Annotated in this window: 118 protein-coding genes and 1 tRNA gene (1 of these 119 only partly in view); 66 read left to right on the top strand and 53 right to left on the bottom strand. The window is 72.5% G+C overall.

Annotated elements, in window-relative coordinates; all coding sequences use genetic code 11:
• A protein-coding gene (locus FHX81_RS15720; protein ID WP_141978881.1) for a GTP cyclohydrolase II crosses the window boundary here: on the bottom strand, positions 1-611 show its 5' portion. 31 nt of this gene lie to the left of the window's left edge; only the first 611 of its 642 coding nucleotides appear in the window; it begins with the start codon at positions 609-611; its stop codon lies off the left edge, out of view.
• A 93-nt stretch (positions 612-704) separates the two neighbouring features.
• On the opposite strand from FHX81_RS15720, the gene FHX81_RS15715 reads away from it, so the two are divergent.
• From FHX81_RS15715 to FHX81_RS15700, 4 genes are read left to right on the top strand one after another with little or no spacing between them, the layout of a single operon-like run.
• On the top strand, positions 705-1,103 hold the full coding sequence (locus FHX81_RS15715) for a 6-pyruvoyl trahydropterin synthase family protein (RefSeq protein WP_141978880.1): 399 nt from the start codon (positions 705-707) through the stop codon (positions 1,101-1,103).
• Positions 1,100-2,101, top strand: a complete 1,002-nt coding sequence (locus FHX81_RS15710; RefSeq protein ID WP_141978879.1) for a glycosyltransferase family 4 protein — start codon at positions 1,100-1,102, stop codon at positions 2,099-2,101. The genes FHX81_RS15715 and FHX81_RS15710 overlap by 4 nt, the downstream gene beginning before the upstream one ends.
• Entirely contained in the window at positions 2,098-2,877 is a 780-nt protein-coding gene (locus FHX81_RS15705; RefSeq protein ID WP_141978878.1) for a class I SAM-dependent methyltransferase, read from the top strand. Before FHX81_RS15710 ends, FHX81_RS15705 begins: the two co-directional genes overlap by 4 nt.
• Entirely contained in the window at positions 2,874-3,842 is a 969-nt protein-coding gene (locus FHX81_RS15700; protein ID WP_246107836.1) for a lysylphosphatidylglycerol synthase transmembrane domain-containing protein, read from the top strand. Before FHX81_RS15705 ends, FHX81_RS15700 begins: the two co-directional genes overlap by 4 nt.
• Here the strand turns inward: FHX81_RS15700 and FHX81_RS15695 are convergent.
• Together FHX81_RS15695 and FHX81_RS15690 are read right to left on the bottom strand one after the other, a co-directional pair.
• Positions 3,771-4,454 (bottom strand): creatininase family protein, encoded by a 684-nt coding sequence (locus FHX81_RS15695; protein ID WP_141978877.1) that lies wholly within the window; start codon positions 4,452-4,454, stop codon positions 3,771-3,773. The two genes, FHX81_RS15700 and FHX81_RS15695, sit on opposite strands and share 72 nt — an antisense overlap.
• Positions 4,441-5,409 carry a zinc-dependent alcohol dehydrogenase gene (locus FHX81_RS15690; RefSeq protein ID WP_141978876.1) on the bottom strand — a complete coding sequence of 323 codons (969 nt, stop codon included), beginning with the start codon at positions 5,407-5,409 and terminating at the stop codon, positions 4,441-4,443. Before FHX81_RS15690 ends, FHX81_RS15695 begins: the two co-directional genes overlap by 14 nt.
• Before the next feature lie 31 nt (positions 5,410-5,440).
• On the opposite strand from FHX81_RS15690, the gene FHX81_RS15685 reads away from it, so the two are divergent.
• Together FHX81_RS15685 and FHX81_RS15680 are read left to right on the top strand one after the other, a co-directional pair.
• Complete coding sequence (locus FHX81_RS15685) at positions 5,441-6,160, top strand: CDP-alcohol phosphatidyltransferase family protein (protein ID WP_141978875.1); 720 nt, start codon at positions 5,441-5,443, stop codon at positions 6,158-6,160.
• Complete coding sequence (locus tag FHX81_RS15680; protein ID WP_141978874.1) at positions 6,153-6,554, top strand: DoxX family protein; 402 nt, start codon at positions 6,153-6,155, stop codon at positions 6,552-6,554. Before FHX81_RS15685 ends, FHX81_RS15680 begins: the two co-directional genes overlap by 8 nt.
• Here FHX81_RS15680 and FHX81_RS15675 read toward each other — a convergent pair.
• Complete coding sequence (locus FHX81_RS15675; RefSeq protein ID WP_141978873.1) at positions 6,536-7,204, bottom strand: RibD family protein; 669 nt, start codon at positions 7,202-7,204, stop codon at positions 6,536-6,538. The genes FHX81_RS15680 and FHX81_RS15675 overlap by 19 nt on opposite strands.
• A gap of 76 nt (positions 7,205-7,280) precedes the next feature.
• Between FHX81_RS15675 and FHX81_RS15670 the strand changes: the two genes are divergently transcribed.
• From FHX81_RS15670 to hisS, 5 genes are all read left to right on the top strand, one after another.
• Positions 7,281-8,402, top strand: coding sequence for a sensor histidine kinase (locus tag FHX81_RS15670; protein ID WP_141978872.1), 1,122 nt, complete (start codon positions 7,281-7,283; stop codon positions 8,400-8,402).
• Positions 8,399-9,049: a response regulator gene (locus FHX81_RS15665; RefSeq protein ID WP_141978871.1), complete on the top strand. Its 651-nt coding sequence runs from the start codon at positions 8,399-8,401 to the stop codon at positions 9,047-9,049. The genes FHX81_RS15670 and FHX81_RS15665 overlap by 4 nt, the downstream gene beginning before the upstream one ends.
• A gap of 80 nt (positions 9,050-9,129) precedes the next feature.
• A complete protein-coding gene (locus FHX81_RS15660) occupies positions 9,130-9,789 on the top strand; it encodes a DUF2306 domain-containing protein (RefSeq protein WP_141978870.1) in 660 nt (219 codons plus the stop codon).
• Positions 9,786-11,366, top strand: coding sequence for a sulfatase-like hydrolase/transferase (locus FHX81_RS15655; RefSeq protein ID WP_141978869.1), 1,581 nt, complete (start codon positions 9,786-9,788; stop codon positions 11,364-11,366). The genes FHX81_RS15660 and FHX81_RS15655 overlap by 4 nt, the downstream gene beginning before the upstream one ends.
• A gap of 205 nt (positions 11,367-11,571) precedes the next feature.
• Positions 11,572-12,912, top strand: coding sequence for a histidine--tRNA ligase (gene hisS / locus FHX81_RS15650; RefSeq protein WP_141978868.1), 1,341 nt, complete (start codon positions 11,572-11,574; stop codon positions 12,910-12,912).
• Here hisS and FHX81_RS15645 read toward each other — a convergent pair.
• Positions 12,870-13,397 (bottom strand): nuclear transport factor 2 family protein, encoded by a 528-nt coding sequence (locus tag FHX81_RS15645; protein WP_141978867.1) that lies wholly within the window; start codon positions 13,395-13,397, stop codon positions 12,870-12,872. The two genes, hisS and FHX81_RS15645, sit on opposite strands and share 43 nt — an antisense overlap.
• Positions 13,398-13,522: 125 nt before the next feature.
• Here FHX81_RS15645 and FHX81_RS15640 point away from each other — a divergent pair, with 125 nt between their 5' ends.
• Positions 13,523-14,980 (top strand): hypothetical protein, encoded by a 1,458-nt coding sequence (locus tag FHX81_RS15640; RefSeq protein ID WP_141978866.1) that lies wholly within the window; start codon positions 13,523-13,525, stop codon positions 14,978-14,980.
• A gap of 10 nt (positions 14,981-14,990) precedes the next feature.
• Here FHX81_RS15640 and FHX81_RS15635 read toward each other — a convergent pair whose 3' ends face one another.
• The 4 genes from FHX81_RS15635 to FHX81_RS15620 form a co-directional block, all read right to left on the bottom strand.
• Positions 14,991-17,024, bottom strand: a complete 2,034-nt coding sequence (locus tag FHX81_RS15635; protein ID WP_141978865.1) for an iron ABC transporter permease — start codon at positions 17,022-17,024, stop codon at positions 14,991-14,993.
• Complete coding sequence (locus FHX81_RS15630; RefSeq protein ID WP_141978864.1) at positions 17,024-17,989, bottom strand: ABC transporter substrate-binding protein; 966 nt, start codon at positions 17,987-17,989, stop codon at positions 17,024-17,026. The genes FHX81_RS15635 and FHX81_RS15630 overlap by 1 nt, the downstream gene beginning before the upstream one ends.
• Before the next feature lie 34 nt (positions 17,990-18,023).
• Positions 18,024-18,842 carry an ABC transporter ATP-binding protein gene (locus FHX81_RS15625; protein WP_141978863.1) on the bottom strand — a complete coding sequence of 273 codons (819 nt, stop codon included), beginning with the start codon at positions 18,840-18,842 and terminating at the stop codon, positions 18,024-18,026.
• Between the two features lie 93 nt (positions 18,843-18,935).
• Positions 18,936-19,391: an SRPBCC family protein gene (locus tag FHX81_RS15620; RefSeq protein ID WP_211363493.1), complete on the bottom strand. Its 456-nt coding sequence runs from the start codon at positions 19,389-19,391 to the stop codon at positions 18,936-18,938.
• A 221-nt stretch (positions 19,392-19,612) separates the two neighbouring features.
• On the opposite strand from FHX81_RS15620, the gene FHX81_RS15615 reads away from it, so the two are divergent.
• From FHX81_RS15615 to FHX81_RS15590, 6 genes are all read left to right on the top strand, one after another.
• Positions 19,613-21,823: a terpene synthase family protein gene (locus FHX81_RS15615; RefSeq protein ID WP_141978861.1), complete on the top strand. Its 2,211-nt coding sequence runs from the start codon at positions 19,613-19,615 to the stop codon at positions 21,821-21,823.
• Between the two features lie 259 nt (positions 21,824-22,082).
• Positions 22,083-24,746, top strand: a complete 2,664-nt coding sequence (locus tag FHX81_RS15610; RefSeq protein ID WP_246107835.1) for an AfsR/SARP family transcriptional regulator — start codon at positions 22,083-22,085, stop codon at positions 24,744-24,746.
• Between the two features lie 247 nt (positions 24,747-24,993).
• The gene (locus FHX81_RS15605; RefSeq protein WP_141978859.1) at positions 24,994-25,563 is read left to right on the top strand and encodes an NADPH-dependent FMN reductase; all 570 of its coding nucleotides are present in this window, start codon (positions 24,994-24,996) and stop codon (positions 25,561-25,563) included.
• A 1-nt stretch (position 25,564) separates the two neighbouring features.
• Complete coding sequence (locus FHX81_RS15600; protein WP_141978858.1) at positions 25,565-26,545, top strand: zinc-binding dehydrogenase; 981 nt, start codon at positions 25,565-25,567, stop codon at positions 26,543-26,545.
• A 10-nt stretch (positions 26,546-26,555) separates the two neighbouring features.
• Positions 26,556-29,312, top strand: a complete 2,757-nt coding sequence (locus FHX81_RS15595) for a helix-turn-helix transcriptional regulator (RefSeq protein WP_141978857.1) — start codon at positions 26,556-26,558, stop codon at positions 29,310-29,312.
• Positions 29,313-29,395: 83 nt separating this feature from the next.
• Positions 29,396-31,153 carry a family 20 glycosylhydrolase gene (locus FHX81_RS15590; protein ID WP_141978856.1) on the top strand — a complete coding sequence of 586 codons (1,758 nt, stop codon included), beginning with the start codon at positions 29,396-29,398 and terminating at the stop codon, positions 31,151-31,153.
• Positions 31,154-31,274: 121 nt separating this feature from the next.
• Here FHX81_RS15590 and FHX81_RS15585 read toward each other — a convergent pair whose 3' ends face one another.
• Both FHX81_RS15585 and FHX81_RS15580 read right to left on the bottom strand, forming a co-directional pair.
• Positions 31,275-32,099 carry a hypothetical protein gene (locus tag FHX81_RS15585; protein ID WP_141978855.1) on the bottom strand — a complete coding sequence of 275 codons (825 nt, stop codon included), beginning with the start codon at positions 32,097-32,099 and terminating at the stop codon, positions 31,275-31,277.
• 67 nt (positions 32,100-32,166) lie between these two features.
• Entirely contained in the window at positions 32,167-32,403 is a 237-nt protein-coding gene (locus tag FHX81_RS15580) for a hypothetical protein (RefSeq protein ID WP_141978854.1), read from the bottom strand.
• A gap of 199 nt (positions 32,404-32,602) precedes the next feature.
• On the opposite strand from FHX81_RS15580, the gene FHX81_RS15575 reads away from it, so the two are divergent.
• From FHX81_RS15575 to FHX81_RS15545, 7 genes are all read left to right on the top strand, one after another.
• On the top strand, positions 32,603-33,697 hold the full coding sequence (locus FHX81_RS15575) for an XRE family transcriptional regulator (RefSeq protein WP_141978853.1): 1,095 nt from the start codon (positions 32,603-32,605) through the stop codon (positions 33,695-33,697).
• Entirely contained in the window at positions 33,694-34,860 is a 1,167-nt protein-coding gene (locus tag FHX81_RS15570; RefSeq protein WP_141978852.1) for a hypothetical protein, read from the top strand. The genes FHX81_RS15575 and FHX81_RS15570 overlap by 4 nt, the downstream gene beginning before the upstream one ends.
• A gap of 97 nt (positions 34,861-34,957) precedes the next feature.
• On the top strand, positions 34,958-36,097 hold the full coding sequence (locus tag FHX81_RS15565; protein ID WP_141978851.1) for an acyl-CoA dehydrogenase family protein: 1,140 nt from the start codon (positions 34,958-34,960) through the stop codon (positions 36,095-36,097).
• Positions 36,097-37,104, top strand: coding sequence for a s-methyl-5-thioribose-1-phosphate isomerase (locus FHX81_RS15560; protein WP_141978850.1), 1,008 nt, complete (start codon positions 36,097-36,099; stop codon positions 37,102-37,104). The genes FHX81_RS15565 and FHX81_RS15560 overlap by 1 nt, the downstream gene beginning before the upstream one ends.
• Complete coding sequence (mtnC, locus tag FHX81_RS15555) at positions 37,097-37,762, top strand: acireductone synthase (protein ID WP_141978849.1); 666 nt, start codon at positions 37,097-37,099, stop codon at positions 37,760-37,762. The genes FHX81_RS15560 and mtnC overlap by 8 nt, the downstream gene beginning before the upstream one ends.
• Entirely contained in the window at positions 37,759-38,361 is a 603-nt protein-coding gene (mtnB, locus tag FHX81_RS15550) for a methylthioribulose 1-phosphate dehydratase (RefSeq protein WP_141978848.1), read from the top strand. The genes mtnC and mtnB overlap by 4 nt, the downstream gene beginning before the upstream one ends.
• 13 nt (positions 38,362-38,374) lie before the next feature.
• Positions 38,375-38,947, top strand: a complete 573-nt coding sequence (locus FHX81_RS15545) for a 1,2-dihydroxy-3-keto-5-methylthiopentene dioxygenase (protein ID WP_141978847.1) — start codon at positions 38,375-38,377, stop codon at positions 38,945-38,947.
• On the opposite strand, the gene FHX81_RS15540 is transcribed toward FHX81_RS15545, so the two are convergent.
• The 3 genes from FHX81_RS15540 to FHX81_RS15530 are packed head-to-tail and all read right to left on the bottom strand — an operon-like array spanning position 38,922 to position 41,492.
• Entirely contained in the window at positions 38,922-39,536 is a 615-nt protein-coding gene (locus FHX81_RS15540; RefSeq protein ID WP_246107834.1) for an HD domain-containing protein, read from the bottom strand. The genes FHX81_RS15545 and FHX81_RS15540 overlap by 26 nt on opposite strands.
• Positions 39,529-40,818, bottom strand: coding sequence for a HAMP domain-containing sensor histidine kinase (locus FHX81_RS15535; protein ID WP_141978846.1), 1,290 nt, complete (start codon positions 40,816-40,818; stop codon positions 39,529-39,531). Before FHX81_RS15535 ends, FHX81_RS15540 begins: the two co-directional genes overlap by 8 nt.
• Positions 40,815-41,492, bottom strand: a complete 678-nt coding sequence (locus FHX81_RS15530; protein WP_141978845.1) for a response regulator transcription factor — start codon at positions 41,490-41,492, stop codon at positions 40,815-40,817. Before FHX81_RS15530 ends, FHX81_RS15535 begins: the two co-directional genes overlap by 4 nt.
• Positions 41,493-41,701: 209 nt before the next feature.
• Here FHX81_RS15530 and FHX81_RS40540 point away from each other — a divergent pair, with 209 nt between their 5' ends.
• The 6 genes from FHX81_RS40540 (at position 41,702) to FHX81_RS15505 (ending at position 48,275) form a co-directional block, all read left to right on the top strand.
• Positions 41,702-41,842, top strand: coding sequence for a hypothetical protein (locus FHX81_RS40540; RefSeq protein ID WP_170232064.1), 141 nt, complete (start codon positions 41,702-41,704; stop codon positions 41,840-41,842).
• A 146-nt stretch (positions 41,843-41,988) separates the two neighbouring features.
• On the top strand, positions 41,989-42,714 hold the full coding sequence (locus tag FHX81_RS15525) for a hypothetical protein (protein ID WP_141978844.1): 726 nt from the start codon (positions 41,989-41,991) through the stop codon (positions 42,712-42,714).
• Between the two features lie 317 nt (positions 42,715-43,031).
• Positions 43,032-44,819, top strand: coding sequence for an aa3-type cytochrome oxidase subunit I (ctaD, locus tag FHX81_RS15520; RefSeq protein WP_141978843.1), 1,788 nt, complete (start codon positions 43,032-43,034; stop codon positions 44,817-44,819).
• A gap of 90 nt (positions 44,820-44,909) precedes the next feature.
• Positions 44,910-46,136, top strand: a complete 1,227-nt coding sequence (gene serB, locus FHX81_RS15515) for a phosphoserine phosphatase SerB (protein ID WP_141978842.1) — start codon at positions 44,910-44,912, stop codon at positions 46,134-46,136.
• Positions 46,137-46,150: 14 nt separating this feature from the next.
• On the top strand, positions 46,151-46,840 hold the full coding sequence (locus FHX81_RS15510; RefSeq protein WP_141983956.1) for a peptidyl-tRNA hydrolase: 690 nt from the start codon (positions 46,151-46,153) through the stop codon (positions 46,838-46,840).
• A gap of 25 nt (positions 46,841-46,865) precedes the next feature.
• Entirely contained in the window at positions 46,866-48,275 is a 1,410-nt protein-coding gene (locus tag FHX81_RS15505) for a phospholipase D-like domain-containing protein (protein WP_141978841.1), read from the top strand.
• 89 nt (positions 48,276-48,364) lie between these two features.
• Here FHX81_RS15505 and FHX81_RS15500 read toward each other — a convergent pair whose 3' ends face one another.
• The 4 genes from FHX81_RS15500 to xrtP all read right to left on the bottom strand — a co-directional run bounded on the left by FHX81_RS15500 (position 48,365) and on the right by xrtP (position 53,061).
• Complete coding sequence (locus FHX81_RS15500; protein WP_141978840.1) at positions 48,365-50,392, bottom strand: ATP-dependent DNA helicase; 2,028 nt, start codon at positions 50,390-50,392, stop codon at positions 48,365-48,367.
• Between the two features lie 119 nt (positions 50,393-50,511).
• Positions 50,512-51,087: a biotin transporter BioY gene (locus FHX81_RS15495; RefSeq protein WP_141978839.1), complete on the bottom strand. Its 576-nt coding sequence runs from the start codon at positions 51,085-51,087 to the stop codon at positions 50,512-50,514.
• Positions 51,088-51,187: 100 nt separating this feature from the next.
• Entirely contained in the window at positions 51,188-52,546 is a 1,359-nt protein-coding gene (locus tag FHX81_RS15490; protein WP_484336718.1) for an XrtP-associated glycosyltransferase, read from the bottom strand.
• The gene (xrtP, locus tag FHX81_RS15485) at positions 52,543-53,061 is read right to left on the bottom strand and encodes an exosortase P (protein WP_246107832.1); all 519 of its coding nucleotides are present in this window, start codon (positions 53,059-53,061) and stop codon (positions 52,543-52,545) included. Before xrtP ends, FHX81_RS15490 begins: the two co-directional genes overlap by 4 nt.
• 254 nt (positions 53,062-53,315) lie before the next feature.
• On the opposite strand from xrtP, the gene FHX81_RS15480 reads away from it, so the two are divergent.
• From FHX81_RS15480 to FHX81_RS15465, 4 genes are all read left to right on the top strand, one after another.
• On the top strand, positions 53,316-54,080 hold the full coding sequence (locus FHX81_RS15480) for a choice-of-anchor protein CoaP (protein WP_141978838.1): 765 nt from the start codon (positions 53,316-53,318) through the stop codon (positions 54,078-54,080).
• Positions 54,081-54,083: 3 nt separating this feature from the next.
• Positions 54,084-54,251, top strand: coding sequence for an LPXTG cell wall anchor domain-containing protein (locus tag FHX81_RS15475; protein ID WP_141978837.1), 168 nt, complete (start codon positions 54,084-54,086; stop codon positions 54,249-54,251).
• A 91-nt stretch (positions 54,252-54,342) separates the two neighbouring features.
• On the top strand, positions 54,343-55,506 hold the full coding sequence (wecB, locus tag FHX81_RS15470; RefSeq protein ID WP_141978836.1) for a non-hydrolyzing UDP-N-acetylglucosamine 2-epimerase: 1,164 nt from the start codon (positions 54,343-54,345) through the stop codon (positions 55,504-55,506).
• Between the two features lie 126 nt (positions 55,507-55,632).
• Entirely contained in the window at positions 55,633-56,292 is a 660-nt protein-coding gene (locus tag FHX81_RS15465; protein ID WP_141978835.1) for a hypothetical protein, read from the top strand.
• A gap of 152 nt (positions 56,293-56,444) precedes the next feature.
• Here the strand turns inward: FHX81_RS15465 and FHX81_RS15460 are convergent, their stop codons facing one another.
• On the bottom strand, positions 56,445-57,014 hold the full coding sequence (locus tag FHX81_RS15460) for an isochorismatase family protein (protein WP_141978834.1): 570 nt from the start codon (positions 57,012-57,014) through the stop codon (positions 56,445-56,447).
• A gap of 8 nt (positions 57,015-57,022) precedes the next feature.
• Positions 57,023-58,297, bottom strand: coding sequence for a nicotinate phosphoribosyltransferase (locus FHX81_RS15455; RefSeq protein ID WP_141978833.1), 1,275 nt, complete (start codon positions 58,295-58,297; stop codon positions 57,023-57,025).
• 76 nt (positions 58,298-58,373) lie between these two features.
• On the opposite strand from FHX81_RS15455, the gene clpS reads away from it, so the two are divergent.
• From clpS to FHX81_RS15420, 7 genes are all read left to right on the top strand, one after another.
• Complete coding sequence (gene clpS / locus FHX81_RS15450) at positions 58,374-58,673, top strand: ATP-dependent Clp protease adapter ClpS (RefSeq protein ID WP_141978832.1); 300 nt, start codon at positions 58,374-58,376, stop codon at positions 58,671-58,673.
• Entirely contained in the window at positions 58,670-59,227 is a 558-nt protein-coding gene (locus tag FHX81_RS15445) for a DUF2017 domain-containing protein (RefSeq protein WP_211363491.1), read from the top strand. The genes clpS and FHX81_RS15445 overlap by 4 nt, the downstream gene beginning before the upstream one ends.
• Complete coding sequence (locus tag FHX81_RS15440) at positions 59,227-59,865, top strand: peptidase S58, DmpA (RefSeq protein ID WP_211363490.1); 639 nt, start codon at positions 59,227-59,229, stop codon at positions 59,863-59,865. The genes FHX81_RS15445 and FHX81_RS15440 overlap by 1 nt, the downstream gene beginning before the upstream one ends.
• Before the next feature lie 123 nt (positions 59,866-59,988).
• Positions 59,989-60,513: a DUF2231 domain-containing protein gene (locus tag FHX81_RS15435; RefSeq protein WP_170232063.1), complete on the top strand. Its 525-nt coding sequence runs from the start codon at positions 59,989-59,991 to the stop codon at positions 60,511-60,513.
• Between the two features lie 51 nt (positions 60,514-60,564).
• Positions 60,565-61,020, top strand: a complete 456-nt coding sequence (locus FHX81_RS15430) for a M67 family metallopeptidase (RefSeq protein WP_141978829.1) — start codon at positions 60,565-60,567, stop codon at positions 61,018-61,020.
• A 73-nt stretch (positions 61,021-61,093) separates the two neighbouring features.
• Positions 61,094-61,366 carry a MoaD/ThiS family protein gene (locus tag FHX81_RS15425; RefSeq protein WP_106615251.1) on the top strand — a complete coding sequence of 91 codons (273 nt, stop codon included), beginning with the start codon at positions 61,094-61,096 and terminating at the stop codon, positions 61,364-61,366.
• Between the two features lie 22 nt (positions 61,367-61,388).
• Positions 61,389-62,339 carry a PLP-dependent cysteine synthase family protein gene (locus FHX81_RS15420; RefSeq protein WP_141978828.1) on the top strand — a complete coding sequence of 317 codons (951 nt, stop codon included), beginning with the start codon at positions 61,389-61,391 and terminating at the stop codon, positions 62,337-62,339.
• A gap of 50 nt (positions 62,340-62,389) precedes the next feature.
• Here FHX81_RS15420 and FHX81_RS41295 read toward each other — a convergent pair whose 3' ends face one another.
• Both FHX81_RS41295 and FHX81_RS41290 read right to left on the bottom strand, forming a co-directional pair.
• Complete coding sequence (locus tag FHX81_RS41295; protein ID WP_246107831.1) at positions 62,390-63,694, bottom strand: extracellular catalytic domain type 1 short-chain-length polyhydroxyalkanoate depolymerase; 1,305 nt, start codon at positions 63,692-63,694, stop codon at positions 62,390-62,392.
• Positions 63,691-64,374, bottom strand: a complete 684-nt coding sequence (locus tag FHX81_RS41290) for a polysaccharide deacetylase family protein (protein ID WP_211363489.1) — start codon at positions 64,372-64,374, stop codon at positions 63,691-63,693. Before FHX81_RS41290 ends, FHX81_RS41295 begins: the two co-directional genes overlap by 4 nt.
• Before the next feature lie 421 nt (positions 64,375-64,795).
• Here FHX81_RS41290 and FHX81_RS15410 point away from each other — a divergent pair, with 421 nt between their 5' ends.
• Positions 64,796-65,566: an MBL fold metallo-hydrolase gene (locus FHX81_RS15410; protein WP_141978826.1), complete on the top strand. Its 771-nt coding sequence runs from the start codon at positions 64,796-64,798 to the stop codon at positions 65,564-65,566.
• Here the strand turns inward: FHX81_RS15410 and FHX81_RS15405 are convergent.
• On the bottom strand, positions 65,563-66,408 hold the full coding sequence (locus tag FHX81_RS15405) for an SMP-30/gluconolactonase/LRE family protein (protein WP_342787202.1): 846 nt from the start codon (positions 66,406-66,408) through the stop codon (positions 65,563-65,565). The genes FHX81_RS15410 and FHX81_RS15405 overlap by 4 nt on opposite strands.
• An 88-nt stretch (positions 66,409-66,496) precedes the next feature.
• Here FHX81_RS15405 and FHX81_RS15400 point away from each other — a divergent pair, with 88 nt between their 5' ends.
• The 5 genes from FHX81_RS15400 to FHX81_RS15380 are packed head-to-tail and all read left to right on the top strand — an operon-like array spanning position 66,497 to position 69,697.
• Complete coding sequence (locus FHX81_RS15400) at positions 66,497-67,171, top strand: rhomboid family intramembrane serine protease (RefSeq protein WP_425473823.1); 675 nt, start codon at positions 66,497-66,499, stop codon at positions 67,169-67,171.
• Positions 67,168-67,965 (top strand): glutamate racemase, encoded by a 798-nt coding sequence (murI, locus tag FHX81_RS15395; protein ID WP_141978824.1) that lies wholly within the window; start codon positions 67,168-67,170, stop codon positions 67,963-67,965. Before FHX81_RS15400 ends, murI begins: the two co-directional genes overlap by 4 nt.
• Before the next feature lie 17 nt (positions 67,966-67,982).
• On the top strand, positions 67,983-68,795 hold the full coding sequence (locus tag FHX81_RS15390) for an MBL fold metallo-hydrolase (RefSeq protein ID WP_141978823.1): 813 nt from the start codon (positions 67,983-67,985) through the stop codon (positions 68,793-68,795).
• Complete coding sequence (locus FHX81_RS15385) at positions 68,785-69,288, top strand: hemerythrin domain-containing protein (RefSeq protein WP_141978822.1); 504 nt, start codon at positions 68,785-68,787, stop codon at positions 69,286-69,288. Before FHX81_RS15390 ends, FHX81_RS15385 begins: the two co-directional genes overlap by 11 nt.
• 10 nt (positions 69,289-69,298) lie before the next feature.
• Complete coding sequence (locus FHX81_RS15380) at positions 69,299-69,697, top strand: OsmC family protein (RefSeq protein WP_246107830.1); 399 nt, start codon at positions 69,299-69,301, stop codon at positions 69,695-69,697.
• Between the two features lie 203 nt (positions 69,698-69,900).
• Here the strand turns inward: FHX81_RS15380 and FHX81_RS15375 are convergent, their stop codons facing one another.
• Positions 69,901-70,419, bottom strand: coding sequence for a DUF2231 domain-containing protein (locus FHX81_RS15375; protein ID WP_141978820.1), 519 nt, complete (start codon positions 70,417-70,419; stop codon positions 69,901-69,903).
• A gap of 54 nt (positions 70,420-70,473) precedes the next feature.
• On the opposite strand from FHX81_RS15375, the gene rph reads away from it, so the two are divergent.
• A complete protein-coding gene (gene rph / locus FHX81_RS15370; protein ID WP_141978819.1) occupies positions 70,474-71,238 on the top strand; it encodes a ribonuclease PH in 765 nt (254 codons plus the stop codon).
• Positions 71,235-71,837 carry an RdgB/HAM1 family non-canonical purine NTP pyrophosphatase gene (gene rdgB / locus FHX81_RS15365; RefSeq protein ID WP_141978818.1) on the top strand — a complete coding sequence of 201 codons (603 nt, stop codon included), beginning with the start codon at positions 71,235-71,237 and terminating at the stop codon, positions 71,835-71,837. Before rph ends, rdgB begins: the two co-directional genes overlap by 4 nt.
• 44 nt (positions 71,838-71,881) lie before the next feature.
• Here the strand turns inward: rdgB and bcp are convergent, their stop codons facing one another.
• The 3 genes from bcp to FHX81_RS15350 form a co-directional block, all read right to left on the bottom strand.
• The gene (bcp, locus tag FHX81_RS15360; RefSeq protein WP_141978817.1) at positions 71,882-72,355 is read right to left on the bottom strand and encodes a thioredoxin-dependent thiol peroxidase; all 474 of its coding nucleotides are present in this window, start codon (positions 72,353-72,355) and stop codon (positions 71,882-71,884) included.
• Between the two features lie 19 nt (positions 72,356-72,374).
• Complete coding sequence (locus FHX81_RS15355; protein WP_141978816.1) at positions 72,375-72,905, bottom strand: hypothetical protein; 531 nt, start codon at positions 72,903-72,905, stop codon at positions 72,375-72,377.
• Between the two features lie 285 nt (positions 72,906-73,190).
• Positions 73,191-74,234 carry an LLM class flavin-dependent oxidoreductase gene (locus FHX81_RS15350; protein WP_141978815.1) on the bottom strand — a complete coding sequence of 348 codons (1,044 nt, stop codon included), beginning with the start codon at positions 74,232-74,234 and terminating at the stop codon, positions 73,191-73,193.
• Between the two features lie 94 nt (positions 74,235-74,328).
• Here FHX81_RS15350 and FHX81_RS15345 point away from each other — a divergent pair, with 94 nt between their 5' ends.
• Complete coding sequence (locus tag FHX81_RS15345) at positions 74,329-75,369, top strand: FAD-dependent oxidoreductase (protein WP_141978814.1); 1,041 nt, start codon at positions 74,329-74,331, stop codon at positions 75,367-75,369.
• Here the strand turns inward: FHX81_RS15345 and FHX81_RS15340 are convergent.
• Positions 75,335-76,666, bottom strand: a complete 1,332-nt coding sequence (locus tag FHX81_RS15340) for a styrene monooxygenase/indole monooxygenase family protein (RefSeq protein ID WP_141978813.1) — start codon at positions 76,664-76,666, stop codon at positions 75,335-75,337. The genes FHX81_RS15345 and FHX81_RS15340 overlap by 35 nt on opposite strands.
• 67 nt (positions 76,667-76,733) lie before the next feature.
• Between FHX81_RS15340 and FHX81_RS15335 the strand changes: the two genes are divergently transcribed.
• Together FHX81_RS15335 and FHX81_RS15330 are read left to right on the top strand one after the other, a co-directional pair.
• Positions 76,734-77,807 carry a sensor histidine kinase gene (locus tag FHX81_RS15335; RefSeq protein WP_246107829.1) on the top strand — a complete coding sequence of 358 codons (1,074 nt, stop codon included), beginning with the start codon at positions 76,734-76,736 and terminating at the stop codon, positions 77,805-77,807.
• Positions 77,798-78,436, top strand: a complete 639-nt coding sequence (locus tag FHX81_RS15330; protein ID WP_141978811.1) for a response regulator transcription factor — start codon at positions 77,798-77,800, stop codon at positions 78,434-78,436. The genes FHX81_RS15335 and FHX81_RS15330 overlap by 10 nt, the downstream gene beginning before the upstream one ends.
• On the opposite strand, the gene FHX81_RS15325 is transcribed toward FHX81_RS15330, so the two are convergent.
• Both FHX81_RS15325 and FHX81_RS15320 read right to left on the bottom strand, forming a co-directional pair.
• Positions 78,421-79,041, bottom strand: coding sequence for a DedA family protein (locus tag FHX81_RS15325; protein WP_141978810.1), 621 nt, complete (start codon positions 79,039-79,041; stop codon positions 78,421-78,423). The genes FHX81_RS15330 and FHX81_RS15325 overlap by 16 nt on opposite strands.
• 68 nt (positions 79,042-79,109) lie before the next feature.
• Positions 79,110-79,553 carry an SRPBCC family protein gene (locus FHX81_RS15320; protein WP_246107828.1) on the bottom strand — a complete coding sequence of 148 codons (444 nt, stop codon included), beginning with the start codon at positions 79,551-79,553 and terminating at the stop codon, positions 79,110-79,112.
• Between the two features lie 14 nt (positions 79,554-79,567).
• Here FHX81_RS15320 and FHX81_RS15315 point away from each other — a divergent pair, with 14 nt between their 5' ends.
• A complete protein-coding gene (locus FHX81_RS15315; RefSeq protein ID WP_141978809.1) occupies positions 79,568-80,119 on the top strand; it encodes a TetR/AcrR family transcriptional regulator in 552 nt (183 codons plus the stop codon).
• Between the two features lie 225 nt (positions 80,120-80,344).
• Positions 80,345-81,295 carry a CobW family GTP-binding protein gene (locus FHX81_RS15310; RefSeq protein ID WP_141978808.1) on the top strand — a complete coding sequence of 317 codons (951 nt, stop codon included), beginning with the start codon at positions 80,345-80,347 and terminating at the stop codon, positions 81,293-81,295.
• A gap of 40 nt (positions 81,296-81,335) precedes the next feature.
• Here FHX81_RS15310 and FHX81_RS15305 read toward each other — a convergent pair.
• Positions 81,336-81,409, bottom strand: a tRNA-Leu gene (locus FHX81_RS15305).
• 155 nt (positions 81,410-81,564) lie between these two features.
• Here FHX81_RS15305 and FHX81_RS15300 point away from each other — a divergent pair.
• Positions 81,565-81,786, top strand: coding sequence for a DUF3618 domain-containing protein (locus FHX81_RS15300; protein WP_033438423.1), 222 nt, complete (start codon positions 81,565-81,567; stop codon positions 81,784-81,786).
• A gap of 24 nt (positions 81,787-81,810) precedes the next feature.
• Here the strand turns inward: FHX81_RS15300 and FHX81_RS15295 are convergent, their stop codons facing one another.
• Positions 81,811-82,425: a TetR/AcrR family transcriptional regulator gene (locus FHX81_RS15295; protein ID WP_141978807.1), complete on the bottom strand. Its 615-nt coding sequence runs from the start codon at positions 82,423-82,425 to the stop codon at positions 81,811-81,813.
• Between the two features lie 94 nt (positions 82,426-82,519).
• Positions 82,520-82,780, bottom strand: coding sequence for a hypothetical protein (locus FHX81_RS15290; protein ID WP_141978806.1), 261 nt, complete (start codon positions 82,778-82,780; stop codon positions 82,520-82,522).
• A gap of 235 nt (positions 82,781-83,015) precedes the next feature.
• On the opposite strand from FHX81_RS15290, the gene FHX81_RS15285 reads away from it, so the two are divergent.
• On the top strand, positions 83,016-83,531 hold the full coding sequence (locus FHX81_RS15285) for an LPXTG cell wall anchor domain-containing protein (protein WP_211363488.1): 516 nt from the start codon (positions 83,016-83,018) through the stop codon (positions 83,529-83,531).
• On the opposite strand, the gene FHX81_RS15280 is transcribed toward FHX81_RS15285, so the two are convergent.
• Entirely contained in the window at positions 83,509-84,150 is a 642-nt protein-coding gene (locus tag FHX81_RS15280; protein ID WP_425473822.1) for a TetR/AcrR family transcriptional regulator, read from the bottom strand. The genes FHX81_RS15285 and FHX81_RS15280 overlap by 23 nt on opposite strands.
• A gap of 77 nt (positions 84,151-84,227) precedes the next feature.
• Between FHX81_RS15280 and FHX81_RS15275 the strand changes: the two genes are divergently transcribed.
• Positions 84,228-85,715 carry a flavin-containing monooxygenase gene (locus FHX81_RS15275; protein WP_141978804.1) on the top strand — a complete coding sequence of 496 codons (1,488 nt, stop codon included), beginning with the start codon at positions 84,228-84,230 and terminating at the stop codon, positions 85,713-85,715.
• Between the two features lie 143 nt (positions 85,716-85,858).
• Here the strand turns inward: FHX81_RS15275 and FHX81_RS15270 are convergent, their stop codons facing one another.
• The 5 genes from FHX81_RS15270 to FHX81_RS15250 all read right to left on the bottom strand — a co-directional run bounded on the left by FHX81_RS15270 (position 85,859) and on the right by FHX81_RS15250 (position 90,881).
• Positions 85,859-86,578, bottom strand: coding sequence for a type 1 glutamine amidotransferase (locus FHX81_RS15270; protein WP_141978803.1), 720 nt, complete (start codon positions 86,576-86,578; stop codon positions 85,859-85,861).
• A complete protein-coding gene (locus FHX81_RS15265; RefSeq protein ID WP_141978802.1) occupies positions 86,575-87,753 on the bottom strand; it encodes a Mur ligase family protein in 1,179 nt (392 codons plus the stop codon). The genes FHX81_RS15270 and FHX81_RS15265 overlap by 4 nt, the downstream gene beginning before the upstream one ends.
• Positions 87,754-87,866: 113 nt before the next feature.
• On the bottom strand, positions 87,867-88,349 hold the full coding sequence (locus FHX81_RS15260; RefSeq protein ID WP_141978801.1) for a helix-turn-helix domain-containing protein: 483 nt from the start codon (positions 88,347-88,349) through the stop codon (positions 87,867-87,869).
• Positions 88,350-88,480: 131 nt separating this feature from the next.
• Entirely contained in the window at positions 88,481-89,146 is a 666-nt protein-coding gene (locus FHX81_RS15255) for a SanA/YdcF family protein (protein WP_141978800.1), read from the bottom strand.
• Positions 89,147-89,162: 16 nt separating this feature from the next.
• The gene (locus FHX81_RS15250; protein WP_246107827.1) at positions 89,163-90,881 is read right to left on the bottom strand and encodes an LCP family protein; all 1,719 of its coding nucleotides are present in this window, start codon (positions 90,879-90,881) and stop codon (positions 89,163-89,165) included.
• A 365-nt stretch (positions 90,882-91,246) separates the two neighbouring features.
• On the opposite strand from FHX81_RS15250, the gene FHX81_RS15245 reads away from it, so the two are divergent.
• Positions 91,247-94,222: a glycine--tRNA ligase gene (locus tag FHX81_RS15245; RefSeq protein ID WP_141983950.1), complete on the top strand. Its 2,976-nt coding sequence runs from the start codon at positions 91,247-91,249 to the stop codon at positions 94,220-94,222.
• A 63-nt stretch (positions 94,223-94,285) separates the two neighbouring features.
• Here FHX81_RS15245 and FHX81_RS40535 read toward each other — a convergent pair whose 3' ends face one another.
• Entirely contained in the window at positions 94,286-94,432 is a 147-nt protein-coding gene (locus FHX81_RS40535) for a hypothetical protein (protein WP_170232061.1), read from the bottom strand.
• A gap of 312 nt (positions 94,433-94,744) precedes the next feature.
• Here FHX81_RS40535 and FHX81_RS15240 point away from each other — a divergent pair, with 312 nt between their 5' ends.
• Positions 94,745-95,851: a sugar ABC transporter substrate-binding protein gene (locus FHX81_RS15240; RefSeq protein ID WP_141978798.1), complete on the top strand. Its 1,107-nt coding sequence runs from the start codon at positions 94,745-94,747 to the stop codon at positions 95,849-95,851.
• On the opposite strand, the gene FHX81_RS15235 is transcribed toward FHX81_RS15240, so the two are convergent.
• Complete coding sequence (locus tag FHX81_RS15235) at positions 95,848-96,303, bottom strand: winged helix-turn-helix transcriptional regulator (protein ID WP_141978797.1); 456 nt, start codon at positions 96,301-96,303, stop codon at positions 95,848-95,850. The two genes, FHX81_RS15240 and FHX81_RS15235, sit on opposite strands and share 4 nt — an antisense overlap.
• Before the next feature lie 83 nt (positions 96,304-96,386).
• Here FHX81_RS15235 and FHX81_RS15230 point away from each other — a divergent pair, with 83 nt between their 5' ends.
• Together FHX81_RS15230 and FHX81_RS15225 are read left to right on the top strand one after the other, a co-directional pair.
• Positions 96,387-97,037 (top strand): DUF899 domain-containing protein, encoded by a 651-nt coding sequence (locus FHX81_RS15230; protein WP_141978796.1) that lies wholly within the window; start codon positions 96,387-96,389, stop codon positions 97,035-97,037.
• 10 nt (positions 97,038-97,047) lie between these two features.
• Positions 97,048-97,494, top strand: coding sequence for a pyridoxamine 5'-phosphate oxidase family protein (locus FHX81_RS15225; RefSeq protein WP_141978795.1), 447 nt, complete (start codon positions 97,048-97,050; stop codon positions 97,492-97,494).
• A 10-nt stretch (positions 97,495-97,504) separates the two neighbouring features.
• On the opposite strand, the gene FHX81_RS15220 is transcribed toward FHX81_RS15225, so the two are convergent.
• Together FHX81_RS15220 and FHX81_RS15215 are read right to left on the bottom strand one after the other, a co-directional pair.
• On the bottom strand, positions 97,505-98,227 hold the full coding sequence (locus FHX81_RS15220) for a hypothetical protein (protein ID WP_141978794.1): 723 nt from the start codon (positions 98,225-98,227) through the stop codon (positions 97,505-97,507).
• A gap of 23 nt (positions 98,228-98,250) precedes the next feature.
• Positions 98,251-98,583 (bottom strand): hypothetical protein, encoded by a 333-nt coding sequence (locus FHX81_RS15215; protein WP_141978793.1) that lies wholly within the window; start codon positions 98,581-98,583, stop codon positions 98,251-98,253.
• Positions 98,584-98,828: 245 nt separating this feature from the next.
• Here FHX81_RS15215 and cspE point away from each other — a divergent pair, with 245 nt between their 5' ends.
• Positions 98,829-99,035: a transcription antiterminator/RNA stability regulator CspE gene (gene cspE, locus FHX81_RS15210; RefSeq protein ID WP_053717138.1), complete on the top strand. Its 207-nt coding sequence runs from the start codon at positions 98,829-98,831 to the stop codon at positions 99,033-99,035.
• Positions 99,036-99,120: 85 nt separating this feature from the next.
• Here cspE and FHX81_RS15205 read toward each other — a convergent pair whose 3' ends face one another.
• Complete coding sequence (locus FHX81_RS15205; protein WP_141978792.1) at positions 99,121-99,540, bottom strand: ester cyclase; 420 nt, start codon at positions 99,538-99,540, stop codon at positions 99,121-99,123.
• Positions 99,541-99,762: 222 nt separating this feature from the next.
• Positions 99,763-101,469 (bottom strand): acyl-CoA dehydrogenase family protein, encoded by a 1,707-nt coding sequence (locus FHX81_RS15200; RefSeq protein ID WP_141978791.1) that lies wholly within the window; start codon positions 101,467-101,469, stop codon positions 99,763-99,765.
• A 121-nt stretch (positions 101,470-101,590) separates the two neighbouring features.
• Here FHX81_RS15200 and FHX81_RS15195 point away from each other — a divergent pair, with 121 nt between their 5' ends.
• Both FHX81_RS15195 and FHX81_RS15190 read left to right on the top strand, forming a co-directional pair.
• On the top strand, positions 101,591-102,655 hold the full coding sequence (locus FHX81_RS15195) for a WD40/YVTN/BNR-like repeat-containing protein (protein WP_141978790.1): 1,065 nt from the start codon (positions 101,591-101,593) through the stop codon (positions 102,653-102,655).
• A 1-nt stretch (position 102,656) separates the two neighbouring features.
• Positions 102,657-102,941, top strand: a complete 285-nt coding sequence (locus tag FHX81_RS15190; protein ID WP_141978789.1) for a MoaD/ThiS family protein — start codon at positions 102,657-102,659, stop codon at positions 102,939-102,941.
• A 4-nt stretch (positions 102,942-102,945) separates the two neighbouring features.
• Here FHX81_RS15190 and FHX81_RS15185 read toward each other — a convergent pair whose 3' ends face one another.
• The 8 genes from FHX81_RS15185 to FHX81_RS15150 all read right to left on the bottom strand — a co-directional run bounded on the left by FHX81_RS15185 (position 102,946) and on the right by FHX81_RS15150 (position 111,744).
• Entirely contained in the window at positions 102,946-103,758 is an 813-nt protein-coding gene (locus FHX81_RS15185; RefSeq protein ID WP_141978788.1) for an SWIM zinc finger family protein, read from the bottom strand.
• Positions 103,751-106,381 carry a DEAD/DEAH box helicase gene (locus FHX81_RS15180; RefSeq protein WP_425473821.1) on the bottom strand — a complete coding sequence of 877 codons (2,631 nt, stop codon included), beginning with the start codon at positions 106,379-106,381 and terminating at the stop codon, positions 103,751-103,753. Before FHX81_RS15180 ends, FHX81_RS15185 begins: the two co-directional genes overlap by 8 nt.
• Positions 106,382-107,404: 1,023 nt before the next feature.
• Positions 107,405-107,674, bottom strand: coding sequence for a GlsB/YeaQ/YmgE family stress response membrane protein (locus FHX81_RS15175; RefSeq protein ID WP_141978786.1), 270 nt, complete (start codon positions 107,672-107,674; stop codon positions 107,405-107,407).
• A 39-nt stretch (positions 107,675-107,713) separates the two neighbouring features.
• Positions 107,714-108,244: a hypothetical protein gene (locus FHX81_RS15170; protein WP_141978785.1), complete on the bottom strand. Its 531-nt coding sequence runs from the start codon at positions 108,242-108,244 to the stop codon at positions 107,714-107,716.
• A 71-nt stretch (positions 108,245-108,315) separates the two neighbouring features.
• On the bottom strand, positions 108,316-109,404 hold the full coding sequence (locus FHX81_RS15165) for a DNA cytosine methyltransferase (protein WP_141983949.1): 1,089 nt from the start codon (positions 109,402-109,404) through the stop codon (positions 108,316-108,318).
• Between the two features lie 13 nt (positions 109,405-109,417).
• Positions 109,418-109,804 carry a very short patch repair endonuclease gene (locus tag FHX81_RS15160; RefSeq protein WP_141983948.1) on the bottom strand — a complete coding sequence of 129 codons (387 nt, stop codon included), beginning with the start codon at positions 109,802-109,804 and terminating at the stop codon, positions 109,418-109,420.
• Between the two features lie 53 nt (positions 109,805-109,857).
• The gene (locus tag FHX81_RS15155) at positions 109,858-110,574 is read right to left on the bottom strand and encodes a hypothetical protein (RefSeq protein ID WP_141978784.1); all 717 of its coding nucleotides are present in this window, start codon (positions 110,572-110,574) and stop codon (positions 109,858-109,860) included.
• Between the two features lie 48 nt (positions 110,575-110,622).
• A complete protein-coding gene (locus FHX81_RS15150) occupies positions 110,623-111,744 on the bottom strand; it encodes a DUF2786 domain-containing protein (RefSeq protein WP_246107826.1) in 1,122 nt (373 codons plus the stop codon).
• Positions 111,745-111,827: 83 nt separating this feature from the next.
• Between FHX81_RS15150 and FHX81_RS15145 the strand changes: the two genes are divergently transcribed.
• On the top strand, positions 111,828-112,499 hold the full coding sequence (locus FHX81_RS15145; protein ID WP_246107825.1) for a hypothetical protein: 672 nt from the start codon (positions 111,828-111,830) through the stop codon (positions 112,497-112,499).
• Positions 112,500-112,514: the final 15 nt, after the last annotated feature.

Raw genomic sequence — 112,514 nt, 5'->3', positions numbered from 1 at the left:
ACGTCCACCTGGGGCAGGTCGTGGCCGAGCCGATCGCGCTTGGCGGTGAGGTAGCCGATGTTGTGCCGGTTCGGCGGCGCCAGGTGCGGCACGCGGGCCGAGACCTCGATGCCGCGTGCGGTCAGGGCGGCGATCTTGTCCGGGTTGTTCGACAGCAACCGCACCGACGTGACACCGAGGTGCTTCAGGATGCGCGCGGCGGGGGAGTAGTCGCGGACGTCGACCGGCAGGCCGAGCGTGGTCGCGGAGTCGAGCGTGTCCAGGCCCTCCTCGTCCTGCAGCACGTGCGTGCGCACCTTGTCCACCAAGCCGATGCCGCGCCCCTCGTGGCCGCGCAGGTAGATCAGGATGCCGCCGCCCTCGGTGACGATCCGGTCCAGCGCCGCGTCAAGCTGGTCGCCGCACTCGCAGCGCATCGCGCCGAAGATGTCGCCCGTCATGCACTCGGAGTGCACGCGCACGAGCACGTCCTCCCGCACGTCCGTCGCGCCGTAGACCAACGCCATGTGCTCGTGCCCGTCGGCCCGGAACGCCACCGCGCGGAACGTGCCGCGGCGCGTCACCAGGTCCGACTCCGCCACGTCCCCGTCGTTGAAGGCTTCCTCGCGCATCCGGCTCCCTCGTCGCACCCGGCACCGGCCGAGGCGTTCACTACGCTCGGGCCGGTACTCGCACCGTAGCTCGCACCACCGGCGGAGGTCACCCTGTTCAGCATCACCGTTCGCGACCACGTGATGGTCGCCCACAGCTTCCGCGGCGAGGTCTTCGGTCCGGCGCAACGGCTCCACGGGGCGACGTTCGTGGTGGACGCCCGGTTCAAGCGGGACCGGCTCGACGCGGACAACATCGTGGTCGACATCGGACTCGCGACCGAGCGGCTGCGCGCCGTCCTGGCCGAGCTCAACTACCGCAACCTGGACGACGTGCCGGAGTTCGCCGGGGTGAACACGTCGACCGAGTTCCTGGCCAAGCACATCGCGGACGCGCTCGCGGACGCCGTGCACGCGGGTTCGCTCGGCGAGGGCGCACGCGGGCTGTCCGGGATCGAGGTCACGCTGCACGAGTCGCACGTCGCCTGGGCGAGCTACGAACGCGCGCTGTGACGGTCCACTTCGTCCGTCCCGTGGACGACCCGGCATCGCCCAGCGGCGGCAACGCCTACGACCGCCGGGTCGTCCACGGGTTGGGACAGGTGCGCGACGTCGAGGTGCCCGGCGCGTGGCCGCGACCCGACCCGGCGGCTCGTGCGGCGTTGGGCCGGGTGTTGGCCGCGATCGCGGACGGGTCGGTCGTCGTGCTCGACGGCCTGGTGGCGTGCGGCGTCCCCGAGGTCGTCGTGCCGCACGCCGACCGGCTGCGGCTGGTCGTGCTGGTGCACCTGCCGCTGGCGGACGAGACGGGGCTGGATCCGGCGGTGGCGTCCCGGTTGGACGCCGCCGAAGGCGAGTGCCTGCGCGCGGTCCGCGCCGTCGTGGCCACGAGCCCGTCGGCGGCACGGCGGCTCATGTCACACCACTCCCTCGCCCGGGTCCACGTCGTCGCGCCCGGCGTCGACCCCGCGCCGTCGGCCACCGGCACGGACGGTGCCTCCCGGTTGCTCTGCGTGGCTTCCGTGACGCCGCGCAAGGGGCACGACGTGCTGGTGCGGGCCTTGGCTTCGGTGGCCGACCTGTCGTGGACGTGCGCGTTCGTCGGTGCGCAGCGGTGGCCGGTGCGCGAGGTGGTCGAGCGGCACGGCCTGGGTTCGCGGATCGAGCTGCCGGGCCCCCTCACCGGGCCGTTGCTGGACCGCGCGTACGCGACGGCGGACCTGTTCGTGCTGGCGTCGTGGGCCGAGACGTACGGGATGGTGGTGACCGAGGCGTTGGCGCGGGGCGTGCCGGTGGTGGCCAGCGCCGTGCCGGACGCGCTCGGTGACGGCGGGGTGCTGCTGCCGGCCGGTGACGTGGGGGCGTTCGCCGGGGCGTTGCGGCGGTGGTTGACCGATGACGCGTGGCGGCGTGACCTGCGCGGTCGTGCCCTGGCGCGCCGCCGCCAACTGTCCACTTGGGACGTGACGGCGGCCGGGCTGGCCGAGGTGCTGGCTAGTCTGCGGCCATGAGCACCTTCGCCCCGGAATGGCTGTCCCTGCGCGAGAAGGCCGACGCGGAGGCCCGCGCGCTCGACCTGGTCGACCGGCTCCGCAAGATCGTTCTGAACCGGACACCCCTCGTGGTGCGTGATCTCGGGTGTGGCACGGGATCGTTGGGACGGTGGCTCGCCGGACGGCTGGGAGGTCCGCAGCACTGGGTGCTGCACGACCGCGACCCCCGGCTGCTCAGCATCGCGGCGGCGACCGTGAGCGGGGTGACGATCGAGACGCACGAGGCCGACGTGACCGGGTTGACCGGCGCGGACCTGGCCGGGACGTCGCTGGTCACCGCGTCGGCGCTGCTTGACCTGCTGACGGCGGAGGAGGTGGACGGGCTGGCGGGCGCGTGCGCGGACGCGGGGTGCCCGGCGCTGTTCACGCTGTCGGTGGTCGGCCGGGTGGAGTTCGACCCGGCCGAGCCGCTGGACGCGGACTTCGAGGCGGCGTTCAACGCACACCAGCGCCGGGTGGTCGACGGGCGGCGCCTGCTGGGGCCGGACGCGGTCGACGCGGCGGTGGCGGCGTTCGAGCGGCGCGGGGCCGAGGTGGCGACGAGCCCGAGCCCGTGGCGGTTGGGCCCGGAACAGGCCGCGCTGGCGGGGGAGTGGCTGCGCGGGTGGGTGGCGGCGGCGGTCGAGCAGGAACCCGGCCTGGCCGCCGAGGCACCGTCCTACGTGCGGCGGAAGCTCGAACTCGGACCGCACGTGGTGGTCGGTCACGCGGACCTGCTGGCGGTGCCGAGGTGAGCAGCCGCACGCCCCCGCCCCTGACCCGCCGCTTGCCGCTTGCCTGGCCGTGGCTCCGCCTGGCGGGCGCGGTCGTGATCCTCGTCGGGCTCGGGTGGCGGTTGGGTGCCGAGGCGTTCCTGGCCGGCCTGCGGGCGGTCGACGGCTGGGCCGTGGCCGCCGCCCTGGGCATCGGCTTGCTGACCACCGTGGCGAGCGCGTGGCGGTGGTGCCTCATCGCCCGCCGCCTCGGCCTGCCGCTCACCCTCGCCGCCGCCGTCTCCGACTACTACCGCGCCCTCCTGCTCAACGCCGTCCTGCCCGCGGGTGTGCTGGGTGACGTGCACCGGGCGGTGAGCCACGGTCGGCAGGCCGGTGACGTCGGGCGCGGGGTGCGGGCCGTGGTGTTGGAGCGCGGCGCCGGTCAGGCCGTCCTGATCGCCGTCGGCGTGGCCGTGGTGCTCACGGGATCCGTCCCGGTCGACGTCCCCGCGCCGGCCGTGCCGGCCGCCGTGCTCGTCCTGGCGTCGGCGTGCCTGTCGGCGAAGGTCCGCCGGGCGGTGCGCGCCACCTGGCACGACGCGCGCACCGGCCTGCTCGACCGCGGAGTCCTGCCCGAGGTCGCCCTGCTGTCCGCCGCGGCGCTGGCCGGGCACGTGGCGTTGTTCGCCGTCGCCGCCAGGGCCGCGGGCGCGGAGGTCCCGCTCACCCGGCTGCTCCCGCTGCTCGTGGTGGCCCTGCTGGTGATGGCCGTCCCGCTGAACGTGGGCGGCTTCGGGCCGCGCGAGGCGTTCCTCGCGGTGGCGTTCGGGTCGGCCGGTCTCGGTGCCGCGCAAGGCCTCACGACCGGTGTCGTCTACGGCGTGCTGGCGCTGATCGGCAGCCTGCCCGGCGTGCTCACCCTGTTCCGGACCTCAGAACAGCGCCAGGTACGACCGGAACGACTCGACGAGGACCGCGAGCACGTCCCTGCCCTTGTCGGCTGACGCCAACGACGGCCGCCCGACCACCCCGGACCCCGTGTACGGGCCGAGTCCCAGCGTGAGCAGGTGGGGCCGGTCGTCGGCCAGGTGGTCGGCCGCCTCGTAGCCGGGCCGCACCAGCTCCGGGTGGGCGTGCAGGAGGATGGACGTCTCCAGCTCACCCGCGTGCATGTCGCCGCGCGACGACGTCACCACCCCGGCGGCGGCCCGTGCCGCGGCCCAGTCGCCGCTGCCGGGGAACAACGCCATCCCCTCCGACTCCTGCACCACGTTCGCCAGCACGTAGTTCCCGCCGTGCCCGCTGACCAGCACCAGGTGCGGCACACCCGACCGGCGCAACGAGTCCGCGACGTCCCGCACCACCGCGTACAGCGTGCGCGCCGAGATGCTCACCGTCCCGGGCCACGCGGCGTGCTCGTGCGAGCACGAGATCGTGATCGGCGGCAGCACCTGCACGGGGTGCGCGTCGCCGATGGCCCGGGCGATGGCGCAGGCGACGACCGTGTCCGTGGCCAGCGGCAGGTACGGGCCGTGCTGCTCGTGGCTGCCGACCGGCAGCACCGCCACGGTCGCCGCCCGCGCCCGCACGTCCTCGGTGGTGTCAGGCAGGTACATGCCCGGAACCGTAGTCAACGCGGTGGCACAGCGGCGGCAGCGCGCCACCGGCCAGCAGGGACGGCAGGTCGTCGAACCGGCTCTGCCCGCTGATCAGCGCGTCGAACGCGGGGTCGGCGAGCAGGTCCAGCGCCAACGCCATCCGCTCGGCGTGCGTGCGGTCCGGTCGTGCCACCACACCCACCTGGCTGCTGCGCACCCTCAGCCGCCGCGAGTGGAAGAACTCGCCCAGCGGCACGGACACCGACCGGTCGCCGTACCAGCTCAGCTCCACCACCTGACCCTCCGGCGCGAGCAGCGCCAACGACCGGGCCAACCCCGCCTCGGACGCGCTCGCGTGCACGACCAGGTCGCAGTTCCCCTCGGCGTCCCCGGGCGACGCGAACGCGACCCCCAGCGCGTCGGCCACCGCCGCACGGTCCGGGTCGGCGTCCACGAGGTGCAGCCGCACGCCCGGGAACCGGGCCAGCACGGCGGCCACGGCGCACCCGACCATCCCGCCACCGACGACCGCGATCCGGTCGCCGATCATCGGCTTGGCGTCCCACAGCGCGTTCACCGCCGTCTCCACCGTCCCGGCGAGCACGGCCCGTGCGGCGGGCACCGCGTCCGGCACGGGCGTGACGGCGTCGGCGGGCACCACGTAGTGCGTCTGGTGTGGATAGAGGCAGAACACCGTGCGACCGAGCAGGGGCCCGCGCTCGACCACGCCGACGTTGAGGTAGCCGTACTTCACCGGCCACGGGAACCCGCCCTCCTGGAACGGCGCCCGCATCACGTCGTGCTGGCTCTCCGGCACGCCACCGCGCAGGACCAGGCTTTCCGTGCCCCGGCTGATCCCCGAGTACAGCGTGCGGACCAGCACTTCGCCCGGCCCCGGTTCGGGCAGCGCCACGTCCCGGATCTCACTTTTTCCCGATGAGGTGAACCAGAGGGCCCTCGCAGTGCGTGTCACCTGGTACAACCTCCGAACGACGAGGGGCACGATGACGACACTTCACCACACCCCTGCCCGGCTCGACACCGAGCCGGCCGCGTGGGCAGGCGGCCAGCTGGTCGTCCTCGGCCTGTTGGGCAGCACGGTCGGGCTGGGGCCGCTCGGGTGGCTCGCCGGCGTCGCGTACGCGGTGGCCAACCAGGCGTTGCTCGGTGGTGCGGTGCGCCGGGCGCGGACGGCGCTCGGGCCGGCCGACCGCGTCACGTCGGCCCGGGGGCTGCTGGTCGGCGGCGTCACGGCGTTGGTGGCCGACGGCGGCGACCACACCGCGCTGCTGGTCGTGCTCGCGTCCGTGGCGCTGGCCCTGGACTTCGTGGACGGTCGGGTGGCACGGCGCACGGGCACCGCGTCGGCGTTGGGCGCGCGGTTCGACATGGAGGTCGACGCGTTCCTGATCCTGGTGCTGAGCGCGCACGTCGCCGCGGACCTCGGCCCGTGGGTGCTCGTGGTGGGCGCGCTGCGGTACGCGTTCGTCGCGGCGTCCTGGGGCTGGGCTTGGCTGCGGGGCGCGCTGCCGCCGAGCCGAGCCCGCAAGGTGGTCGCGGCGGTGCAGGGGGTCACCCTGGTCGCCGCCGCCTCCGGCCTGCCGCCGCACCCGACCGTCCTCGTCGGACTCGCGCTGTCCTCGCTGCTCTGGTCGTTCGGCCGTGACATCGCCTGGTTGTGGCGCAACGCCCCCGCACCCGTGGAAGGAGTCAGCCGTGGCTGACGCAGCTCGCCCGAACGTCGTCCGCGACGTCGCCAACATCGCCCTGTGGGTGTTGCAGGTGCTGTTGGCCGCGTACTTCGTCCACAGCGGTGTGTCGCTGCTCGGCGACGACTTCGTGGGCAAGTTCGACCGGATCGGGTCCGGCCAGTGGCTGCGGTACGTGACGGGGGTGCTGGAGATCGCCGGCGCGCTCGGCCTGCTCGTGCCGGTCCTCTGTGGGCTCGCCGGGCTGGGCCTGGCGGGCGTGATGGCCGGCGCGGTCGTCACGGAGCTGTTCGTGCTGCGGGACTCGTCCGGCGCGGTGCTGCCCGCGGTGCTGCTCGTGCTGGCCGCGGTCGTGGCGTGGGGTCGCCGCGACACCGTCCGGGGCCTGCTTCAGCGCTTCGGGAAGTAGCGCAGCACGGCCACGTCGCCGAGCTTGGTCACGTCCTCCAGGTGGAAGCGGCGCGCCGGACCGCCCGGGAACTCGGCCGGGTTGACGAACCGGGGCGCGGTGACCTGCCCGATCAGCATCGGCGCGACCGCCACCCGGACCTCGTCGGCCAGCCCGGCGGACAGGAACGCGGTGTGGACCGTGCCGCCGCCCTCGACCATGAGCCGGTCCACGCCCCGCGCGCCGAGGTCGTCCAGCAACGCCCCGAAGTCGACCGACGGGCCGAGCGACACGACGTCCGCCAGGTCGCCGACGGCCGCGACCGCGCGCCCGTGACCGTGCTCGGCGGTGTAGACGAGCCGGTCGCCGTCCTGCCAGAACGCGCGCGTCCGGTCGAGGTCGCCGCTGCCCGTGACGGTGACCTTCAGCGGGTGCTCGGGCCGGCCCGCCACGACCCGGGCGGCCCGGCGGTCCGCGTGCCGGACCAGCAGGCGCGGGTTGTCGCGCCGGATCGTCGCCGCCCCGACCAGGATCGCGTCGGACTCGGCCCGCGCCTGGTCGACGTGGTCGAAGTCCTCGGCGTTGGACAGCGGGAACCGTTGCTCGTCGCGGTCGTCGATGTAGCCGTCCAGGCTGACGGCCACGCTGAGCAGGACGTGCGGACGGATCACGGACCCACCGTACCGACGGTGCCGTCTAGTACTTGAGGCCGATCCGCGGCGGTCGCGGCTCTCCTACCATCAGCGGGTGTTCCACGTCCTGCGCTCCGCCTGGGTCGAACCCCGGCCGCACCACGCCCCGGCGCGGGTGTGGCGCGACTGGGCACTGGTGGGCGCGCTCGTGCCCGCCGCGCTGCTGGAAGCGGCCCTCCGGCCGGACGTCCCGTGGCGTTTCCCGTGGGCGGCCGTCACGATCGGCCTGCTGCCCACCCTGCTGTGGCGGCGGACCCGGCCGCTGCTCGTGCTCGTCCTGGCGTTCGGCGTCACCGGCCTGGTCCCGCTGATCACCGGCTACGACCGCGGCGAGCCGTACACCGCGGCGTTCCTGCTGGTGCTGGTGTACTCGGTGGTCAGGTGGGGTTCGGGCCGCGAAGCCGTGCTCGGCCTGGCCCTCGTGACCGGCAGCGCGTGCGTGTCCACGGCGCTGCGCGACCTCTCCCTCGCGGACGCGATCGGCGGCCTGACCGTCGTCTTCGCCGCCACCGCCCTCGGCGTCGCCATGCGCTACCGGTCCCGGCTGCGGACCCGTGAGCTCGACCGGGTCAAGCTGCTGGAACGGGAACGGCTGGCCCGCGACCTGCACGACACCGTCGCCCACCACGTGTCCGCCATCGCGATCCGCGCCCAGGCGGGCCTCGCGGTGGGGCACCCGGACGCCGCCGTGGACGCGTTGCGCCTGATCGAGGCCGAGGCCTCGCGCGCCCTGGCCGAGATGCGCGCGATGGTGCGGGTCCTGCGGCGCGGCGAAGCGGCCGACCTCGCACCCAGCCCGCGCATCGCCGACCTCCGGGACCTGGCCACCGCGCACCGCGCCGGCCCGTCGGTCGACGTGGGCATCACCGGCGACCTGGCCGACCTGCACCCGTCGATCGACGCGGCGGTCTACCGCCTGGCCCGGGAAGCCGTGACGAACGCGCAGCGGCACGCCCGGCACGCCACCCGCATCGAGGTCCGCGTCGCCGCCGACGCCACGTCCGTGCACCTGCGCGTCAGCGACGACGGCGAGGGGTCCGCGCCGACCACCCCCGGCTACGGGCTCATCGGCATGTTCGAACGGGCGGACCTGCTCGGCGGCACCTGCGCCGCGGGCCCCGACGACCGGGGCTGGACCGTGACCGCCACCCTGCCCCGGACGGGAACGCCCGCATGAGCGTCCGCGTGGTCGTCGCCGACGACCAGGAGATCGTCCGCACCGGCCTGACCATGATCCTCGACGCCCAACCCGGCATCGAGGTCGTCGGCTCGGCGGGCGACGGGCGGGAAGCCGTGCGCCTCGCCCGGGCCCTGCGCCCGGACGTGTGCCTGTTCGACATCCGCATGCCCGGCGTCGACGGCATCGAGGCCACCCGGCTGCTGGCCGGACCGGACGTGCCGGACCCGCTCGCCGTCGTCGTCATCACCACGTTCGACCTGGACGAGTACGTCTACGCCGCGCTGCGCGCCGGTGCCGTCGGCTTCCTGCTCAAGGACGCCGGGCCCGCCCTGCTCACCCAGGCCGTGCACGCCGCCGCCGAGGGCGACGCGCTGATCGCGCCGAGCATCACCGCCCGGCTGCTCAAGACCTTCGCCGCCGCCGGACCCGCGTCACCCGCGCAACCCGTCGAACCGCTCACCGACCGCGAGGAGCAGGTGCTGGCGACCGTGGCGCGCGGCCGCACGAACAGCGAGATCGCCGGCGAACTGCACATCACCCTGAGCACGGTCAAGACGCACATCGCGAGCCTGATGGCCAAGCTGGGCGCCCGCAACCGCGTCGAGATCGCCCTGTGGGCCTACGAAACCGGCCGGAAGTACTAGTCCGCACCTGCCCGTAGGTACGGCGTCGCGCCGGCTCTTCGCCCGATGTCCCGCGCCGCGCCCGTCCGCAGACTCCCCCCATGACCTCCACCCGCAGGGCCGCCTGGCTCGTGCCCACCGCGTTGATCGCGCTGACCCTCATCCCGATGGCGGGCGGCGCGCTCCGCCTCACCGACCTGGCCGCGGGCGAGGTCACCCCGGAGAACGCGCGGTTCTTCGCCGCACCCGTGCCCGTGCTGCTGCACATCCTCAGCGCCGTCCTCTACTGCCTCGGCGGCGCTTTCCAGTTCACGTCGACCTTCCGCGGACCCACCCACCGCCGCCTCGGCCGAGTCCTCGTCCCCGCAGGCCTCCTGATGGCCCTGACCGGCCTGTGGATGACCCTCTTCCACCCCTACCCGGAAGGCGACGGCGACCTGCTGGCGGCGTTCCGGCTCGTGGCGGGCTCCACCACCGTCCTGGCCCTCGTCCTCGGCTTCCTCGCGATCCGCCGCCGCGACGTCGCCCGCCACCGCGCGTGGATGATCCGCGGCTACGCGCTCGCCCAGGGCGCGGGCACGCAGGCGCTGGTCACCATCGCGTGGGTGCTGCTCGTCGGCCCGGCCACCGGCCTGACCAGGACCCTGCTGCTCGGCGCCGCCTGGGTGATCAACGCCGCCGCGGCGGAATGGCTCATCCGTGAACCGCACCGCCGTCGCCGCGCGTTGTACCGGTCAGGACGCCTGGAGAGGACGGCATGACCGAACACCTCGCACGCAGGGCCGCCACGACGCTGGCGGCCCTGCTCGTCCTGTCCGCCCTGCTGCTCCCGAGCGACGTCGACTCGTTGACCCCCACCACGTTCCTGCGCCTGCCGGTGGAAGCCCTGCTGGGCGTGGTGCTGGTGCTCGTGCTCCCGGAACGCGCGCGCAGAACCGCGGCACCCGCCGCCGGCGCGCTCCTGGGCCTGCTGCTCGTGCTGAAGGTCCTGGACATCGGCTTCGACGCGGTGCTGTACCGGCCGTTCGACCTCGTGCTCGACTGGCCCTTGCTCGAACCCGCGGTGGACTACGTGGACGTGACCGCGGGCCGGTTCGCCGCCGTCGCCGCGGTGCTCGCCACCGTGCTGCTCGCCTCCGCACTGGTCGTCCTGACCGCACGGTCCGCCGCTCGGCTCGGCACCGTGGTGGCCCGCCACCGACGGGTCGCCACCCGCGTGGTCGCCGTGCTCGCCGTCGTCTGGACCACCCTCCCGATCTCCTCGCACGGCACCGCGGCGTTCGTCCACGACCAGGCGCTCCGGGTCGGGGCGAGCCTGCGCGACCGCCACGACTTCGCCGCCGAATCGGCCACCGACCCCTTCGCCGCGAGCGACGAACTGCTCGGCGGTCTGCGCGGCAAGGACGTCGTCATCGCGTTCGTGGAGAGCTACGGCCGGTCCGCCGTGGAACACCCGGACATCGCCCCGCGGGTGACCGCCGCCCTCGACGCCGGCACCGGCCGCCTGGCCGCCGCCGGCTACGGCTCCCGCAGCGCGTTCCTGACCTCGCCGACGGCGGGCGGCGGTAGCTGGCTCGCCCAGGCCACCCTCCTGTCCGGGCTGTGGGTGGACAACCAGCAGCGCTACCGCACCCTGCTGGCCGGCGACCGGTTGACGCTCGGCGGCGCGTTCCGGCGCGCGGGCTGGCGCTCGGTCGGCGTCATGCCGGGCATCACGAAGGCCTGGCCGGAGGGCGACTTCTTCGACTACGACCGGATCTACGCGTTCGACGACCTCGACTACCGCGGTCCGCGCTTCGGCTACGCCACCACACCCGACGAGTTCACCCTGTCGCGGTTCCAGCAGTTCGAGCGCGCCGACGCGCACACCCCCGTGATGGCCGCCATCCCCCTGCTGTCCAGCCACGCCCCGTGGTCACCCGCGCCCACAGCGGTCGGCTGGGACGACCTCGGCGACGGCTCGGTCTACCACTCCATGACCTCCGGCGAGGCGCCCGCCGAGGCCGTGTTCGGCCGCGAGCCGACCCTCGTCCGCGCCGACTACGCACGCACCGTCGAGTACTCCGTGAACACCCTCGTGTCCTACGTCGAGACCTACGGCGACGACGACCTCGTGCTCGTGTTCCTCGGCGACCACCAACCCGCCCCCTTCGTCACCGGACCCGACGCGGGCCGCGACGTGCCGATCACCGTCGTGTCCCGCGACCGGACCGTGCTGGACCACGCCACCGGCTGGGGCTGGACCGACGGTCTCCGACCGGGCCCTCAAGCACCCGTGCGCCCCATGAACACCTTCCGCGACCAGTTCCTGACCACGTTCGGCCAGACCTCGCCGTGATCGAACCGGACCGCCTCCCCCCTGGTGGTCACCGGCACCGACCCGGAGAACGGCGGCCGGTGAACCGGCTCGAACATGGGCCGCGTCGACATTGCCGAGCTCCTGGGCAACGCCGTCGACCGCACCATGACCACCCTCCGCGCACCTCTCACCCATCCGTGAAAAGTCTTTGTCACCCCCCGCCGACATCCGCTGAACTGCCCCCATGAGCGACCGACCCGCCGTCCGACCCACACCCGTGAGCGGCTTCCCGGAGTGGCTGCCGCACGTGCGCCTGGTCGAACCGCGCTGGCTGGACGCGATCCGCGCCGCCTTCGAGCGCTACGGCTTCTGCTCCGTCGAAACCCCGTCCGCCGAACGCCTGGACGTCCTGCTGTCCAAGGGCGACACGTCCAAAGAGGTCTACACGCTCGGCCGCGTCCACGACGGGGACCAGGACCCCACCGGGGACGACTCCCGGCTGGGACTGCGCTTCGACCTGACCGTGCCGCTCGCCCGCTACACCGCCCAGCACTTCAACGACCTGGTCTTCCCGTTCAAGCGCTACCAGATCCAACGCGTGTGGCGTGGCGAGCGGCCCCAGGACGGCCGGTTCCGCGAGTTCACCCAGTGCGACATCGACGTGATCAACCCGGGCGAGGTGCCGATCCACTTCGACGCCGAGCTGCCGCGCATCGTGCACGAGGTGCTGACCTCCCTGGACCTCCCCGCCTGGACCATCAACGTCAACAACCGCAAGGTCCTGCAAGGCTTCTACGAGGGCCTGGGCATCAGCCGGCCGCTCGACGTCGTCCGAGCCGTGGACAAGATCGACAAGATCGGTCCGGACGGCGTCGCCCGCGTCCTGGCCGACCGGCTCGACCCGGCTCAGCTCCGGTCCGTGCTCCGCCTCGCCGGGCTGCGCGGCGGCCCGGCGGAGGTGCGCGAGCTCGGCGTGCGGTCACCGTTGCTGGACGAGGGCCTGGAGGAACTGGACTTCGTCCTCCGCGAGCTGTCCGACCTGCCCGGGGTGGTCGCGGACTTCTCCATCGCCCGCGGCCTGGACTACTACACCGGCACGGTCTACGAGGGGAAGTTCGTGGACTGGCCGGAGTACGGCGCGATCTGCTCCGGTGGCCGCTACGACGACCTGGCCGGGTCGTTCAGCCGGCGGGAACTGCCCGGTGTCGGCATGTCGATCGGGTTCTCCCGGATCTTCGCCAAGGTGCTGTCCGCCGGCTTGCTCGACCCGGGCCCGAGCTCGCCCGCCGACGTCCTCGTCGTGCTGCCGAAGGACCGCCGCCCGATCGCCACCTCGACCGCCAGGACCCTCCGGGACCGCGGGTTCAACGTCGAGCTGTACCACCAGGAGGACAAGGTCGCCAAGCAGCTCCGGTACGCCTCGCGCAAGGGCATCGGGTTCGCGTGGTTCCCGCCGTTCGAGGACGGGCGCCCGCACGAGGTGAAGGACCTCGCCGCCGGCACCCAGACCACGACCGACCCGACCACCTGGTCACCCGGAGGTCAGCGCCCGGCCAACCGGTCCGGGACCGGCGCCAACGGGTAGGCCTGCCAGAAGAACCGGTCCGCGGCGTGCTGGTCACCGGCGAAGTTGACCGCCTCCACGATCCGCCGCCCGCGGATCCGGAACGCCAACGCCCACGTGATGTCCAACCCCGCCGGCCGGGTGCTCCACCCGCGGTGCAGGTCGACGACCCACTCGCCGTCCGCCGCTAAAAAGATCGGCTCGGCCCGGAAACCCGCCTTCGCCAGCTCGGCGAAGAACGCCACCACCTCCTCGACCCCGACCTTCGTGCCCGACAACGGGTGGTGGCCGGGGATCGTCCACCGGACGTCGTCGGCGAAGAAGCGCCGCAGGGCGTCCACGTCCCCCGATCCGTACGCCGCGTAGTAGTCCTTGATGAGCTTCACGTTGGGGTGCTCCGGCGCGGCGCTCGCGGTGCCCGCGCCCAGCAACGACCCCGCCGCCACGCCCACCGCGCTCGCCCCGAGCCCGCGCAACACGTCGGCACGGGACAGGTGTTCGGTCATGTCCGCTCCTCGATCGTCCGTTCACCCGATCGTGCGGAGTTCACCCGCCCGGTGTCCAAGACCTGTGCCCATGCCGATCGGTAATGGACAGGACCGCAAGGGTCCCGGTACGTCACGATGCCGTCGTGGACGAACTGGAACGCCTCCTGGACGACCGGCGGCCTCGCTCTCGCGCCTGGACCGAGCCGGACCCCGTGCTGGCCCTGCTGACCTCCGTCGAGGCCGCGGGTGACGAGGCGACCGGCCTGGCGGCGCTGACGGCGCTGGCCCGTCGGCCGGGTGCGGTGATCCGGCTGGACGTCGCCGCCCGCCGCACGCACCGGCCCGAGGGCTCCGGGCGGTGGACCGCGCCGTCCTCGCCGCTGGGTCTCGCGCTGGCGTGCACGCACCGCGACGGCCGCATCCGGGAACGTGCCGTGCGGGAGGTCGTGGCGCGCCCGTTGCCGGAGCTGGTGCCGTTCCTGGTGGTGCGGACCGGCGACTGGGTCCGGGAGGTGCGCGACCGCGCCCGCGCCGGGCTGGCCGTGCTGCTGCACGACGACCCCGCGCGGTTCCTGCCGGCCGCGGCCGGGGTGGGGCTGCGGATCGAGCGGTGGTTGCGCGGGACGTTCGTGCGCAACCAACTCCTCGCCACGGCGACCGATCCCCGCGCGCCGCTGGAGTCGTTGCTGGCGTCACCGGACCGCGAGGTGCGGCTGTTCGCCTTCACCGCCGGGACGTGGCGGCTGGACCGGAAGGTGTCGGTGGCGTTGACGGCGCCGGACGTGCGGTTGCGGTCGGCTGCCGCGGAGGCGGTGGCGCGGGACTGCGCGTGGACCGGGCGGGTGGAGGTGCTGCGGCGGCTGGCCGCGTCACCGCACGCCGAGGTGCGGGTGCAGGCGTTGACCGGGCTGGTGCGGTTGGGGCGTGACGCGGAAGTCCTGCCGTACTTGGACGACACGTCGTCGCTGGTGCGTGCGCTGGCACGGGCGGCGGCGTCACGGCAGGGCGTGGACGTGCCGGCGTACTACCGGTCGCGCGTGAGTCCGGGTGCGATCGACGGGTTCGCCGAGGTGCGTGGCGACGGTCGGCACCTGGTCGAGCTGCTGTCGCACCCGTCGGCGACGATCCGCGCCCGCGCGGTGCGGGCGTTGCGGCTGCTGGAACAGGCACCGGCCGACCGCGTGCTGTCGATGCTGCGCGACCCGTCGTCCCCGGTGGTGCGTGAGGCGACCGCGGCGGTCCGGTCGGTACCTCCGACCCTGCCGTGGGAGCTGCTGGCCGACGAACGGCCCGCCGTGCGGTTGGCCGGGTACCGGTTGGCGCGACAGCTCGGGCCGGTCGCCGAGCTGCGGGCGGCGTTGACGGCGGTGGGGGACGGGCACGTCCGGTTGGCGCGGCGGGGTCGGGCGGACGCCGCGCGCATGGCGCGGTCCCTGGTGTCGGTGCCGTGGCGGCGGCGGACCGTCGTGCCGTTGGAACCGGGCGCGCAGGACGGGCCGGAGCTGCGGGCGTTGCTGGAGCGGGCCGCGGCCGGGCTGGACGAACAGACCTCGCACCTGTTGCGCGAGCACCTGGCCCGACCCGACCGCCCGGTCCCCTGAAACCCGGACGTCAGGTGCGCATCTCGCGCGTGCGCCACAGCACGAGCACGAAGTACGGCGTGCCGACCAACGCGATCACCAGCCCGGCGGGCACCTGCGCGGGTGCGATCACCGTCCGGCCCACCGTGTCCGCCACGCTCACCAGCACAGCGCCCAACGCCGCCGCGACCGGCAGCACGCGCGCGTGCCGACCACCGACCAGCGACCGCGCCAGGTGCGGCGCGACCAGCCCGACGAACGCCACCACGCCGATCGCCGACACCGCGGTGGCCGCCAGCACGCCCGCCGCCAGCAGGATCACCAGCCGCGACCGCTCCACCCGCATCCCGAGCACGCGCGGCGTGTCCTCGTCCAGGCTGTGCAGGTCCAGCTCGCGGTGCCGCGCCCACAGCAACGGCGTCAGCAGCGCCAGCGCCAGCGCCGTCGGCACCACCTGCTCCAGCGTCCGCCCGTAGGTGGAGCCGGACATCCACGTCAACGCCTTCGCCGTGTTCCACGGGTCCGACGTCACGATCAGCAGCGTGATCAGCGCCATGCCGGCCGACCACATCGCGATGCCGATCACGACCAGCCGGTCCGAGTCCAGCCCGGACCGCCACGCCAGCCCGTAGACCAGCGCGAACGCCGCCATCGCGCCCGCACCGGCCGCGCCCGCGATGTGCCACGCGCCGGCCATCGGCACGACCGTGATCAACGTGATGGCGCCCAGCCCCGCGCCCGCCGTGATGCCGAGCAGGCCGGGTTCGGCCAACGGGTTGCGGCTCACCGACTGGATGCCGCACCCGGCCACGGCCAGCGCCGCGCCCGCCACCAGCGCCGCCAGCACCCGCGGCAGCCGCTGGTCCAGCACGAACGTCAACGCGGTGCCGGTACGGCCGGCGAACCAGTTCGCCAGGTCGCCCAGCAGCACCACCCGGTCGCCGAGCATCAGCCCGACCGCCGGCGCGGCGACCAGCAGCACGACCAGCACCACCGACGTCACCACCAGCCGCCGGGACGACGTGGCCACCCCGACCCGACCGGCGGGCGCCTGCCGCGGCGTCCCGCTCGAACGCCCGCGCCGCGCCAGCCAGATCAGCACGACCGCGCCGAGGATCGTCGTCATCACGCCCGTCGGCACCCGCACCGCCGCGGCCGACCCCATGACCGCCCGCAGCAGCACGTCCGCGCCCAGCACGATCACCACGCCGACCAGCCCGGACACCGGCAGCAGCAGCCGGTGCCTGCCCAGGCCCGGCACGAACGGCGTCAGCAGCCGGGTGATCACCGGCGCGCTCAACCCGACGAACCCGATCGGCCCGGCGATCGTCACCGCCGCCGCGGTCAGCGCCACCGTCAGCAGCACCGCGCCCACGCGCGTGCGCCGCACCTTCAGCCCCAGCACGGTCGCGTTGTCGTCGCCCAGGGCGAGGACGTCCAGCGACCGGCCCATCACCAGCAGCGCCGCCACCGCGACCGCCACGACCGGCGTCATCTGCGCGGTCGCGTCCAGGTCGCTCACCGTCAGCGAGCCCGAGCCCCAGGCGAACAGCCCGGTCGTCTCCTGCTCGAACATCAGCAGCAGCAGGATCGTCGCCGACTGGAGCGTCAGCATGACCGCCGAGCCGACGAGCACGAGCCGCGGGCTGGTCGACCCGCCGCCGGACAACCCCAGCACGACCACCGACGCCGCGAGCCCGCCGACGAACGCCGCCGCGCCCGCGGGCAGCGTGGGCAGGCTCAGCCCGAACGCGGCGATCGCGACCACGGCCAGGTGCGCGCCCGCGTTCACGGCGAGCGTGTCCGGCGAGGCCAACGGGTTGCGCGCCACCGACTGCATGCCCGCGCCGGCGACGCCCAACGCGACGCCGAGCAGCAGCGCGGCCAGCAGGCGCGGCACGCGCGAACCCTCCAGCACGGCGAGGGTCTGCGCGTCCCCGTTGCCCAACACGGCGCTGAGCACGTCGAGCACACCGGTCGACGCGGTGCCCTGGGTGAGGTGGACGGCGGAGAGCACGGCGATGAGCGCCACGATCCCCGCCGTCACGACGGCGGTGCGCATCATCAGGCGGTGGCAGCCTTCACGAACTGCTCGGCGACGTGGATGACCGACTTCGGCCCGCCGAACGTCCACGTGCCCGGCTCCAGCTTGACCACCTTCTCGCTCACCACGAACGGCAGCCGCTGCCACACCGGGTTCTGCGCGAGGCCGGTGGTGAACACGTCGTCCTCGGACGCGCTGTAGAACAGCACGGTCTTCGGGTCGGTGACCGCGGTCAGGCCCTCGACGTCGGTGGCGCCCAGGCCCCACTGCGGGTCGACCTCGCCGGTCCACGCGTTCTTGAAGCCGACGGCCTCGGCGGTGTCGGAGACCAGCGAGCCCTTGCCGAACGGGCGGATGTTGACCGTGCTGCCCTCGAGCCAGCCGTCGGCCATGAGGAACGGCGTGCCGGCCGCGCCCTTGGCCTCCACGGCCTTCTTGCCGTCGGCGAGCGCGGTGTCCAGTTCGGACAGCAGCTTGTCGCCCTCGGCGGCCTTGCCGATCGCCTGCGCGATCAGCTTGGTGTCCTCGCGCAGCCGGTCGAGGTTGCGGGTGGCGTCGCTGGCCTGGGTGACGACCACGGGGACGTACTTCTCGAGCTGGCCGACCAGCGTCTCGTACCGGCCCTTGGCCATGATCACCAGGTCGGGGTCGAGCGCGACGATCGAGTCGACGCTGGGCTCGTTGCGCTTGCCGACGTCCTTGACGTCGGCGGCGAGCGGCACGGACGCGTCCCACGTCTTGTAACCGGCGGCGTCCGCGACACCCACGGGCATGACACCCAGCGAGGCGACGGTTTCGGTCTCGGCCCATTCCAGCGTGACGACCTTCGTCGCCGGGGCGTCGAGCTTGACCTCCTTGCCGCGGGCGTCGGTCACGGTGACCGGGCCGCCGGTGGACTCGGTCGGGGTGGTCGTCGGCGTCTCCGTCGTGCCGCACGCGGACAGCAGCACGGCCGCCGTCACGAGGGCAGGGGCGAGCAAGCGCATGGCTGGTACCTCTCAGGGGTGAAGGGGGAAGGGCTCAGGCCGGTCGCGGGGTGTGCCTGCCGAGGGGGCGGCAGTGGATGGCCCCGGTCACCGGGTCGTCGGCGACGTGGACCGTGACGCCGTAGGCGTGGGTCAGGTGCTCACCGGTGAGGACATCGCGGACCCCGCCCGCCGCGACGACCCGGCCCTCGCTGAGCAGCACGACCTCGTCGGCGATGATCGCCGCGTGGTCGAGGTCGTGCAGCACGACGCCGACCGCCACGTCGTGGTCGTTCGCCAGGTCGCGCACGACGTCGAGGACTTCGACCTGGTAGCGCAGGTCGAGGTGGTTGGTGGGCTCGTCCAGCAGCAGCACGGAGGTCTGCTGCGCCAGGCACGACGCGAGCCACACGCGCTGCAGCTCGCCGCCCGACAGCTCGTCCACGCCCCGGTCGGCCATCGGGGCGACGCCGGTCAGGTCCATGGCGCGCTCGATCGCGGCGCCGCCCTCCAGGTCCACCCCGCGCCACCCCGTCCGGTAGGGGTACCGGCCGTAGGAGACGACGTCGCGCACCGAGACCCCCGAGGGCGTCGGCCGCTGCTGGGTGAGCAGGGTGACGTTGCGGGCGAACTCCTTGCCGGACAGGGGCGCGTGGCCCCACACCGTCCGCTCGCCCATCCGCACCTGCCCGCCGCGCGGCCGGTGCAGGCGCGCCAGGGAGCGCAGGACCGTCGACTTGCCGGAGCCGTTGGGCCCGACGAGCGCCGTGACGGTCCCGGCCCGCAACCCGAGCGAGACACCGTGCACCACCGCGCGGTCGTGGTGCGCGAGAACCAGTTCCTCACCGGCGAGCAGCGCGTCTCCCGTGGACATGAGGGGAGCCTAACCTAAGGTCGCGAATCACCCATATGGGCGTGATCTACTGCACTCCTCGGCCTATTTGGTAACGCGGCGCAACCAAGATCCTCAGCCGAAGTGGCGCCGCGTGTCGGCCACGAGCGAGTCGAACACCAGCGCGTTGAGCCGGTCGCCCACCTTGACCGCGGGTTCGTAGGCGAACGTCCACGTCAGCCTGCTGCCCTCCGCCGACCGCTCCACCAGGTAGTCCTCGCCGAACCGCCGGAACACCGGCAGGTTCGCCCGGTCCACCGCGAACGACTGCCGCCTGCCCTCCTCCCAGCGGATGAAGACCTCGCGCAGGCGCAGCACGCCCAGCACCGCCGCCGTGCGCGTCGTGCCCACCCCGAACGGGCGAGGGGAGGTGTACTCGACCGACGACAGCAGCCGGCACCACCACAGCGGGTTGGAGGCGGCCAGGCCGCGCCACACACGTTCGGGTGACGCCGGCAGGTCCAGCACGTAGCTGCGGCGCTGCGGCGCGGCGTCGAAGAAGTCCACCTCGAACGGCTCCAGGCTGGGCACGTCATCCAGTGTGACCCCTGCGTGCCGGTTTCACCGCTCGCCCACGCGTCGTACCGCACCGGTCGAACCGGACGACGGCCGTCGAGCACCCACAGCGGCAACCGTTGATCCGGTCGGGCGGACCCGGTGCCCGAACGTGTGGATCAGCGCCGCCGACCCTTGGCCGTCGCACCCGGCACTGGTTGCGTACACCGGGTACTCCCGACGAGAGGTGCGAGCCGATGGCGCAGCCGTTCCAGCTGCCGGAGTTCTACCTGCCCCACCCGGCGCGGCTGAACGCCAACCTCGACCGCGCGCGGGCGCACACCAAGGCGTGGGCGTACGAGATGGACATGATCGACGTGCCGCAGCACGGCACCGTCATCTGGTCCGAGCGGGACCTCGACTCGCACGACTACGCGCTGCTGTGCGCCTACACCCACCCGGACGCCTCCGCGGCCGACCTCGACCTGGTCACCGACTGGTACGTGTGGGTCTTCTACTTCGACGACCACTTCGTGGAGCTCTACAAGCGCAACCCGGACGTGGCGGGCGCGAAGGCCTACCTCGACCGGCTGCCGCTGTTCATGCCGGTCGACGGCGCGATCACGGCCGAGCCGACGAACCCGGTCGAGAAGGGCCTGGCCGACCTGTGGACCCGCACCGTCGGCAGCCACTCGCCGGACTGGCGCCGCCGGTTCGCCGACAACACCGAGCACCTGCTGGACGAGTCCATGTGGGAGCTGCTCAACATCTCCGAGGGCAGGCTCGCCAACCCGATCGAGTACGTCGAGATGCGCCGCAAGGTGGGCGGCGCGCCCTGGTCGGCGAACCTGGTCGAGCACGTCACCGGCATGGAGGTGCCCGCCCGGATCGCCCTGACCCGCCCGATGGGCGTCCTGCGCGACACGTTCGCCGACGCCGTGCACCTGCGCAACGACCTGTTCTCCTACGAGCGCGAGGTGCTCGACGAGGGCGAGCTGAGCAACGGCGTGCTGGTGCTGGAGGAGTTCCTGGACATCCCGACCCAGGAAGCCGCCGAGCGGGTCAACGACCTGCTCACGTCCCGCCTGCACCAGTTCGAGCACACCGCCGTGACCGAGGTGCCGCTGCTGCTGGACGAGCACGCGGTCGACCCGGCGGGCCGACTCGCCGTGCTGGCGTACGTGAAGGGCCTGCAGGACTGGCAGTCCGGCGGCCACGAGTGGCACGCCCGTTCGAGCCGCTACATGAACGAGGGCGCGGTCACCGCGAACCCGGTGCTCGGCGGCCCGACCGGGCTGGGCACGAGCGCCCTGCGCTCGCTCGTCGCCACCGCGCCGCAACGCCTGCGCGGCTTCAGCCACGTGCCGTTCGAGGAGGTGCCGCCGCTGCCCGAGCCCGCGCTGGACATGCCGTTCGAGCTGGCGGTCAGCCCGCACTGGGCGGACGCGCGGGAGAAGAGCGTCGCGTGGGCGCGGGAGATGGGCTTCTTCGACGACGTGCCGCGCGTGTGGACCGAGGACAAGTTGCGCGACTACGACCTCGCGCTGTGCTCGGCGGGCATCGACCCGGACGCCGGCGCGGCGGAGCTCGAGATCAACGCCCTGTGGCTGACCTGGGGCACCTACGGCGACGACTTCTACCCGGTCGCGTTCGGCCGCTCCCCGGACCTGGCCGTGGCCAAGGCCGCCACCGACCGGCTCAAGCAGATGATGCCGCTGGAGGGCGCGCCGCCGCCACCGGTGACGCCGCTGGAACGCGGTCTCGCGGACGTCTGGCAGCGGACGACGGCCCCGATGCCGCTGGGCAACCGGCAGCAGTTGCGCCACGCGCTGGAGCTGATGCTCGACAGCTGGCTGTGGGAGCTGAAGAACCAGCACGAGAACCGGGTGCCCGACCCGGTCGACTACGTGGAGATGCGCCGGCACACGTTCGGCTCGGAGCTGACCATGAGCCTGGCCCGGCTGGGCCACGGCAGGCTGGTGCCCGAGGAGGTCTACCGGACCCGCACCATCGCCAACATCGAGAACTCGGCGATGGACTACGCCATCATCCTCAACGACCTCTTCTCCTACCGGAAGGAGATCCAGTTCGAGGGCGAGGTGCACAACATCGTGCTCGTCGTGCGCACGTTCCTCGACGTGGGCTTGGACCGGGCGATCCAGGTGGCGACGGACCTGGCGAACGCGCGGCTGGACCAGTTCCGGCACTCGGTCGCGGTGGAGCTGCCCGCGTTGGTCGAGGAGCTCCGGCTCGACCAGGACGCGCGGGCCGCGCTCGACGCCTACGTCGGCGAGTTGCGCGACTGGCTGGCGGGCATCCTCAACTGGCACCGCAACGCGGTCCGCTACCACGACGCGGACCTGGCCAAGCACTTCGGCGACCGGGAGGTCGCGTTCCCGTCGCACGCCCTGCGCGGTCCCACCGGCCTCGGCACGAAGTCGGCCCGCGTCCTGGTGAACAACGGCTGACACGAGGACGGCCGCCCCCAGGTCGACCGTCCTCGTGCGTTCGAGGTGACCGCGTCCTCGCACGGGGGTGCGGACACACCGCGGCGTCCCAACCGGCAGGGGGAGCACCGGTCGGGACGTCGACCCCTCGTTCCGGCGGAGGTGTGGGGCAGCTCCACCGGGTCACTTCATCGATCCGCGGTCATGGGGACACCCTGCTGGGCCGAACGTGAGCGAACCTAGGATGAACCTTGAACCGGCTGTTCGAGGGGGCGCGAGCGTGGACTTCGGGCTGCTCGGCGGCGTCCGGGCGCGGGTCGGCGGTGCCGACCTCGACATCGGGCACACCCGTCGCCGCAGCGTGCTCGCGGCGTTGCTGCTGGAGCAGGGCCGGCCGGTGCCCGCGGAACGGCTCGTCGACCGGGTCTGGGGCGAGCAGCCGCCGCTGCGGGCCAGGGAGACGCTGTACGGGTACCTCTCCAAGCTGCGGGCGGCCGGGATCGACATCCGGCGCCGGTCCGGCGGCTACCTGCTGGAGACCGACCGGGTCGACCTGGTCGAGTTCCGCACCCTGGTCGAGCAGGCCCGCGGTGAACGCGACGACGAGCGTGCCGCCGAGCTGTACGACCGGGCGTTGCGGCTGTGGCGCGGTGACGCGCTGGACGGGCTCGACTCGCCGTGGTTCGACCAGGTCAGGCAGTCGTTGCAGGCCGAACGGGCGGCCGTCGAGCTGGACCGCAACGACGTGGAGATCCGGCTGGGCCGCCACGCCGCCCTGCTGCCGGCCCTCCGCGACGCGGCGCGGGCCCACCCGCTGGACGAGCGGTTGGCCGGTCAGCTCGTGCTCGCCCTGCACCGCAGCGGCCGGTCGTCGGAGGCGTTGCGGCACTACGACGCGTTGCGGCGCACGCTCGCCGACGAGCTGGGCACCGACCCCGGCAAGCCGCTGCAAGACCTCTACCTGCAACTCCTGGGTCAGCAGCCGGCAGCGGAGACCACCGGGGCGGAGCCGGCCCGCGCGGTGCCGCGGCAGTTGCCCGCGCCGCAGCGCTGGTTCACCGGCCGGGAGAAGGAGGTCGCCGACCTCGCCGAACCGTCGTCCACCGTCGTGATCACGGCGATCGGCGGCGCGGGCGGCATCGGCAAGACGGCGTTGGCGCTGCACTGGGCGCACCAGCACGTCGACGACTTCCCGGACGGCCAGCTCTACGTCAACCTGCGCGGGTTCGACCCGGTCGGCGACCCGGTCACGCCGCAGAACGCGCTGCGCGGCTTCCTCGAAGCCCTCGGCGTCGGCGATCCGCCCGCCGACCTCGACGCCCAGGCCGCCCTCTACCGCAGCCTGCTCGCGGACAAGCGGGTGCTGGTGGTGCTGGACAACGCCCGGGACACGGCGCAGGTCACGCCCCTGCTGCCCGGTGGCGCGCGCTGCACCGTGCTGATCACCAGCCGGTTGCAGCTCCTCGGCCTGCTCACGGCGCACGGTGCGCGCTCGGTCGTGCTGGACGTCCTGGACGAGCACGAGTCCCGCGCGTTCCTGGTGGCCCGGTTGGGCGCGCAACGGGTCGACGCCGAGCCGGACGTGACGCGTGAGCTGCTGGAGCTGTGCGGCGGCCTGCCGCTGGCGTTGAGCATCATCGCGGCGCGGGCCGTGACGCAGCCGGACCTGCCGCTGTCGGCGCTCGCCGAGGAGCTGGAGGAGCAGCGGCTCGACGCGTTGGACGACCTCAGCGCCGACCTGCGCACGGTGTTCGCCTGCTCGTTACGGGTGCTCAGTCCCGCGGCGGTGGAGCTGTTCGGGCTGATCGGCCTGACCTCCGCGCCGGAGCTGAGCCTGAAGGCGATCACCGCCCTCACCGGCCGCACCGCCACGCGCCGCCTGCTGCGCGAACTGGAAGCCGCCCACCTGGTGCACCAGCACCGCGTGGGCCGCTACCGCATGCACGACCTCGTCCGCCTCTACGCGGCCGAGGTCGCTCCCGCGCGCGCCGACGCCAACCTGGAGGCGTTCATCGGCTACTTCGCCGCCACCGCGCACGACGGCGACCGATTGATCGAACCGCACCGCCCCCCGATCACCGCGCCGGCCGGTGATGCGGCTCCGCTGTCCGACGTGACGGCCGCGATGGACTGGTTCGACGCCGAGTACGAGTCCCTGCTGGCGGCGCAGCGGCTGGCCGCGGACCACCGTTGGCACGACGTGGCCTGGCACTTGGCGTGGGCGTTGACGAACTACCACCTGCGGCGTGGCCACGCGGTGGAGGACATCGCGGTGTGGGGGATCGCGCTGGGTGCCGCGGACGCGCTGGGTGACCGGTTCAAGCAGGTGTCGGCGCACAAGTTCCTCGGCATGGCGTTGACCGACGTGGGCCGTTACGACGAGGGCGACCACCACCTGCGGCAGGCGTTGGAGCTGGTGGAGGACGACTACGGCAAGGCCGCGGCCCACCGCGCGATGGCGTGGGCGATGGAACGGCGGGGTGACGTCGCCGGTGCCCTGGTGCACGCGCGGGCGCAGTTGGAGTTGTTCCGGGCGCTCGGTCTCGAAGTGCGCATCGCCGAGGCGCTGAACGACGTGGGCTACCGGATGGCGCGGCTCGGTGACCACGCGGGTGCCGAGGACCACTGCCGCGAAGCGCTGGCGCTCAACCGGAAGCTGGGCCACGTCGACGGCGAAGCGGCCACTTCGGACAGCCTGGGCTACATCGCCCACCACCACGGCCGCGACGCCGACGCGGTGGAGCACTACCGGCACGCGTTGAAGCTCTACCGGCGGTTGGACAACTCCTACGAGGAGGCCAGCGTGCTGCGCCACTTCGGCGACGTCCTGGCCGTCCTGGGCCGCGACGAGGAAGCCCGCGACGCCTGGCAACGCGCCCTGACCCTCTTCCGCGCCCAGGGCCGGGTCGAGGACGCGGACGGCGTCCTCGACCTGCTCGGCTGACCACGCCGGCGCTGCCCGCCCGCCGCGAGCGACCCCGCCGCCAACACCGCGACGCCCGTCCGGAACCCGCCGCCAACGCCACCACCGGCGCCCACCGCGGCCTGACCTGCGCTTCCTGCGTCATGACGGGGGACGCTACGACCGCTCACCGACCGGTCGGATCCGTCAGGTGACCAGTCACGTGACGGATTCCCCCGCCCCCGCCCGCTCCTAGCGTCGGCACCACACAACCGAGGGAGGAACCACCGTGATCAAGCTCGCGATCATCGTCGGCAGCACCCGCAAGGGCCGGTTCGCACCGGTCGTGGCGAACTGGTTCGCCGACCGGGCCAAGCAGCGCGACGACCTCAGCGTGGACGTGCTCGACCTCGACGACCTGGACCTGCCGGACCGGCTGCACGCGTTCGGCGAGGACCCGGCCCCGGAGGTCGCGCTGGTCTCGCCGCGCCTGCGCGACGCGGACGCGTTCGTCGTCGTCACCCCCGAGTACAACCACAGCTTCCCCGCCCCGCTGAAGAGCGCCATCGACTGGCACTTCACCGAGTGGCAGGCCAAGCCGGTCGGGTTCGTGTCCTACGGCGGCGTCGGCGGCGGGTTGCGCGCGGTCGAGCAGTTGCGGCAGGTCTTCGCCGAGCTGCACGCCGTCACCGTGCGGGACGCGGTCAGCTTCCACGGCGCGTGGTCCCGGTTCGACGAGGCCGGGAACCCGGTGGACGCGGACGCGGTGGACAAGGCCGCCGCGACCGTGCTCGACCAGCTCGTCTGGTGGGGCACCGCGCTCAAGGAGGCCCGCGCCAAGCGGCCTTACGGGGCCTGACGTGCGGGCCGTGCGGCTGCACGCGTTCGGCGACGACCTCGGGTGCGAGCAGGTCGAGGACCCGTCGCCCGGACCGGGGCAGGTGCGGATCGCGGTGCGCGCGGCGGGCGTGCACCTGGTGGACGCGCTGATCCGACGCGGCCGCGCCGAGTGGGTGCCGCTGCCGGACCTGCCCGCCGTGCCGGGGTCCGAGGTGGCCGGTGTCGTCGACGCGCTCGGCCGTGACGTGGACGAGGCGTGGCTGGGGGAGCGGGTCGTGACGCAGCTCGGCTTGGCGGGCGGCGGGTACGCCGAGCTGGCGGTGCGGGAGGTCGGCGCGCTGCACGTCATCCCGGACGGCCTCGACTTCCCGGCCGCCGTGGCGATGATCTGCACCGGCGCCACGGCGCTGGGCGTGGTCGACGCGGCGGCCCCGGGCCCGGACGACGTGGTCCTGGTGACGGCCGCCGCGGGCGGTGTCGGGACGATGGTCACGCAGGGTGCGTCACGGGCCGGCGCGCTGGTCGTGGGTCTGGTCGGGTGCGAGGAGAAGCGGCGGGTGGCGTTGCGGGCGGGAGCGTCGATCGCGGTCGACTACCGGCGCGCGGGGTGGCAGGACGAGGTGGTCGCCCGTCTCGGCGGCCGGGAGGTGACGGCGGTGCTGGACGGTGTCGGCGGCGAACCGGGCCGGGCGGCGGTGGAGCTGCTCGCGCCGGGTGGCCGGGTGGTGCTGTTCGGGTCGTCGTCGGGGGAACCGACCCGCCTCACGACGGACGACCTGTTCGCCCGCGCCCTGACCGCGACGGTCGCCGCGGGGCCGCACGTGGCCAAGCGGTCGGGCGGCCTGCGCGCTCTGGAGGCCCGCGCCCTGACCGCCGCCGCGACCGGTGTCCTGACCCCGTTCGTGCAGGCGTTCCCGCTGGTCGAGGCCAGCCGGGCGCACGAGGCGATGGAGAGCAGGCACACGGTCGGCAAGGTCGTCCTGCTCCCGGACGCCGGCTAGGGTCGTGACCGTGCTGCACGGGAGGACCGCGGAACTGGCCGCGGTGGGCGACCTGCTGTCCGCTGCCCGCGCCGGCCGCAGCGGCGTGCTCGTGGTCCGCGGCGAAGCGGGCATCGGCAAGTCCGCCCTGCTGTCCCACGCCGCCTCCCAGCCCCGTTCGACCCCGGAATTGTCAGACCCCTCGGGCACAATGAAAACAGGGGACCCCCTGGCGGGTACCCCTGCGCAGCGATCGTCGGACCGGCCCGCTTTCCTGGTCCTGCGCGGCACGGCGGTCGAGTCCGAGTCGGTCGTGCCGTTCGCCGGGCTGAACCTGCTCCTCGGCCCCGTCGTCGACCGCGTCGACAGCCTGCCGCCCAACCAGGCCGCCGCCCTGCGCGCCGCCCTCGGCCTCGCCGCACCCGACGGCGGCGACCACCACCTGGTCGGCCTCGCCGTCCTCACCCTCCTCGCCGACCTGGCCGAGCACCGCCCGGTCCTCTGCCTGGTCGACGACGCCCACTGGCTGGACCAGGGCTCCGCGCACGCCCTGGTCTTCGCCGCGCGCCGCCTCCAAGCCGAAGGCGTCGCGATGCTCTTCGCCGCACGCGACCTGCACGCCCCGCCGTTCCCCGCACCCGGCCTGCCCGAACTGCGGCTCACCGGACTCGCCCCCGAGCACGCCACCGCCCTCCTCGAAGAGCACGCCGCCGACCTGCCGCGCCACGTCCGCGACCGCATCGCCGAAGAAGCCCGCGGCAACCCGTTGGCCCTGCTCGAACTCCCCGCCGCCCAACGCGAAGGCCACCTGCCCGCCGCCCACGCCTACCGCGTCGCCGCCCTGCCCACCCACAGCCGCATCCAGCAGACGTTCGCCGACCGCATCGCCGCCCTCCCCGAACTCACCCGCACCCTCCTCCTGGTCGCCGCCGCCGACGACACCGGCGACCCGGGCGTGGTGTTCCAAGCCGCGAACCTGCTCGGCGCGTCCGTCAACGACCTGGAAGCCGCCGAACAACGCCAACTCCTGCGCGCCGACGACGGCCGGCTGACGTTCCGCCACCCGCTGATCCGCGCCGCCGCCTACCGCGGCGCGCCGCTCAAGCACCGCCTCGCCGTGCACCGGGCGCTGGCCGAAGTCGTGGACGACCCCCACCGCAGCGCGTGGCACCTCGCCGCCGCCACCACCGGACCGGACGAGGACGTCGCACGAGCTCTCGCCCGCACCGCCGAGGACGCCCGCAACCGGGGCGGCTACCTCGCCGTCGCCTCCGCCTTCCACCGCGCCGCCGAGCTCACCCCCGACCCGGTCGAACGCGGCCACCGGCTGGCCGCGGCGGCGGGCGCGGCCGGTGCGGCGGGCCAGTTCGACCGGGCGGTGGAGCTCGCCGACCGGGCGTGGGACCTGGTGGGCAACCCGGTGGACGGCGCGCGGGTTGCTCGCATCCAGGCCAGGTTGGCCAGTGAGCAGGGACGGTCCGGCCAGGCCGCGGCGCAGCTCGCCCGTGCCGTCTCCTGCGCCCGGCACACCGACCGCGAACTGGCGGGGGAGCTGCTGTTCAACGCCGCCAACAACGCGTGGGCCGGCCGTGACTTCGACCTCCTCAGGGACATCGCGGCACGCGCGGGCGACCTGCCCGGTGCCGAGGACACCCGAGCCGTCGTGACAGCCGCGCTGGGGCTGGAGGGCGACGACGTCCCCGGCGGCATGGCCGCGTTGCGCGGGCTGCTGGACTCCCGGTACGTCGGCGGACCGGGCAACGCCGTCACCGCCTGGTGGCACCTGATCCTCGGCGACGACCAAGCCGCCCACGCGTGGGCGTTCGAGCTGGAACGCCAGTCCCGCGCCCAAGGCGCGCTCGGCGTGCTGCCCCGCGCACTGGCCTACCTGGCCCGCGGCCGGCTGCACCTCGGGCAGCACCGCGACGCGCGGGCCACCGCCGAGGAGGGGCTGCGCATCGCCCGCGACATCGGTCAGGAGTTCAGCGTCGGCTTCCTGTCCAGCGTGCTCGCCGAACTGGCCGCCCTCGAAGGCGACGAGGCGCGGTGCGAGGAGCTGGTGGCGACGCTGACCGGCGGCGCGCCCGGGTCCGTGCGGGCCGCGTGCGCGCTGGCACTGCTCGACCTCGGCCTGGGCCGCCACGAGGTTGTGCTCGACCGGCTGGCCGACGTCGCCGCCGGCGCGCACCGCCTCTACTCGATCACCAGCCTGCCCGACCTGGTGGAGGCGGCCGCGCGGCTGGGCCGGCCCGGGATCGCCGAGAACGCCGCCACCTGGTACGACGAGTGGGCGACGGGCACCGGGCAGCCGTGGGCGCGCGCCGTCGCCGCCCGCTGCCGCGCCCTGCTCACCGACGACGAGCGGTCGTTCGCGGAAGCCGTCGAGCTGCACCGCGCGCACGAGGGCCGTCCGTTCGAACGCGCCCGCACCGAGCTGCTGTACGGGGAGTGGCTGCGCCGGGCGCGCCGCAAGGCCGACGCCCGCACGCACCTGCGGTCGGCGCTGGAGAAGTTCGAACGGCTCGGCACGACGCCGTGGGCCGCCCGCGCCCGCACCGAGCTGCGCGCCACCGGCGAGAGCCGCGCCGTGCCGGGCCCCGACCCGCTGGGCGCCCTCACCCCGCAGGAGTTGCAGGTCGTGCGGCTGGCCGCGGCCGGCCTGAGCAACCGGGACATCGGCGCACAGCTGTTCCTGAGCCCGCGCACGGTCGGCTACCACCTCTACAAGGCCTACCCGAAGCTCGGCGTCTCGTCCCGGGTGGAGCTGGCCAAGCTCGCCCTCGCGTAGCCAAATGGTCTAGACCCATTGACAGCACCTCCCGGGCGTACGCACGCTGGACGGCAGCCGCCTTGCCCGAGGAGGGACCCACGGTGACACTCCCAGCGAGGACGGCACGCGCGCTCGCCGTCCTGGTGCTGGTGTTCGGCGCGATCGCCGCCTGGAACACCGCACCCACCCCGGCTTCGGCCGCCGAACCCCTGCAGAGCCTCGTCCCGGTGCCGGTCTCCGTGCAGCCCGCCGCCGGCGTCACGCACACGATCACCGCCGACACCAGGATCCACACCTCACCGGCCGCGCACGGCGTCGGTGACCAGCTCGCCGCCCTGCTGCGCCCGTCGACCGGTTACGCCCTGCCCGTCGCCGACACCACCGGCGTCCCGGCCGACGGCATCACGCTGCTCATCGGCGGCGCGCCCGCGTCCGTCGGCGACCAGGGCTACCAGCTCACGGTCACGTCCGCGGCCGTCCGACTCCGCGCGAACACCCCGGCCGGGCTGTTCGCGGGCGTGCAGACGCTGCGCCAGCTCCTGCCCGCCGAGGTCGAGAGCCGCACCGCCCGGCCGGGCCCGTGGACCGTGCCGGGCGCGACCATCACCGACCACCCGCGGTTCGCGCACCGGGGCGCGATGCTGGACGTGGCGCGGCACTTCCACCCCGTCGCCACCGTCAAGCGGTACATCGACCAGCTCGCGCTCTACAAGGTGAACTACCTCCACCTGCACCTCACCGACGACCAGGGCTGGCGGATCGTGATCGACAGCTGGCCGCGGCTGACCGCGCACGGCGGCAGCACGCAGGTCGGCGGCGGGCCCGGCGGGTACTACACCAAGGCGCAGTACCAGGAGATCGTGGCGTATGCGGCGGCGCGGCACATCACCGTCGTGCCCGAGGTGGACCTGCCCGGCCACACCAACGCGGCGCTGGCGTCCTACGCCGAGCTGAACTGCAACGGCGTGGCACCCGCGTTGCGCACGGACATCGCGGTCGGCTACTCGTCGTTGTGCGTGTCCAAGGACGTCACCTACACGTTCGTGGAGGACGTGATCCGGGAGATCGCGGCGCTGACGCCCGGCCCGTACTTCCACATCGGCGGCGACGAGGCGAACGCGACCACCGACCAGGAGTACCGGACGTTCATGGACCGGGTGCTGCCGCTGGTGGGCAAGTACGGCAAGAAGCCGCTGGGCTGGCACGAGTTCGTCAAGACCACGACCGACACCGGCGCGGTCGCGCAGTACTGGGGGACGACCACGTCCAACGCCGTGGTCCGGAACGCCGCCGCGCGCGGGCAGAAGGTCCTGATGTCACCGGCGAACAAGGCGTACCTGGACATGAAGTACCACTCCGGCACGCCGCTGGGGCTGAGCTGGGCCGGGTTCATCGAGGTCCAGGGCGCCTACGACTGGAACCCCGGCACGCACGTCGACGGTGTGCCCGAGTCCGCCGTGCTCGGCGTGGAAGCTCCACTGTGGACGGAAACGGTCGTGACGCCGGCCCACGTGGACTTCATGGCGTTCCCGCGCCTGCCCGCGATCGCCGAACTGGCCTGGTCGCCGTGGTCGACGCACGACTGGGACGCGTTCCGCCTCCGCCTGGCCGCCCAAGCCCCCCGCTGGACCGCCCTGGGCATCGACTTCTACCGCTCACCCCAGATCCCCTGGACCGCCACCACTCCCACTACTACTACCACCACCACCACCCCATCGGGCACCTGGACCCCGAACCACGCCTACACCGTCGGCAACCAGGTCACCTACAACGGCGTCACCTACCAGTGCCGCCAATCCCACACGTCCCAACCGGGCTGGGAACCTCCCACCACCCCCGCCCTCTGGCAACGCCTCTGACCCGAACGCCGAACTCACCGGTCCCGAGCGTTCGACACTCGGCACCCGAACGTTCGACTCTCGCGAGTGTCGAACGCTCAGGACCCGAGTGTCGAACGCTCAGGACCCCCGAATTCAACGCTCAGGGCGTGACGCGGGCGGCGGAGACGGGGCGTTCGGCCGTGGCGTAGGTGCCGGCGGAGGAGGTGTTCACGCTCCACCGGTAACGGCTGAAGTCGCCGGTCTCGTTGGACGCGTAGAACATCATGTGCCCGTAACCCGCGCCGTCGGTGGACGCGGTGGCGTTGAAGATCCGGTTGTCCGGGAACCGGAAGTAGTTGCCCACCCCGTACACGCCGTGCGGCTCGGACGTGCAGTCCACGACCTCCACCGCGTACTGCGTCTCACCGGCGAAGTTCAGCCCCCGCGTCGGCGCGCGGTAGACGCCCTTGACCGAACGCACCATCACCACGTGACCGGTGTTGGTGTCCTGGTCGTTGCGGTAGTCGATGGCGATCAGGTCACCCGGACGGAGGTCGACCACCCTGGTGACGCGCTCGAAGTGCGGGATGCGCCGCTCCGCGAACGCCGCCCGGTAGTCCCGCGCGAACGGGCTCGCCACCCCGAAGTGCGTGCTGAAGAACCGCGGCGTCGCCCACCGGTACGTGCGCTTGAGCACGGCGGTCAGGAACGACGCGCACTGGCTCTGGTTGACCCACCCGGACGCGTCACCGGGCGAGCCCCACCGGACCACGTTCGGCTGGTCCGGCTCCTTGTAGGTGTTGTTCGCCGGCGGGCACGTCGGCAACGACAGGTAGCCGACGAGCTGCTCGGCTTCCAACAGGTGCGGTGTGGACGGCCGTTGTGGACCCGGCCTCCGGGCCGACGCGGCGGTCGTCCCGGGGGTCGCGGTCGCCGGTGCGGCGAGGGCGGTTCCCCCGGAGAACGATCTGCGCGACAGGTCCATCGTGCGACTCCCCCTTCGATGCGGGCCCGCATACCGTAGTCGAAGGGGGTGGGCCGCACGTGGCGGTTCAGCGCGCGTAGACCAGCAGAACGGTGGTCAGCACGGTGCAGAGGGCCAGCATGGTGGCGATCCCGGTCATCGCCGCGCCGGTCGACAGCAGGACCCGGGTGAGCACGCCGAGCACCCGGCGCAGGAGCTTGGCCAAGCCCATGACCAGCGTCAAGGCGCCGATCATGAGCACTACCACGAGCGGCGTCCACTCGGTGGTGCCGGACGATTGAGCTAACGCGGTGAGCATGGTCATGACGACCCCCGGATGGCTTCCTGGGTGAACTTCACCTAGACTCACTGAAGTTGACTGAACCTCAGTAACATGAGGGTAAGTCCGGGTGTACATAGGTGACAAGAGTCCTATCGGTGGTATCGGGTCGTGACTTTCCCCCGCAATCGTGTATGTTTCACGCTTCAGCTAAAAGCTGAAGTTCACTGAAGGGCGCGCGGACGTGGTCGTTGCGGAGGACCCCCACTCGCTGTCGCACCGCCTGCGGGCGTTGCGCGAACAGCGCTGGCCCGACGTCACGATCACCCAGAGCGACCTGGCCCGGGCTTTCAGCGCGGAGAAGCCCGCCAGCGTGCCGCTGCTGTCGTCCTGGGAGAGCCGCGGCAAGCCCAAGACCCCGCCGCTGCACCGCCTCGCCGCCTACGCCACGTTCTTCGCCACCCGGCGCTCGGTCGCGTCCCGCCCCTACCGGCTGCTCCCGGTCGACGAGCTGACCCCCGACGAGCTGCGCCAACGGGACGAGCTGCTGCGCGAGCTGACCGACCTGCGGGCCGCCGTCGAACGCGAGGACGGCACGACACCCGCCCACGACCGCGCCCACCGCGACTTCTGGTACTTCGACGACCGCTACGACATCACCATCGTCGTCGCCCAGCTCCCGGCCGACATGCGGGCGAAGATGCCGTACTCCGACCCCACGCAGCCGGACTACGTCGAGCTCTACACCTACGCCGACCTCGACGCCCTGATCGAGCTGCACGGCCACATCCGCGCGCTCAACCCCCGCAGCCAGGTCAACTTCCGCATCGCGTCCGACCTGGCCCCCGACGACTACACCACGCACCTCGTGCTGCTCGGCGGAGTCGACTGGAACCTCGTCACCCGCGAGCTGCTGGACCGCGTCGACCTGCCGATCACGCAGGTCGCCCGGCACGACATGGCCGAGGCGGGCGGGTTCGTGGTGCACGCACCCGGGGGCGAGGAGCGCCTCTGCGCGCCCAGGCTCGGCAACCACGGCGGCCACGAGGTCCTGCTGGAGGACGTCGGCCACTTCTACCGCGGCACGAACCCGTTCAACCACAAGCGAACGGTGACGATCTGCAACGGCCAGTACGGCAGGGGCACCCTCGGTGTCGTGCGGGCGCTCACCGACGGCAGGTTCCGCGACCGCAACGCGGAGTACCTGAACCAGCGATTCCCCGGCCTGGCCTCCTACAGCATCCTGACCAGGGTGATGGTGGTGAACGGCCAGGTGGTCACGCCGGACTGGAACCTGCCGGAGAACCGACTCTTCGAATGGCCGGAGGGCCAGAGTTGAACACCCCAGTCGCGGCGCTCGCCACCGCGCCCGCGCACCCCCGGCCGCGAGCACCCCGGTCGCAGAACCACAACGGTTCCCACCGCCACCTGCTGACCAGGGACGCGTTCGCCGTCCCGGCCGGGGTGGACGCGATCATCGTGCCGACCGCGCGACCCACCGCCTACCTGGAGCACGTCGTCGCGCTCGCCAAGCACCACGGCTGCACGCTGGTCGCGCTGTGCAGCCGCCACGCGTCCGCCGACGCCGCCACCGCGCTCGCCGAACGCGCCGGCGTCGAGATCGTCGCCACCGACATCGCCGAGGCGCCCGAGGACGCCGTGCCGGTGTTCGGCACCACGGCGATGCTGCGCGGCGGCCGGTTCGACCGCCGCACCGACACCAGCCTCAAGCGCAACCTCGGCCTGCTGCTCGCGGCGGCGGCCGGGTGGGAGCGGGTCGTCTACGTGGACGACGACGTGGTGATCCCGAACCCCGACGACCTGGGCACGGCGGTCGGCCTGCTGGACACCTTCACCGGCGTCGGCCTGTCCGTCGGCGGCTACCCGGACAACTCGGTGGTCTGCCACGCCTACCGCGAGGCGGGCGGCGACCAGGACACGTTCATCGGCTCGGGCGCGCTGGCGATCGGCCGCGAGTCGTTCACCTCGTTCTTCCCCGACATCTACAACGAGGACTGGTTCTTCCTGCTCAACGACACGGGCCTGTCGCCGTCGGCGGTGACGGGCCTGGCGCTGCAGAAGCCGTACGACCCGTACCGCGACACCACGCGGGCCCGCACCGAGGAGCTCGGCGACTGCCTCGCCGAAGGGCTGTTCGGCCTGCTCGACGGCGGTCGGGGCCTGACCGGGGCCACGGCCGGCTACTGGCGGTGGTTCCTGGGCCAGCGCCGGCGGTTCATCGACGAGGTGATCACCATGGTGGGCGACACCCAGCCGGAAGGGCCCGCGAAGCAGCGGATGGTCGCCGCCCTCAAGGCCGCCCGCGGCCGCAACCGCCTCATCGAGCCGCAGCTCTGCGTGGACTACCTCACGGCCTGGCGCGCCGACCGGGAGGTGTGGCGCGCCCATGTCGAGGAGGTGTCCCGCCGCTACGGCGGCGGGCCGGTGCAGAAGCTGCTGGCCGACCTCGGCCTGCTGCACCGCTACCGCCCGCGCCCCTGACCACCGAAGCGGCGCTTCCCATGTGGCGGAACGCTCAGTCCGCGGCCCGCCGCGCCGGTTAGGCTCGCCTGCTGGGACGTAGACGGTGGGAGGGCGCATGACGAGCACCGATGGTCGGCAGAAGTGGCTGACCGTCGCCGACGAGCTGGCCGCGGCGTTGCGGGTCGACGCGGCGGAGCGCGACCGGCGGGGTGCGGAGCCCGTGGCCGAGGTCGAGGCGTTGCGGCGGTCCGGGCTGCTCACGATCGACGACTGGGCCACGCAGCAGGCCGTGACCAGGGTCGTCGGCGCGGCGGACGCCAACGTCGGCCACCTGCTCGGCTACCACTACCTCCAGGTGTGGCGCAGCGGCCTGTTCGACAACCCGGACCACCGGCCCGGCGACAACACCTCCGGTGCCGATCTCTTCTGGGCGGGGGTCAGCAACCCGCTGGACGCGGCGCTGGAGCTGCGGCCGGTCGACGGCGGCTTCGAGGTCACGGGCCGCAAGACGTTCGCCACCGGCGCGTCGGTGGCCGACCGGCTCGTGGTCAGCGCCACCCACACCGAGACCGGCGCGAAGGTCACCTTCACCCTCGACGCCAAGGCCGACGGCATCACCTACGCCGGCGACTGGGACAACATCGGCCAGCGCCTCACCGCCAGCGGCGGCGTGGTGTTCGACCGCGTGCACGTGCCCGCCGACCAGGTCCTCGGCGCGCACGACGAGACCAGCCCGCGCCTGTCGCTGGCCGCCCTGGGCTTCCAGCTCGTGCTGGCCCAGCTGTACGTGGCGATGGCCGAGGGCGCGTTGGCCGAAGCCGCCCGCTACACCCGCACGACCACCCGGCCGTGGTTCCTCAGCGGCGTCGACAAGGCCACCGCCGACCCGTACATCCTGGGTACGTACGGCGAGCTGGTCGCCGACGCGCAGGCCGCGGGCTTCCTCACCGACCACGCCTCGGACCGGCTGGACCGGGCCTCGCGCCGCGGCGCGGACCTGACCGGCGACGAGCGCGCCGAGACCGCCGCCGCCATCTCGTCGGCCAAGGTGGTCGCCACCAGGGTCGCCAACCAGACCACCAGCCGCGTGTTCGAGCTGTGCGGTGCCCGCGCCACCGCCGCCGGCTACGCGTTCGACCGGTTCTGGCGCAACGCCCGCACGCTCACCCTGCACGACCCCGTGTCGTACAAGGCGCGCGAGCTCGGCGCGTACTACCTGACCGGCGAGCACGCCCCGTTCACCGGGTACAGCTGATGGAGCCGCTGCTCGCGCGCAGCGTGCGCCTGGAAGACGACGGCGTGCACATCCTGGACCGGCGCGACTTCCCGTTCCACAAGACGTGGGTGCGCTGCGGCACGGTCGCCGAGGTCGCCAAGGCCATCGAGGACATGGTCACGCAGTCGTCCGGCCCGTACTTCGCCGCGCTGTGGGGCATGGTGCTGGCCGCCCGCGAAGCCCGCGGCCTGCCGCGCGCCGAGGCCCGCGCCCGGCTCGACCGGGCCGGGCAGCTCCTCGTCGCGACCCGTCCCACCAACAACCACCTGCGCAAAGCCGTAGCCGCGGTGCTGGCCGGCGTCGACGCCTCGGACGACCTCGAAGCGGGCGCGCTCGCCGGCGCGGAGGCGGGCGACGAGCGCTACCGCGGCCGCAGCCGCAGCCTCGGCGCGCACACCGCCGAACTGCTGCCGGACGAGGGCGCGGTGCTCACGCACTGCTGGGCCGACCTCTACCTGACCGAGACCGTCGCCGCAGCCCAGGCCATGGGCAAGCGTTTGCGGTTCGTCTGCACGGAGACCCGCCCATACCTCCAGGGCGCCCGCCTGACCGCGGAGACGCTGGGGGAGATGGGCGTGGACACGACCCTGATCACCGACGGCATGGGCGCGGCCGTGATGTCGACCGGCGACGTGGACGTGCTGCTCACCGCCGCCGACCGCGTCACGATGGACGGGCACGTGGTCAACAAGGTCGGCACGCTCGGCCTCGCGGTCGCCGCGCACGCGTTCGACGTGCCGTTCCTGGCCATGGTGCAGGCGCCGGACCGCCTCGCCCCGACCGCCGCCGACGTGCTGATCGAGCACCGGCCCGGCGACGAGGTGCTGCACACGCTGGGCCGCCGCACGGCCACCGACCGGGCCCGGGGGCTGTACCCGGCGTTCGACGTGACCCCGCCGCGGTTCGTGACGTCGGTGGTGACCGACCGCGGTGCGTACGCTCCGGGCGGGTTGGCCGATTACTACGTTGGGGACGTTCATGACTAAGTGGGTCGTGCTGGACATCGAGGGCACGCTCAGCGCCACCGACCAGGTCCTGGTCACGCTGTACGACTACGCCCGGCCGCGGCTGGGGCCGTGGATCGACGAGCACGGCGACGACCCGGCCGTGGCCGAGGCCGTGGCGCAGATCCGCGAGCTGTCCGGTGTGGACGGTGGCACGGCCGAGCTGGTGGCCGTGCTGCACGGGTGGATGGACGCGGACCGGAAGGCCACGCCGCTCAAGACGTTGCAGGGCCTGATCTGGCAGCGCGGTTACGCGCAGGGCGACCTGGTGGCCGAGTTCTTCCCGGACGTCGTGCCCGCGCTGCGCAAGTGGCACGCCGAGGGCACCAAGCTGGCCGTGTTCTCCTCGGGCTCGGTGGCCGGCCAGGTGGCGTTCTTCGCGCACACCACGGACGGCGACCTCACGTCGCTGTTCGAGTACCACTTCGACACCGTGAACGCGGGCCCGAAGCGGGAAGCCGCGTCCTACCTGAAGATCGCCTCCGTGCTGGGCGCCGGCGACATCACGTTCTACTCCGACGTCCCCGCCGAGCTGCACGCCGCCGCCGAGGCCGGCTGGCGGACCGTCGGCGTGGCGCGCCCGGGTGAGCCCTACGGCGACGCGGACTTCAGCCCGCACGAGACGGTGCGCGCCCTGTGACGCCGGGGGAGGCGCTGGCCGCGGAGTGCGCCCGGTACACCGCGATGGGCTGGATGCGCGGCACGTCCGGCAACCTGTCCGTGGTCGTGGACCGCGACCCGCTGCGGCTCGCGGTCACCGTCAGCGGCAAGGACAAGGGCGAGCTCACGCCCGACGACGTGGTGGTCATCGACGCCGAGGGCCGCACGGACGACTCGGTGCGCGTGCCGTCGGCCGAAGCGGGCCTGCACGGGCGGATCGCGGCGGTGTCCGGCGCGGGCGCGGTGGTCCACGTGCACGCCCTCGCGCCCGTGGTCGCGGCCGAGCACTGGCCCGACGGCGTCGAGCTGAGCGACCTGGAGATGCTCAAGGGCTTCGGCCGGCAGGCGCACGAGACCGTCGTGATCCCGGTCGTGCCGAACAGCCAGGACATGCGGGTGCTCGGCGACGCGTTCGAGGCCGGGTTCCGCGAGGACGTGCCGGCCTTGATTGTCGCCCGGCACGGGGTGTACGTGTGGGGTGACGACCTCTACCAGGCGCGGCACCGGCTGGAGTGCTTGGAGTGGCTGTTGCGCTTCAAGACCGAGACGACCCGGCGCGGGGATTCACCACGAACATGAGGGAGCAGGCGCGATGACGTTGCTGACCGTGTGGTCGGACACCGACCCCGAGACCGCTCTGGTGCGCACCGCCGACCCCGCCGAGATCGCGGTGGAGCTCAAGCAGCTCGGCGTCCGCTACGAGCAGTGGCCGGTCGTCGAGGGCGTGACCAGCGAGAACGCCCTGGAGGTCTACGCCGAGCAGGTCGCCCGGGTGACCGGGACCGAGGGCTACACCGTGGTCGACGCGATGGAGATGACGCCGTCGGACGACCCGGAGTGGCTGGCGTCGGCGGGGCAGGCGCGGCTGAAGTTCCTGGCCGAGCACACCCACGACGACGACGAGGACCGCTTCTTCGCCCGCGGTTCCGGCGTGTTCTACCTGCACGTCGACAAGCGCGTGTACGGGGTGCTGTGCGAGGCGGGCGACCTGCTGAGCGTGCCCGCGAACACCACGCACTGGTTCGACATGGGCACCCGGCCGGACTACGTGTCGATCCGGTTCTTCCACGACGACGACGGCTGGGTGGGCAACTTCACCGGCAGCGAGATCGCCAAGGCGTTCCCGACGTTCGACGCGATCACCGCGGGTCGGCGAGCGAGCTGAGCTCGGCGGCGAGGTTGGCCCGGGCGCGTTCCTCCCACCGCTCGCGCGCGTGCGGGGTGACGTAGAGCGGGTCCTTGCGGGCCAACGAGCGCAGCACCTCGGCCCGCCCGACCCGCCACGCGTCGTCCGGCACGTGCGCGTACTCGGCGCGCACGGCCGCGCGGTAGCGCTCGTAGCCGGCCGGGTCGGAGCCGAGGACGGCCAGGTCGGCGTCCAGGAGCAGGCACGTGAGCGGGTCGGCCGAGGTGTGGTCCGCGGTGGCCAGCACGAGCCCGGCCACCGCGTCCGCCTCGGGCAGGCCGGCGAGCCGTGCCCGGGCCCACCCGGCGCTGCGGCGCTCGTCCTCGCCGGGCTCGCCGTCGTAGATCACGTCGTGCGTCAGTGCGGCGAGGGCCAGCACAGCGCGCTCGCGTGCCGTGCGGCCGTCGGTCTCGGCGAGCACGTCGGCGTCCCGTGCGACGGCCAGCACGTGGTCCGCGTTGTGGTAGCCGCGGTGCGGTTCGGCATACCGTTCGACCAGGTCACCGGGGTCGTTCGCGCCGCCGAGCACGCGGACGGCCGCGTGCCACCGGACCTCCAGCTCATGCACCGGGCAACCTCACCGTGAACGCCGCGCCGCCCTCCGGCGCGGGACCGGCCTCGATCGTCCCACCCAGCCGGGTCACCAGGCCGTGCACCAGGGCGAGCCCGACGCCCGTGCCCACCGGTCGGGAGCGCTCGTACTTGGCGTGCAGCGCTCCCTTGCGGAACGCCACCCGGTAGTCCTCCTCGGACAGCCCCGGACCGCCGTCCCGCACCTGCACCACGTCGTGCAGCGCCAGCACCACCGGCCGGCCGGCGGGCGTCAGGCGCAGCGCGTTCTCCAACAACCCGTCCAGCACCTGCCGCAGCCGCCGCGCGTCCGTGATCCGCACGACCGGCGCGGTCGGCGCCTCCAGCCGGAACTCCACGCCCTTGGCCGCGCACCGCGCCCGCCACACCCCGGCGGCGGCCGACACCACCTCCGCCAGGTCGACCGGCGCGAGGTCCACCCGGAAGTCGTCCGCGCCCAACCGGGCCAGGTCCAGCAGGTCGGTGACCAGCCGGTCGAGCCGGTGCGCCTCCTCGGAGATCGTGCGGCCCACCACCGGCACGTCCGCCCCGGACACCACCCCGTCGGCCAACGACTCGGCGAACCCGGTCACCGCCGTCAACGGCGTGCGCAGCTCGTGCGAGACCGACAGCAGGAACTCCCGCTGCCGGGCCTCGCTGCGCGCCAGCGCGTCGGCCAGCGCGTTCACCGCCCCGCCCACCTCGGCCACCTCCGCCGGCCCCCGCTCCGGTGCACGCAGGTCGCGCCGGCCACCGCTCATGGTCCGCGCGACCGCCGCCGTCCGCCGCAACGGCCGCGCGACCAGCTTGCCCAGCAGCAACCCGGCCACCGCCGCCACCGCCAACCCGACCGCCAACGCGAGCGCGATGGCGCGCAGCAGCTTGCGCCCCGGCCCGTTCCCGATGCCGGCCTCCTGCACCAGCGCCACCCCGGGCCGCACCTCGACCAGCCGCGTCCCCGCGGTGCCCGACCTCATCCCGGCCTCGCGCACCGCCCGCACGGCCCGCGGGTCACCGGCCAACCCGCCGTCCGGTCCGATCAGCACCACGGCGATGCCCTGCCCGCGCAGCACCTCGACCACCCGCAGCCGCCCGGCCCGACCCACGTCGAGCTGCTCCGCCACCACGTCCGCCTGGTCGGCCAACGCCTCGCGGCTCACCTCCCGCGACGCGGTCAGCACCAGCCGTGCCGACACCAACCCGGCCACCACGACCGCCACACCGGCCACCGCCAGGCACAGGGCCGTGATGCGGAACGCGAGGCTCGTCCGCCGGGTCACGACGCCTCGACCGAGTAGCCGACCCCGCGCACGGTCCTGATCGGACTGCGCCCGCCGAGCTTCGCCCGCAACTGCGCCACGTGCACGTCCACCGTCCGCGTGCCCGCCGCCGCCGCGTATCCCCACACCGCGCTCAACAGCTGCTCCCGCGCGAACACCCGCCCGGGGTGCCGCATCAGGTGCGCCAGCAGGTCGAACTCCGTCGACGTCAGCGCCACCTCGTCCGCACCGGCCCACACCCGCCGCCGGTCGCCGTCCAGCTTCACGTCCCCGACCACGCGCACCGCGCTGACCTGCGGCGTCCCCCGGCGCAGGACCGTGCGCACCCGGGCCACCAGCTCCCGCGGGCTGAACGGCTTGGTCACGTAGTCGTCCGCGCCCAGCTCCAGCCCGAGCACCCGGTCCACCTCGTCGTCCCGCGCCGTCACGAACAGCACGGGCGTCCAGTCACCCGCCGCCCGCAACGCCCGGCACACCTCGACCCCGTCCATGCCGGGCAGGCCGACGTCCAGCAGCACGGCCACCGGCCGCAACCGCCGCACCGCGGCCAGCGCCGCGTGCCCGTCAGCCTCCACGTGCGCCCCGAACCCGTCCCGGCGCAGGTACAGGCAGATCAGGTCGGCGATGGCCCGTTCGTCCTCCACGACCAGCACGAGTCCCGGCACGCCGCGCATCGTGGCACGCGCCCGGCCGCGAGCAGGGCAGGACCGTGTTCGGGTTCGGTAAAGGTCTCCAGCCTCCCCGCCGCGGGTGACTTCCGTCGATTCCCAGCGACCTCACATCACGCTTTCGCCTCGGCCTGCACCATGCGAACGGGCTAACGCGATACGCGTCCACGGAGCAGCCCGTTCCGCCGAACGCCACATCGAGCCATGCGGAGACCATGCGCACGACCAGTCGCACCCTGTTCGAAGCAGTACCGTCGCCGCCGTCATCGCCGCCGGCGACCACCGCGCCACCCCCCGAGGATGACGACCTGGCGTTCCTCGCCGCCCCGGAGCTGCGCAGGCTCCTCCGCCGCTGACCGGCCGAACGGGTTACCGACCGGCAACATCACCACCGCGTAACGAATCGACGGCAACCCGCGTCATCTGAATGGGCTATCTCGATAGAGGGACGTCCGGTGTAGTTCCATCCCCCGGTCAGCCCTCGAACCCGCGGAGCAGCACCATGCGCAACACCACCCGCCGTCTTCTCGGAGCAGCCGCCCTGCTCGCCCTGAGCGCCACCGGCCTGCTGGGCGGCACCGCTTCGGCCTCGCCCGGCGACACCCCGCCGCCGGCGGGGGACACGCGCGCCGTCTCGGCCGCCAAGAACCTGGAGTGGGACCACGACGGCGCGTGCGCCAAGGCCGGCCTGACCGGCGAGGCGTTCGACGAGGAGGACGAGCAGGGCGCGCCGACGCTGCCCAGCACCCGGACCGAGACCCACCTCACCATCACCGGTGGTCTCGAGGGCTACACCGTGACCGGTGTCGTGGTGAAGGGCGGCGACGGCTACAACGTCTACACCGCCGGGAAGCTCGGCGAACTCGCCTGGGTCGACCTGCACGCGCCGCTCAACAAGAACGGCAAGCCGGCCGGGATCAGCCACTGGTTCTTCTGCGCGGAGAAGGACGACGCGGTCACCACGACCACGACCGCCCCGGCCTCCACCACCTCCTCAACGCCGGTGACCACCACCGACGAGACCGCCCCGACGACGACCACGACGGACTCGGTCGCCGTCACCCCGACCACCACCTCGGCCCCGGCCGCCGTCGTGGGTGCCGACGACAGTGATTTGGCCAACACCGGCTTCAGCGGCGGCTGGATGCTCGTCGTCGGGCTCGCCCTGGTCGCCGCGGGCGCGGCCTTCGTCGCCTCGCCCAAGCTGCGCACCCTCCTGCGCCGCTGACCCTCGCGCGCCCGCTCCGCACCTGACCGACCGCGCCACCCGATCTACCTCGAACAACACCGACGCGACCCCGCCCGGCCGACGGCCCGACGGGGTCGCGTCGGCCGTTCGCGCCCCCGTCCCCGGCGATCACGCTCCCCGATCGCCGGGAATCAGCGCGCGCACGACCGACTCCCCGGCGACCGGGCCCACGACGCCGGAGGCGGCGTGATCAGGCGCAGCCCAGCCGCGCCTCCCGGAACAGCGCCGTCTACGATCCGATGAGCCGGCGGCGCCACCCACCGGCAATGCCAGAACCAGACAGTGCAGGAGGCACCGTGACGGCCGTAGCCCCGCAGCCGATCGCAACGCGGCCCTTCGGGACTCGCGAGGCGGTCAAGGGTTCGTTCCTGCTGCGGATGTTCCGCACCACGGACCACAAGCAGATCGGGATCATGTACCTGGTCACCTCGTTCGCCTTCTTCATGGTGGGCGGCGCGATGGCCATGCTGATGCGGACCGAGCTGGCCCGACCGGGCATGCAGTTCCTGTCGCAGGAGCAGTTCAACCAGCTGTTCACCATGCACGGCACGGTGATGCTGCTGCTCTACGCGACGCCGATCGTGTTCGGTTTCGCCAACTTCATCCTGCCGCTGCAGATCGGTTCGCCGGACGTGGCGTTCCCGCGGCTGAACGCCTTCTCGTACTGGCTGTACCTGTTCGGCGGCCTGATCGTGATGGCGGGCTTCCTCACGCCGGGCGGCGCGGCCGACTTCGGCTGGTTCGCCTACACCCCGCTGTCCAACGCCATCCACTCGCCCGGCGTCGGCGCCGACCTGTGGATCTCCGGCCTGGTCGTCGGTGGTCTCGGCACCATCCTCGGCGCGGTCAACATGATCACCACCGTGGTCTGCCTGCGGGCGCCCGGCATGACCATGTTCCGCATGCCGATCTTCACCTGGAACATCCTGGTGACGTCCGTGCTGGTGCTGCTGGCGTTCCCGATCCTGACCGCCGCGCTGCTGGGCCTGCTGGCCGACCGCCACCTGGGTGCGCACGTGTTCGACCCCGCCAACGGCGGCGTGATCCTGTGGCAGCACCTGTTCTGGTTCTTCGGCCACCCCGAGGTCTACATCGTCGCGCTGCCGTTCTTCGGCATCGTGTCGGAGATCTTCCCGGTGTTCAGCCGCAAGCCGATCTTCGGCTACAACGGCCTGGTCTACGCGACGCTGGGCATCGCGGCGCTGTCCGTGGCCGTGTGGGCGCACCACATGTACGCCACCGGCGCGGTGCTGCTGCCGTTCTTCGCGTTCATGACGTTCCTGATCGCCGTGCCGACCGGCATCAAGTTCTTCAACTGGATCGGCACGATGTGGAAGGGGCAGCTGACGTTCGAGACCCCGATGCTGTTCAGCATCGGCTTCATCGTCACGTTCCTCTTCGGCGGTCTGTCCGGCATCCTGCTGGCCGCGCCGGCGATCGACTTCCACGTGTCGGACACGTACTTCGTCGTCGCGCACTTCCACTACGTGCTGTACGGCACGATCGTGTTCGCCACCTTCGCGGGCATCTACTTCTGGTTCCCGAAGATCACCGGCCGGATGATGGACGAGCCGCTGGGCAAGCTCCACTTCTGGACCACGTTCCTCGGCTTCCACGCCACGTTCCTGGTGCAGCACTGGCTGGGCAACGAGGGCATGCCGCGCCGGTACGCGGACTACCTGCCCAGCGACGGCTTCACCACGCTGAACACGATCTCCACGATCGGCGCGTACATCCTGGGCGCGTCCACGCTGCCGTTCATCTGGAACGTGTTCAAGAGCTACCGCTACGGCGAGACCGTGAAGGTCGACGACCCGTGGGGCTTCGGCAACTCGCTGGAGTGGGCGACCTCCTGCCCGCCGCCGCGGCACAACTTCACCGAGCTGCCGCGCATCCGCTCGGTGCGCCCGGCGTTCGAGCTGCACTACCCGCACATGATCGAGCGGCTGCACAGCGAGGCGCACGTGACGTTCACCGGCAAGGCGATCGCGCACGAGGACGCCAAGCCCGCGCCGTCCGAGGTGGCCGCCGCGGCTGTGCAATCGGGCACAGCGTCGGAGGACACCGAGAGCGACCACAAGTAACGCTTGTAACCTGAGCGCAGGTTCAACGGCGAGCCCCGACGACCGTTCCCGGTCGTCGGGGCTCGCCGCTGTCTGGCATAGGAGCCATCAGTGACCAAGCCCAGCGCGACGCCCGTCCTGATCACCGTCACCGGCCCGGACAAGCCGGGTGTGTCCTCCGTCCTCTTCGCGGTCCTGACCAGGCACGGGGTGGAGATCCTCGACGTCGAGCAGGTCGTGATCCGCGGCCGGCTGGTGCTCGGCGTGCTCGTCTCCGCCGACCACGACCCGGAGGGGTTGCAGGAGGCCGTCGAGCAGGCCATGGCGACGGTGTCGATGCACGTCGAGGTGGAGATCGGCGCGGACTCGAAGCGCACCGCGCGGCTGGAGTCCAGCCACGTGATCATCCTGCTCGGCCGCCCGGTGACGGCCCGCTCGTTCACCGAGGTGGCGCGGCGGTTGGCGTCGCTCGGCGCGAACATCGACGCGATCCGCGGCGTCGCCGACTACCCCGTCACGGGGCTCGAGCTGCGGGTTTCCGTGGCGGCGGACACGCCGGAGAGCGACGCGCAGCTGCGGTCGGCGCTGGCCGAGGTGGCGGTGCGCGGCGGGCTGGACATCGCGGTGGAACGGGCGGGGCTGACCCGGCGGGCCAAGCGGCTGGTCGTGTTCGACGTGGACTCCACGCTCATCCAGGGCGAGGTGATCGAGATGCTGGCCGCCCACGTCGGGGTGGAGCCGCAGGTCAAGGAGATCACCGACGCGGCGATGCGCGGCGAGCTGGACTTCACCGAGTCGCTGCGGCGGCGGGTGGCGCTGCTGGAGGGCCTGGACGAGTCCGTGCTCGACGAGGTGGCCGGGTCGTTGGAGCTGACGCCGGGCGCGCGGACGACGGTGCGGACGCTCAAGCGGCTCGGGTTCCGCTGCGGCGTGGTCTCCGGCGGGTTCACCCGGGTGATCCAGCGGCTGGTGGACGAGCTGGGCCTGGACTTCTGCGCGGCCAACGAGCTGGAGATCGTGGACGGCAAGCTGACCGGCCGGGTCGTCGGCGACGTGGTGGACCGGGCGGGCAAGGCGGTCGCGCTGCGGCGGTTCGCGGGGGAGCAGGGGATCACGCTGGCGCAGACGGTGGCCGTGGGTGACGGCGCGAACGACATCGACATGCTCGGCGCGGCCGGGCTGGGCATCGCGTTCAACGCCAAGCCCGCGTTGCGGGAGGTGGCGGACACGGCGCTGTCGCACCCGTTCCTGGACGCGGTGCTGTTCGTGCTCGGCGTGACGCGCGCGGAGGTGGAGGCCGCGGACGCGGCGGACGGTCTGGAGCTGAACCGGCTGTGAACCCGATCCTGCGGATGCTGGTGGACCGGCACTACGCGACCGACGAGGAGGATCCGGCGTCGGTGCGGGCCATGCCGGTGGTGCTGCGGATCGAGCGGTCCGCGCCGCCGTCGAGGACCGACGTGCTGGAGGCGGCCGCGGCGGCGGCCATCGCGGTGTGCCTGGACGACCGCGCGTTGCCGGGCGGTGAGTGGCACGACGAACTGGTGGCGTGGGTGCGCGGGCGCATCCGGAAGGTGACCAGGCGGGCGCGCGGCGCGCACTGGGAGGCCGTGCAGGCGTTGCCGGGCGTCACGATCACGGTCGGCAGCGCGTCGGTGCGGGCGTTCGTGCCGGGGCGGGTGGTGGACCTGCCCAAGGAGCTGAGCCGGTTGCAGATCTCGGGCAGCGAGCTGCCGCCCGACGAACCCGGCCCGGTCCCCGCCGGTGTGCCCGAGCTGTGGCTGAACCCGCGCGTGGAGATGACCGCGGGCAAGGCCGCGGCGCAGGTGGGGCACGCGTCGATGCTGCTCGCGCCGCACCTGTCCGACGCCGAGCTGGAGGAGTGGGCGGCGCTGGACCACCGGTGCGCCGTGCGGACGCCGTCGACGGGTGACTGGGACGCCCTCGTGGCACGGCCGGGCGTGGTGCTGGTGCGCGACGCCGGGTACACCGAGGTCGCGCCCGGCACCGCCACGGTGGCCGTGAACCGACGTTTCGACTGACCGCTTTGCGGTAACCATCTCCGGCGTGAGCCTGTTGGACGTGCTCGACGCCAAGCTCGGGGACGGGCTGGAGAGCCTGCTGTGCGCGCACCACGCGAGACGGCTGCGCAAGCTGGGGTGGGGTTCGGCGTTCGCCGGCGAGGACGGCCGGTGGACGCCGCGGCGGCCGGTGCGCGACGGCAACCAGGTCGAGGTGCTGGTGGACGGGCACGAGGTGCTGCCCGCCATCGCGTCGGCGATCGCGTCGGCGAAGAAGTCCGTGCACCTGGCGGGGTGGTGCGCGAGCCCGGACTTCCGGCTGACCCGGGAACCGGGCTCGCCGACGTTGCGCGACCTGCTGGCGTCGGCCGCGTCCCGGGTGCCCGTGCGGGTGCTGCTGTGGGCGGGGCCGCCGGTGCCGATGTTCGAGCCGACGCGCAAGCGGGTGCTGGCGAGCAAGCGCGAGTTCACCCGGGACAGCGCGGTGCGGTGCGAGATCGACGCGCGCGAGCGCACGTTGCACTGCCACCACGAGAAGATCGTCATCGTGGACGACGAGGTGGCGTTCGTCGGCGGCATGGACCTGACCGCCGTGGAGGGCGACCGCCACGACACCGCCGAGCACCCGCCGCGCGAGCCGCTGGGCTGGCACGACATCGGGACGCGCCTGCGCGGCCCGATCGTCGCCGACGTGGCCGAGCACTTCCGCAGCCGCTGGCAGGAGATCGCGGGCGAGGAGCTGCCGGAGGTGTCCCCGCCCGCTCCGGTCGGGTCGTCCTCGGCGCAGCTCGTGCGGACGATCCCGGAGCGCACCTACGACTTCTGCCCGCGCGGCGAGTTCAGCCTGCTCGACTCCTACCTGCGCGCCCTGCGCTCGGCGGAGCGCCTGGTCTACGTCGAGAACCAGTTCCTGTGGTCACCGGAGATCACGGAGGTCCTGCTCTCGAAGCTCCGCGAGCCACCGCACCCGGACTTCCGGGTCGTGCTGGTCCTCCCGCGCAAGCCGAGCAACGGCGCGGACACCACCCGCGGCCAGCTCGGTCGGCTGCTGGACGCCGACGACGGCAACCACCGCCTGGTCGCCGCCACCCTGTCCTCGCACGACGGCGTGACGTCGTCGTCGGTCTACGTGCACGCCAAGCTGGCCATCGTGGACGACCGGTGGCTGAGCATCGGCTCGGCCAACCTGAACGAGCACTCGCTGTTCAACGACACGGAGGTCAACGTCGTCACCGACGACCCCGCCGTGGCCCGCGACACCCGCCTGCGCCTGTGGTCGGAACACCTGCAACGCCCGATCTCCACCATCACCGGCCCCGCCCACGAGGTCGTGGACACCCTCTGGCGCCCGACCCTGACCGCCCCGGGCGAGCACCGCCTGACCGCCCTCCCGGGCGTCTCCCGCCGCGCCGGCCGCCTCCAAGGCCCGCTGCGCGGCCTCCTCGTCGACGGCTGACCCCGAGAGTCGAACCTCCAGACCCCGAGAGTCCTACGTCCAGAACACGTGAATTCAACGCTCAGAACACGCGACCTGCGGAAACGTCGTCAGTTGTTGGTCGCGTCGAGCCGCTTGAGCGCCGCCCGCACGACCTCCGGGTCGTACGTCGTCCAGAACGGCGGCAGCGAGGCACGCAGGAACCCGCCGTAACGGGCCGTCGCCAAGCGCGGGTCGAGGATCGCCACCACGCCCTTGTCGTTCATCGAACGCAGCAGCCGCCCCGCGCCCTGGGCCAGCAGCAACGCCGCGTGCGTCGCCGCCACGGTGAGGAAACCGTTGCCGCCACGCGACTCCACGGCCTTCTGCCGGGCCGACGCCAACGGGTCGTCCGGCCGCGGGAACGGGATGCGGTCCATCACCACCAGCGACAGCGACGGCCCCGGCACGTCCACGCCCTGCCACAACGACAAGGTGCCGAACAGGCACGTCCGCACGTCCTCGGCGAACCGCTTCACCAACTGCCCCGTGGCATCGTCACCCTGGCACAGCACGGGGTGGTCCACCTTGCCCCGCAACGCCTCCGCCGCCGCCTTCGCCGCACGCATCGACGAGAACAGGCCCAACGTGCGTCCACCCGCCGCGTTGACCAGACCCTCGATCTCGTCCACATAGGACGGTGGCAGCCCGTCGCGCCCCGGCGGCGGCAGGTGCCGCGCCACGTACAGGATCCCGCTGCTGCCGTGCTCGAACGGCGACCCGACGTCCAACCCGGTCCACCGCGGTCCGCTCACGTCCGACGGCGGCTCCTTGTCCGTCGCCGTCCCCTCGGCCTTGCGCGCCCCGGACGCGGCCGGCAGCCCCCACTGCCGCGCCAACGTGTCGAACGTCCCGCCCAACGTCAACGTCGCCGACGTCAGGACCGTGGTCCGCTTCCCGAACAACCGCTCCCGCAGCAACCCACCGACACCCAACGGCGCGACCCGCAACGACGGCGGCTTGTTCCGGTCCGCGAAGTCACCCGACACCCAGACCACGTCGTGGTCCTCGTCGAAAGCTCCCAGGATCCGCGCCGCGCAGTCGTGCACGTCGTCCAGCAGCGAGAGCGCCAACTTCCGCGACGTCGCCCCGTCGACGTCCTCCTTGCGCTCCGGCCCCAACGACGTGATGCACGCGTGCGCCGCGTCCTTCGTCGCGCGCAACGCGCCCGCCAACGCCTGGGGCAGGCTGTCGAGCCGCCCCGGCGGCAGCTCCTCCAGGATCATCGCCAGACCGTCGCTCGCCTCGGCCATCCGGTCGGCCACGCCCTGGTCGATGAGCCGCCCGCAGCGCCGCGCGGCCGTGGCGACCAGGGACGCGCTCAGCTCCTCCGTGGCCACCGACGTGACGCGGTCGACCAGGTCGTGCGCCTCGTCGATCACGACCACGTCGTGGTCGGGCAGGACCTGGTAGCCCTCCAGCGCGTCCACGGCGAGCATCGCGTGGTTGGTGACCACGACGTCGGCCCGGCCCGCTTCGGCGCGCGCTTTCTCGGCGAAGCAGTCGACGCCGATCGGGCACTTGTTCACGCCCAGGCACTCGCGCGCGGTCACCGAGACCTGCCGCCACGCCTGGTCCGTGACGCCGGGGACGAGCTCGTCGCGGTCACCGGTCTCGGTGTCGGACGACCACTCGTGCAGCCGCTTGACCTCGCGGCCCATCTTGGACACGGCGAACGGGTCGAACAGGCCCGCGTCCTCCGGCTCGTCCGGCGCGCCGGTGTGCAGGCGGTGCATGCACAGGTAGTTGCGGCGGCCCTTGAGGATGGCGAACCGCGGCTCGCGCCCCAGTTCCTTGCGCAACGCCTTGGCCAGTCGCGGCAGGTCGCGGTCGACGAGCTGGCGTTGCAGGGCGATCGTCGCGGTGGAGATGACGACCGTCGACTCCTCGGCGACGGCGTGCCGCAGCGACGGCACCAGGTAGGCCAGCGACTTGCCGGTGCCGGTGCCCGCCTGCACGGCCAGGTGCTCGCCGGTCCGGATCGCCCGTTCGACGGCCTCGGCCATCTCGAGCTGACCCTGGCGTTCGGCTCCGCCCACCGCCTCCACGGCGACGGCGAGCAACGTCCTGGTGTCGGGGATCGCGGTGGTGGCGGGCACGGCGAAGACCGTACCCGCCCGGACCGTCACCCCGGGTCGGACACCCCACCGCGTGCTGAGCGTTGGATTCAGGTGTTCCGACGCAGGACTCTCGCGCGCCGAACGTGTGACTCTCGGGGTTACTTGCGGTTGACCAGGGCCCAGGTGGCGGGTAGGAGGCCGGCGGCCAGGGCGATCTTCAGCGCGTCACCCAGCAGGAACGGGGTCACGCCCAGTTGCAGCGCCTTGCCGAAGCCGACACCGGCGGCGGCCATCAGCCACGGCACGCCGCACGCGTAGATCGCCAGGTTGCCGACGACCATCGTGCCGGCGGTCCGCAACGGCGTCCGGTCGCCACCGCGGGCGGCGAGGTGGCCGACCAGCGCGCCGGCGAGCACGAAGCCGACTACGTACCCGAGCGACGCGGGCGTGCCCGACGAACCGCCCTGGAACCACGGCACACCGGCCACGCCGGCGATCAGGTACAGCACCATCGACGCGCCGCCGCGCTGCCAGCCCAGCGCCGCGCCCACCAGCAGGGCGGCGAACGTCTGGCCGGTGATCGGCACGGGGCTGCCCGGCACCGGCAACGCGACCTGGGCGGCCAGGCCGGTCAACCCGGCGCCCGCGACGACCAGGGCGATGTCACGCGCGAGAGCACCCGGGACCAGGTCGGCGAGCACCGCGCGACGGCCGGGAACGGCGAGGACGGACACTTTGGGACCTCCCAGAGGATCGACTGCACGGGGAGGTTAACCGGGGATCACTGGTCCGGTCTTTGTGGAGGCTCTACAAAGTTGGCCATCTCACGCAGGACTAGTGGTCCAGTGCGACGTCACCGGTGACCCGCTCGGTGTTGCGGCGCGTCTTCGCCCACCCGTTGCGGCCGCGGGCCAGCCGGACCACCGCCCGCCACGACGTGATGTAGAACGTGTAGATGTAGATCGCGTACACGAACCCGTAGCCGGTCGCCCGCGCCCAGCCGATCGAGGGCGCACACCGGATCTTGTACACCGGCCCCCACAGCACGAACGGCAGCAGGCCGAACATCCCGTACACGGCGAACAGGATCCACGCGCCCTCGACGAACCACGCCCACACCTCACCCGGCGCGGTCACGGCGCGGTGACCCAGGAGGAGCAGCGGGACGGGGTAGACGAGCGTGCCCAGCAACTGCATCCACGGCTGGGCCAGGTAGTACAGCATCTCCGCCGCGCCCAGCGTCGACAGGTGCGACGACGCCCAGATCCGCCGCACGTACCGCAGGCACTGCATGGTCCCCTGCCCCCACCGGGTGCGCTGCGCCAGGAACCGCCGCAGGCTGTAGAGCCCTTCCTGGTGCACGTGCGCGTCCAGGCTGAACCCGGTGCGCCACCCCGCCGTCAACAGGTGCACCCCGAGCTCGAAGTCCTCCAACAACGACCCGCGCCACGGCCGCCCGCCCGGCCCCGCGATCGAGTCCAGCGCCGACAACCGGGTGAACTGCCCGTTCCCGCCCATGGAGATCGTCCCGGCCACACCCCGGGAGAGCTGGATCGCCGCGATCGCGGTCCGGAACTCCAGGTCCTGCATCCGCACCAGCAGGCCACCGAGGACCCCGCGCCACCGCGGCACGCCCTCCTGCCGCGTGCCCGCGTTGACCATCCGCACGTCCACCTGCACCGCGCCGATCGCCGGGTCGCCGAACAGGTGCCCCGCCGCGCACACGTCCAGGCAGTTCCGCGCGGGCCGCCCGTCGGCGTCCACCACGACCACCACCGCCCGGCTGGCGTCCGCGTGCCGCCCCATCCACAGCTTCAGCGTGCGGTACGCGTCGTTGAGCGCGTCTCCCTTGCCGGTCCGCGCGTGCGGCCGCCGCCGCTGCACGAGGTGGACGTTCCGGTCGTCGCGGAACCCGCGCACGACCCGCGCCGTGCCGTCGTCGGAGTCGTCGTCGATCACCCACACGTGCGCGCCCGGGAACGCCTCCCGCAGGTACCGGACCGTCTCGCCGATGACGGCTTCCTCGTCCCGGCACGGCACCAGGAAGTGCCACTCGAAGTCGGCGGCCCGCCCGACCGGTCGCGGCTCGTACCGCAGGTAGGGCACGACGATCAGCAGCACGTACGTCACGAACGCCACGCTCATCGTCAGCGCGAGCGCCTGGGTGAACCCCAGCAGCACCTCCGGGCTCACCGCCGCGTCGCCAACCACACGAACGCCACCAGCGCGGCGGCCCCGCCGACCACGCTCACCATCGAGCCGAGCAGCGTGTGACCCCAGTGGTAGCCGGTGTCCACGCCGAGCCACCGGACCAGCCCGACCAGCGTCAGCACCCGGACCTGGTTCACCACGACCACCGCGCCGCCGGCCACCGCGAGCGCCACCAGCACCCGTCGCGTGATCCGGGGCCGCAACGCGATCATCACCGAGCCCACCGCGAGCAGCGGCACGACGAGGAACGCCGACGTGCACTCGGGCGTCATCCGCAACCCGAGCGGGGTGTCGGAGCCGAGCCCGAAGTAGACCGTCTGCCGGGCCGCGACGACCTCCACCCCGTCCGAGCTCATCACGTCGAGCAGCAGCCCGGACAGCAGGATCTCGGCGGTCCGGTAGGCCTGCTGCGCGACCACGAGGCCGACGGCCGCCGCCACCAGCGCGACGACCACCACCCGGTTGAGGCGTTCGGTGCGGGGCACGACAAGCGCCACGAAGGAGTCCTTTCCATCGATCGGGGATCGCCCGATAGGGCTGCTTGGTGGTCATCGGATCGCTGTAGCGCGAACCACACCCCCGGATCGAGTGACAACGTGAGGCGAATTCGGGGTGGATGCCCACCTTCGGTGGCACCAATTGGGCAGTTCGAGTGGCCGTCGTCCCTCTTTACGGTCAGCAACTCTTAATCCGACGGGAGGAAAGCCGATAGGGGCAATTGCTCGACAAACCGTTCCGAGAAAGGAGCTCCATGCGTGTCCGAATGACGCGTCGCGCCGCGGTGGCCGGGCTGGCCGCCGTCACCGCGCTGGTCGTGGCCGCCGCGCCCGCCTCGGCGGCGCCGGGTGACGCCTCGGCCCACGGCGCGAGGCTCGACCTGTCGCTGTCGGGCCGTGACGCGGTCGCGGCCGGTCCCTTCGCCGCCGCCACCGCGAACGGCCCCACGACCGGCACGTTCGCGACCGTCGACCTGCCGGCCGTGCTGCGCACCGGCGTGATCGACACCTCCGCCTCGCGCGACGACAGGACCGGTGGCGTCGGCTCCTGGGCGAGCACCGCCGACGTCCGCCTCGACCTGCTCGCGGAGGTGACCGGCGGTCTGTCCGCGGAACTGGTCGAAGCCGAGTGCGCGGCCACCCAGAAGGGCGTGGTGGGCAAGGCGAAGCTCGTCGGCCTCGACCTCGGCCGGCTCGGCGAGGTCGGCTCCGAACCGGCGCCCGACACCGCCGTCGACGTCGAGGTGCTCGGCGCGGACGTCGCCAGGGTCGTGCTCAACGAGCAGGTCCGCAACGGCGACGGCAGCCTCACCGTGAACGCCCTGCACGTCACCCTGCTCGGCGGTCCGCTCGGCACGGGCGACCTGGTCGTCTCGTCCGCCACGTGCGGCCCGGCGGGCCTGCCCATCCCGATGGCGTCCGGCGCCGGCCTGTGGATCGGGCTCGGCCTGCTCGCCCTGTTCGGCGTGCCCGTCGGCGCTTCGGCACTGCGCCGCCGGCACGACCTCGCGGCGGTCTGAGCCGTGTACAAGGTCCCCGGCAGCGGTGTCGCGGTCGGCACGGGAGTCGGCTCGTTGGCGGCCACCGGCGCAGGGGTCGTGTGGTGGGTGGTGGCCGGTGCGGTGCTCCTGGTGGCCGGCCTGCTGCTCACCCGCGCGTCCCGCGAGCGACGAGCGACAGCCGACGAGTAGCGAGCGTGCGCCCCGGCCGCGCGCCCACCCCCAGTCGCGCGGTCGGGGCGCCGCGCCCCCATCCCCACTCGAACCAGCCAAGGGAGCGAAGGTGAAGGAAGTCGTGCTGCTCGCGGGCACCCGGCCCGAAGCGGTGAAGATCGCGCCGGTGGCGCTGGCGCTGGGCGACCACCCGGTGCTCCGGCCCGTCATCGTCCACAGCGGACAGCACAACGGCATGGTCGAGCAGGCGCTGCGCTCGTTCGGCCTGCACGCGCACGTCGAGCTGGACGTGGCGCGCGCCACCGGCGGCCAGGCCGAGCTGCTGGCCCGCCTGGTGGCCGGGTTCGACCGGCTGCTGAGCAGGCGCGACCCGGCCGTCGTGCTCGTCCAGGGCGACACGACCACGGCGCTGGCGGGCGCGCTGGCCGCGTTCTGGCGCGGCATCCCGGTCGCCCACCTCGAAGCCGGCCTGCGCACCGGCGACCTCGCCGGGCCGTTCCCCGAGGAGGGCACCCGGCAGATGATCGCCCGCATCGCCACCCTGCACCTCGCGCCGACCGACGACGCCGCGGCCGCGCTGATCCGCGAGGGCATGGCCGACCGGCGGATCGTGGTCACCGGCAACACCGTGGTCGACGCCGTGCAGCGGGTCGCCGCCGCCGACCTGCCCGCGCGCGACCCCGAGCTGGCCCGGCTGGAACGCGTGCTCGACGAGCGCTCCCACCGCCTGGTCCTGGTGACGGTGCACCGGCGCGAGTCGTGGGGCGCGCCGCTGGCCCGCGTGCTGCACGCGGTGCGGTCCATCGCCGACCGGCACCCCGACGTGCGCGTGCTGCTGCCCGTCCACCCGAACCCGCGGGTGCGCGCGGCGGCGCGGAACCTGCTCGGCGGGCACGACCGGATCGTGGTGACCGAGCCGTTGGACTACTCGGACCTGGTGCGCGCGCTGCGCCGGTCCGCGCTGGTGCTCACCGACTCCGGCGGCATCCAGGAGGAGGCGCCGACGTTCGGCGTGCCGGTGCTCGTGCTGCGTGACACGACCGAGCGGGTGTCCGCGGTGGACGAGGGCTGCGCGTGGCTGGTCGGCACCGACCCGATCCGGATCGTCGCCGAGGCGGGCTGGGTGCTCGGCGCGCGGCTGCGGCTGCCGCCGGGGCGCAACCCGTTCGGCGACGGGCGCGCGGCGTCCCGGGTGCGGTGCGCGTTGGAGCGGCTCGTCGGCCTGCCGAGCGACTTCGCGACGGCGTCGTTGCCCGTGCGCATCCCGTGCTGACCGCGGTTCGTCACCCGATCAGGTATCGGTTTTCCTCTTGCGGGTGATGTGCACGCGAGATCGTTCGGCTGCGGTCCGCTCGGGCTCGATAGTCCTCACGACCGTGAATAGCGAAAGGGCGACACGATGATGCAGTTCGGAGCGCGCCGGGTCGGCGCAGTGACCGCGGCGCTGGTACTCGGCCTGGTCGCCGCGCCACCGGCGTGGGCGGCGAACCCGGCGGGGGTGGCGTCCGTCGGCTCCGCCGAGTTCACCAAGGGCGGCACGCGGGTCAGCGTCCCGCCGCTGGCGCCGTGCGCGGTGGACGGCACGACGTCGAACTCGTCCGAGGCGGTGAGCCGCACGGGCGTCCGGTTCGGCGCGGGCACGTCCACGTGCACCACGGCGGTCGTGGACCCGGACCACGGCACGACGAAGTCGACGTCCGAGGCGGTCGGCACCGAGTTCGAGCTGTCCGCGCTGGTGTCGGCGGGCGGGCCGCGGCTGAGGGTGGCCCGGTGGAAGGTGACGTGCACGGGCACCGAGTCCGGCACGAGCGCGGGCTGGGCGGCGGACGGCCTGCACGGCTTCGCGGGCCTGCCCGAGCAGATCCCGACGAACTACGTGCACCAGGTGAGGGCGAGCGACGGCACGGTGCTGGCCACCGCGACGTTCGGCGAGACGGTGTTGCCCGACCCGAACGACGGCAGCATCGCGATGGCCCTGATGCACCTGCGCTTCACCGAGGCCTCCACCGTCACCGGCGACGTCGTCCTCGGCTCCACCGCCTGCTCCCCGACCCCTTGACCTCCGCGAGAGTCGAACGCTCAGCGCCCGCGTGTCGAACCTTCAGGCCCCGAGTGTCCTACGTTCAGGACCCCTGAATTCAACGCTCAGGACCGCCACCTGGCGACGCGAACGGAGAACTCACGGGTCCTGAGCGTTCGACTCTCGGGAGGTCAGGAGACGTGCGGGGTGCCGGTCAGCGTCACGCCGGCCGCACCCAGGCGCGTCAGCGCGCCGTCCACCGTCGACCGCGCCACGCCCGCCGTCAGGTCCAGCAGCACGGTCGTCGCGAACCCGGCCTCCGCCGCGTCCAACGCCGTCGCGCGCACGCAGTGGTCCGTGGCGATCCCCACCACGTCCACCTGCTCCACGCCCCGCGCCCGCAGCCAGTCCACCAACCGCTCACCCGCGCCGGACGTGCCCTCGAACCCCGAGTACGCCGCCGCGTGCGCGCCCTTCGAGAACACCGCCTCCACCGCCGTGACGTCCAGCTCCGGGTGGAACGACGCGCCGGCCGTCCCCGCCACGCAGTGCACCGGCCACGAGTCCACGAAGTCCGGCGTCTCGCTGAAGTGCGACCCCGGGTCCACGTGGTAGTCGCGCGTCGCCACGACGTGGTCGTACGACGACGACGCGACGTGCGCCGAGATCGCCGCCGCCACGGCCGCCCCGCCCGCCACCGCCAACGACCCGCCCTCGCAGAAGTCGTTCTGCACGTCCACCACGATCAGCGCTTTGCCCATCACAAGCCTCACAGGAACGTCGTCGGAATCGCGGGCTCGCCGCGGGACAGCTTCAGACCCTCCCACGGCACGGTCACCAGGGCGGCACGCAGCCGCTCCCGGCTCTCCACCAGGGTGTCCAGGCCGTCCACCCGTTGTCCAGCGCGGACCATCGGCACGGCGAGCAGCCGGTCGTGCTCACCCGTCGACGGCTGGGCGTCGTGCGGGAACACGACCTCCTCCAACGCCGTCCCCGTCTCCTTGTGCCGCCGCAGCGCGCTCTTGCGCCCACCGCGCGACTCCTTGTGCGAGCTGCGCTTGGCCACCGGCCGCCCGTCCACCTCGACGAGCTTGTAGACCATGCCCGCGGTCGGCGCGCCGGACCCCGTGACCACCGACGTGCCGACGCCGTACGCGTCCACCGGCTCGGCCCGCAGCATCGCGATCGAGTACTCGTCCAGGTCACCGGACACCACGATCCGGGTGTTCCGCGCGCCCAACGAGTCCAGCTGGTCCCGCGCCTGCCGCGCCAGCACGCCCAGGTCGCCCGAGTCGATCCGCACGGCGCCCAGCTCCGGCCCCGCGACCTCGACGGCGGTCTTGATGCCGTTCGTGATGTCGTAGGTGTCCACGAGGAGGGTCGTGTCCACGCCCAGTGCCTCGACCTGCGCGCGGAACGCCTCCTCCTCGGTGTCGTGCAGCAGGGTGAACGCGTGCGCGCACGTCCCGGCGGTCGGGATGCCGTGCCGCCGTGCGGCCTCCAGGTTCGACGTCGCGGTGAACCCGGCCAGGTACGCGGCCCGCGCCGCCGCCACCGCCGCCTCCTCGTGCGTGCGGCGCGATCCCATCTCGATCATCCGCCGCCCGTTGGCCGCGCCGACCATCCGCGCCGCCGCCGACGCGATCGCGCTGTCGTGGTTCAGGACGGACAGCGCCAGCGTCTCCAGCACCACCCCCACGCCGAACGGCGCCCGCACGGACAGGATCGGCGACCCCGGGAAGTACAGCTCGCCCTCCGGGTAGCCGTCCACGTCACCGGTGAACCGGTAGCCGGCCAGCCACTCCAGGGTCGCCTGGTCCACCACGTTCGTGCGTTCCAGCAGCTCCAGGTCACTCTCGGTGAACGTGAAGTCGGTGATCGCGTCGAGCAGCCTGCCCGTGCCCGCGACCACGCCGTACCGCCTGCCCTCCGGCAACCGCCGGGCGAAGACCTCGAAGACGCACGGCCGGTCGGCGGTGCCGTCGCGCAGTGCCGCGGCCAGCATCGTCAACTCGTAGTGGTCGGTGAACAGCGACGTCGACATGGGGCGAAGCCTAAGCGGTCCGAACTCGGGCCCCTGCGGGCTCCACCGCGCAGCGGAACATGACACCATTGGCGGTATGACCACGCCCGTCGAGCATGAGCGGACGCAGGTTGACCCGGCCGGCGAGGAGGTCCGCGCGGAGGACCGCCCGTGGCAGACCCTGGTCTGGAACGACCCGGTGAACCTGATGTCCTACGTGACGTACGTGTTCCAGAAGCTGTTCGGCTACAGCCGTGACCACGCGACCAAGCTGATGCTGGACGTGCACCACAAGGGCAGGGCGATCGTGTCGTCGGGGACGAAGGACAAGGTGGAGGCCGACGTGGCCAAGCTGCACGCGGCCGGGCTCTGGGCGACCATGCAGCGTTCGTCGTGAAGAAGTGGACACGCACCGGCGACCAGGTGCTCGGCCGGTTCGACCGGCAGGAAGCCGCCGTGGTGCGCGGCCTGGTGAGCCAGATCCAGGACATGCTGCTGGCCCGGGCCGAGGAGGCGCCGCAGGACGAGCTGGCGGAGCTGACCGGAATCCGCACCGGCCCGTCCACGCCGCCCGACGACCCCATCCTGGGTCGGCTGCTGCCCGACTTCCACCGGCTCGACGCCGACGCGCCCGACCCGGCCGAGGTGGACTCGGCGAACGCGCTGCGGTCGTTGCACGAGCCCGAGCTGCTGGACCTCAAGACCGGGGTGGCGGCCGTGGTGCTGCAGACGTGCCCGCCCGACGGCGGTGAGGTGCGGCTGGCGCTGGAGCAGGCCGAGGCGTGGCTGTCGGCGTTGAACGACGTGCGGCTGGCGCTGGGGACGGCGTTGGACGTGCAGGAGGACATGCCGGACGAGCTGCCGCCGGACGACCCGCGGTCGCCGCACCTGGGCGTGTACCACTGGTTGACGTGGGTGCAGGAGACGCTGGTCGAAGCGGTCATGAACTGATGCTGGTCGGGCGCGCTCCGGGCGCGGCGGTGCTGTTGGCGCCCGCGGGCGCGGTGGCCGGGGTCGACGTCCGGGGCGCGCCGGTCGGCACGCGTGAACTGGACCTGCTGGACCCGTCGACGCTGGTGCGGCGGGTGCACGCCGTGGTGCTGGGCGGGCCGTCGACCGTGGACGGGGTCGTGCGCTGGCTGGCCGAACGCGGCCACGGCTTCGCCGTCGGCCCGCAGCCGTTCGAGGTCGTCCCGATCGTCCCCGCCGCCGAGCCCCTGGGCCTGGCCCCGGCCGACGGCTACGCGGTGTGCACCTCCGCCGTGCCGCTCGACGTGCCCGCTCTGGCCCTGGTCGGCTCGACCGCCGCGGGGCTCGTCGTCGTGGACGCCGACCTGGACCCGGCGGAATGCCGAAGGGTCGCGATGTCCGCCCACGACGCCTTCGCCCGCACCGGCGTGACGGTGCCCGCCACCGTCTTCGCCGTGGCCACCGGCACCCCGACCGGCACGCCCCTGTCCACCCTCTGCGCCACCGCCACCACCGCCCTCCACCACGCGTGTCGAACGCTCAGCGCCCGAGTGTCGAACGCTCAGCGCCCGAGTGTCGAACGCTCAGGTACCGAGAGTTCAACGCTCAGGTTGAGCTGAACGTGGAACTCGGAGGTCCTGAGCGTTCGACACGCGGGACCTGAGCGTTCGACTCACGGGACCTGGAGGTTCGACACGCGGGACGGGAGTGTTCGACACGCGGGAGCGGGTAACCCGGGCGGTATGGGCGGTGTGCAGAAGGTGATCACGTGGGTTCGGACCAGTCCGGCGGTGGACAAGGCGGCCGGGGCGTTGGCGGAGGCGGTGCCTGCGGCGTTGCGGCGGCGTGAGGTGACGGACCTGCTCGGCGCACGCGCGCTCGGCCGGCCGGTGCACCCGGCGGTCGTGGCGCTGCCCATCGGGCTGTACGCGGCGTCGGCGGCGTTGGACCTCATGCCGGGCAGCGCGAAGGCGGCACGGGCGGTGATCGGGGCCGGGCTGGCCGTCGCACCCGCCGCGCTGGCCACCGAGCTCGCCGAGTACGGCACGTTGGACGAGAAGCAGCGGCGCACGGCGTTCGTGCAACTGGCGGCCAACGCCGCCGCGAACGTGTGCTACCTCACGTCCTTCCGCCTGCGCGGTCACGGCTTCGGCGTCGTGGCCAGGGCCGTCTCGGCCCTTGGACTCGCCGCGCTCGGCGCGGGCGGCCTGCTGGGCGTCCGTCCGGCCGACACTAAGCCCCTCGGGGGCGTGCGCGAACCGGTGTAGTGCGAGTTCTCACACCCCGGGACACCTTCCCCCACCACGTAGGATGGTGTCGTGCTGGTGATTCGCCGTGACCTCGTCGACGCGATGGTGGCGCACGCCCGTCGCGACCACCCGGACGAGGCGTGCGGGATCATCGCGGGCCCGGAGGGTTCCGACCGCCCGGAGCGGTTCATCGAGATGGACAACGCCGAGCGCTCGCCGACGTTCTACCGCTTCGACTCGATGGAGCAGTTGCGCGTCCACCGCGAGATGAGCGCGAACGACGAGGAAACGGTCGTCGTCTACCACTCGCACACGGCGACCGAGGCCTACCCGTCGCGCACGGACATCTCCTACGCGAGCGAACCGCAGGCGCACTACGTGCTCATCTCCACCCGGGACCCGGAGCAGCACGAGCTGCGCTCCTACCGGATCGTGGACGGCGTGGTGACCGAAGAGCCGGTCGAGGTCGTGGAGTCGTACATGTTCGCCCACACCGGCGCCGACGACACCCCCGACTGTCCCTGAGCCCTCCAGGTGCGCCCTCGCGCACCACTCGTGGCACCACTCTCACCAAACCCGGCTCCTCGGAGGTACCAGCATGGCCGTCACCGTCTCCATCCCCACGATCCTGCGCACCCACACCGGTGGGCAGAAGTCCGTCGAGGCCGCGGGCGCGACGCTCGCGGAGGTCATCGACGACCTGGAGACCAACCACGGTGGCCTGAAGCAGCGCCTGGTCAAGGAAGGCGCGCTCCACCGGTTCGTCAACGTCTACGTCAACGACGAGGACGTGCGGTTCGCGGGCGGCCTCGAAGCGGCCGTCAAGGACGGCGACACCGTGACGATCCTCCCGGCCGTCGCGGGCGGCTGACCCCCAGTCGGGAGGACTCATCGTGGCCCGGTACGAGTCACTGCTCGACGCGGTCGGCGGCACGCCCCTGGTGGGGCTGCCCCGGCTGTCGCCGTCGAAGGACGTGCGGCTGTGGGCGAAGCTGGAGGACCGCAACCCGACCGGCTCGATCAAGGACCGGCCGGTCCTGATGATGATCGAGGAGGCCGAGCGGACCGGAGTGCTCACGCCGGGCTGCACGATCCTCGAACCGACGTCGGGCAACACCGGCATCGCCCTGGCCATGGCCGCCAAGCTCAAGGGCTACGGCCTGGTGTGCGTGATGCCGGAGAACACCTCCGCCGAGCGCAAGCAGCTGCTGCAGGCCTACGGCGCGCGGATCGTGTTCTCGCCCGCGGCGGGCGGCTCGAACCAGGCCGTGGCGCTGGCCAAGGAGCTGTCCGCGCAGAACCCGGACTGGGTGATGCTCTACCAGTACGGCAACCCGGCGAACCCCGGCGCGCACTACCACGGCACCGGGCCGGAGATCCTCAAGGACCTACCGACGATCACGCACTTCGTCGCGGGTCTGGGCACCACGGGCACGCTGGTCGGCGTCGGCCGGTACCTGCGCGAGCAGAAGCCGGACGTGCAGGTCATCGCGGCCGAGCCGCGGTACGGCGAGCTGGTCTACGGGCTGCGCAACCTCGACGAGGGCTTCGTGCCCGAGCTGTACGACGCCGAGGTGCTGACCGGCCGCTACTCGGTCGGCTCGTACGACGCGCTGCGCCGGACCCGGCAGCTGCTGGAGGTGGAGGGCATCTTCGCGGGCATCTCCACCGGCGCGATCCTGCACGCGGCGCTGGCCGCGGCGGAGAAGGCGGCGGCCCGCGGCGAGTCCGCGGACGTGGCGTTCGTGGTCGCGGACGCGGGGTGGAAGTACCTGTCCACCGGCGCGTACGCGGGCACGTTGGACGAGGCCGCGGCGCGGCTGGACGGTCACCTCTGGGCCTGAGCCCGGAACGCGAGAAGGGCCCCGCGGGCATGTGCGGGGCCCTTCTCATCTCAGCCGATCGTGCACGCGACGCCGTTGAGCGTGAACGAGGTCGGCTTGCCGGTGTTGCCGCTGTGGGTCGCCTGGAACCCGATGCCGACGGACGCGCCCGCGGCGAGCGCGCCGTTGTAGGACGCGTTGCGGGCCGTGACGGCGCCGCTGGTGGGGGAGTAGGTGGCGTTCCACCCGCTGGTGATGGTCTGCCCGCCGGGCAGGGTGAACGCGAGCTGCCAGCCGTTGATCGCGCTGGCGGAGGTGTTGGCGATGGTGATGCTCGCGGTCAGGCCGGTGTTCCAGCTGTTGACGCCGTAGGTGACCTTGCAGTCGCCGGGCGGCGGGGTCGTCGTAGTCGTAGTCGTGGTGGTGGTCGTGGTTGTGGTTGTGGTGGTGGTGGTCGTAGTGGTGTCGCCGGGCTTGTCCAGACCGAAGAACTGGATCGCGCGCAACGCCATGCCCGCGCCCATCAGGTTGTGGCCGGTGCCCTGCATGGAGATGGCCTCGACCTTGTCCCCGTAACGGGTGCGCGTCCAGCCGGACTGCGGGCTGTCGGTGGACGTCGGCGTGGTCGACAGGCCGTGGACGTTGGTCCACTGGTCGATCGTCTCGCCGAAGTTCGGGTACCGCAGCGTGTCGTCGGCGGTGCCGTGCCAGATCTGCACGCGCGGCCGCGCGCCGCTGTAGCCGGGGTACATGCCGCGGGCGGTGTTGCCCCACTCCTGGGGCGTGCGCAGGATCTGACCGTTGGCGCACTGGCTGTTCCAGCCGGAGCCGTCGGTGGTGGCGAAGCAGCCGGCGGGCACGCCCGCGAACGCCGCGCCCGCGGCGAACACGTCCGGGTAGTCGGCCAGCATCACGTTCGTGGTCATCGCGCCGGACGAGACGCCGGTGACGAACACGCGGCTCGTGTCGCCGTTGTGGCGCTGGAGCACGTACCGGACCATCGACATCAGCCCGACCGGGTCGCTGCCCCCGTCCCGCCGCAGCGCCTGCGCGCTCGACACGTCGAAGCACTGACCGCTGCGGGTCGCCGACGGGTAGATCACGATGAAGCCGTACTGGTCGGCCAGCCGGGCGAAGTCCGTGCCCGAGTAGAACGCCGGACCGGTGCCGGTGCAGTAGTGCACGGCCAGCAGCACGCCCGGCCGGGGCTGGACCCGGTCCGGCACGTACAGGTGCATGCGCAGGTTGCTGGGGTTCGTGCCGAAGCCCGTGACCTCGGTCAGCGTGGCGGCCGAAGCCGACGGTGCGGCGACGAAGGCCAGCACGAACGCCGCCGCGGCGGCCAGTGAGGTCACGATCGCGCCGAGGACCTTCACGGCGCCACCACCCGTCCGGTGTTGTCGATGCGGCCGGGGCACAGGTTCTTGGCCGCCAGGCCCTGCACGATCCGCGGCACGGCGTTGACCGTGTTCTGGTAGCTCGCGTGCATGAGCACGATGCCGCCCGCGTTCGCGCCCGTCGCGGCCCGCACGATGGCGTCGGTGGACGCGCCGTTCCAGTCCTGCGTGTCGACCGACCAGGTGACCTGGGTCAGGCCGAGCCGGCGCGCCTCGGTCTGCACGGTCGAGTTCGTCGCGCCGTACGGCGGGCGGAACAGCGTCGGCGTCTGGCCGGTGGCGTTGCGGATCGCGTTCTGCGTGTCGCCCAGCTCCTTGGCCACGGCGGCGGCGCTGAGGTTCGTCAGGTACGGGTGCGACCACGAGTGGTTGCCGACCCACATGCCCGCCTGCGCGGTCTCGCGGGTCAGCTGCGGTTGCTGCTGCACGCGTGAGCCGAGGTCGAAGAACGTGGCCCGTGCGCCCGCCGAGCGCAGCGCGCTGATCAGGGGACGGGTGAACTGCGCGTTCGGGCCGTCGTCGTAGGTCAGCGCGACGTAACCGTTGCACGCCAGCGCGACCGGCCCGGTTCTCGGGGCGGGCGCGGCGCTCGCGGCGGTCGAGGACATCAGCGGCGCGGCCACCAGCAGCACCACGGCCAGCAGGGTTCTCAAGACCATTCCCTCCTCCTTGAGGATCACGGCGTGAGTTGTCGTCACTATGTGTTGTGACGCGGTCGCGGACAATGAGTTTCGTGAATGTTGCGAGTCTCAAATGGCGTGGTGAGCTGCGGCAACGCCCGATGCGCCCGTTTGGTCGCGTCCCTCGGCCGCGGAAAGTTTCGGCCGACCGCGCCACGGTGGTGCCGAATACCGTCCGGCGGCCTTGTGGGCCCATTCCCGGCAGGTACCCGGCAAGGCGTTTTCCGGGCCGCCGGTAAATGCGGCGTTACTGTCCGTCCTTCGGAAAGCCGCAGGCTCCGACAACTCGCTCACCTCGGTTGATGCATTCGAGTGAACCTGTGTGGAGCCCTATTGCAAACAGTGGAACGGCCGGTCTTCCCGCATTTTTGCGATCGGTCGGGATGCTATCGTTTAGCTCATGCAATTGACGGTGCTCGGGTGTGCGGGCAGTGCGCCGGGGCCCGATCTGCCGACCTCCGGGTACCTGGTGGAGGCGGGCGGCGCGCGGATCGTGCTGGAGCTGGGCAGCGGCGTGTTCGGCCCGCTCACGCGCCTGTGCGACCCGTTCGACCTCGACGCCGTGCTGCTGTCGCACCTGCACCTCGACCACTGCGCGGACTTCGGCTCGCTCACCGTCTACCGGCGCGAGCACCCCGAGCCGCCCTACGACGTCCGCGCGCGCCGGTTGCCGGTGTTCGCGCCGGCGCACGCACCGTCCCGGCTGGCCAACGCGCACGCCGCGAGCCGCGCCGAGCTGGCGACCACGGACCTGACCGACACGTTCGACTTCGTGCCCCTCGTGCCCGGCCACTACGCCGTCGGTCCGGTGGACGTCGAGGTGGCCGCGATGCGGCACATCTGCGAGGCCTACGGGTTCCGCATCTCGCACGGGGGCGTGTCGCTGGTGTTCACCGGCGACACCGTGCCGTGCCCGGAGCTGGTGCGGCTGGCCGAGGGCGCGGACCTGCTGCTGGCCGACTCGGCGTGGCGCGCGCAGGCCGGCCGGGCCAACTACCTGCACATGAGCGGCCGGGAGGCGGGCGAGGTGGCCAGGTCGGCCGGCGTCGGCCGGCTGGTGCTGACCCACGTGCTGCCGTGGTCGGACCGCGACGGGGTGCTGCGCGACGCGGCCGAGGCGTTCCCCGGTCCCGTCACGCTGGCCACCCCCGGCGCGACCTACGCGGTCTAGCCCGCGAACGCGGTGGACGGCAGGCCCTCGCCGACGCCCGGCAGCACCAGGACCGACCCGGCCAGCTCGCTCGACGCGCCCTCGCCCAGCCCGACCCGCGCGGTCGTCACGTAGAGGTCGGTGAAGTCCGCGCCGCCGAAGCAGCACGCCGTCGGCTGACCGACCGGCAGCTCGATCTCGCGGTCCAGCGCGCCGTCCGGCGTGTACCGGTGCAGCGCCGCGCCGCCCCACAGCGCGACCCAGATCGCGCCGGCCGCGTCCACGGTGAGGCCGTCGGGCAGCCCGCGCGGCACGTCCGCCAGCGGACGCCGGTTCGTCGCCTCACCGGTCTCGCGGTCGTAGTCGAGCACGTCGATCCGCCGCTCCGCCGAGTCGACGTAGTACATGAGCCTGCTGTCCGGGCTCCAGCCGATGCCGTTGCTGACGCTCACCTTGTCCAGCACGACCTTCGCGTCACCGCTGGGCTCCACGCGGGCCAGCCAGCCGCCCGGGTCCTCGTCGTAGCGCATCGTGCCCGCCCACAGCCGGCCCGCCGGGTCGACCGCGGCGTCGTTGCCCCGCACGCCGTCGCGGGCCCAGTAGACGAGCCACGTCTTGACCCCGTCCCGGTCGATCAGCGCCACGCCGTCGCGCAGGTTCAGCACCAGGCCGCCCCTGGACCGCGGCTTGGCCGCGCCCACGTGCTGCGGCACTTCGAGGACGGCGTCGTCGTCGCGCGACGGGCTGTACCGGTGCACCTCGCTGCCGAGGACGTCCACCCAGAGCAGCGTTCCGCTGGCGTGGTCCCACGTGGGGGCCTCACCCAGTTCCGCTTCGGCCCGCACCGCCACTTCGATCGACACCGGCACAGCCTACGGCGACGCCCCGCGGCCCACGGTGAAGACGCGGAAGTCCGCCGCTGAACACCTGTTCCCCGCGTAGCCTGGTGACGTGGACCCCACCGGCCCCTTCACGCCTCCGACGCCCGACCCGGTGGCCGCCGCGCCGACACCGGCCAAGCGGCCCAAGCCGTTGGCCAAGCGCGTCGTGCCGCCGCGACCCGTGCTGTCGGCCGTGGTCGTGCTCGGCTTCGTCGGACTGCTCTACGTGGTCGAGGCGATCGACACCGTGCTGGGCGGCAGGCTCGACGACGACGGGGTGATCCCGCGTGATTTCAGCCAGTGGGACAACATCCTGTGGTTCCCGCTGCTGCACGGCGACTGGACCCACCTGACCGGCAACGCCGTGCCGCTGCTCGTGCTGTCCTACCTGGCCACGTCCGGCGGGATCAAGCAGTTCCTCCAGGTCACCGCGGTCATCTGGCTGACCAGCGGGCTCGGCGTGTGGCTCTTCGGCTCGTACGGCAGCCACATCGGCGCGTCCGGCCTGGTGTTCGGCTTCCTGGTGTTCCTGCTGGTGCGCGGGGTCTTCGCGCGCAGCGTGCTGCAGATCGTGCTGGCCGTGGTGGTCTTCGCGCTCTACGGCGCGGCGCTGTGGGGCGTGCTGCCCGGCCAGCCCGGCATCTCCTGGGAAGGCCACCTGTTCGGCGCGCTCGGCGGCGTCCTCGCGGCCTGGGGCGTTGCCCGGGATGCCAGGAAGGGCGCCGCGACTACGCTGGGAGCGTGACCGCCACCGCCGATTCGCCCATCGCGATCTTCGACTCCGGCGTGGGCGGGCTGACCGTCGCACGGGCGATCATGGACCAGTTGCCGGCCGAGCGGATCCGCTACGTGGGCGACACGGTCAACTGCCCGTACGGACCGCTGCCGATCGCCCAAGCGCGGAAGTTCGCGCTGGAGGTGATGGACCGGCAGGTCGCCGACGGGGCCAAGCTGCTGGTCATCGCGTGCAACACGGCCTCCGCGGCGTGCCTGCGCGACGCGCGTGAGCGTTACGACATCCCGGTGATCGAGGTGGTGCTGCCGGCCGTGAGGCGCGCCGTCGCCACCACCCGGACGGGCCGCGTCGGCGTCATCGGCACGGTGGGCACGATCGCGTCAGGCGCGTACCAGGACGCGTTCGCCGCCGCACGGGACATCGAGGTCACCGCGGTCGCGTGCCCGAGGTTCGTGGACTTCGTGGAACGCGGCACCACCTCCGGCCGGCAGGTCCTCGGCCTGGCGCAGGCGTACCTGGAACCGTTGCAGCGGGCCGAGGTCGACACGCTCGTCCTGGGCTGCACGCACTACCCGTTGCTGACCGGCGTGCTGCAGATCGTCATGGGCGACGGCGTGACGCTCGTCTCCAGCGCGGAGGAGACCGTGAAGGACGTCGTGCGGGTGCTGACCGAGCACGACCTGTTCCGCGCCGGCGACCCCGACCAGCGGTTCAGTTGCACCGGGCCGGTGGAGCCGTTCACCCGGTTGGCGCACCGATTCCTGCCCGGGTTGGAAAGCGCGACCTTCCAAGCCCACGGCTGACCTGGCACGCTCCGTGGGTGCTGTTGACCATCCTCGGCTGCTCGGGCAGCCTGCCGGGACCGCACGGACCCGCATCCGGCTACCTCGTCGAGGCGGAGGGCTGCCGGCTCGCGATCGAACTGGGCAGCGGTGTCCTGGCGGCGTTGCAGGCGCGTCACGACGCGTTCTCGTTGGACGCCCTGCTGTTCTCCCACCTGCACCCGGACCACTGCGCCGACTTCACCACCCTGGCGGTCATCCGCCGCTACCACACCCACCCGCCGTACGACACCCGTGAACGCCGGCTGCCCGTGCACGGGCCCGCCGAGACCGCCGACCGCTTCGCCCGCGCGTACGCCGAGACCGCCGACGAACTGCTCACCACGGACCTGAGCGACGTGTTCGAGTTCCACACCCTCACTGAGGGCGCGGTGACGCGCGTCGGTCCGTTCGAGATCACGGCGGTCCGGGTCGACCACCCCACCGAGGCGTACGGGTTCCGCATCGCGACCAAGACCGCGACGTTGGCCTACACCGGTGACACCGGGCCGTGCGAGGCGTTGCTCGACCTGGCGCGCGACGTGGACGTGCTGCTGTCCGAGGCGACGTGGACGCACACCGAGGACCGGCCGGCCGGCACGCACCTGTCCGGTGTGCAGGCGGGGCGGGTGGCGGCGCAGGCGGGTGCGGGGCGGCTGCTGCTCACGCACATCGCGCCGTGGACCGATCGCGACGCCGTGCTGGCCGAGGCGCGGGGTGAGTTCGCCGGACCGGTGGAGGTGGTCGCCCAGGGCGACACGTACGCGGTTGACGGCTCGAAGGTCCGGGTAATCGGCGGCCATGGCAACTGATGTCGTCGAGCTGATCCTGGCCGACCACCGCAGGTTCGAGGAGCTGTTCCGCACGTTGCGCGACCGCGAGTCCGACCGCGCGATGGCGTTGAGCGAACTGGCGGCGCTGCTCGTCGCGCACGCCGAGGCCGAGGAGACCGAGGTGTACCCGGCGCTCAAGCGGTACAAGGAGGTCGACAACGACGAGGTCGACCACGGGGCGGAGGAGCACGCCGAGGGCCACCAGGCGCTGCTGGCGTTGATGGAGGTCGAGGACACGAGCTCCGAGGAGTGGGAGAGCAAGCTGGAGGAGCTGGTCGAGGCGCTCAACCACCACGTGGACGAGGAGGAGCGCACGATCCTCAACGACGCGCGGCAGGAGGTGTCCGACGAGCGGCGGGAGGAGCTGGGCCGGCTGTTCACCGAGATCCGGCAGAGCCGGTTGGACGACGATTGCGGCGACATCGGCTATGTGCGCAAGATCGCGGCAGCCACGGAGGACCGGATCGACTAACGTCGATGACGTGTCGAACGTCGAGGTGCGCCGGGTCGGACAGCACGATTTCGTGGCCACGAACGACCGGGGCGCTTCGGTGCGCGTCGGGCGCAAGGGGGCGGAGGGCGCGTTCACGCCGGTGGAGCTGCTGCTCGCGGCGGCGGCCGGCTGCGCGGCCGTGACGGCGGAGACGCTGATCACCCGCCGCGTGGACGGCGACCTGGTGGCCCGTGCGGACGACGTGCGCTCCGCGGACGGCCACTCGCTGACCAGCGTCCCGGTCGCCCTCGACTACGACGTCTCCACGTTGGACGACACCGAGCGCGCCGCCCTGGAAACCGCCATCCGCCGCGCCATCGACCAGCTGTGCACCGTCACCCGCACCCTGAAGTCCGCACCTCCCACCCCCCTGACCCTCCCCACCTGACCCGAGTGTCGAACCCTCAGGTCCCGAGTGTCGAACCTCCAGGTCGGGTGTGTCGAACGCCCCGGACCCCCGAGTTCGCCATTCGCGACCGCGCGACCACGTCGCCGCGGTGCCTGAGCGTTGAATTCGGGGGTCCGGAGCGTTCGACACTCGGGTCCTGGGTGTTCGACACTCGGGACCTGGGTGTTCGACACTCGCGGGGGTCAGGAGGTGCCGATGCCGTCCCAGACGGCGGTGGAGCCGCTGTGGCCGATGCGGACCGTCTGCACGGTGGCGGCGGCGCCCGCGGCGATCACCAGCACGGCGACGACGACGGCGATGCGGCGCCAGGTCTTCGGCACGGCCGGGTCCTCGGCGGCGGCGGCCCGCTCGCGGTCGGCCAGGCGGCCCGCGACCAGCAGCGCCACCACGACCACGCCGAAACCCAGCGCGAACGGCAGCAGGTCGTTGCCCAGGTCCCTGTGCCGCTGGATCAACGGGTTGCCCAACGACTCGAAGTGCACGTAGAGCTGGTCACCCGCCCACTGGGCCAACGGCACCGAGCCGACACCCAGCAGCGTCACGCCCAACAACGGCCACGCGTACCGCTGCCGCCACCGCGGCACCACGGCCATCGCCGCCGCACCCGCCGCGGCCATCGGGAGCAGCACCACCACCGCGTGGACCAGCAGCGGGTGCGCGGGGAGACCGAAGATCGTCACCAGGTCGTTCGCGAGTGCCATGCCTCTCCCTACGCCGGTGGGTCGCTCCCGGGTTCAGCGACATAGGGTAGTGCCGTGCTGAGGACCGATGGCAGGAACGACGACGTGCTGCGCGACATCCGGATCACCCGCGGCTTCCAGCAGTGGCCCGCGGGGTCGGTGCTGATCGAGTTCGGCAACACGCGGGTGCTGTGCGCGGCCAGCGTGACCGAGGGCGTGCCGCGGTGGCGGTCCGGTTCGGGCCTCGGCTGGGTGACCGCCGAATACGCGATGCTCCCCTCCGCCACCCACACGCGCAGCGACCGTGAGTCGGTGAAGGGCCGGATCGGGGGGCGCACCCACGAGATCAGCCGCCTGATCGGGCGTTCGCTGCGCGCGTGCATCGACCTGGCCGCGCTGGGCGAGAACACGATCGTGATCGACTGCGACGTGATCCAGGCCGACGGCGGCACCCGCACCGCCGCCATCACCGGCGCGTACGTCGCCCTGGCCGACGCCGTCACCTACCTGGGTGCCGCCGGCCGCCTGGCCGACCCCCAGCCGCTCTCGTGCGCCGTGTCGGCGGTGTCGGTCGGCGTCGTGGACGGCCGCGTGCGCCTGGACCTGCCGTACGAAGAGGACTCGCGCGCCGAGGTCGACATGAACGTCGTCGCCACGGACGCCGGCACGCTGATCGAGGTGCAGGGCACGGGCGAGGGCGCGACGTTCGCTCGGTCCACCTTGGACAAGATGCTCGACCTGGCCCTGGAGGGCTGCGCGCAGCTCAACCGCATCCAGGCGGAGGCGCTGGCCCTGCCGTACCCCGGTGTGCTGCCCGAGCCGAAGGTGAAGAAGAAGTGAAGCTGCTGCTCGCGTCGCGGAACAAGAAGAAGCTCGGCGAACTGCGCCGCATCCTGCTGGCCGAGGGGCTGGCGGGGATCGAGGTCGTCGGCCTGGACGACGTGCCGGAGTTCCCGGAGGCGCCGGAGACCGACCCGACGTTCGAGGGCAACGCCCTGGCCAAGGCCCGTGACGCGTTCAACGCCACCGGCCTGCCGTCGGTCGCGGACGACTCCGGCATCGCCATCGACGCCCTCAACGGCATGCCGGGCGTCCTCTCGGCCCGCTGGTCCGGCCGGCACGGCGACGACCAGGCCAACCTCGACCTGGTCTTGGGCCAACTGCGCGACGTCCCGGACGAGCGCCGCGGCGCGGCCTTCGTCTGCACGGCCGCGTTCGTGGCGGGCCCCGACGCGGAGACCGTCGTGCGCGGCGAGTGGCGCGGCACGATCACCCGCGAACCGGCCGGCGGGAACGGCTTCGGCTACGACCCGATCTTCCGCCCCGAAGGCCACGACGTGACGTCCGCCGAACTGACCCCGGACGAGAAGGACGCCCTCTCCCACCGCGGCCGCGCCCTGCGCCTGCTCCTCCCGCACCTGCGCGAGCTGGCGAAGTAGCCAGGAGCCCGCCGCGCACCGCACGGCGGGCCACTCCGTCGGGATCAGGCGGGCAGTTCGCGCAGCAGCTTGGCCACGTGGCCGGTGGCGCGGACGTTGTACATGGCCTTCTTGACCTTGCCCTCGGGGTCGACCAGGAACGTCGAGCGGATCACGCCCAGGACGGTCCGGCCGTAGTTCTGCTTCTCCCCGAACGCGCCCCACTCGGCCAGCACCTTGCGGTCCACGTCGGACAGCAGCGGGAAGTTCAGGCCTTCCGCGGCGGCGAACGCGGCCAGCTTCTCCGGCTTGTCCGGCGAGATGCCGACGACGTCGTAGCCCGACGTCGCCAGGTCGCCGATGCTGTCGCGGAAGTCGCACGCCTGCTTGGTGCAGCCCGGCGTGCCCGCGGCCGGGTAGAAGTAGACGACCACGGAGCGGCCGAGGTAGTCGGAAAGCGAGACGGGCTTGCCCTCGCTGTCGGGCAGCGTGAACGCCGGGGCCTGGTCGCCCGGGGACAGGCGCTTCTGCTCGGTCATGGCCCCAGACGCTACAAGGTCAGGCCACGCCCTCGAACGTCGCGCTGGGCTCCTGGTTGGCACCGTTCGGCTCGACCACCAACCGCAGCCGCACGGGCTCGGCGGGCACGGCGAACGCCACCGTCAGCACGGTCTCCGCGCCGGGTGCCACCTCGGTGACCCCCGCGCCGACGCCGTTGAGCCCCTGCACGGAGTCGCGCACCTCGGCGACCGGCGCGCCGTCGACGAACGCACGCAGCGACAGCTGGCTGGTGCGGTAGGCGGTCTTGGTGCCGTTGACCACCGTCAGGGTGAACACGGCGGTGCGCGGCGACTGCGGGAACGATGTGTCGCTCGGCTTGAGCGACGTGGGCGGCTGCACGGTCACGGCCATGCCGTTGCCCCACACGCGCTGCGTGCCGAAGGCGGTGGACCCGGCCGACGACGGCGCGTCACCGCGCTGCTCGGCCACCGCGGACGGCCCGGGGGGCGTGGAAATGTCGGAGGGGTCCGCACATCCCGCCATTGCCAGGCCGAGGCACACGCCGACGGCCAGTCTGGCGAACTTCACGAACCTCCCCTTCCCGCCCCGGCGGTGGGCTTGACTGCGACTGCCACCACCATGACGGTGCCGGGGGGTGCTCGGTGGCCGAACCAGGCCCTTGATTCGCACCTGGTGCCTGCCTGTGGCCAACCCGTGATGACGCACGGCTGCCCGCGTGGGCGGCACCACACCTGGCAGGCGCCCACGCGGGTCGGCGGCCGAGCACCGGGCGAGCGGATCGCCCGGAAGTTGGGGAGCGCGTCGGGGGGCGTGCGCGCTCCACTACGATCATCGCGGCCCGTGGCCGAATCGCTACACCTCTACTTCAGTCTTCACCCGTTCGGACGAACCCTGGACGGGCGAACGTCCCGCGAGTTCGGCCAGCAGCTCGTAAGACCGGAGCCGGTCGGACTGCTCGGCCACCATCGTGGTGACCATCAGCTCGTCGGCCACCGTGTCCTCCAGCAGCCGCTCCAGCTCCGCCGCGACCGTCCGCGGCGAGCCGATGACCTGCGACGCGAGCCGGTCCTCGAAGATCAGCCGCTCGACGTCGGTGTACGGGTAGTCGGCGGCCTCCTGGGACGTGGCCAGCGGACCGGGCCGCCCGCTGCGCAGCTTGACGAACGCGAGCGCGCCGGGACCGGCGATGTGCAGCGCCTGCTCGTCGGTGTCGGCCACCACCACCGAGGCGCAGACCAGCGCGTACGGCTCCGCGAGCCGCTCGGAGGGCCGGAACCGCTCGCGGTACAGCGCCAGCGCGGGCAGCGTGTTCTCCGCGCTGAAGTGGTGGGCGAACGCGAACGGCAGCCCGAGCAGCCCCGCGACCTGCGCGCTGTACCCGCTCGACCCGAGCAGGAACAGGTCCGGCTTGTTGCCCTCGGCGGGCATCGCGTTGAGCTCCTCGGTGCCGTTGAAGTACCCGGTCAGCTCGCTGAGCTGCTGCGGGAAGTCGTCCACCGAGAGAGGGCCGGTGGTCCGGCGCAACGCGCGGGCGGTGCGCTGGTCCGTGCCGGGCGCGCGGCCGATGCCCAGGTCGATGCGGCCGGGGTGCAGGGCGGACAGCGTGCCGAACTGCTCGGCCACGACCAGCGGCGGGTGGTTGGGCAGCATCACGCCGCCCGAGCCGACGCGCAGCGTGGTGGTGGCGTCGGCGACGTGGCCGATGAGGATCGCGGGGGAGGAGCTGGCGACACCGGGCATGTTGTGGTGCTCGGCCAGCCAGAACCGGGTGAAGCCGAGCCGTTCGACGTGCTGGGCCAGCTCACGCGTGTGCCTCAGCGCCGTGCGCGCGTCCGTCGCCGTGGTGACCGTGGCGAGGTCGAGGGCGGACAGCGGCACGTCGTGAAGTCGACTCATGCCTTCGACCAACGCCGAAGACCTCGAAAGCCTTCCTGGTGTGACGGTCGCGACACCGGGAAGCGCCCGGCCGTGCGCCGGCGTTGTCCATGACATGGACGTCGTGGTCGTCGGTGCAGGTCAGGCGGGGTTGTCCGCGGCCTACTTCCTCAAGCGCGCGAACCTCGACCACGTCGTGCTGGACGCCGACGGGGGTCCGGGCGGCGCGTGGCGGCACCGCTGGCCGACGCTGCGGATGGCGACCGTGCACGGCATCCACGACCTGCCGGGCATGCCGTTCGCCGAGCCGGACCCGACCGCGCCCGCCAACGAGGTGCTGCCCGCGTACTTCGCCGACTTCGAACGCCGCAACGGCCTCGACGTGCGGCGGCCGGTACGCGTGCACGCCGTCCGCGACCACGGCGGGCTGCTGCGCGTCGAGACCGACCACGGCGCCTGGGAGACCCGCGCGCTGGTCAACGCCACCGGCACGTGGACCCGCCCGTTCTGGCCCCGCTACCCCGGTCAGGAGCTGTTCCGGGGCCGTCAGCTGCACTCCTCGCAGTACCGGGGTCCCGAGGAGTTCACCGGGCAGCACGTGGTGGTGGTCGGTGGCGGCACGTCCGCGGTGCAGCAGTTGCTGGAGATCGACCGGTACGCCGCCCGCACCACCTGGGCGACGCGCCGGGAGCCGGAGTTCTTCGACGAGCCGTTCACGCCGGAACTGGGCCGTGCCGTGGTCGCCAAGGTCGACGAACGGGTCCGGCAGGGGTTGCCGCCCCGCAGCGTGGTCAGCGTGACCGGGCTGAACCTCACCCCGGCCGTCCGCGACGCCCTCCGGACCGGCGTGCTGGACCGGCGGCCGGTGTTCGAGCGGATCACCGAGGACGGCGTGGTCTGGCCCGACGGCACGCACGAGCACGTCGACGCCATCCTGTGGGCGACCGGGTTCCGCGCCGCCCTCGACCACCTCGCACCGCTGCGCCTGCGCGGGCCCGGCGGTGGCATCGGGCTCGACGGCACCAGGGTCGTGGCGGACCCGCGCGTGCACCTCGTCGGCTACGGGCCGTCGGCCAGCACGGTCGGCGCCACCAGGGCGGGCCGTGCGGCGGCGCGGGAGATCAAGGCGTCGCTGTCCCGCCGAGAGGCCGCCTGAACAGGCGCGACGCCTTCTGGCCGAGCAGGTTCGCGCCGACGCCCAGCTTGTAGCGCAGCAGGTCCAGCCTGCCCACGTTGCGCCGGGCCAGGAACTCGCGGGTGGCCGCCGCGTCGAAGAACCAGGGGAACAGCGAGGACGGGTCGTTGAACCCCTCCCACAGCTGCTCGCCGATGTCCTCCCGGCGTGACGCGGCCAGCATCACGGTCTTCTGCTCGTCGTTGAGCGGCGCGAGCAGGCCGTTGGAGAAGTCGCTGGTGTAGCAGCCGCGCTCCCACCACTCGTCGAACCGCTCGGTCAGCCACGCCGCGGTGAACGGCCCCTCGTGCGCGGCCAGCTCCTCGGCGAAGAACCGCGCCATCCGGGTGGCGTTGTTCGCGCCCTGGCCCGCCAGCGGGTCGTTGAGCACGACGGCGTCGCCGAGGCCCAGCACGTGTCGGCCGGACGGCAGCACGGCCACCGGCTTGCGCACCACCGGCACGATCTGGCCCTTGATCCACGTCACCGGGCTGGTGGCGCGCGCGGGCCGCAGGAACTCCGACTCGTGCGGGAACAGGTCGTCCACCACGGACTTCAGCACCTCCAGCCCCTCGTCGGCCGAGGTCACGTCGCCGAACCGGTCGCCGCGGCCACCCGGAGTCGCCTCCACCACGATGCTGCGCGACTCGCCGACGTCCTTGTCGAAGAACGGGATCCAGAACACCTCCAGCGTGCCCGGCAAGAACGAGAACACCCCCTCCCGGTGCTCGGGCCGCGCGGCCATGTCGTAGCCGTGGATGTTGACCATGAACAGGCTGCGCTGCGGCTCCGAGTGCACCGACCTGACCGGGTCGCGTTCGAACAGGCCGGTCAGCGACTTGTGCCCGGCCGTGACGACGACCAGGTCGTGCGACGCCGCCAACCGGTCCAAGTCGTCCACGCCGACCGTGCCGATCACCACCGACGCACCCCGCCGCTCCACCTCCCGCAGCCCGGCGGAGAACTTCAACCGCTGGTCCACGGCCAGCGCGGGCTTGCGCAGCGGCGCGTCGACGGAGAACGCCAACGAGCGGTCGTCCGTGAACAGGTCGAGGTGGATGCGCCGCACCCGGGACGCCTCGGGCCAGAGGGACAGGCCCAGGTCGGCCTCGTACTCGACCTGGTCGCCGAACAGGCAGGCGGTCGGCCGGCCGCGGTCGTCGAGGTGGTCGTCCGCCGTCCGGTCGGAGTAGAGGGTGACCCGCCATCCGGCGCGCAAGAGCGCCGCCGACAACACGAGGCCCGCCTGACCTGCGCCGATGACCGCGATTGTGCCCACACCAGAGATCCTCGGCAGCCGCTGTGCGCAGGCCAATAGCTCAATCGGGTCTACTAGCCTCGGCGAGGTGCACAGGGGGTTGCGCGTCGTTGCCGGGTTGTTGCTCGGCTTCGCAACAGCGCTGGTCGATCTGTTCGTCGTGGTGTTCACCCGGAAGGCGGCAGTGGCCGTGGCCGGGTTGGAACGGCGGCGGCTGCGGGCGTTCCTCGGCATCGACAGCGCCGAGCCGACCCGGGAGCAGGCGGTGCGCTACCTGGCCGTGCGGTCGGCGGTCGGGCTGTTCGGCGGGTTCGTGCTGGCCTGGCTGTTCTACGGGCTGGCGATGGCCGTGATCGTGGCGTACCGGTTGGTCATGGGCGGTCCGCGCAGCGGCCTGGACCCCTCGGACGGCTGGGCGGCCTTCCTGTGGACCGGGGCGATCGGCGTGGTCCTGCTCTACATCGAGGTGCAGGGCATCATCGGCGTCGTCGCGCTGGAGGGCAAGGTCGCCCGGCGGTGGCTCGGCCCGAGCGAGGCCGAGCTGCTGCGCCTGCGCATCGACGAGCTGGCCGCGAGCCGGGCGGGCATCGTGGCGGCGGTGGACGCCGAGCGGCGGCGCATCGAGCGCGACTTGCACGACGGCGTGCAGCAGCGGCTGGTCGCGCTGGGCATGCTGCTCGGCCGCGCCCGCCGCAACCCCGACCACGCCGACGCCCTGCTGGCCCAGGCGCACGAGGAGTCCCGGCACGTGCTGGAGGACCTGCGCGAGGTGGCCTGGCGGGTCTACCCGGCGGCGCTGGACTCGTCGGGGCTGGTCGAGGCGCTGGAAGCGGTGGCGGACCGGTCCGCGATCCCCGTGCGCATCCGGTGCGCGCCCCTGACCGCCGCACCGCAGGTGGAGACGGCCGTGTACTTCGTGGTGTGCGAGGCGGTGACCAACGCGGCCAAGCACTCGGGTGCGACCATGATCGGCGTGGACGTCACCGAGGAGGAGGGCGCGGTGCGGGTGCGGATCGCGGACGACGGCGTCGGGGGAGCCGACCCGGCGGGCGGTGGGCTGGCCGGGCTGTCCCGGCGGGTGCTCGCGCTGGACGGCGCGTTCGACGTGACCAGCCCGGCCGGCGGCCCGACGGTGATCACCGCGGAGGTGCCGTGCGGGTGATCCTGGCCGAGGACTCGACGTTGCTGCGCGAAGGGCTCGTGCGGCTGCTCGTCGAGGAGGGGCACGACGTGCTCGCCGCCGTCGGTGACGCGGAAGCGCTGGTCAGTGCTGTGGCGGCGCACGTGCCGGACGTCGTGGTGACCGACGTGCGGATGCCGCCGACGAACTCCGACGAGGGCCTGAAGGCCGCGTTGGAGATCCGCCGGCGGTTCCCCGGTGTCGGTGTGCTGGTGCTGTCGCAGTACGTCGAGCAGCGCTACGCCGTCGACCTGCTCACCGAGCACGCCGACGGCGTGGGCTACCTGCTCAAGGACCGCGTCGTGCAGGTGGAGGAGTTCCTCGACGCGTTGCGCCGGGTCGGCGCGGGCGACGTGGCGTTCGACCCGGAGGTGGTGCGGCGGCTGCTGGCCCGCACGAGCCACCCGCTGGACGTGCTGACCGAGCGGGAGCGCCAGGTGCTGGGGCTCATGGCCGAGGGGCACACGAACAACGCCATCGGGTCCCGCCTGCACGTGTCGCGCAGCGCGGTGGAGAAGCACATCAACTCGATCTTCGACAAGCTCGGCCTGTCCGATGTGGACGGCTACAGTCGGCGCGTGCTGGCGATCCTGCGCTACTTGCGGGTCTGAGCCTTCTTCTTCTGCCGGGACAGGCGTGACACGACGAACCACGCGACAGCCACCACGACCAGGCCGATCACGACCTTCGACACGACGCCCATGTACTGGTCGATCAGGTGGTAGTTCTCGCCCAGCACGTACCCGGCGAGGATGAGCGCGGAGTTCCAGATCAGGCTGCCGGCCGCGGTGAGCAGCAGGAAGCTGGGCAGGGGCATGCGCTCGACGCCCGCGGGGATGGAGATGAGGCTGCGGAAGATCGGCACCATGCGGCCGAAGAACACCGTCGCCTTGCCGTGCCGGGCGAACCACTGCTCGGTGCGGTCCACATCGGACACGTCGACCAGCGGCAGGCGTTGGGCGATGGCCCTGATCCGGTCACGACCGAGCAGTGCGCCGAGGTAGTACAGCGCGAGCGCGCCGGCGACCGACCCGGTGGTGGTCCACAGGATCGCGGCGAGCAGGTTCATCTTGCCCTGGCTCGCGGTGAAGCCCGCCAGGGGCAGGAACAGCTCGCTGGGCAGGGGCGGGAACAGGTTCTCCAGCGCGATCGCGATCCCGGCGCCGGGCGCGCCGAGCGCTTCCATCATGTCGGTGACCCACGAGACGACGTCCATGATGCCAAGTTACGAACGCGCCGATGCCGTCGCCATGAAGCCTGCCGCACACCCGGGTGTGGAAAACCTCAGTTCCCCACCGCGGCGTGCGCGGCCAAGCCCTTGGCGTAACGCGAGATCACGGCTTGGAGCACCAGGCGGTAGAGCCACCCCGTCCCCCGCGCCTTCGGCTCGAACGACGAGTGCCAGCGGATCGCGGTCCCGTCGCCGTCCGGCGTGAGGTCGATGAACGCCCGGTAGTCCCTGATGGCGAGACCCGAGAGCAGGGTGTAGCCCACCCGCCGGTTCGGCGTCAGTTCGACGACCTCCTCCCTCGTCAGCGCCTTGCGGCCTTGGTTGTGGAATACCCGCACTTCGCCGACCCCATTCGCGTCACCGGCCCGTTCCCGCTCGTACCGCACGACCGGCGACCAGCTCGGCCACGTCGAACCGTCCGCGACCAGGCGGTAAACCCGTTCCGGGGGTGCTTCACTGCGGACCCGCACGTCCACTCGTTGTACCATGTGGTACATGTACCATTTGGTACATGACGGAACAAGGGGCCGCACGTCAGCGCCTGCTCACCGCGGTCGTCGAGCACCTGGCGTCGCACGGCTTGGCGGACGTGAGCCTGCGCGGGCTGGCCGAGGCGGTGGGCACGAGCCACCGGATGCTGATCTACCACTTCGGCTCGATGGAGGGTCTGCTGGTGGAGGTCGTGCGGGCGGTCGAGGCGAAGCAGCGGGCCGTGCTGGCGTCCCTGCCGACCGACGACCCGGCCGAGGCCGCCCGCGCGTTCTGGCGCACGCTCACCGACCCTGCCCTGCGCGCCCACGAACGCCTGTTCTTCGAGCTCTACGCCCAGGCCGCCCAGGGCCGTCCCGGCGTGACGCCGCTGTTGGACGGCATCGTCACCGACTGGCTGGAACCGGTGGCCGCCGTCCAGCGCGCCCTCGGCCACCCGCCCGCCGTCGCCGCGGCGCGTGCCCGCCTTGGTCTGGCCGTCGCCCGCGGCCTCCTGCTGGACCTGATCGCCACCGACGACCTGGCCGCCGTCAACGCCGCCATGGACGAGTTCATCGCCCTGACCACCCCGTGAGTCGAACCTCCAGGTCCCGAGTGTCGAACCTCCAGGCCCCGAGTGTCGAACCTCCAGGTCCCGAGAGTCCTACGTTCAGGACCCCTGAGTTCAACGCTCGGAACGTCGCGGGGCCGTCCTGAGCGTTGAATTCAGGGGTCGCGAACGTAGGACTCTCGGGACCTGAGCGTTCGACACTCGGGACCCGAGCGTTCGACTCACGAGGGGGTCGTAGGATCGGGTGGCGTGAAGCGGATCCCGGTGGTGGTGGTCGCGGGGTTCCTCGGCGCCGGCAAGACGACGTTGCTCAACCACCTGCTCGGCGGCAGCCGCGGCACGCGGATCGGGGTCGTGGTGAACGACTTCGGGGCCATCGGCATCGACGCTATGAGCGTGGCCGGGCAGGTCGACTCGACCGTCTCGCTGAGCAACGGGTGCCTGTGCTGCGCGGTCGACGTGAGCGGGCTCGACGCGATGCTGGCCAAGCTGGACTCCCTGGTCGACGTCATCGTGATCGAGGCGAGCGGCCTGGCCGAACCGCAGGCCATGGCACGGATGGTGCTCGCCACCGAGAACCCCCGCCTGACCTACGGCGGCCTGGTGCTGCTGGTCGACGCCGCCGAGTTCCCCGACGACCTGGCCAAGCACCTGCGCGTGGCCGACCTGGTCGTGCTCAACAAGGTCGACCGCGTCACGAACGCGCCCGAGCTCACCGCCGAGATCCACCGGCTCAAGCCGGGCGTGCCCGTGGTGGAGTCGTCGTACGGCCGCGTGGACCCGGCCCTGCTGTTCGACCCACGCCCACGCGAGCGGTTCGGCCAACTGTCCTTCGAGGACCTGCTGGACGAAGAGCACGACCACGTGCACTACGACAGCGTGGAGTTCACCGGCGGCGCCCTGGACCCGTTGCGGCTCATGGCCTTCCTCGACGCACGCCCCGAAGGCCTGTACCGGATCAAGGGCTTCGTCCGGTTCGACGTGCCCGGCCACCGGCAGCGGTTCGGCCTGCACACCGTCGGCGCGTTCCTGCGGTTCGAGCGGTCGGCGTGGCCGGGACCGCGGCGCACCGAGCTGGTGCTCATCGGCACGGGCCTGGACGTCGCCGCGATCCGCGCGGAGCTGGCCGCCTGCGAGGAACCGGACCCGGCCGCGGTGAACCCGCAGTCGATGCTGGAGGTCCTGCGCTACACCACGTGAACGGCCCCCGGCGGATCACCGCCGAGGGTCGCCGGCGACGTGGGCTCGGAGAGACTCGAACTCTCACTGGCACGGACCTAAACCGTGTGCCTCTGCCAATTGGGCTACGAGCCCGGCGCGGCAAGCTTATCGGCAGGCCCGCGCCGTCCGGTGACGAGGGCCACCTGGGTGAAAACAGCGTTACCGAAACGCCCGTCGGCCGGTCAGGTCAACGCCGCCACCGCGCCTCAACTACGGTTGTGACCAAGGAGCAGCAGCTAGGAGGAGATGTGGCCCGCGATCCCGACACCATCCAGCGCGAGATCGAGCAGGCTCGCGACGCGCTGGCCGTGACCCTCGACGAACTGGGGACGAGGGCGAATCCCCAGCGCTTCGTCGAGTCCGGCAAGGAGAGCGTGCGCGCGAAGCTCGACGAACCCAAGATCCGGTACTCGCTGATCGCGGTGGCCGTGCTCGTCGGGTTCGCCCTGCTGCGCAAGCTGTTCCGCTGACCGCGCCCTGCTGCTGACCGCGCCCTACTGCCCCTTGGCGACGAGGGGCACCAGCACCTGGTCCACCACGCGGTCGACGAACGGCAGGTCGAGCGGGTCGCCGGTGAGCATCAGCCGGTAGATCAGGGCCGCGCCCGCGATCTCGACGGCCATGCCGCGCGGCGCGTCCTGGCGCAGTTCGCCGCGTTCCTCGGCGCGCTCCAGGATGCGCCGCAGCACGCCCCGCTGCGCGGTCAGGAACGTCTCGCGGAACGCCGAGGCGAGTTCCGGCTCGTGCGGCAGCTCGCCGACGAGCGCCTGCGCCGCCTTGCCGATCGGGCCGGACAGGAACGCGGCGAACGCGCTCAGGAACTCCCGCAGGTCGCCGGCGAGCGACCCGGTGTCCGGCTCGGTCAGGTTCTGCTGGGCGAGCTGCGTGCACGTGTCGATCACGAGGTCGAGCTTGGACTCCCACCGCCGGTAGATCGTCGCCTTGCCCGCACGGGCGCGCGCCGCGACGGCGTCCATCGTCAGCGCGCGGTACCCGACTTCGGCCATCACCTCCAGCGCGGCCTGTCGCAACGCGTCGTCCCGGCTGGCGTCCCTGGGTCTGCCCCGCTGCGGGGTCCGAGCGGCCCCGCTGTACACCGGTGTGGCCATTTCGCGCTCCTGTCGCCTTTGGCCGGACATCCTAGGCCTGGTGAGCCCGGATCCCGGCGTCGAGCACCGGCCCGCGCGCCGCGCCGCTTCGGGTTCACCCCGCCGCCGGCGGCGCGAGGCCCGCGCGGGTGTGCAGGTAGGCCACCGAGAACGCGAGCGCGTCGCCGTCGAGCAGGTGCACGACGGCGCGCGCGGAGCGCCCGAGGGCGATCTCCTCCACCAGTTGGTCGGCGGCCAGCCGGGCCGCGATCAAGCCCGGTGCGGTCGCGTCGAGTTCTTTGCCCGCCGCGCGGACGGTGACCGCCCAGTCGTCGCCGTTGCGCCGGTAGTTCGCGGTGATGGGGAGTGTGGACATGCCTGGCCTTCCGTCGGTCGTCTGCTCATCTGACCGGCGTTTGGGGATGAACGCGCGTCGTCCCCTTCTATCGAGTGAGAGGCGCTGATGAGGCCTCGACGCCCCCATGTGCCACCCGATCGTGTACTCGAAAACCGGGTACACACCGTGCATGACCCGTAACGCCCCGCCATCGGACGTCGATAGGCCATTTGGAGTAATCCCTTTGGTCTGAGAGGTCGTCATGAGTCGTCGAGTGGTCGTTGTGGTGTGCCTGGCGCTGGGTCTCGCGATCGCGCCCGGGGTGGCGTTGGCCGATCCGTCGTGGCACGTGCCGGACGGGTGGGGCGACCCGGTCCGGGGTGACGTGTGCCGGCACCGCGGCGACCCGCCGTGCCACACCACGACCACCAACCCCACGACGACGTCGACCGGTGGCTGGTCCACCAGCGTGACCACGACGACGACCGCCGTGTCCGGCACGTCGGCGTCCGCGACCACGACCGCCACGACCACGACGGCGGTCGCCGGCACCACGACCGCGTCGACCACCACGACGGCCGTCGCGGGCACCACGGTCCCGGGAACGACCACCACCACCGCCACCGCGCCGGCGCTGACGACCACCGTGCCGCCGCGCGTGGTGTCGGCGTCCGCGGGGCAGGCGTTGGCGAGCACGGGCGCCGCGCCGCTGTGGACGGGCGTGGGCGGCCTGGCCGCGTTGCTGGCCGGGGCGTTGCTGCTGCTGTTCAGCCGTCGCCGTCGCGCCTGACCGCGCCGCCGGCGGGCGTGAGCCGGCTCGCCACGCCCCGCCACACGACGTCCATGACGTAGGCCGTCGCGAGCGCGGGCCCCACCTCGGGCCTGCGCTCGCACCACAGCGCCAGCCGTTCGGTCGAGCCCACCACGATCTCGGCGAACGCCTCGGCCTCGACCGCGTCCACATCGGAGTCGAAGCTGCCGATCACGGCCGCGATCAGGTCGGTCTGCTGCCGCCGGATGCCCTCGACCTCCTCGACGGCCGACGGCACGGTGATCGCCGCCTCCTGCCGCAGCAACGACCACGACTGCTTGTGCTCGGCGATGAACTCGAAGAACGCCATCAGGCCGCGCCGCAGGACCTCCTCGGGCCCGTCCGCGCCGGTGATCGCCTGCTGCGTGCGGTCGAGCAGTTCCGTGCGCGCGCGGTGGATGCAGCCGATGAGCAGGCCTTCCTTGGAGCCGAAGTACTCGTAGAGCATCGGCTTGGACACCCCGACCCGTTCGGCGATCTCGTCCATCGACGCCGCCAGGTAGCCGCGCTCGGCGAAGACGCCCTCGGCGATGTCGAGCATCTGCGCCTTGCGCTGGGCCTTGGGCATCCGCCTGCGGCGCGGCTCGGTCGTGGTCACGAAGTCCAGACTACCGGAGGTAACTTACTTCGAGTAACCTACTGCGGAGTATGTGAGCGGACTTGGAGGAGACGGGCATGCACCGAGAGGTCGAAGTCCTGATCATCGGCACGGGCTTCTCCGGCCTGGGCATGGCGATCGAGCTGAAGCGCACCGGGAAACGCGACTTCGTGGTGCTGGAGAAGGCGGCCGACCTCGGCGGCACCTGGCGGGACAACTCCTACCCCGGCTGCGCGTGCGACGTCCCGTCCCACATGTACTCCTTCTCGTTCGAGCTGAACCCGCGCTGGTCGCGCATGTTCGCCCGGCAGCCCGAGATCTGGGACTACCTCAAGCGGGTGGCGGAGAAGTACCGGCTGCGCGAGCACATCCGGTTCAACACCAAGGTCAGCGGCGCGCGGTGGGACGAGGACGCGAAGGTCTGGCACGTCGCCACCGAGCACGGCGACACCTACACGGCGAAGGCCGTGGTCGCGGGTGTCGGCGCGTTGCACATCCCGAACATCCCGACCCTGCCGGGCATCGAGGACTTCACCGGCAGGACGTTCCACTCGGCCGAGTGGGACCACGACTACGACCTGCGCGGCAAGAAGGTCGCCGTGGTCGGCACGGGCGCGAGCGCCATCCAGTTTGTGCCGCGGATCGTGGACGAGGTCGGCGGCCTGACCCTGTTCCAGCGCACGCCGCCGTGGATCATGCCGAAGATGGACCGGTCCATCCGGACCTGGGAGCAGAAGCTGTTCCGGGCGCTGCCGTTCACCCAGCGCCTGTACCGCGACTTCGTGTACTGGACGCGTGAGTCGAGCGCGCTCGGCTTCGCGGTGAACCCGAAGATCATGGAGTTCGCGCAGAACATCGCGAAGCGGCACATGCGCAGCCAGGTGCCCGACGAGGCGTTGCGGGCGAAGCTGACGCCCGACTACACCATGGGCTGCAAGCGCGTGCTGATCAGCAACGACTACTACCCGGCGTTGAGCAGGCCGAACGTGGACCTGGTGACCGACGGCATCGCCGAGGTGCGGGCGAACAGCGTGGTGGACGCGGCGGGCGTCGAGCACGAGGTCGACGTGATCATCTACGGCACGGGGTTCCACGTCGTCGACTCGTTCGACTACCTGGACATCACCGGCAAGGGCGGCGTCGACCTGGCCAAGCAGTGGCGCGAGCAGGGCATCGAGACCTACTACGGCATCACCGTCTCGGGCTTCCCGAACCTGTTCTTCCTGCTCGGCCCGAACACCGGCCTGGGGCACAACTCGGTGGTGTTCATGATCGAGTCGCAGATCCGGTACGTCCGCCAGTGCCTGGAGCTGCTGGACCGCCACCAGGCCGACGAGCTGGACGTGCGGCCGGACGTGCAGGCGCGGTTCAACCGGCAGTTGCAGCGCAAGCTGACCAAGGGCGTGTGGACCGAGGGCGGCTGCAAGAGCTGGTACCTCGACGCCCGAGGCATCAACCGCACGGTGTGGCCGGGCTTCACGTGGCGCTACTGGATGCGCACCAAGACCGTCCGCGCCGAGGACTACACCCTGACCCGGGCCCGCCGCGCCCGCGTCCCCGCCTGACCCGAACGTCGAACACCCGGTACCCGAGCGTTCGACACACGGGCGCCGAGCGTTCGACTCTCGCGAGCTGGACGCAGGACTCTCGCGAGAGTCGAACGCTCAGGTGCCGAGAGTCGAACGCCCAGGACCCCTGAGTTCGACGTTCAGGACAGCGGGACGCCGGCGGCCTTGGCGCGTTCGGTGCGCAGGCGGGTCACGTCGGGCAGGTCGAGGGGGCCGGGCTTGGCACCCGTGGCCCACTCGATCAGCAGGTCGGCGATCTGCGGGTTGCGCGGCAGCACGGGACCGTGCAGGTAGGTGCACAGGATCCGGCCCTGGACCGCGCCCTCCACCGAGCCGTCGTTGCCCGTGCCCACCTTGACGTGCGCCAACGGCCGCGCGGACGGACCCAGCACGGTGCGGCCCTGGTGGTTCTCGAACCCGGTCAGCAGGCCCTCGAACAACCCGTCGGCCGGCGTCGCGATGACCTCGCCGATGGCCCGGCTGCCACCCGCGTGCGACGTCGAGTCGATCAGCCCGAGCCCGGGGTGCGTCACCTGGTCGGCCCGGGTGAACGACTCGCCGAAGATCTGGATCCCCGCGCACACCCCGAGGATCACCGCGCCGCGCGCCGCCGCCCGCTGCATGCCCGGGTGCTCGCGCAGGTGCCGCACGGCCAACGTCTGCGCCGTGTCCTCACCGCCGCCGACCACGTAGATGTCGCACGACTCGGGCACCGGCTCGCCGAACCGGATGTTCAGGATCTCGGCGGAGATGCCCCGCCACGTCATCCGCTTCTCCAGCACGACCGCGTTGCCGAAGTCGCCGTACGTGCCCAGCAGGTCGGGCAGCACGAGCGCGATCTGGACCTTGCTGGTGCTCACTGGGCGGCCCTCGCGTTCAGGTCGCGGAATGCGGTGTAGTTGGCGATCACCTCGACCGGCCCCGGCGGCATGGCGTCGATCGCCAGCAGCGGGTCCGGCACGATCGTGTGCTCGACCTCGGCGTACGTCAGCCGCACGGCCAGGTCCGTGGCCCGCTCGCCGGACGCGATCACCTGACGGCCGCGCAGCCGCTCGAACGGCACGTCCCACAGCCACGACAGGTCGCGCCCGTCGGCCTCGTGCGCGTTGATCACGAGCACCGCGGGGTGGTCCGCCTCGCGCACCACGGTCAGCGTCTCGCTCCACCCGGCGGGGTTCTTCGACAGCAGCAGCCGCGCCCGGTGCCCGGACCGCTGGATCGTCCGGTACCGGCCGGCCACGTTGGACACCGCGCGCAACCGCTGCACGGCCTCCTCCACGGGCACGCCCAGCGCGACCGCGGCGGCCGTGGCCATCACCGCGTTGGCCTGGTTGAACTTGCCGGGCAGCCGCAGCGCCAGCTCCACCTTCACGCCGTTCGGCGTCACCAGGTACCCGTCGCCGGTCACCCACTGCGGGCGCGGCCGGGCCAGGTCGCACCCGGTGCAGTGCCAGTGCTCGCCCTCCCAGCGGATCGGGTCGCCGCAGCGCGGGCACGAGGCGGCGTCGTTGTGCCAGCCCGTCCCGGTCGCCACCCAGACCACGTTCGCCGAGTCGCGCGCCGCCGACGTCACCATGATGTCGTCGCAGTTGGCCACGACGACCCCGGTCACCGACGCCAGCGCCGTGCGCAGCGACCGCTCGATGGTGCGCACCTCGCCGACCCGGTCGAGCTGGTCGCGGCTGAGGTTCAGCAGCACGGCCACCGCGGGCGCCGCGGCCCGCACGACCTCGGGGAAGTACCCCTCGTCGACCTCCAGCACCGCGTACGGCGCGTCGGGCTGCTTGGACAGCGCGGTCACGTGCCCGTCGGGCATGTTCGCGCCACCGTGGTTGGTGGCGACCTCGCCCAGGAACGACACGGCCCGGCTGAGCATCATCGTGCTGGTGGTCTTGCCGTTCGTGCCGGTCACCAGCGCGACCGAGCGGCCGGTCGTCAAGTGCGCCAGCGCCTGCGGGTCGAGCTTGAGCGCGACCCGGCCGCCGATCATGCCGCCCGCGCCGAGACCCATCTTCTGCGACAGCTTGGAACTCATGTTGCCCAGTCGCACGGCCGCGGCGGTGCGCAGCGGCAGGCGGGCTGGGTCTGCACCTGGAGTGTTCGGCAACCGACTTCCCGGATCTGTCAGGGGAGGGAGATCCCCCGATGCTACCGGGGCCCGTGGTGGTCGAGCTCCCGCAGGGTCCGGATCAGGTCCACCGTGCTGAGCTGGCACAACTGGGCCATGTACTCCAGCGCGGGCAGGTCGAGGTGCACCTCGGGCGGTTGGCCGGGCACCAGGTGCGCGAGCCTGCCCTGCGCCCAGCGGCGCAGCGGCATCAGTTGCGGTCGCGTGTCGGCGACGACCGTGGCCAGGTCGACGGAGAGGTGCCCGGCGGGGGTGTCACCGAACACGCGTTCGTGCACCCGCGCGAGAACCTGGTGCGCGGGCACGCCCAGCGCGACGCAGATCTCCACCAACCTCGTCACGGAGCACTGGCGGGTGCCCAGTTCGTACGTGGCCAGCGTCTGCAGCGAGATGTCGCTCTGCAGCCGGCGGTTGAGCTCCTTGCGAGTCCATCCGCGCTGCTTGCGAAGGCTGCGGAGCTCATCGCCGAGCACGCGCTGGTACGCCGCTGTGTCGATCTGCACCGTCGATCCTCCAGTCCGCCGGGGCCCCGACAGACCCCACGCAGATGGAAAGCTCGACCGGACGGTTGCTTACGCGAGTTGTCCGAATTATCGCCCGATCGGGTTAACCGAGTGGTACTGAAAGTAGCGTTTCAACGCCTCAACGCGCTGGTGACGCCGTTCTCGCGCGGCCCGAGGAAGCGCGGGTCGGGCTTGGCCACGAGCCCGTCCCACATCGCCTTGCCGGCCGCGAACACCTCCCGGAAGTGCCCGTAGGACGTGGTCGCGAACCAGGCCGACGTGTCGTGGCCCACACCGGACGCCTCGATGCCCGCCGAGCGGCACAGCGCCACGGCGCGCGGCAGGTGGAACTCCTGGGTCACCACGGTCGCCCGCTCGACGCCGAAGATCCGCTTGGCCCGCGTGCACGAGTCCCACGTGTCCAGGCCCGCGTAGTCGGCCACCACGTGGTCGGCCGGCACGCCCCGGTCGATCAGGTAGGCGCGCATCGCGGTCGGCTCGTCGTAGTCGGTGGTGCTGTTGTCTCCGCTGACCAGCAGCACCTCGACCTTGCCTCGCCGGTACAGGTCGGCGGCCACGTCGAGCCGGCCCGCCAGGAACGGCGTGGGCGTGCCCGCCCTGGTCAGGCCCGCGCCGAGGACGAGCGCCACCGGCGCGTCCGGCACGTCGGACGCGTCGTGCCGGTAGGCGGCGCTGCCGACCTGCACCCACACCCACGGCGTGGCCACGAGCACGGCCAGGAGGCCGAGCGCGATCAGCACCCGCTTCCAGCGGATGCGCTCGACGAAGTCCCGCACGACTGCCCCCCGGTCCTCAGTTGACGCAGCGCACCCCGTCCGCCGTGATGGGCGGCTCGGTCGTGGTCGGGTCCGGCTGCTGCTGCCGCGCGCCGTCCAAGCCGACCAGCGGCTTGCCGGCGAGGTTCTGCGTGCCCGGTCCGGCGTAGTCCGCTCCCACGAACACGCGCACGTGACCGGCCGGGATGTCGGGGTCCTCTTCCAGGTCGAGCCCGCCCAGCGCCGTGGAGACGGCTTCGGCGCCGGCCTCGCCACCCACGCCGTAGCGGACCACCGACACGTCCATGGGCGAGGCGTTGGCCGCGCCGCCGTCGACGAACCGCTCGGTCACGAGCGCCTCCAGCACCCGGCCGGCCAGGCCCGGCATGCCGGAGGCGTTGCGCACCTCGACGGTGACCGTGGCGTTGTCGATCGCGGGCGTGCCGGCGGCCGTCGCGTTCGGGTCGGCGCGGAGGGTCTTGAAGAACCGCTTCACCTCGCGCTCGTTGACCTCGACCGCCATGCCGTCCTCGGGCGTGGCCAACTCCGGGTTGCCGGTCGGGATCGTCTCGAACTTGAGGCTGCCGCCGGTCAGGTCCTTCATCTGGGTCGCGAACCGCAGCACGTCCCAGTCCTTGTCCAGCACGATGGACTTGGTCAGCGCGTCGATCAGGGAGCGCAGCTTGCCGGGGTCCGACAGCGTGCCCGCGGACAGGATCTGCTTGGCCAGGCCCGCCATGAACACCTGCTGGCGCACGATGCGGTCGAGGTCGCCGCGCAGCAGCCCGTAGCGCTGCCGGACGAACGCCAGCGCCTCGCGGCCCTGGATCTTCTGCTGGCCGGCGGCGAAGTTCGCGCCGGACATGTCGTCGCGGGTGGCCTGGTTGAGGCACACGTCCACGCCGCCGACGGCCTTGGTGATCTCGTAGAAGCCGACCAGGTTGATCTCGGCGTAGTGGTCGATGGTGACGCCGGTCAGGTCCTCGATCGTGGTGATGAGGGTCTTGGCCGCGCCCTGGCGGGACTTGACCTCCAGCTCCGCCGGGTCGCTGACGCCGGAGCGCTCGAGCTCGGCGACGGCCTCGTTCTTGCCGTAGCCGTACGCCGAGTTGATCTTGTGCCGGCCGTAGCCGCCCGCGATCTGCACGTAGGAGTCGCGCGGGAACGACACCGCGACCGCCTTGCCGCCGTCGTTGGGCACGTGCATCAGGATCAGCGTGTCGGTGTTCAGGCCGCCGTCGTTCTCGTTGCCCGCGTGCAGCTCCCTCAGGATCTCCTGGGGCAGCGGGTTGCCCTTGGAGTCCGTGCGGCTGTCCATGCCGACCATCAGGATGTCGACCGACCCGTCGGCGGGCTTCTCGCCGCCGCCCGCGTCGCTGATCACGTCGGTGGTGGCGATCTCGTTGAGCAGCGTGTTCAGGTTCGCCCACGCGTAGCCGGTGCCCAGCAGCACGGCCGCCGAGAACAGCGCGAGCAGCGACCGGCCGAAGACGGCGCCGCCGGAGGCGGAGCGCGCGGGCGGGCGGCGGCGCGGCGGACCCGTGCGGCCGGCGGGCGGGCGCGGGCGTTGCCCGGTCGGTCGTGGCGCGGGGCCGACGCGCTGGGGGTCGGCGGGGCGTCGACCTTCGGTCCTGCGGTCGTCGGTGGGACGGGGGCGGCCGGGCTCGTTGCCCGCGCGGGCGCGGTCGGCCGAGCGCGGCGGGTTCGGGCGGGGCGAGGCCGGGTCGACCGGGCGGTTCGGCCGCTCACCGGGCACGCGGCGCTCGCCGGTCGGGCGCTCGGGGCCGCGACGAGGGGGGTCGAACCGCGCCCCCGGCTCGGAGCGCCGGGGCGGCTCCTGCGCGCGCGGCGGCTGACCTGCGGAAGGACTCCGAGGGGGAACGGGTCGCCTGCGGAACCCGTCGGGTTCGCCTGGCCTCGGCGGCCGGTTGTCCACTCCCACTCCTCCCATGTACCCGGGTACGTCCCAGTGGACGCATGACAGGTGGTCCGGGTTGCCACCAGCGTCGCACAGCGGCTTCGCCGGACGTGGTGATACCGGGCCGAGGGCGGTCTGACCAGGTCGGTTACCCGATTGTAAGTTCGGCCGCGTCCCGTTCGTAGACTGCTGCGGTGCTGACCATGCAGGATGCGCTGCTCGCGCTCACCAGGTACTGGACCGAACGGGGCTGCGTCGTCGTGCAGCCGTACAACACCGAGGTCGGCGCCGGTACCTTGAACCCCGCCACCGTGCTGCGGGTGCTGGGTCCCGAGCCGTGGCGCGTGTCCTACGTCGAGCCCAGCGTGCGGCCCGACGACGCGCGGTACGGCGAGAACCCGAACCGGCTGCAGACCCACACCCAGTTCCAGGTCATCCTCAAGCCCGACCCGGGTAACCCCCAGGAGCTGTACCTGGGCAGCCTCGAAGCGCTGGGCATCGACGTCCGGGCGCACGACGTGCGGTTCGTCGAGGACAACTGGGCCTCGCCCGCGCTCGGCGCGTGGGGCCTGGGCTGGGAGGTGTGGCTCGACGGGCTGGAGATCACCCAGTTCACCTACTTCCAGCAGGCCGGCGGCATGTCGCTGGACCCGGTGTCGGTCGAGATCACGTACGGCATCGAGCGCATCATGATGGCCCTGCAGGGCGTCGGCCACTTCAAGGACATCGCGTACGCGCCCGGCATCTCCTACGGCGAGGCGTTCGGCCAGGCCGAGTACGAGATGAGCCGCTACTACCTCGACGACGCCGACGTGGAGGCGAACAAGCGGCTGTTCGAGGAGTACGCCTCCGAGGCGCGCCGGATGCTGGACGCGCGCCTGCCCGTGCCCGCGCACAACTACGTGCTCAAGTGCTCGCACGCGTTCAACGTGCTCGACGCGCGCGGCGCGATCAGCACCACCGAGCGGGCCCGCGCGTTCGGCCGGATGCGCGGCCTGGCCCGCGAGGTCGCCCAGCTGTGGGCGGCCCGCCGGGAGGAGCTCGGCCACCCGCTCGGCCTCGCGGAGGCGCCCGCCGCGGCCACGCTGCCGGCGGAGTTCGCCGAGGTCGAGGGCCCGAGCACGCTGCTGTTCGAGATCGGCACGGAGGAGCTGCCGCCCGCCGAGGTCACCCGCACCGTCGAGGCGGTCGGCAAGGCCGTCGCGGACAAGCTGGGCGCGACCAGGCTGGCGCACGGCCCGGTCGAGGTGCACGGCACGCCGCGCCGGATCGTGGTGCTGGTGCCCGACGTCGCGCCGCGCGAGCCGGACGCGGAGAAGACCGTGCGCGGCCCCCGGGTGTCCGCCGGGTTCGACGCCGACGGCAACCCGACCAAGGCCGTGCAGGGCTTCGCCCGCGGCCAGGGGGTGGACGTGACCGCGCTCGGCCGCGTCACGGAGAACGGCGTCGAGCACGTCGCCCTGGTGCGCACCGACCCCGGTCGGGGCGCGGTGCGGGTGCTCAGCGGGCTGCTCGCCGAGGTGGTGTCCGAGCTGCGCGCCGAGAAGAACATGAAGTGGAACGACCCGAAGCTGTCGTTCACCCGCCCGATCCGCTGGTTGCTGGCCCTGCTGGGCACGACGCCGGTGCCGGTCGCGGTGTCCTCTTTGGCCGCCGAGCCGAGGACCCGGGTGCACCGCACCGCCGCCGAGCCCGTGGTCGAGGTGTCCACGGCGGACGGTTACCTGGAGTTCCTGGCCGGGCACGGCATCGACGCCTCCGCCGAACGCCGCCGTGACGCGATCGTGGCGCGTGCCGAGGAGCTGGCCGCGTCCGCGGGTGGGGTGGTGGACTCCGCGGGCGTGCTGGACGAGGTGACGAACCTGGTCGAGCGCCCGACGCCGATCCTCGGCTCGTTCGAGGAGCGCTACCTGGAGCTGCCCGCCCAGATCCTCACCACCGTGATGCGCAAGCACCAGCGGTACCTGCCGGTGCGGGCGCGGGACGGCTCGCTGCTGCCGCACTTCGTGGCCGTCGCCAACGGCGACGTGGACGCGGACCTGGTCCGCGCGGGCAACGAGGCCGTGCTGCGGGCCCGGTACGAGGACGCGGCGTTCTTCTGGCGCGCCGACCTGCGCACGCCGCTGGAGGACATGAAGGCCGGGCTGGAGAAGCTCACGTTCGCCGACAGGCTGGGCTCGATGGCCGACCGGGCGGGTCGGATCGCGGCGCTCGCGCGGCGGTTGGCCGACGAGGTCGGCGCGGCCGACGAGACCCTGGCGCGGGCGGGCGAGCTGGCCAAGTTCGACCTGGGCTCGCAGATGGTGATCGAGCTGTCCAGCCTGGCCGGTGTGATGGCCCGCGAGTACGCCGAGCGGGCGGGGGAGACCCCGGAGGTCGCTCAGGCGCTGTACGAGATGGAGCTGCCGCGCTCGGCCGGTGACGCGCTGCCGACGTCCACGCCCGGCGCGCTGCTCTCCCTGGCCGACCGGTTCGACCTGCTGGCGGGGCTGTTCGGCATCGGCGCGAACCCGACCGGCAGCTCCGACCCGTTCGGGCTGCGGCGGGCGGCGCTGGGTGCGGTGAGCGTGCTGCGGGCGTTCCCGGACCTCAAGGCGATCACGCTGACCAAGGCGTTGGCGCTGGCCGCCCAAGAGGTGGAGGCACAGCAGCTGGAGGCCTCGGCGCTCGCCATCCCGGCAACGGCGCTGGACGCGGCACGCGAGTTCGCCGTGCGGCGGTACGAGCAGCAGCTGCTGGACGCCGGGCACGACCACCGGTTCGTCAACGCCGTGCTGCCGCTGGCCGACGCGCCCGCGGTGGCCGACGCGACGTTGGCCGAGCTGACCGCGTTGGCGGGGGACGGGGGCTTCGCCGCGCTGGTGGCCGCGCTGCAGCGGGTGCGGCGGATCGTGCCCGCGGACACCGTCGGCGAGTACGACCCGCAGGTGCTGGTGGAGCCCGCCGAGGTGGCGCTGCACAAGGCGCTGGCCGACGTGCCGACCGGTGTCACGGGCCTGGCCGCGTTCGCCTCCGCCGCGACCGGGCTGACCGGGCCGGTGAACACGTTCTTCGACGAGGTGCTGGTGATGGCCGAGGACGCCGACGTGCGGCGGGCCCGGCTGGGGTTGCTGGCCGCGATCCGCGACCTGGCCGCGCCGGTGCTGGACTGGCAGGCCTTGGGCACCGCGCTGGGCTGAACCCGTCGCGTACGGCGATCCCCGCCCTCCGGCGAGCCGGTGGGCGGGGATCGCCGTAGCTGCCTACATGTCGCGGTTGTCGTCCACGTTGGTGCTGGCGACGGCGACGGTGTGGTCCGGCGTGGCCTGATCGGCGGCGGCGGACCCGGCGCCCAAGGCGAGCAACGCCGCGGCGGCCACGGCCACCAGCGCTGCGGGGATGATTCTCACGCTGCTACTCCTCACACACCCGGCCAGGGTTCGGCAGGCGACACCATCGCACACAATTCACCGCAACGGGAAGTCCCCTTTCGTACCTGCCGAATCCGTGACCAATCGGCTGCGGAGCGTGATATATACCCTCTGTAACGGTCCGACCAGCAGGTTCGATGTTCCGGGAAGGTCAACCGACCGAATGGCGCGGACCATTCGGAGCTGCGGGGTTGCTACGTCTTGACGAACCGCCGCCCGGGGGGTTGGAATTCCGCGACATTCCGTATTCACGCCGTCCGCGGCGGATGTGCCCGCGCAAGGGGTTGGCGAATGCGAAGGCTAGTCACGGCCGTGTCCTGCGGTGTCCTCGTCCTGCTCGCGGGAGCGTGCGGCGCGTCGGACGACGCGCTCTCGCCCACCACCGGCCGCACGGCCAAGCCCGTCGTCGGCGTGATCCTGCCGGACCGCTCGTCGTCGGACCGGTGGGAGGAGCAGGACCGGCCGCTGCTGCTCCAGGCGCTGAACTTCGCGGGCGTCGAGGGCGTGATCGAGAACGCGGACGGTGACGAGACCCGGTTCGCGAGCCTCGCCGACGAGATGATCGCCCGCGGGGTGAAGGTGCTGATGACGACGCCGCTGAGCCCCGAGGGCGGCGCGGCGGTCGAGCGCAAGGCCAAGGACGCGGGCATCCCGGTCATCAACTACGACCGGATCAGCCTGGGTGGCCAGGCCGAGTACTACGTCTCGTTCGACAACCTCAACGTGGGCGAGTTGCAGGCCGAGGGCCTGCTGCGGTGCCTGGGCGAGAAGCCGGGTGCGCGGATCATGGAGTTGCAGGGCGCGCCGACGGACAACAACGCCACGCTGTTCTTCGACGGCCAGCGCCGCAAGCTCGGCCCCAAGTACGACACCGGGGCGTTGCGCCTGGTGGAGAGCAAGGCCATCGACAAGTGGGACCCGGTGCTCGGCAAGGCCGCGTTCGAACAGATGCTGTCGGCCAACGGCGGCTCGGTGGACGGCGTCGTCGCGGCCAACGACGGGCTGGCGGGCGCGGCCATCGAGGTGCTCAAGGCCAAGGGGCTGGCCGGGCGGGTGCCGGTGACCGGGCAGGACGCCACGGTGGAGGGCCTGCGCGCGATCCTGCGCGGCGAGCAGTGCATGACGGTCTACAAGCCGATCCGGGACGAGGCCGAGGCGGCGGCGCGGCTGGCCATCGCGGTGGCGCGCGGCGACCTCAGCGGCGCGGACGACCTGGCCACCGGCAACACCCGCGACCTGGTGGCGAAGCGGGACGTGAAGTCGGTGCTGCTGGGGGCGGACCTGATCACCCGCGAGAACGTGCGCGCGCTGGTGGCCGAGAGCGTGGTCAAGCCGGTCGACCTGTGCGCGGGCGACACCGCGGACGACTGCGCTGAGCTGGGCATCCTGACCGGCTAGGCGGCGCTGCCGGGGCCGGGGAGCACGTCGACGTCGGTCGGCCCCATCGGCTCGCCGCACTCCGAGCAGCGCAGCTCCACGTGCGCGACCCGGCCGCACGCGTGGTGGCGGTAGAGCACCGGCGGACCGGCGTCGCCCGCCGTCCAGCGGTCGCCCCAGCGCACCATCACCATCAGCAGCTCGACCAGCTCGACGCCCTTCGGCGTGAGCGCGTACTCGTGGCGGGGTGGCTTGGTCGAGTACTCGCGGCGTTCCAGCACGTCCTGCTCGACGAGCCACTTCAGCCGTTCGGCGAGGACCTTGCGGGAGATGCCGAGGTCGTCCTGGAGCTGGTCGAAGCGCGAGATGCCCACGTAGACGTCCCGCAGGATCAGCGGCGACCACGGCTCGCCGACGACGTCCATGGTGCGCGCGATCGAGCAGGCCATGTCGCCGAACCGGGTCCGCTGCACGCGACCGAGCCTACCGCTTGAGGGTTCCCTCAGGGAACTGTCTGCGGTACGGTCAGTTCCCTGAGGGAACTTGGAGGTGCGCCATGGCTCGACCGACCGTCGTCACCCCGCAGGAGTGGCAGGCCGCTCGCGACGACCTGCTCGTCAAGGAGAAGGAGCTCACCCACGCGCTGGACGCGCTGGCCGCTCGGCGCCGCCGGCTGCCGATGGTGCGGCTGGGCACCGGCCACGAGTTCACCGCGCCCGACGGCGCCGTGGTCGGCCTCACGGACCTGTTCGCCGGCCGGCGACAGCTCATCGCCTACCACCACATGCTCGCGCCGGGTGACGACCACCTGTGCTCGGGCTGCTGCTCGTTCACCGACAACCTCGCCGACCAGATCCACCTCAACGCCCGCGACACCACCCTGATCCTGATGTCACGCGCGCCGCAGCCCGAGATCGCCCCCGTGCGCGAGCGGATGGGCTGGACCGTGCCCTGGTACTCGTCCGGGCAGGCGTTCTCCGACGAGCTGGGCCTGGGCGGCGGCTTCGGGCTGAGCGTGTTCCTGCGCGACGGCGACGAGGTGTTCCGCACGTACTTCACCAGCGGCCGAGGCGTGGACCGGCTGCGGATGGACTTCAACCTGCTCGACCTGACCCCGTACGGCCGCCAGGAGCGCTGGGAGGACTCGCCCGAGGGCTGGCCGCAGACCCCGACCATGGCGTGGCTGCGCCTGCGCGACGAGTACTGAGGAGATCCCGGTGGACCGCAGCCTCACCGAAGCCGAACGTGACGAGTTCCTCGGCGGGCCCCACGTCGCCGTGCTGAGCGTCGCGGCCGAGGACCGACCACCGCTGACCGTGCCGGTGTTCTACGCCTACCGGGACGGCCGCATCACGTTCTTCACCGGCACGCAGGGCCGCACGGCCCGCAAGACCCGGCTGCTGGAACGGGCGGGCGCGTTCAGCTTGAACGTGCAGCAGCCGACCCACCCGTACCGCTACGTCACCGCCGAGTGCGTGGTCGAACGCGCCGACCGGGCGCCGTCGGCCGACGAGGTGCGGGCCGTGGCGAGCCGGTACATGCCCGAAGCGGATGCGCGGGCGTTCGCCGAGTCCGAGACCGTCGACCCGTCCGGCACGTTCGTGCTGTTCACCGGTCGTCCGGTGCGCTGGCTGACCAACGACTTCGCGGAACCGGAGAGCTGAGACCGGGGGATCAGGCCTCCTCGTCGTGCCGCCCGGAGATGAACTCCTGCACCCGGATCTTCACCCGGATGAGCGGCTGGCGGATGCGGGCCTCCCGGCGGTACGCCCGGCGCAGCTTGCGGGAGCCCTCGGTGTACCGCCAGCGGGCCCACGGCGAACCCGGGCGGGCCAGCCGCACCGCCCCGATCTCCGGCAGCACGGGCACCAGCAGCCCGAGCAGCCCGGTCCACACCTTGCCCTTGAGCAGCGCCACGATGGCGAACCCCAGGTTGAGCAGGATGATCAGCACCCGCAGGGCCACGCCCTCGCCGTAGAACTCGTCGTAGCCCAGCGGTCGCGCGCCGAGCAGCAGCAGGCCGGTCATGCCGATCGCCAGGAACACCGCGTCCACCGACAGCCGGCCGTCCTTGGTCCAGTACACGTCCCGCAGGTGCAGGATCAACGCGAACTCGTCGAGCACCAGGGCCGCGCCCACGCCGAGCAACGCGGCTGCGGCAACCCGCACCCCGTGCATGTCGTCCGGCACGGCCAGCCCGATCACCCCGCCGAGCAGCATGAACACCGCGCCGAACACGACGTGGTGGATGTGGGTGCCACCAGGGGTGATGTTGCCCGGCCACCAGCGGACCTTCGCCCGGATCAGGCGCACGCTGATCCTGATGAGGACGAAGGTCAGCACCAGGCCGAGGAAGAAGAACAGCAGCCGGGACTGGGGCAGGTCGAGCGCGTACACCCCACCATCTTCACCCGCCGGGGTTACTTGAACGTGATGCCGCCCTGGATGTCGCCCGCCTGCACGGCGTTGCCGCTGACCGTGCCGGTGATGCTGTTGGTCACGCGGCCGGTCTGCGTCACGGCGTGGTGGGCCCGCAGTTCGGCCCCGAAGGCGGGATCGGCCAGCACGGTCCGCTCCAGCGTCTCGCTCAACGCGGCGACCTGCGGGGAGTCCGGGGCCGCGCCCTCGGCCGCGGTGAGCGCCGCGGCGGCCACCGGATCGTCCGCGAACTTCGCCCGGACCAGCTCGTACAGCCCGGCGACGGCCCGCGTGGCGAGCGAAGCGGCGATGGTGACCAGCATCGGTTCAGGCATCGGGGACCCCCTGTGATCGCGACCTCGCCCACGGTAGCAGTGCGACTCGCCGCATTCTTCCGCTCGACTGGCGGCGGGATCTCGTGGTTGACTGTCTTCGGTCGTACCTTTCTGTGTTCGTGTTCCACCACGCTCGCGGAACGGAGTTGCGGGCGCCGAACTTTCCTCGCCAGGAAGGGCCGGGGCCCTAGCTGACCCGGTGGTCGCAAGCGCGATCCGGCACCTGTTAGAGGAGAAGTAGCAAGATGGCAGTTCAGGGCACCGTCAAGTGGTTCAACGCGGAGAAGGGCTTCGGCTTCATCTCCCCGGACAACGGTGGCGCCGACGTGTTCGTGCACTACTCGGAGATCCAGAGCAACGGCTACCGCACCCTGGAAGAGAACCAGCGGGTGGAGTTCGAGATCGGCCAGGGCCAGAAGGGCCCGCAGGCGCAGACGGTTCGACCGCTCTGACCTAATCCGGGTCACCACCAGGACCTGGATCTTTTCGGGCCGCCACTCCTCGCAGCAGCGGGGGGTGGCGGCCCGAATCGCGTGCTCAGGCCCCCAGCGGGGCCGGGTGGTCGACCTGGCCGCCGTAGACCCGCTTGCCCACCAGCCGGGCGTCGTCGAACACGAAGAACGCCGTCGTGCGCACCCGGTAGGCCCGTCCGGTGGGCTCCTCGCCGCGCAGGCTGCCCAGGTGGGTGCCCCGCAGCTCCAGCTCCACGATCACCGCGTCGTCGGCGTGGTGCAGCTCCACGAGCGTGCTGCGCTGGTCCGGGAAAGCGTCGCCGACGCGCGCGTAGTACCCCGCCACCTCGGCCCGGCCGTCGAACACCTGCCCGGTCGCCACGATCTCGCACCGCGGGTGGTCGAACGCGCTGACGGCGGTGTCGAACTCGCGCTCGTTCTCCGACTCCAGGTGCTCCAGCACGATCGCCTCGCGAAGCGCCCGGAGTGCCTTGGAAGCGGTCATGCGCGCACGAAACACGCACGCGCACCCACCAGTCAAGACGCCGCGGCCCCCGGGTTGTTCGCGATCCCGCACCCGTTCGCCCACCGGGCGGTGCGCGCGACCGTCCGCTCGGAGCCGCGGTGATTGGTGCCGTTGCCGCTGCGGCCGGCCGAGCTCGCCCGTCCACCTGCGGTTTTCCCGGCGGGACGGCGGTGGAGGCACCACCGCCCCGCCGGGACCGGCTCACGGACGCATGTCGTAAGCCCCGGACAACGCCGCCACCGCGGTCCAGACGCGGTCGAACCGGGCCCGGTCCACCACGGGCTTGCGGACCTGCTCGACCGCCCACGCCTGCTGGGCCTCGGTGGACGACGCCTTGCCGTGCAGCGCGACCGCGTAGGCCGAGAAGTCGCGCACCAGGACGTCGAACACCTGGTCCAGCACGTCGACGTCCAACCGGGTGATCGTGGCCTGCTCCAGCACCAACTGGCCGTAGACGACCAGCGTGAACAGGTGGCCGAGGTTGAGCAGGAAGTCCAGGTCCCGCTGCTGCTCGTCGTCCGGCGCGGCCGTGGTCAGCAGCGTGCGCAGGGCTTGTGCCTGCTCGTGGAAGCGGGCCACGTTCGGCACGTCGGCGTGCTCGCGGTAGGCGGTCTCCCAGTCGTGGAACCGGATCCGCCCGAGGCCGCGGGCCGGGCCCTGGCGCCAGAAGAACCCGTCGTCCGCCGGGTCGTGCCTGGTCGGGACCTCGGCGTAGGTGGCGGGCTGGAACAGGTAGTTCGGCATGAACTTGAGCACGAGCGCCAGGTTGACGTGGACCGTGCCCTCCAGCTTCGGCAGCGCGCGGATGTCGCGGGCGGCCATGGAGAAGTACGTGTCCTTCTCGAAGCCCTTGGCCGCGATCACGTCCCAGAGCAGGTCGACCACCCGTTCGCCCTCGCTGGTGACCTTCATCTTGGTGATGGGGTTGAACAGCAGGTAGCGGCGGTCCTCGGGGGAGGCGCTGCGGAAGTAGTCCACCGAGCGGTCGGAGAACAGCTTCATGGCGACCAGCCGGGCGTAGGCGTCCACGAAGTTCTGCCGGACGTGCGGGAAGTCGGTGACGCGCTTGCCGTACAGGACGCGGTTGTGGGCGTGCGTGATGGCCTCGTAGAACGCGTGCTCGTTGATGCCGACTGAGGCCGTGCACAGGTTGAACTTGCCCACATTGACCGTGTTGAGGGCGGCGCTGAACGCCTCGGCGCCGGTGTGCAGGACGTCGGCCGCGGTGACCGGGTAGTCGTGCAGGCGGAACTCGCTGACGAACATCTGCGAGTCGACCACGTTCTTGACCAGCTCGAACTTCTCGTGCTGGGAGTCGACGGCGAAGAAGACGTACCCGTCCGGGCCCTCGACGTCCGCGCGGCGGCCGAACACCGACACCATGCCGGCCACGTTGCCGTTGCCGATGTAGTACTTGCCGCCGGACGCGGTGAAGCCGGTGTCGGTGGGCGTGAGGACCATGTCGGTGGAGTAGACGTCGGCGCCGTGCTCCTTCTCCGACAGCCCGAAGGCGAAGACCGAGCCCCGGTCGAGCAGCTCGGCGGCCTTCGCGCGGGCCGCGGCGTTGTCGCTCATCCAGATCGGGCCGAGGCCGAGCACGGTGACCTGCCAGGCGTACCAGTACTGGAGGCCGTAGAAGCCGAGGACCTCGCTCAGCGCGGCGTTGCGGGCGGCGTCCCAGCGCTTGTCGGGGCTCCCGCCGGCCTCGGCGGCGGGTGTGCAGAAGGTCGCGAACAGCTTCTCCCGCGCGACGAAGTCCAGGAACTCGGTGTACCAGACCTTCGCCTGGTCGTCGGCGATCAGGCGGCGCTTGCCGCGCTCCTCGAACCAGTCGACGGTCACGCGCAGCAGGCGGCGGCTCTCCGCGTCCAGGTGGCCGAAGTCGTGGGTGTTCGGGTCGAACAGCACCGGGGTTCTCCCTTCGTCGCCGCCGCACGCTACCAGTCGGTAACTTGTGTGGTTCCTCGGCCGGGGCGCGGGTGTCGGACCCTCGGCGTAGTGTGCTGCGCGTCACAACGGAGGAGTGACCATGCACCTGCTCGCCATCGGCACCCGCAAGGGCCTGTGGCTCGCGACCAGCGAAGACCGCACGTCCTGGAGCCTCAGCGGACCGCACCACCCGATGACCGAGGTCTACGCGATCGCGATCGACCACCGCCGCGACCGGCCGCGGCTGCTGGTCGGCACCAGCAGCTCCCACTTCGGCCCGACCGTCGTCACCAGCGACGACCTCGGCGCGACCTGGGACGAGCCGGACCACGCGCCGATCGCGTTCCCGGCCGACACCGCGCTGGAACGGGTGTGGCAGCTCGCGCCGACCCCGGACCCGGAGGTCGTGTACGCGGGCACGCAGCCGTCCGCGTTGTTCCGCTCGGAGGACGGCGGCCGGACGTACGCGCTGGTGGAAGGCCTGTGGAAGCACCCGCACCGGGAGCGGTGGGGCGCGGGGTTCGGCGGGCAGGCGATCCACACCGTGCTGCCCGACCCGGCCGACCCGCTCAAGCTGACCGTGGCGATGTCCACCGGCGGCGTGTACCGGTCGTTCGACGGCGGGTCGTCGTGGGAGGCGAGCAACACCGGCATCAAGGCGTACTTCCTGCCCGACCCGTACCCGGAGTTCGGCCAGTGCGTGCACAAGGTGAGCCGGCACCCGTCCCGGCCGGAGCGGCTGTTCCTGCAGAACCACCACGGCGTGTACCGGTCGGACGACGCGGGGGCCACGTGGACGTCCATCGCCGACGGCCTGCCCGCCGACTTCGGGTTCCCCGTGGTCAGCCACCCGCACCGGCCGGACGTGATCTACACCTTCCCGCTGACCGCGGACGGCGAGCGGTTCCCGCCCGGCGGCCGGTGCGCGGTGTACCGCTCGTCGGACGGCGGGTCGTCGTGGGAGGCGTTGCGCGGCGGTCTGCCGGACGGCTTCTGGACGGCCGTGATGCGTGACGCGATGTGCACGGACTCGGCCGACCCGGCGGGCGTCTACTTCGGGTCGCGCTCGGGCGAGGTGTACGCGAGCGCGGACGAGGGGGAGAGCTGGCGGCGGATCGCCGAGCACCTGCCCGACGTGGTGTGCGTGCGCGCGGCGGAGGTGTGACGTGCGGGTGCTCGTGCTGATCCCCGGGCCGTTGCGGCAGACGGCGGGTGACCAGGCCAGGCTGGAGGTCGACCTGCCCGAGCCCGCCACGCTCGGGGTGCTGCTCGACCACCTGGCCGAGCGCTACCCGTTGCTGGACCGGAGGTTGCGCGACGAACGGGCCGGTCTGCGCCGTTACGTGAACTTCTACGTGGACGGCGAGGAGTGCCGCCGGCTGTCCGGGGCCGAGACGTCGTTGCGCCCGGACGCGGAGGTGCGGATCCTGCCGTCGGTCGCGGGCGGCTGACCGGTCACCCGGGGGTCCGCCGGTAGAGCGGGCGCAGCGCGTCGGTCACCGACACGCCGTCCACGACGAGCGGGTCGAGCTGGTCCAGCAGCGCGTCCGGGCGTCGGGTCGTCGGCTCGGCCACGTCGGGCACGACCGCGGCCACCGGCGGTCGGGTCCAGAAGGTCTCGAACGACTCCGCCGGCTGCTGCCGGGGTGTCTCGGGTTCCTCGGGCGGGATGGGCGCGCGCAGGTCGCGCAGCCGGTCCAGCAGGTCCTCGCGGGAGCGTCCGCGCCAGGCCAGGATCTCGAACGGGTCGGTGTCGAACGACTCCGCCAGCAGGTAGCAGGTGGCGGCGAGGTGCTTGCACGGCACCTCCCAGTCCGGGCACGTGCAGTCCATGTGCAGCTCGCGCATGGTGCTGGGGAACAGGGTGAGGCCGAGGTCGGCGAACACGTCCTCGATCTCCGGTGGCATCTCGCCCGCCAGCAGCTTGGCCGCGAAGATCGCCCGGTCGGCCAGCGCGTGCTCGATGCGCCGCCAGTCGTCGTCGTCGAACTTCCGCACCCCGATCCGCGCCCGGTACGGCTCCGGGCGCGTCCCGGTCACCAGGGCCACCACCAGGCTGGTCGACAGCGACAGGCTCATCACCTGGCCCGTGCGGGCGTAGGAGCGGCCGCGGGCGAGTCGTCCGGCCATGCCGAACGACTCCAACACCTCCAGGAACCGGCGTGACCACCACGTCCGCGCGACGTCGCCCCGCTTGCTGCGCAACGTGAGGCCGCCCTCGACCCGGATGGGCCGTGACGGCGGGCGGTAGGAGTGCCAGTCAGTCACCGACGGCCTCCCCGGACAGGGCGAACAGCTCGCGCAGCTCGCCGGTGGACAGCTCGGTCAGCCAGTCCTCGCCCGCGCCGACCACGAGCTGCGCCAGCCCGCGCTTCTCCTCGATCATCCGGTCGATGCGCTCCTCCAGCGTGCCGACGGTGACGAACTTGCGGACCTGCACGTGGTGGCGCTGGCCGATGCGGAACGCCCGGTCGGTGGCCTGGTCCTCCACCGCCGGGTTCCACCAGCGGTCGAGGTGGACGACGTGGTTCGCGGCGGTCAGGTTGAGGCCCGTGCCGCCGGCCTTCAGCGACAGCACGAAGATCGACGGGCCGCCCGGCTCCTGGAACCGGCGCACCATCTCGTCGCGCTGCCGCTTCGACGTGCCGCCGTGCAGGTGGAGGACCTCGGTGTCGAAGCGCGCGGCCAGGTGCGGCACGACCAGGGAGCCGAACGCGGTGAACTGGGTGAAGCACAACGCCTTGTCACCGTCGGCCAGGGCTTCGTCCAGGACCTCCTCCAGCCGGGCGAGCTTGCCGGAGCGGCCCGCGACGCGCGAGCCGTCGCCGAGGAGCTGTGCCGGGTGGTTGCAGACCTGCTTGAGGCGGGACATGGTGGCCAGGACCAGGCCCTTGCGCTTGACACCCTCCGCTTCGGCGATCTTGGCCAGCATGTCGTCCACCACGGCCTGGTAGAGCGTGGCCTGTTCGGCGGTCAGCGTGCAGAGCTGCTTGACCTCGATCTTGTCCGGCAGGTCGGTGATGATCCGCGGGTCGGTCTTGAGCCGGCGCAGCACGAACGGGCCGGTGATGCGGCGCAGGCGGACGGCCGCGTCCTCGTCGTGGTGGCGTTCGATCGGGACGGCGAAGCGGGCGCGGAACGTGTTGACGGTGCCCAGGACGCCGGGGTTGACGAAGTCCATGATCGACCACAGCTCGGCCAGCCGGTTCTCCACCGGGGTGCCGGTCAGGGCGACGCGGTGCCGTGCGGGCAGCGCCCGGACCACCTTCGACTGGCGGGTGGCGCTGTTCTTGATGTTCTGCGCCTCGTCCAGCACGACCCGGTCCCAGGCGGTTCCGGCGAGCTTCCCGGCGTCGCGCGCGACGACCGCGTAGGTGGTGATGACCAGGTCGCAGTCGGTGTCCAGGGCCCGGTCGGCGCCGTGGTAGACCCGCACCTCCAGGCCGGGGGTGAAGCGGGCGGCTTCCCGTTGCCAGTTGCCCACCACCGACATCGGGCAGACCAGCAACGTCGGCAGCCGCTTGCCGTGCGCGCGGTTGTGCGCTTCCAGGGCGAGGAGCTGGACCGTCTTGCCCAGGCCCATGTCGTCGGCCAGGCACGCGCCCAGGCCCAGCCGGTCGAGGAACGCGAGCCAGGCCAGGCCGCGTTGCTGGTAGGGGCGCAGTTCGGCGACCAGGCCCGGTGGCCGGGCGACCGGCTCCAGGTGGTGCTCGACCTCGCCGGACAGCAGGTCTCCGAGCCAGCCGGTGGCGCTGACGCCGTTGAGCGGGAGGGGCAGGTCGGCGTCCTCGGGGTGCAGGCCGGAGTGCAGCAGGACCTGGGCGGCCGTCATCTGCCCGCCGCCGCGCTCGAGGAACGCGAGGCCGGTGGCGAGGCGTTTCGGGTCGACGTGCACCCATTGGCCGCGGACCCGCACCAACGGCACCTTGGCCTCGGCGAGGGACTGCAGCTCGGCCTCGGTCAGCCGCTCGTCGCCGACCGCCAGCTCCCACTTGTAGTCGATCAGGACCTTGAGGCCGAGCTCGCTCTCCTTGGCCACCTGACCGGCCGTGCCGCGACTGGCGGCCGTGAGCCGGAGCCCGAGCCGCTGGGGCCGGCGCCACCACGACGGCAGCATCACGCCGAAGCCGGCTTCCGCCAACACCGCCGCGTGCTGGAGGAAGTCGTACGCGCCCTCGACGTCCAGCTCCAACTCCACCGGCCGGCGAGCGGCGAGCGCCCGGTCCAACGCCGGGTACAGCCGCCCCGCCCGGCCGAGGTCGCCGAGCAGCACGTCCTCGGGCCGACCGACCCACCGCCGCAACACCGCGTCCTGCTTGCGCCACAGCTGTTCGGCGGTCACCACCACGCTCGGCTCGTCGACGGCCTGCAGCAGGAACTCGACCCGCCACCCGTCCTTCGCCATGCCGCCCTGGTCGGGCGAGTTGAGCCGGAAGCACGTGCGGACCGGGTTCTGGCGTAGCCCACCGGCCCGCCACGCCGCCAACTTCGCCCGCAACGCCCCCGCGTCCTCGACGGCACGCGGCTCACCGACCAACGCGTCCAACCACCGCCCGACCACCCCCTCCCCGCCCGGGCCGTCCTCGGGCAACACGGCCCTGACCTTCCGGTCGACCGCGCGATCCAGCACCTCCTCGACCAGATCACCCGCCTCGTCGGTCCCCCGGAACGACTGCGGCGCACTGGCCCGCAACGCCGCGAAGCGCAACGCGTCAACCCCGGACAAAGCCGACCGCCACCGCGCGACCCCATCCCCGTCGATCCCCGGCAGAACCCGCCCGCGCCGCACCAACCCCGCCGCGAAGTCCAGCACTTCACCCCAGAACTTGCCGGACGCCCCAACCCGACAATCCGGCAACCCCTCCAACACCACCTCGTCAACCCACACCACGGGAACCACCCATTCCCGCCACCGGACAACCCCACGCCCACGCCTCTCGCGGACCGACTCGGGGGACGCCACCGGCCCACCGGCCCACGACGGCAACCTCAGCGGAACCTCCCCGACAACACCCCCGACCAGCCGCCGCAACACCTCCGCCTCAACCGCGAACGGATGCCGGACCGCTCTCCTCGGCAACCGCCCCACCACCCGCCCCGGCAACCCCGACTCCTCCGCCCAGACGCCAACCCGCCCACCACCCACACCGACCGCGTGCAACACCAACACCCCAGCACTATGCGCCCCACCACCACCAACCCCGAATTCGCCCCCACCCAACCGCGCCCGCACCGCCCCCTCCCGGCCCGACCGGTGCCCACCTCGACCTCTGCCCGGCCCGGACGCTGCCCGCGCCGACCCCTGCCCGTGCCGCCTGCGTGGGCCGACCGTGCCCACGTCGATGTGCGCCGACCAGCTCCGGGCCCAACCAGGTCCGGCCCGAGCCGGGCAGCTCGGCCGGCCCAGTCCGCTCGATCGGGTGCGGCCGGCACAACACCCCGCGAGCACCCCGGCCATTCCGCCGCAGAAGCCCGAGCCGCCGGGGAGCGCCGGAGGAGGCTGAGGGCAGCGTGCCCAGCCCGGGAAGTCCAGGACCCGGCTGGGGCAGCGCCTGGCAGGTTCGCCCCGACCGACCGTTGTCCGGCCCAAGCCGGGGCGTCACCGTTCACCCTCGACCGGCGACACCCGCCTTGCCTGCCAGTCGAGACCCGATCAGGCAGCCGCGCCCCGCCCGACGTTGCTCGAACCGGACCCGGGTGCGACCCCGGTCGGCCCGGCGGGGGTGGACCGACGCAGCGTTGGCCTCAGCTCGGCTCGGCAAGCCGACTCGGCCGGTGGGCTGGCGCGGGTCGGTTGTCCTGCGGGCTTGCGCGCGGTCCAGGTCGGGACGGGCGGTACCAGGTTCGTGTTCGAGCCGGGAGAGGGGTGGTGGGCAGGCCGGACGGGATCGGACCGGGCGGCCTGCCCGCCGTGTCACCGGGGTTGGTGGGACCTCCGGCGGGCCAGGGTGGTGACGCCGACGGCGGCCAGGCCGACTTGGAGGGCCAGTTCGATCCAGTCGATGCCCGAGGTGTCCGAGACGCCGAGGACCGACGCGGCGAACGTGCCCACCAGGGCCGCCGCGATGCCGACCACGAGCGTCATCACCATCGAGATCTTCTGCCTGCCCGGCACGACCAGCCGTCCCAGGCCACCGACGATCACGCCGATGACGAGCGCCGAGATGAGCCCGGTGATCTCCACGAGAGGTCCTTTCCTCGCCCTACGCGTCCACCACGAGCATCACTCGACGCCCTCACCCCCCGAATCGGGTTTGCCCCTGACCCGGCCCTGATCCCGACCCTGAACCCGGAACACCTCCGCGCCCTCCTCCGACAGGACCCGGCCGGGCACGTCCGGGTCGCAGCCCACCCTGGCCAGCCGTGACCTGATCGAGGTGGGCGAGCGTTCCAGGCGCTTCGCGATCGAGCGGATCAGGTCGGTGGTCGGGGTGTCGGTGGTGGCGGCCAGCCAGTCGGCGCGCAGGCCGTCGTCCAGGTCCCGGGTCCACGGTTGGTTGGCGTTCGCCGGGCGGTCGCGCGGTGAGAGCGAGGACGGTGCGCTGAGCCTGCCCAACGCCTCCAGCACCTGCGCCAGCAGCCTGCCGATCTTCGCGCCGGCGTCGGCCGGCATCCGGATCGCGCCCTCGGCCACCATGGCGCCCGCGGCGTCGACACCGGCCAGGTCGACGGAGAGGTCCGGGTCGGCGGTGGCCACCACCTGGTAGGTCGTGGAGCCGATGCGGACCGCGTTCTCGTACGTGGTTGTCGTCATGGTGATGACGCTAGCGGAGGGGTCCGACAATTCCGGGCCCGTGCCGGAGGACCGGAGGAGCGAATGTCCGATCAGGGGCAGAGCGGGCACGTCGGCGCGGTCGGCTCCGAGCCCGTCAGGTACGGCTTGAGGTGCTCGGCGATGGCCCGCGCCAACGACGGCGGCACGGCGTTGCCGATCTGCCGCGCCACCTCGATCTTCGAGCCGCACCACTCGAACGAGTCCGGGAACGACTGCAGGCGTGCCGCCTCCAGGTGCGTGATCGGGCGGTCGACCCGGTGGCCGTCCTCACCCGGCTCCCACTGCGGGTGCAGGTAGCGGCCCTTCTCCGGCTTGTAGAACTCGGTGCGGATGGTCAGCGACGGCTCGTCCCACCGCATCCGGCCCATCACGTCGGTCGTGCCGCTCTTCTTCTCCCGCCAACACCGGGGCAGCAGGTCCGGCGGCAGGTCGAACCGGCCCCCGCCCGGCGGGATGTGCCGGTACCGCTCCAACGACAACGGCGTGGGGTTGCGGCCGATGTGCAGGTCCGGGCTCTTGAACGGGCCGGGCAGCTCACGCCCGAAGAACTCCACCACCGAGGTCGGCAACGACGTCGTCACCGGCCGCTCCGGCAGGCCGCGCAGCACGTCACCGACCGTGTGCCAACGTCCGCGCGGGTGCGTCGCGACCGGCAGCGGGATGCGCCCGATCCGCGAGCCGATCACGATCGTGCGCCGCCGCCGCTGCGGCACGCCGAAATCCGCCGCGAGCAGGATGCCGTGGCTCAGCTCGTAGCCCTCGGTCTCCGCCTGCAGCAACGCGAACTCGGTCGACGCCAGGAACCGGTCGACGTTCTCGATGACGAACACCGACGGCCGGGCCCGCCGCACGAACCGCAGGTACTCCCGCCACAGCGAGTTGCGCGGATCGTTGACGTCCTTCGAGCCCAGGTTCGAGAAACCCTGGCACGGCGGACCGCCGACGATCACGTCCACCTCGGGGATCGCGCTGTCCGGCACGGCCGCGATGTCCGACCAGCGGATGTGGTCCTCGCCGAAGTTCGCCGCGTACGTGGCCGCCGCGTGCAGGTCCCACTCGACCGCCATGACCGGCCGGTAGCCGCCCGCCGCGGCGAACCCGGAGGTCATGCCACCGCAGCCGGCGAACAGGTCGATCATGGACAGCACGGGCTCAGGCTAGCCGACCGCGCCGCGCCAGCACCGCCGTCCGCACCCGACTCGCCGCGACGGTCGGGTCCTCGTGCTCCCAGACCCGCACCGCGAGCCACCCGGCGTCGGCCAGCACCTGGTCGGTGTTCGCGTCACGCGCCTGGTTCGCCTCGATCTTCGTCCGCCAGAACTCCCCGTTGCGCTTGGGCCAGGTGCCGTGCTCCGGGCAGCCGTGCCAGAAGCACCCGTCCACGAACACCGCCACCTTGGCCGGCCCGAACACCACGTCCGCCTCCCGCCGCACCGCGCGCACCGGCCGCTGGTGCACCCGGTACCGCAGCCCCAACCGGTGCAGTTCACGCCGCAACGCCACCTCGATGCCCGTGTCACGGGACCGCTGCTTGCTCATCCGGGCGCGGACGTCGTCCGTCGTCTCCAGGTTCGGCACCCGGCCATCATGACTCACCCGGGGTGCAGCACGTCCCGCAGCCGCCGCGCCGCCCGGTCCAGTTGGGCCCGCACGGGCAGCACCGCCGCGCCCACCTGCGTGTACTCGCTCACCCCCAGGTCCGCGAAGAAGAACGGCGGCATCGCGTGCACCAGCAGCTCCGCCGACCGCTGCCCACCGCCACGCGGGTTGAGGATCAGCCGCTCCACCCACGCGTCCACCTTGAACACGGTGTCCGCCAACGGGTGCACCCGCACGTCCAGCCCGTGCCCGCGCAACACCGTGACCACGTACACGTCCCGCAGGAACCCCAGGAACTCGGACACCACCCGGTTGCGCAAGGCCGCCCGCCCCGCCGGCCCCACCTCGGCGATCACCTCGCGGGCCGGCGTCCACAACATGCCCCGCGCCCGCTCGTCGGCCTCGCAGAACTCGCGGAACTCCGGCCAGCCCGGTAATCGGCCCAGCGCCTCGACCACGTGGTGCGCCACGTGCGCGAAGGCGAAGTCCGGCCGCCAACCCCGGATCTCCGGCACGTCCGCCGGACCCGCCCGCGGCGCGCTCCGGCACGCGGCCTCGACCTCGTCGGGGGTGACCCGGTGCACGGCCACGGACTCGTGCGCCATCACGTGCCCCACGACGTGCTTGCGCCCGCTGTACCAGTGGTTGAAGTGGAACCGGGTCTCCTGCGTGACGTTGAACAGCCGGCGCACTTCCATCGCGGTGGTCATGACGCGGAGAGTACGGACGACCACCGACAGTTCCGGGGAAACCGCAGGTCAGGTGATCGACAGGTTCGCCCGGTCCGCCGCCGAGCGACCCGCGTCCCACCCCGCCGCGCTGCGCACCGGCGTCGACTTGGCGACAGTCCGGCTGAACATCGAGCCGAAGTACTCCTCCACCGCCTTCTTCCGCTCCGCCAGCACGGGCAGCAGCCGGTCGTCGTCGGCGGGCACCTCGTTCGCCGCGCGCAACCGCTCCCCGATCCGGTGGGCGTAGGACAGCAGGAACGACTTGCGGAACGCCGCCGACCGGGCCTCGTCGCCCTTGCGCGCCTTGTCACCCGCCGCGACCATCGCCCGCGTCGCCTGGACCAGCAGCGACGCCGACAGCAGCTCCACGATCTCCAGGTCGAGCTCCTCGCCGACCAGCGCCACGAACCCCAGGTCGTACACCACGGCACGGCAGCGGTTGGCCTCCGCGACCACGTGCACGACGTGCGCCTTGCCGTCGAAGTACCGCTTGTCCAGCCACAACCGGCGGGACGTCGTCGTCGGCGCCTCCAAGGGCATCCGCTCCAACGCGTGCCGCGTCACGAGCTCCTGCGCCTTGGCCGACAGCGCCTCCGCCTCGTCCGGGAACGCGGTCGACTCGGCCTTGGCCAAGAGCCCCCGCACCCGGTTGAGGATCTTCGGGTCGACGTGGTGGTGGTCGATCGCGGCCAGCGGCGTCCCCGGCTTCGGCACGATCACCGGCAGCGCGGGCAACGTGACGAGCACCGCCAGCACCGCCACCGCGGCGGCCACGGCGTCGTCGCGCAGCTCGATGTGCCGGCGGGCCCACTGGTCGAGGTGCGGCTGGTCGGCGTCCCACCACACCGCGGCCCCGATCTCCGCCAGCTGCTCCCGCCAGCGCGGGTGCAGCGCGGGATAGCGGGACGCCTCCAGCGCCAGCGAGTCGACCAGGAACGACAGCGCGCGCTCGTCCTCGTTGCGCCGCACGACCTCGTACACGTCGTAGGGCAGCCAGCCGTGTTCCCACAGGTGCTCGAACGCACGCCTCAACACCGCCTGCACCGCGTCGTCCACTTCGGCCGGTGGGAGGGAGGAGGTGCGCGGCAGCCGGGCCCGGCGGTTCGCCGCGGCCCGCCACAACGCCTCGCGCAGGGAGTCCACGACCACCGATTGTCCCCTTTCGGGTGTGGTGTCGCCGCAGCCGGTGCGCGTTGCGCCCCACGCGGACCCCGACGTGCCAGCCTCGCGCGGTGAGCCGGAAGACGCAGGTCCCGAAACGGCGACCGATCATGGTGGTGCACCGTCCACAGGGGACGCCGCTGACCACGGCGCAACGCCTGGTCGTCCACCGCTGCCGCGCCCTGCCGCACCTGCTCGACCCGCTGGAGGCCGAACTGACCGTCAGCAGCGCGGTCGCGGACCTCCGCCCGGACGAGGAGTTCTGGGCGGGCCTGATCGAGCACGCCGTGTCGCTGCCCAGCCGCCGCAACCACGCCCTGCTGCGCGTCCTGGCCGCCGTGCTCACCGGCCGCCCGCGCGAGTGGGCGGCGAACGCCGTGACGCCCGCGGGCCCCGCCCTGACCGTCGGCGGCGCCTGGATCTGCGACCGGTCGATCGACGCCGGCTACCTGGCCCTGATCTGCACGTACACGTTCGCCACCGCGGAGCACGCCATGGTGTTCCTGATCGACGAGCTGTCCGGCGGCGAAGTCCGCACCGCCTTCGTGACCCGCGACGTCACCACCGCCCGCACCCGCCTGTCCGACCAGGGCCCGCTGACCCCGATCGGGGCAGAGGCGGCCCACTGGCTGCTGGCCAAGTCCTACGACCGCCTGGACCGCAACACCGACGCCGTCCTCGACGGGGAAGTCCGGCGGACCCGGTTGCTGGCGAGCCGGCGAATAGCGCTTGCCTTCGGCTGATCGCGGCCGGGCGAA

The sequence above is a fragment of the Saccharothrix saharensis genome (assembly GCF_006716745.1).
Lineage (GTDB): Bacteria > Actinomycetota > Actinomycetes > Mycobacteriales > Pseudonocardiaceae > Actinosynnema > Actinosynnema saharense.
Note: the sequence above shows the minus strand (reverse complement) of the source record. Positions and strands in the feature narration are given on the sequence as shown.

Bases quoted from the DNA above. Each gene is read 5' to 3' on its own strand.
- FHX81_RS15435 (WP_170232063.1), top strand. From the start codon at position 59,989: ATGGGCGGTGTGCAGAAGGTGATCACGTGGGTTCGGACCAGTCCGGCG.
- FHX81_RS15155 (WP_141978784.1), bottom strand. From the start codon at position 110,574: ATGACCACCGCGATGGAAGTGCGCCGGCTGTTCAACGTCACGCAGGAG.
- FHX81_RS15440 (WP_211363490.1), top strand. From the start codon at position 59,227: ATGCTGGTCGGGCGCGCTCCGGGCGCGGCGGTGCTGTTGGCGCCCGCG.
- FHX81_RS15205 (WP_141978792.1), bottom strand. From the start codon at position 99,540: ATGACCGCTTCCAAGGCACTCCGGGCGCTTCGCGAGGCGATCGTGCTG.
- FHX81_RS15325 (WP_141978810.1), bottom strand. From the start codon at position 79,041: ATGGACGTCGTCTCGTGGGTCACCGACATGATGGAAGCGCTCGGCGCG.
- FHX81_RS15240 (WP_141978798.1), top strand. From the start codon at position 94,745: ATGCGAAGGCTAGTCACGGCCGTGTCCTGCGGTGTCCTCGTCCTGCTC.
- FHX81_RS15585 (WP_141978855.1), bottom strand. From the start codon at position 32,099: ATGGACCTGTCGCGCAGATCGTTCTCCGGGGGAACCGCCCTCGCCGCA.
- FHX81_RS15560 (WP_141978850.1), top strand. From the start codon at position 36,097: ATGGAGCCGCTGCTCGCGCGCAGCGTGCGCCTGGAAGACGACGGCGTG.
- FHX81_RS15655 (WP_141978869.1), top strand. From the start codon at position 9,786: ATGACCGAACACCTCGCACGCAGGGCCGCCACGACGCTGGCGGCCCTG.
- FHX81_RS15160 (WP_141983948.1), bottom strand. From the start codon at position 109,804: ATGAGCAAGCAGCGGTCCCGTGACACGGGCATCGAGGTGGCGTTGCGG.
- FHX81_RS15230 (WP_141978796.1), top strand. From the start codon at position 96,387: ATGGCTCGACCGACCGTCGTCACCCCGCAGGAGTGGCAGGCCGCTCGC.
- FHX81_RS15425 (WP_106615251.1), top strand. From the start codon at position 61,094: ATGGCCGTCACCGTCTCCATCCCCACGATCCTGCGCACCCACACCGGT.
- FHX81_RS15385 (WP_141978822.1), top strand. From the start codon at position 68,785: ATGGCAACTGATGTCGTCGAGCTGATCCTGGCCGACCACCGCAGGTTC.
- FHX81_RS41290 (WP_211363489.1), bottom strand. From the start codon at position 64,374: ATGGTCTTGAGAACCCTGCTGGCCGTGGTGCTGCTGGTGGCCGCGCCG.
- FHX81_RS15660 (WP_141978870.1), top strand. From the start codon at position 9,130: ATGACCTCCACCCGCAGGGCCGCCTGGCTCGTGCCCACCGCGTTGATC.
- FHX81_RS15685 (WP_141978875.1), top strand. From the start codon at position 5,441: ATGACGACACTTCACCACACCCCTGCCCGGCTCGACACCGAGCCGGCC.
- FHX81_RS15635 (WP_141978865.1), bottom strand. From the start codon at position 17,024: ATGATGCGCACCGCCGTCGTGACGGCGGGGATCGTGGCGCTCATCGCC.
- clpS (WP_141978832.1), top strand. From the start codon at position 58,374: ATGACCACGCCCGTCGAGCATGAGCGGACGCAGGTTGACCCGGCCGGC.
- FHX81_RS15530 (WP_141978845.1), bottom strand. From the start codon at position 41,492: ATGCGCGGCGTGCCGGGACTCGTGCTGGTCGTGGAGGACGAACGGGCC.
- FHX81_RS15170 (WP_141978785.1), bottom strand. From the start codon at position 108,244: ATGACGACAACCACGTACGAGAACGCGGTCCGCATCGGCTCCACGACC.
- FHX81_RS15375 (WP_141978820.1), bottom strand. From the start codon at position 70,419: ATGGCACTCGCGAACGACCTGGTGACGATCTTCGGTCTCCCCGCGCAC.
- FHX81_RS15195 (WP_141978790.1), top strand. From the start codon at position 101,591: ATGCACCTGCTCGCCATCGGCACCCGCAAGGGCCTGTGGCTCGCGACC.
- FHX81_RS15165 (WP_141983949.1), bottom strand. From the start codon at position 109,404: ATGATCGACCTGTTCGCCGGCTGCGGTGGCATGACCTCCGGGTTCGCC.
- FHX81_RS40540 (WP_170232064.1), top strand. From the start codon at position 41,702: ATGCGCACGACCAGTCGCACCCTGTTCGAAGCAGTACCGTCGCCGCCG.
- mtnC (WP_141978849.1), top strand. From the start codon at position 37,097: ATGACTAAGTGGGTCGTGCTGGACATCGAGGGCACGCTCAGCGCCACC.
- FHX81_RS15545 (WP_141978847.1), top strand. From the start codon at position 38,375: ATGACGTTGCTGACCGTGTGGTCGGACACCGACCCCGAGACCGCTCTG.
- FHX81_RS15465 (WP_141978835.1), top strand. From the start codon at position 55,633: ATGATGCAGTTCGGAGCGCGCCGGGTCGGCGCAGTGACCGCGGCGCTG.
- FHX81_RS15665 (WP_141978871.1), top strand. From the start codon at position 8,399: ATGAGCGTCCGCGTGGTCGTCGCCGACGACCAGGAGATCGTCCGCACC.
- FHX81_RS15580 (WP_141978854.1), bottom strand. From the start codon at position 32,403: ATGACCATGCTCACCGCGTTAGCTCAATCGTCCGGCACCACCGAGTGG.
- FHX81_RS15630 (WP_141978864.1), bottom strand. From the start codon at position 17,989: ATGCGCTTGCTCGCCCCTGCCCTCGTGACGGCGGCCGTGCTGCTGTCC.
- cspE (WP_053717138.1), top strand. From the start codon at position 98,829: ATGGCAGTTCAGGGCACCGTCAAGTGGTTCAACGCGGAGAAGGGCTTC.
- FHX81_RS15625 (WP_141978863.1), bottom strand. From the start codon at position 18,842: ATGTCCACGGGAGACGCGCTGCTCGCCGGTGAGGAACTGGTTCTCGCG.
- FHX81_RS15315 (WP_141978809.1), top strand. From the start codon at position 79,568: ATGACGGAACAAGGGGCCGCACGTCAGCGCCTGCTCACCGCGGTCGTC.
- FHX81_RS15320 (WP_246107828.1), bottom strand. From the start codon at position 79,553: ATGTACCACATGGTACAACGAGTGGACGTGCGGGTCCGCAGTGAAGCA.
- FHX81_RS15345 (WP_141978814.1), top strand. From the start codon at position 74,329: ATGGACGTCGTGGTCGTCGGTGCAGGTCAGGCGGGGTTGTCCGCGGCC.
- FHX81_RS15705 (WP_141978878.1), top strand. From the start codon at position 2,098: ATGAGCACCTTCGCCCCGGAATGGCTGTCCCTGCGCGAGAAGGCCGAC.
- FHX81_RS15480 (WP_141978838.1), top strand. From the start codon at position 53,316: ATGCGTGTCCGAATGACGCGTCGCGCCGCGGTGGCCGGGCTGGCCGCC.
- FHX81_RS15695 (WP_141978877.1), bottom strand. From the start codon at position 4,454: ATGTACCTGCCTGACACCACCGAGGACGTGCGGGCGCGGGCGGCGACC.
- bcp (WP_141978817.1), bottom strand. From the start codon at position 72,355: ATGACCGAGCAGAAGCGCCTGTCCCCGGGCGACCAGGCCCCGGCGTTC.
- FHX81_RS15290 (WP_141978806.1), bottom strand. From the start codon at position 82,780: ATGTCCACACTCCCCATCACCGCGAACTACCGGCGCAACGGCGACGAC.
- FHX81_RS15295 (WP_141978807.1), bottom strand. From the start codon at position 82,425: ATGGCCACACCGGTGTACAGCGGGGCCGCTCGGACCCCGCAGCGGGGC.
- FHX81_RS15455 (WP_141978833.1), bottom strand. From the start codon at position 58,297: ATGTCGACGTCGCTGTTCACCGACCACTACGAGTTGACGATGCTGGCC.
- FHX81_RS15265 (WP_141978802.1), bottom strand. From the start codon at position 87,753: ATGAGTTCCAAGCTGTCGCAGAAGATGGGTCTCGGCGCGGGCGGCATG.
- FHX81_RS15245 (WP_141983950.1), top strand. From the start codon at position 91,247: ATGCAGGATGCGCTGCTCGCGCTCACCAGGTACTGGACCGAACGGGGC.
- FHX81_RS15565 (WP_141978851.1), top strand. From the start codon at position 34,958: ATGACGAGCACCGATGGTCGGCAGAAGTGGCTGACCGTCGCCGACGAG.
- FHX81_RS15525 (WP_141978844.1), top strand. From the start codon at position 41,989: ATGCGCAACACCACCCGCCGTCTTCTCGGAGCAGCCGCCCTGCTCGCC.
- FHX81_RS15275 (WP_141978804.1), top strand. From the start codon at position 84,228: ATGCACCGAGAGGTCGAAGTCCTGATCATCGGCACGGGCTTCTCCGGC.
- FHX81_RS15615 (WP_141978861.1), top strand. From the start codon at position 19,613: ATGGCGCAGCCGTTCCAGCTGCCGGAGTTCTACCTGCCCCACCCGGCG.
- FHX81_RS15460 (WP_141978834.1), bottom strand. From the start codon at position 57,014: ATGGGCAAAGCGCTGATCGTGGTGGACGTGCAGAACGACTTCTGCGAG.
- hisS (WP_141978868.1), top strand. From the start codon at position 11,572: ATGAGCGACCGACCCGCCGTCCGACCCACACCCGTGAGCGGCTTCCCG.
- FHX81_RS15510 (WP_141983956.1), top strand. From the start codon at position 46,151: ATGCTGGTGGACCGGCACTACGCGACCGACGAGGAGGATCCGGCGTCG.
- FHX81_RS15645 (WP_141978867.1), bottom strand. From the start codon at position 13,397: ATGACCGAACACCTGTCCCGTGCCGACGTGTTGCGCGGGCTCGGGGCG.
- FHX81_RS15350 (WP_141978815.1), bottom strand. From the start codon at position 74,234: ATGAGTCGACTTCACGACGTGCCGCTGTCCGCCCTCGACCTCGCCACG.
- FHX81_RS15410 (WP_141978826.1), top strand. From the start codon at position 64,796: ATGCAATTGACGGTGCTCGGGTGTGCGGGCAGTGCGCCGGGGCCCGAT.
- FHX81_RS15215 (WP_141978793.1), bottom strand. From the start codon at position 98,583: ATGCCTGAACCGATGCTGGTCACCATCGCCGCTTCGCTCGCCACGCGG.